The following is a 115343-nucleotide window of genomic DNA, read 5'->3' as shown; positions in this document are numbered from 1 at the left end:
CGTGCGCCGTGCGGGCCAGGCGCGGGCCCAGCCAGCGCTTGAGGCGGCGCAGCACCTCCAGCTGCCCCGCGGCGCGGTCGAGTCGGTAGTACAGCTGCGGCGGTACGTACGGCAGCAGCGGGGAGTGGCGCTGCCCAAGGAGGGCGAACATCTGCCGCGGCGGCAGGTGCATGTAGCGCGGGAGGTTCTCGTACCACTGGGCGCTCAGGCGGGCCGCGCTCTGCTGCCGGAGGAGTCCGGCCTTGCGCTGCTGTTCGTACCGGGCGAGCGCGGGTCGGAGTTCCGCGCGGCCGCGCAGGGCTCCGGCCAGGGAGATGGCGTCCTCCAGGGCGAGGGTGGTGCCCGCGCCGATGGAGTAGTGCGTGGTGTGGGCGGCGTCGCCGATAAGGACGAGGTTGCCGCGGGACCATGTGCGGTTGGTCAGGGTGCGGAAGTTCAGCCACTGCGCGGCACCGTCGGCCTGGGCCCGGCCGATCAGCGCGTGGCCGTCGAGGATGCCCGCGAAGAGCTTCTCCAGGAGGGCCAGCCCCTCGGCCTCGTTCGCGCGGTCGAGGCCGAGGCCGGTCCAGGTCTCCGGGGAGCACTCCACGACGCAGGTGCTCTGCTCCCCGCTGAACCCGTAGGCGTAGCACCAGATCCAGCCGTGGCCCGTCTCCTGGAAGGAGAACGTGAACGTGTCGAAGACCTGGGTGGTGCCGAGCCAGATGTACCGGTTGCGGCCGAGCCGGACGTCGGTGCCGAAGTGGTCGGCGTGCCGTTCACGCAGGGTGCTGTTGACCCCGTCGCCCGCCACGACCAGGTCGGCGTCCGGGATGCGGTCCGCGGTGACCTCGTGCTCGAACTCCAGCCGCACCCCGAGGGATTCGGCGCGCCCGGCGAGCAGATCGAGCATGCGGCGCCGGCCGATACCGAAGCCCTCGTCGCCGTGGTGGACCGTACGGCTGCCACGGACGTGGGCGACTCCGTCGCTCCAGCGGACCGAGTTCGCGGCCACGGCCGCCGCGGACTCGGGATCGTGCTCCCGGAGCTTGCCGAGCAGCCCGGCCCAGTAGGTCACACCCCAGCCGTATGTCGAGCCGGGCGGGTTGCGTTCGCGGACGGTGATGTCGCAGGAGGGGTCCTGGCGTTTCATCAGGATCGAGAAGTACAGACTTGCGGGGCCGCCGCCGACGCATGCGATCTTCACGCGCACTCCTACGGTATGACGCAGAGTCATATTTTGAACGCGCAGCGTAACAGTGCGGGTGTGGCTCTGGCGGCGGTTGCGGCGCGTGCGTCACCGATGTGTCGGCCGTACGGAGGCGGCAGCGGCCGAGGGGATGTCCCCCGTTACGCGCCCGCCGCCGCTGTCGTACGGCACTCCGGGTGGCCCCACCCCTGGTCGTTCTTCGCGATGGGCTCGCCCGCCGCGTACGAGCGGCCGCACACGCAGCGGCCGGAGAACTTCGCCTTGATCGTGCGGGAACCCGTACGCGACGAGGCGCCCCGGCGGGCGGCGGTCTTCTTCGGCTTCGCCGAAGCAGCGGCGCCGGCCGGTGCGGGGGGTGGCTCCGGGGAGCCCAGCTCGCTTCCGGCGGACTCCTGGACGGTGGCCGCCTGGCTCGCGGCGCGGTCGGCGAAGTCGTTGAGGCGGTCGCCGTCGATCTGGTGGGCGGGAACGTAGCGGAAGTCGACCGAGCGCCCTTCGAGCAGCTCGTCGATGCGCACGACGAGCTCCTGATTGGCGACGGGCTTGCCGGCGGCCGTCCGCCAGCCGTTGCGCTTCCAGCCGGGCAGCCACGTCGTGACCGCCTTCATCGCGTACTGCGAGTCCATGCGGACCTCAAGCGCTACGTCCGGGTCGGTGGCCGTGAGCAGCCGCTCCAGGGCCGTGAGTTCGGCGACGTTGTTGGTGGCCCTGCCCAGCGGGCCGGCCTCCCAGCGGGTGGGGGTCTCCTCGGCATCGGCGACGACCCAGGCCCATCCGGCCGGTCCGGGGTTCCCCTTCGACGCCCCGTCACAGGCGGCCACTACACGTTCCAGCATGAGTCCGATCATGCCACGAACCGGGACGCGGCCCGCCCGCGGGCCCGGTGTCCGCCGCCGGTGCCACCGGAGGGTTCAGGTCACGTCGCTCGTTCCCGGCATCCGGCCCTCGGTGGTGCTGGGGTCGATGACGGAGAACGACGCGCCCTGCGGGTCGCTGAGGGCCGCGAAACGGCCGAACGGCGTGGTCACCGGGCCGAAACGGAGAACGCCGCCGCGCTCGGTCGCGCTCGTGACCGTCGCGTCGCAGTCCCGGACGGCGAAGTAGATGTTGATGTACGGCGGTACCTCGGGCGGGAAGTCCTCCGTCATCTTCATACGGCCCATGACCGTGTTCCCGCCGACGTCGAAGATACGGAAGTCGGCTTCTGGGTCCTCCAGCTGCTTCGCGCTGTAGCCGAAGACAGCCGGGAAGAAGGCGTCGGACTTCTCGGGCTCGCGGGTGAAGATCTCGCACCAGGCGTACGCGCCGGGCACGCCCGTCACCTCGAATCCCTTGTGGACACCCGCCTGCCAGGCGCCGAAGACGACGCCGCTCGGGTCACGGGCCAGCAGCATCGAGCCGAAGTCACCGACCTGCATCGGCTCCATCAGTACCTCGCCGCCGTTCTCGCGGACCTTGGCCGCGGTGGCCTTGACGTCCGCGGAGGCCAGGTACACGCACCAGGCGGACTGCCCCTCCGCGCCAGGCATCGGCGGGACGACGGCGGCGACCGACTTGCCGTCGACGTACGCCTGCGTGTAATTGCCGTATTCCGACGACGCCTCGCCGAACGTCCAGCCGAGTACGTCGCCGTAGAAGCGCTTGGCCCCCTCGACGTCGCTGAACATCGCGTCGGCCCAGCAGGGCGTTCCCTCTTGAGTCAGTGCCATGGCTGTGGCTCTCTTCGGTTCGACGGATGGTGTGCCTCGTCTCACGCTAGTCAGGGTCGGACCGGGCCGCGCGCCGAACGGGACTGGGCGCGGCAGACTGGTGGAGGGGCTCCGGTCGTCGTCGACGGGAGGACGGGATGATGCACGCGTGGGAGGTGGCCCGGCCCGGGCTGATCGAGGGCGGGCCGTTGCGGTTCGTCCAGAGGCCGGTGCCGGTGCCGCGGTCCGACGAACTGCTCGTGCACGTCCGCGCGTGCGGGGTGTGCCGCACGGACCTGCACGTCAGCGAGGGCGACCTGCCTGTGCACCGACCGGGGGTTACACCGGGGCACGAGGTGGTGGGCGTGGTGGCGGCCATCGGCGATGACGTCCGCGACTACGCACTGGGCGACCGCGTGGGTGTGGCCTGGCTGCGGCGCACCGACGGCACGTGCGCGTACTGCCTGCGCGGTTCCGAGAACCTGTGCCCGGCCTCCACGTACACGGGCTGGGACGCCGACGGTGGTTACGCGGAGTACACGACTGTTCCGGCCGCGTTCGTGTACCGCCTGCCCGGGGACGTCGACGACGTGACGCTGGCGCCGCTGCTCTGCGCGGGCATCATCGGCTACCGGGCGCTGCGGCGGGCCGCGCTGCCGTCGGGCGGACGGCTCGGGCTGTACGGGTTTGGCGGGAGTGCGCACCTGTGTGCGCAGCTGGCGCTGGCGCAGGGGGCGACCGTGCACGTGATGACGCGGGGTGCGGCCGCCCGACGGCTCGCTCTGGAGCTGGGGTGCGCGTCCGCGGTCGACGCGTACGACATGCCGCCCGAGCCGCTGGACAGCGCGATCCTGTTCGCCCCGGTGGGCGACCTGGTGCCGGTGGCGCTGCGCGCGCTGGACAGGGGCGGAGTGCTGTCAGTCGCCGGGATCCACCTCAGCGACACGCCTCCGCTGCGCTACGAGAGCGAGCTGTTCTACGAGAAGGATCTGCGCAGCGTCACGTCCAACACCCGTGAGGACGGACGGGAGTTCCTGGCGCTGGCGGCGCGGTACGGCGTACGGGCGACGACGCACACCTACCCGCTGTCCGAGGCGCAGCGGGCGCTGCGGGATCTCAAGGAGGGCCACTTCGACGGGGCGGCCGTGCTGGTCAACGACCTTCCGACGCGGCTCTGACCAACGGCCTCAGCGCCGTCTCGGCGCCGTCTCGGCACTCGCTCACGGGAGGGGCTGCTCCGCCCAGATGATCTTGCCGTTTGGGGTGTAGCGGGTGCCCCAGCGGCCGGTGAGCTGGGCTGTCAGGAACAGGCCGCGGCCGCCCTCGTCCTCGGTGCGTGCGCGGCGGAGGCGAGGGGAGGTGCTGCTGCCGTCGGAGACCTCGCAGATGAGGGTGCGGTCGCGGAGGAGACGGAGCTGGACGGGGCCGGTGGCGTGGCGGATGGCGTTGGTGACCAGTTCGCTGGCGACGAGTTCGGTCGTGTAGGAGAGGTCGTCGAGGTTCCAGGCGGACAGTTGGCCGGTGACCGCCACGCGTGCGCGGGGGACCATCGCCGGGTCGCTGGGGAAGTCCCACTGGGCGACGCGGTCCGGGCCCAGGGCGTGGGTGCGGGCGACGAGCAGGGCCACGTCGTCGCTCGGGCGGGCCGGGAGCAGGGCGTCGAGGACCGCCTCGCAGGTGTCCTCGGGTGCCCGGTCGGAGCGGGCCAGGACGGTGCGGAGTTTGTCCAGGCCGGAGTCGATGTCCCGGTGCCGGTCCTCGATCAGCCCGTCGGTGTAGAGGACGAGCTGGCTGCCCTCGGCCAGTTCCATGTCGACGGTTTCGAAGGGCAGTCCGCCGAGGCCGAGGGGCGGGCCGGACGGCAGGTCGACGAAGTCCACCGTTCCGTCAGGGCCGACGATCGCGGGAAGCGGGTGTCCGGCGCGGGTGAGGGTGCAGTGCCGGGACACCGGGTCGTAGACCGCGTACAGGCAGGTGGCGCCGACGATGCCGGAGTCGGGATGGGTGCCCTCCACCGCCCAGCCCTCGCCCCGGTCGAGCCGTCCGACCAGGTCGTCGAGGTGGGTGAGGAGGTCGTCGGGCGGCAGGTCCAGGGAGCAGAAGTTGTGCACGGCCGTGCGCAGGCGGCCCATGGTGGCGGCGGCGTGCAGGCCGTGGCCGACGACGTCGCCCACCACCAGCGCCACCCGTGCGCCGGACAGCGGGATGACGTCGAACCAGTCGCCGCCCACCCCTGCCTGTGCGGGCAGATACCGGTAGGCGACCTCGACGGCGCTCTGTTCGGGCCGCCCACGGGGCAGCATGCTGCGTTGCAGGGCTAGCGCGGTGTTGTGCTCGCGGGTGTAGCGGCGGGCGTTGTCGATGCTGATCGCGGCCCGGCCGACGAGTTCCTGGGCCAGGGACAGGTCGTCGTCCTCGAAGGGGGCGGGCTCCTCGGAGCGGTAGAAGCTCACCAGGCCGAGGGTCGTGCCGCGCGCCCGCAGCGGCACCGTGATCAGGGAGTGGATGCCGGCCGCCAGCACCCGTTGGAGCCGTGCCGGGTCCTGAGCGAGCCAGCCGCTGGCCTCGGACAGTACGGGTTCGAGCACCGACTGTCCGGTCTCCCAGCTGCGGGCCTGCGGCGTGGAGGCGACGTACCGGAACAGGTCGCCGACCTCGTACAGGTGAGAACCCTGGTGGATGGAGTCCAGCGCGACCCTGCGCAGCATGGCGCCGGGGCCGAGCGGCCCGGGCTCGTCGCCGTGCAGTACGGAGTCGGGCAGGTCGACGGCGGCGAAGTCGGCGAACCGGGGGACGGTCACCTCCGTCAGTTCCTCGGCGGTACGGGTCACGTCCAGGGTGGTGCCGATGCGGACGCTGGCGTCGTGCAGCAGTTCCAGGCGCCTGCGGGCCAGCACGGCCAGCCTGCCGACTCCGGGCTCCCCCAGGAGCAGCAGCCATTCCTGCGCGTCGGAGTCGCCGGCGTCGCCTTCCGGCAGGACCACGGTGGGGGCGAGCGCCGCCGGTGCCGTCGGCGGGGGCGGTGGGGCGACCGCGCGTATGGCGGCTGCGGGTGGTGGTGCGGATGGCGTGGTCCGCTCGGCCGCGGTCGGCGAGGTCCCGGGCAGCGGCTTTCCGGGCGGTGCCGATCCGGGCGGCAGGGTCGTGCTCCCCGCGGGCACCCCGCCGGGCACGGCCGGGGCGGTGAGCTCGATGTGGCGCAGGCGCGGGCCGCCCTGGACGCGGGCCTCGACGACGGCCCCCGTCTCACCCGCCGCGCCCATGATCGGGCGCCGCGACAGGGTCGCCACCCTGCCGCCGGAGAGGGTCACTTCGTCCAGCGTGCGCTGCGGTGAGGCGATGAGTTCCTCGGCCTTCTCGCGCAGTACCGCCAGGTCGAGCCTGCCGAGACCGTCGCCGTCGTGGCCGTTCGCCCACTCTCCGGGCAGGTGCTCGGGTTGCCGCGGCCGGTCACCGGCTCCGCCGTTTCTCCAGGAGGCCGTCCGGTACGCATCGAGCAGTGCCCGCTCACGTTCCGTCGCCTGTTCCAGCAGCCGGGCCTCGATGCCGTGGGCGGCCTCACGCACCAGCCGCACCATGGCGGGGTCGCCGTCGTCGCGCAGGCTGGTGAGGTCGAGGACCGCCTCGATCCGCCCGCTGAGCGGGTTCCGCACGGGTGCGCCGGCGCAGGCGAACTGCGACAGGCAGTCGGCGAAGTGCTCGCGGCCGACGACGTAGACGGGTCGACGCTCGGCCAGCGCGGTCCCGACGCCGTTGTTGCCGGCGGCGTCCTCGGACGCGCAGAAGCCGGGAGCGAAGTTCACCTCGTCGAGGCGGGCGCGCAACGCACGGTCACCGCCCTGCCGCCGCACCATGCGGGCCTGCCCGTCGCAGAGCACGACCGCCACGCTCACGTTCGCGAACGATTCGGTCAGTTGCCCCAGTACCGGGTCGGCCGCGCTGAGGAAGGGGGCCTCCACGTCGAGGTCCGGCGAGTAGGGAATCAGCAGTTGGTGCGGTTCGAGACCCGCGGAGCGGCATCGCTTCCAGGAGTCGAGTACCGAGTCCCGGACGTCCGAGTCGACCCGCGCCCCGGCCAGAAAACGCTCATGGGCATCGACGAGCCCGCCGATGTCGTCCCAGGCGACGGACAACGGGATCACTTCCCTCGCCCGGAGGCGGCCCCGTGGCGCACCGCCGCTCGGCTTGCCCGGCGGGGTAATCCTCCGCGCCATTTCACCCTAGTCCTCGTATGACACAAGCCACAAACATCGCACGGGGCCCACGGGGTCAGATCCTGCGCACGGTAATCCGAGGCCGGTCTGATAATTTCGGCGGCGCTCGCTCTCCTCTGCGGGCCCTCCCGTCCCCCGAGTCGTCAGGCGTCCCATGCCCGGTCCGCGGTTGCGTCGTACGGCGTCGCCGCGTGCCCATGACGGCTGGGAGCGTCTTTGGCTCCTGCTCCTCGTGGTGTCGGCGATCTTCGCGCTGTTCTGCCTGAGTGCGCCCACAGCGGATGCCGCCGGGCCCCGGGTGCCGTCGCCGGTGTCCGCGCCGGTGTCCACTCCTCTGACGGCTGCCCTCTCCTCGACCGTGGGCGAGCGCCTTGAGGTCGTGGCGCCCCGGCACGCGGAGCAGGAGCCCTGTGATGAGGGGTCGGGGCACCATCACTGCGACAGCCCTGATCACCATGGCGTGCTCGGCCATCCGCCGCTCATGGGCGACGACCGGGCCGCGTCGCCCGGGCAGCCCGCGACCGCTACGGGTCCCGGGGCGCTCGACCCGTCCCGCGAGCCGGGTGCCGCCCGCCCTCCGGATCTCCACGAACTGCAGTTGCTTCGGGTCTAGGCCGTACCGCGCGCACCGCCCAGTCATCCCACCCGAACACCGCTGCAGCACCGCCGTGCCCGGAGACGGCACGGCGGGGAGAAGGACATTCCCATGGGTAAATCGAACGCGAAGGCCAGAAGCGCGGAGCGCCGCGCCCGCGTCGAGGAGATGCGCAGAGCCGAGCAGGCCCGTGAGCGGCGTGCCCGTCTGCTCACCCTCGGCGCCGCTATCGTGATCCTCGTCGGGCTCGTCGGCGGTGGGTGGTTCCTGTTCGCCGCCGCCGAGGAGAAGGAGCAGGCGAAGGCCGCCCCGGTCGAGGGCGTGAAGAGCTGGTCGAAGCTGACCCAGAATCATGTCACCACCCAGGTCGACTACCCGATGAGCCCGCCCGTCGGCGGCGACCACAACCAGGTGTGGGTCAACTGCGACAAGCAGGTCTACACGAAGGCCGTGCCGAACGAGAACGCGGTGCACGGGCTGGAGCACGGCGCCGTCTGGATCACCTACAACGACGAGGCGTCCGAGGCGGACGTGTCCAAGCTGGCCGACACGGTCAACAGGACGTCGTACACGTTCATGAGCCCGTACGAGGACCAGTCGTCGCCCGTCGTGCTCAGCGCGTGGGGCAAGCAGTTGAAGGTGGACTCGGCGTCCGACGCGCGGGTCCAGAAGTTCCTGGACAAGTATGTGCAGGGTGAGCAGACGCCGGAGCCGGGTGCCGCGTGCACCGGTGGGATGACCCCCTGAGACGCGACGTCCCTGAGGCATCTCTGACGCGTCACTGAGGCGGGCGGGGCGCCCCCGAACTTGACCGGGCGCCCCGTGGCCGACGTGTCCCTTCCCCCTGGGGCCCTCCTGTGCTTGCCTGGGAGGCCGTTTCGGTGGCCGGGGCGGGAGTCGCTGCATGCGGAAGCCGTGGATCGTGGGGATGTTGCTCACCGGGGTGCTGCTGGGCGCCTGCGGGGATCCGACGTCCGGACCCGAGACGGCGCCCGCACCCGGCGACCCGGAGCCGACGACGCGTCAGCGGGCGGCGGCCACACCGGCCGCCCCGGATGCGCCGACCGCCCCGCGGAAGGCACCCGTCGTGCTCTACCTCGGCGACTCGCTCGCCGTGGAGAACCAGAAGGTGCTCGGACAGCAGCTCCGCGACGGCCTGGACGCCCGCTACACCGGCGCCCCCTACCCGGGCACCACGCTGTGCGACTACCTGGAGGGCACCGACGACAGGTCGCTGGTGCCGCCGCAGGACAAGGCCGCGGTCCTCGTACGCCGGCTCCGCCCGGATGTCGTGGTGTTGCAGTTCTGGGGCAACGCCTGGGGCTACACGCCCTGCATGGACGGCATCACGTACGACAAGGCCGAGGGCACGTACTTCTCCCGGTACGCCGACGACGCCGAGCGGCTGACACAGCAGATCGCGGACGCGGGCGGATCACGGCGGCCGAGGATCGTCTGGGTGCTGCAAGGACCGGACCCCATCACTCCCGACCGGGTGCGGCGCGTCAACTCCCTGTACCGGCAACAGGCCGAGGCCTCCGGCGACCTGGTCGCCGACGCGGGCCGGGCGGTGAGCCCCGCCTCGGCCCGCTACACCTGGGCGCAGTACCTGCCGTGCACCGCGTACGAGCGGGAGCACTCCGCGTACTGCACGCAGCCGGGTCAGGGCCGTACCGCCCTGCACCGCGACGACGACTATCTGCACTTCTGCCTGGCACCCACCACGTCCAGGCCGAAGCCGTGCCCGGTCCCCTCCCCCGGCATCGTGCGCATCGCCCGGGAGATCACGCGGACGGTCGGGAACCACGTCACATGAGCCGGAGTTCCGTCTCGATGAGCCGGTTGAGGTGCCGGCGGGCGTCCTCCGTGGTGAGCGGCGGCGCCTGGCGCAGGCGCTGGAGCGCCAGGCCGTCGGCGAGCGCGGCGAATCGGGCGGTGAATCCGTCGAGGTCGTCGCAGGTGAACTCGCCCTCGTCGACGCCCCGCCCGGCGAGCGACCGGATCTGGTCGTGCCAGGCCGCGTACCGCTCGGCCTGGCCGCGTGCGAAGCCCTGGTCCGGGTCCTGGTCCCCTGCGTTCCAGTAGTCGAACCACATGCGCCAGTGCCGGTCGGTGTCCTCGGTGAACAGCGCGTCGACCAGCAGCCGCAGTGCCTCGGCCGAGCCGGAGGCCTGCTGGGCGGCCTCGCTGAGCGCGGCGTAGTACGCCTCGATGTGCAGCACCATCGCCTCGGACAGGACCTCCTGGACGCTGTCGAAGTGATAGGTGACCGTGCCCACCGACACACCGGCCGCGGCGGCGACGTCCCGTACGCCCACCGAGGCGTAGCCGCGCTCGGCGATCAGCGGTACGGCCGCCTCGGCGATGAGGCGGCGGCGCACCTCGGTGGGCTGGCGGGTCCGGGCGGCGGCCGCGACGGCACGGCGCGGGGTCCGGGCGGCGGGACGCGACTCGGAGGCCGTCATCCGGATGTCCTCGGGGTGGTGCGGTGCCACTGGCGCTTGACCACTGTCTCTCCGTTCGACCGTGCTTCGATGCGGCTGTCCATGATGAAGTCCGTGCGCGTCGCCCGCAGTTCCGTCCGGGTAACGATCTCGGCGTCCCACGCGTCCCCGCCCTCGTCCCCACCCTCCTTCTCGCGGTGCAGCCGGATCGTCCACGTGGAGACGGCCGAGGCGGAGAGCGGGTCGTCGGAGCGGATCGTGTACGTCTCCAGCGCGCTCTCCTCGTAGCGCAGCCCGTCCGGGTAGGTGCGCGATCCCCCGTAGTTGGGGTCGACCTCCAGCCGCCACTCCCCCGTGGCCACGTCGTGTGTCACGAGCCGCTCGGGGCGCGGGTCGGTGGGCCGGTCGTACGTCACCGGCAGCGGCAGCGCCTGCTCGGGCTCCTCGAAGTGGATCGGCTGCTCGTCGACGCTCTCCCGTACGGGCAGGAGTACGGCGCTGTCGGCGGGGACCACGTTGAGCGTGCCGCGTTCGCCGTGCGGCCACACCCAGGGCCAGTACGTGTCGGACACGGCGACCCGGATGCGGTGGCCCGGCGGGAAGGCGTACCCGATGCCGCTCAGCTCGAACTCGACCGTCCCGTACGTGCCCGGCTGCCATTCCACGGCCCGGTCGCGGCCGTGCCGCGAGAGCAGGTTGAGGACGCCCCGGGTGACGAGGGTGGAGGAGCCGTCGGGTGCGACGTCGCAGAGACGGGCGACGATGTGAGCGCGCGGGGTGGTGCTGTCGAGGCGGAGCCTCAGGCGCGGGCGGCCGAGGATCTCCACCCGGTCGGTGAGGGGCTCCGTGTCGAAGCAGACCGACCGGCCGTCCTCCTCGCGCTGGTCGGGCGGCAGGTCGCTCGCGTTGCCGAAGGGGAAGAAGCGTCCGGCGTCGAGGCCGGTGTGCTGGGGGGACCGTACGAGAACGGGGGTGCGGTCCGGGCCCAGAGTGCGTTCGTCCCAGGTGACCGTCGGGGACGGCCAGTGGCGCTCGGCCACCCAGCGGCCGGGCAGGACGTCGTACGTCGTGGCGGGCGGAACCGGGTCGGTGACCCAGGCGCGCAGCAGGGGCTCGTCCATGATCCCGGTGTCCTGGTCCTTCAGGTGCTGGTCCCACCACCGGAGGGTCTCCTGGAGGAAGCCGATCGCGGGGCCGGGCGGCAGGCCGCGGTCCGGGTACTGGTGCGACCACGGGCCGATCAGGCCGCGTACGCGGTCGCCCGGCAGGTGTTCCACCAGCCGGAGCACGGTGTCGCGGTACGGGTCGTTCCAGCCGCCCACCGCGAGGACGGCCGCGTCGATGGCGCCGTAGTCCTCGCAGACGCTGCCGTGCCGCCAGTAGGCGTCGCGCTGCTGGTGGTCCAGCCAGGTGTGCAGGAACGGTTCGAGGGCGTCGAGGCGCTGCCGCCACATCGGCAGCCAGCGGTCGGCGCCGACGTTCGCCGGGTCCGGTGGCCGGGAGGCGAAGGCGAGCATGGTGCCCGCCCAGGCGAGCATGTCGATGCCGAGGACGGCGCCTCCGGTGTAGTGGACGTCGTTGTCGTAGCGGTCGTCGGTGGAGCAGACGGTGACGATCGCCTTCAGGGGTTCGGGGGCCAGGGCGGCGATCTGGAGGGAGTTGAAGCCGCCCCAGGAGATGCCGAACATGCCGACCTTGCCGGTGCACCAGGGCTGCGCGGCGAGCCAGTTGACGACGTCGACGCCGTCCGCGAGCTCCTGCGCGTCGTACTCGTCGCCGGGGGTTCCCTCGCTGTCGCCGTGGCCGCGGATGTCGACGCGTACGGAGGCGTAGCCGTGTCCGGCGTACCAGGGGTGGCGCTGGGCGTCGCGGGGCGCGGTCCAGTCGCTCTTGCGGTACGGCAGGTATTCGAGGAGTGCGGGCACGGGGTCGGCTTCGGCGTCGGCGGGCCGCCAGATGCGGGCGTGCAGCCGGGTCGCGCCGTCACGAGTGGGGATCCAGACGTCCTCGCGGACGACGGGCCGGTCGAACCGCTCGCGGTACTTCACGAGTTTCCTTCCAGGAGGGCGGGGCGCCAGCGGCGGACCCGGTGGCCGTTGCCGTGGTTGGTCCACAGGTCGTCGGGTTCGGCGGCGTCGGCCCAGCCGGTGACGTCGTCGCCAGGGGGCAGGGCGTCGGGGTCGGGTTCGAGGGCGGCCGCCATCAGCTGCCGGGTGTAGGGGTGTCCGGGCGAGGCGAACACCGCCTCCGTCGGGCCCTCCTCGACGACCACGCCGTGCCGCAGCACGGCCACGCGGTCCGCGATGCCGCGGACGACGGCCAGGTCGTGGCTGATGAACAGGCAGGCCAAATCGCGTTCGCGCCGCAGGTCGTCGAGGAGGCGGAGCACCTCCGCCTGCACCGAGACGTCGAGGGCGGTGGTGATCTCGTCGGCGATCAGCACGTCCGGTTCGCCCGCCAGTGCCCGGGCGATGCCGATGCGCTGGCGCTGGCCGCCGGAGAGCTGGGCGGGCAGCCGGTCGGCGAGGGCCGGGTCCAGGCGTACGTCGGAGATGAGCTTCCGGGCCCGCCCGGCGGCCTCGGCCGGACTCGTGACCGTACCGAAGAGCTGCAGAGGGCGGCGGACCGCGTCGCCCACGGAGCGGCGCGGGTTCAGGGAGGTGTCGGCGTTCTGGAAGACGAGCTGGACCCTGCGCCGCAGCGACAGGGGCCGCCGTTCGGCGGGGCGTGCCAGGTCGCCCGACTCGTGGGTCAGGGTGCCGCCGGAGGGGGTGCGCAGGCCCGCGAGCGTCCAGGCGAGCGTGGACTTGCCGCTGCCCGACTCGCCGACGAGCGCGAGGACCTCGCCTCTGCGGACGTCGAAGGAGACACCGTGCACGGCGCGCGAGGAGCCGTAGTCGATGGTCACATCGCGGGCGGACACGGCCACCGGGGCGTTGGCCGGCACCTGTGCCCTGGGGCGGACCTCCCGCTCCCCCGCCTCGCCGACGAGCGCGAGCCCGGCGTCATCGAGGCGGGGGACGCTCGCCAGCAGCTTTCTGGTGTACGGGTCCTGGGGCGTCGCGAAGAGCGTGCGCGTGGGCGCCGACTCCACGATCCGGCCGGAGCGCAGCACGGTGACCTCGTCGGCCAGGTGCGCGACGACGCCGAGGTCGTGGCTCACCAGGACGGCGGCGAGGCCGAGTTCGTCGCGCAGGCCGGCGATCAGGTCGAGGACGCCACGCTGGGTGACGACATCGAGGCCGGTCGTCGGCTCGTCGAGGACGAGGACGTCGGGGCGGGCCGCGATGGCCATGGCGATGGCGACGCGCTGCTGCTGGCCGCCGGAGAGCTCGTGCGGGTAGCGGCGGGCGAGCTCGGCGGGGCGCGGCAGCCGGACCTGTTCCAGCAGGTCCGTGACGGGGATGTCGCCGCCCGCCTCCGCGATCTGCCGTCCGATCCGCATGGACGGTGTGAGCGCGTGCCCGGCGTTCTGCGCGACCATGGCGACGGTCCCACCGCGCAGTCGCCTCAGCTCCCGTGCGGGCAGTGCGAAGACGTCGCTGCCCTTGATGTGCACCGAGCCGCCGGTGATCCGGGAGCCGTGCCGCAGGTGCCCCAGCAGGGTGGCCCCCACGGTCGACTTGCCGCTGCCGGACTCGCCGACGAGGGCGAGTGTCCGGCCCTTGGCGACCTCCAGGGTCACCTCGTGCACGACCGGCACGTCCCGGCCGCCCGAACGGTAGGCCACGGACAGGGAGTTCACGGAAACGATCGGCGTCATCAGGAGCCCTCCCTGATCCGGTCCACGCCCCAGGCCTTGGACAGGCCGTCGGCGGCGAGGTTGAGCCCGACCACGAGCGTGGCCAGGGCGATGATCGGCGCGAGGCTCGCCATCGGGACGACGGTGATGGCGGTGCGGTTCTCGGCGACCATCAGTCCCCAGTCGGGGGTCGGCGGGTCGGCGCCGAAGCCGAGGAAGGACAGCGAGGAGATCAGCAGCACGACCCAGGAGGCCCGCATCGCGAACTCCACGCACACCACGTCGGTGATGTTCGGCAGGATCTCCCTGCGCAGGATCGCCCAGGTGCCCTCGCCGCGCGCCCGCGCCGCCGTGACGTAGTCCTGCGGTACGACGGCCAGAGCGGCACCCCGTACGACCCGTACGACCTGGGGCACGTACACCACGGCGATCGCGAGGACGATGACCGAAGGGCCCGTACCCAGTGCGGTCACGACGACGAGCAGGGTCAGGATCGCCGGCACGGACAGCACCGCGTCCAGGATCCGGCCCAGCACGTCGTCGAACCGGCCTCCGCGCAGGGCGGCCGCGCATCCGATGACGGTGCCGAGCGCGACGGTCAGCAGGGTCGCGGTGACGGAGACACCGAGCGCGTACCGGCCGCCGTACAGCACGCGGGCGAGGACGTCACGGCCGTACTGGTCGGTGCCCGCCCAGTGCTGCCAGCTCGGCCCGAGGAGGGCCTCGTCGGCGCTGTTGGCTATGGGGTCGTACGTAGTGAGGAGCGGTGCGAGGAGCGCGATCAGCACATGGACGGCGACGACGGACAGTCCGATGACGGCGGCGCGCGAGGAGCGGAGGGTGCGCCAGACGCGCACGGCGCGCGCGGGAGCCGCGGCGGGGGCTGCCACCGGTGCGGTGTCGAGCGTGGTCATCGAGTCCTCCCGCGCGTACGGAGCTTGGGGTTGAGGGCCATGGCGCCGAGGTCGGCGGCGAGGTTGCAGGTGACGTAGACGACGGCGCTGACGAGCGCGACGGCCTGGATGACGGGCAGGTCCCGGTTCTGCACCGAGGAGAGCAGCAGCTTGCCGACGCCCGGGTAGTTGAAGACGTTCTCGACCACGGCGACGCCGCCCACGAGCCAGGCCACGTTGAGCGCGATGACGTGCAGGGTGGGCAGCAGGGCGCTCGGCAGGGCGTGCCGGGTGACGACCCGCCAGGTCGACAGGCCCTTGAGGCGGGCAGTGGTGACGTACTCGCTCGCCATCACGTCGATGACGGAGGTGCGGGCCATGCGGACGATGTAGGCGGCCATGACGATGGCGAGGGACAGTGCGGGCAGCCAGACGGCGGGCAGGAGCTGACCGACGCTCGCCTCCGGGCCGTACAGGACGACCGCGGGGAACCAGGGCAGCGCGACCGAGAAGCAGAGCACCAGCACGGTGGCCACGACGAACTCGGGGACACTCATGCCGACGAGACTGGCCGTGGAGATCAGATGGTCCGGCCAGCGGTCGCGGTACACGCCGGCGAGGACGCCGAGGACGATCGAGCCGGTGACGGCGAACAGGACGGTGACGAGGGCGATCAGCGCGGAGTTGCCGAGGTAGGAGGCCACCTCGCCGCCGACCGCCTTGCCGGAGACGAGCGAGGTGCCGAAGTCCCCGTGGAGGGCACCGCCCACCCAGTCGACGTACCGCTCCCAGGCGGGCCGGTCGAGACCGAGTTGCCCGCGCAGGGCGGCGACGGCGTCCGGGGTGGCGTCCTTGCCGAGGACCTGGGTGGCGACGTCACCGGGCAGGGCCTGGACGGCGAGGAAGACCAGGACGGAGGCGAGGAGGAGGGTGCCCAGCGCGGCGGCGATCCGTCGGGCGACGAAGGACAGCATGCTCAGGCTCCCTTCAGGCCGATGCCGAGGTAGTCGAACTCGAAGCCGTGCTCGGCGTATCCGCGCACCTTCCGGGAGATCCCGACGAGCCGGTCGGCGAACATCGGGGTGATCGCTCCGCCCTTGTCGACGACGAAGGTCTGTGCCTCGCCGTACAGTTCACGCCGCCGTGTGTCGTCGGTCTCGCGCCGGGCGCGGTCGAGCAGGGCGTCGAAGTCCTTGTCGGACCAGGCGGTCTCGTTGTACGAGGAGCCGCCGCGGAAGACCTGGGTGAAGAGCTGGTCCACGGGTCTGCCGGTGTACCAGTAGGTGGCCATCAGCGGTTTCTTCATCCAGATCTGCGTGTAGTACGAGTCCGCGGCGGCCGTCCTGACCCGGACGCGGATGCCGGCGCGCCGGGCCGAGTCCTGGTAGGCGAGCGCCATCGGTGTGAACACCGGGTCGTAGGAGGACGTGTAGAGGTCGACGGCGAGCCCTTCGTGTCCGGCCTTCTTCAGCAGATGACGTGCCTTCTCCGGGTCGTGCTCCGGGTGCGCGGAGATGTGGGCGGGGTCGCTCGGCGGCACGGGGTTGTCCCAGCCGGCGGTACCCGCGCCCTGCAGGGCGACCTTCACCACGTGCTCGGGGTCGTAGGCGAGCTTCATCGCCTGCCGGACGCGGACGTCGGTGAACGGCTTCTCGGTGGTGAGCATGGGCAGCACGTACCACTGGGCGTTCTCGACGCGGGCGATGGTGGCACGGTCGGAGGCGGCGATCACACGGGCGGTGGCGAAGTCGAGGTTGGTCTGCGACAGCAGGTCGACCTGCCCGGCGAGCAGGGCGTTCGAGCGGGCCGACATGTCGGCGACCGTGTAGAAGGTGATGGCGTCGAGGACGGGGCGGCCCTGCCAGTGGTCCGGGTACGCGGTCACGCGGCCGGGCCCGGCGGGTGCGAAGGACTCCAGCTTGAAGGGACCCGTGCCGATGCCGGTCCGTCCGATCGAACGGGCGCTGCCGTCGGGTACGACGTAGCAGTTGTAGTGCGTGAGGAGGCTCGGGAACTCGGCGTTGGGGGTCTTCAGCGGGACGACGAGGGTGTGGTCGTCGGGGGTGCGCAGTCGGTCCGGGTCGATGAGCGGGGCGAGGACGGCGGCCTGCGGGGAGGCGGTCTTCTTGTCGAGGATGTGGCGCAGGGTGTAGGCGGCGTCGGCCGCGGTGAACGCCCGCCCGTCGTGGAAGGTGACGCCCTTGCGGAGGCGGAAGGTCCAGGTGCGGGCCTGGTCGTCGGGTTCCCAGGACTCCGCGAGGTCGGGGGCGAGGGCGCCGTCCCGGCCGATGCGAACGAGCCGGTTGTACAGGGCCCCCAGGTACTCGTACGCGGACAGCGCGCTGGCCGGATCGAGCGTCTCGGCGTCGGATGCGGGCGGCCGGGCGATACGGAGGGTGCCGCCCCGGTCGGGGGTGCCCTGCCGTGCGGCGACGGGCAGTACGGGTGCGGACGCGGCGCCCGTACAGCCGGTGAGCAGCCAGGACGCGCCGAGCGACGCCGCGCCGGCGGCGCCCGCGGCGAGGACCGACCGCCGTCCCGGGTGGTGGATGTCGGGCATGGTCCGACCGCCCCTTCCCGCTATTCGTTCAACGGAACGATTGAGTGAGGTTGATGAACGATAACGAGGGGACGGTTTCACGCCAACCCCTGGTGCCGGGAAATTAACGGCGGGAAACGCAGCCGTTACGGGGCACACGATGCGGCTGCGCCGCCGGCTCCCGTCACAGCGGCCCCTGCCGACCTCACTCGCCGGCGGATGTGACGTGCGCCACGGTGCACGAAACGCGACGGTCGCCCTGCCGCACGGTGTCCGTGCAACAGGGCGACCGACCGACCGCGCGGTGCCGCTACTCGCCCGCGTACGCCTTCTCCAGGGCGGGAAGGTCGAGCTTGCCCATCGAGAGCATGGCCTTGGCCGCACGGCCCGCCTTCTCCGCGTCGGAGTCCGTCATCATGTCGAGGAGCCTGCCGGGGACGACCTGCCAGGACACGCCGTACCTGTCCTTGAGCCAGCCGCAGGGGCCGGCCTCGCCGCCGCCTTCCGTGAGCTTGCTCCAGTAGTGGTCGATCTCGGCCTGGTCCTCGCAGAGGATCTGAAAGGAGATCGCCTCGTTGAACGTGAACTGCGGACCGCCGTTCACCCCGACGAACCGCTGGCCGTTCGCCACGAACTCCACGGTCACCACGGACCCGGCCGGGCCGGGTCCGGCCTCGGTGTAGCGGGCGATCCGGCCGATGCTGGAGTTCTTGAAGACCGAGACGTAGTAGTGCGCGGCCTCCTCGGCCTGGCCGTCGAACCACAGACAGGTGGTGAATCCGTTCGCGGGCATGGATGCCTCCTCGGGCGCGAGAGTGTCGTCACCTGTATCGACCGATCCTCACCCGCGAACTCATCGGTGGCGCGGGCAGGAATTTCCAGAGGGTCGCCTAGCATCGCCCGACATGGCCCCTTCGAGCACAGACGGCACTGAGAGCACTGACACCGGCGGCGGTACGGACGACGGGGACGGCGCCGGCGTCATCCGTCCGTTCCGCATCGACATCCCCCGGACCGACCTCGACGATCTGCACGCCCGGCTCGACCGCGCGCGCTGGCCGGACGAGTTGCCCGGCGTGGGCTGGTCGTACGGCGTTCCCCGGGACTATCTGCGGGAGCTCGTGCGCTACTGGCGGCACGACTACGACTGGCGGGCCGCCGAGGCGCGGCTGAACGCGTGGCCGCAGTTCACCACGGAGATCGACGGCGCGACCGTGCACTTCGCCCACGTCCGGTCACCGGAGCCGGACGCCACCCCGCTGGTGATCACCCACGGCTGGCCGGGCTCGATCGTCGAGTTCACGGACGTGGCCGGGCCGTTGACCGACCCTCGGGCGCACGGCGGTGATCCCGCCGACGCCTTCCACCTGGTGATCCCCAGCATCCCGGGGTTCGGCCTGTCCGGGCCGACGCGGGAGTCCGGCTGGGAGTTCCGGCGCGTCGCTGCCGCGTGGGCCGAGCTGATGGAGCGGCTCGGCTACCGCCGGTACGGAGCACAGGGCGGGGACTGGGGCGCGGCGATCTCCCGGGAGCTGGGCCGGATCCGGCCGGACCACGTGATCGGCGTCCACCTCAACCTGCTCCCGGACTCCGCCGCCACGGCCCCGCCGGGTGAGGAGGAGCCGGCCTCGCTGAGCCCTCAGGAGCGCGAGCGCACGCTGGCCTCGTGGGAGCGCACGCAGGAGTGGGTGCGCGAGAGGCAGGGGTACGGCGTCCTGCAGTCCACCCGGCCACAGACCCTGGCGTACGCGCTCACCGACTCACCGGTCGGCCAGCTCGCCTGGATCACCGAGAAGTTCAAGGAGTGGACGGACTCGCGGGACCGCCCCGAGGACGCCGTGAACCGCGACCTGCTGCTCACCAACGTGATGCTGTACTGGCTGACCGGCACCGCGGGCTCCTCGGCACGTATCTACTACGAGCGGGCCCACACCGACGGCTGGGGCTCCCCACCGGACCCCTCCACCACGCCGACAGCGCTGGCCGTCTTCCCGCGGGAGAACTTCGTACCGCTGCGGCACATCGCCGACCGTACGAACACCATCGTGCGGTGGACGGAGTTCGACCGGGGCGGGCACTTCGCGGCGCTGGAGGTGCCGGACCTGCTGGTGGGCGATGTGCGGGCGTTCTTCCGGCAACTGCGGGAGACGGCGCAGGGCATCACCCACTGACGCAGTCCTCTGCTCGTAGCGAATCTGCCGCGGGCAGAGAAATCCCATGTCAGAGGCCTTCCATGGCGAGAGTGGAGAGGGCGGGATCTCCGCCACGCAACTCTTCACTACAGGGAGGACCGATGACGTCACTGATCACCGGCTGGGAGCCGGCCCTCGCCCCACGGGCCGAGGAGGGGGACACGCCTCCGTCGCGGTTCGACGACCACCTGGCCGCGCAACTGCTCGCGCAGCGGATCGTGTTCCTCGGCACGCAGGTCGACGAGGTCTCCGCCAACCGGGTCTGCTCCCAGCTGCTGATTCTGTCCGCCGAGGATCCGCGCACCGACATCAGCCTCTACATCAACAGCCCTGGCGGTTCCGTGACCGCGGGCCTCGCGATCTACGACACGATGCGGCTCATCCCGAACGACGTGGCCACGCTCGCGATGGGCTTCGCCGCGAGCATGGGCCAGTTCCTGCTCAGCGTGGGCACCCGCGGCAAGCGGTTCGCGCTGCCGAGCACGCGGATCATGATGCACCAGCCGTCAGGGGGTATCGGCGGCACCACCGCCGACATCGAGATCCAGGCGGAGAACCTGGAGTTCGCCAAGCGGACCATCGAGCGGATCACCGCGGAGCACACCGGCCAGACCCCGGAGACGATCTCCCGGGACGGCGACCGCGACCGGTGGTTCACGGCCGAGCAGGCGAAGGAGTACGGGATGGTCGACCAGGTGGTGGAGTCGCTCGCCGACATCCGGCCGGCCTCGTCGCGACGCAGGATGGGGCTGTAGACATGGGGACGTACACGATTCCGAACGTCGTCGAGAGGACCCCGCACGGCGAGCGGTCGTACGACGTCTTCAGCCGGCTGCTGAACGAGCGGATCATCTTCCTCGGCACCGAGATCGACGACGGGGTCGCCAACGTCGTCATCGCCCAGCTCCTCCATCTGGAGTCGTCGGCGCCCGAGAGTGAGATCGCGATCTACCTCAACTCGCCGGGCGGTTCGTTCACTTCGCTCATGGCGATCTACGACACGATGTCGTACGTGCGCGCGCCGATCTCGACGTTCTGTGTGGGGCAGGCGGCCTCCACGGCCGCGGTGCTGCTGGCAGGCGGAGACCCGGGGCGACGCTTCGTCCTCGAACACGCGCGGGTGCTGCTAGGCCAGCCCGCGAGCGGCGGCCGCCAGGGAACGGCGTCGGACCTCACCCTCCAGGCGAAGGAGATGGTCCGGATCCGGTCCCAGGTCGAGGAGGTACTCGCCCGGCACACCCACCACGACGTCACGACGCTCCGCGCGGACATGGACCGTGACAAGGTCTTCACCGCGCAGGAGGCCGTGGCGTACGGGCTCGCCGACGAGGTACTGAGCCGGCGGCTCATGGAGGTCTGAGCCGCCGGCTCCTGGCCACCGGGGCGTCAGGCCGCGAGGCAGAGCCCGTTGTACGGCGACGCGGTCGGGGTGGCCGTGGTCGTGGTGGCTGTCGTCGCCCGCTTCGTCCGGGTGCGCCGCGCCAGTTCGCCGTGGGCCAGGGACAGCAGGTCGCCGAGTCCCAGCCCGAGAGCGTGGGCGGCGGCCGCGAGGACCTCCGACGAGGCCTCCTTGCGGCCCCGCTCCAGCTCGGAGAGGTACGGCATCGAGATCCGCGCCGCCTCCGCGACGTCCTTCAGCGTCCGCTCCTGGGCGAGCCGTTCCCTGCGCAGCACGTCACCGACGAGGTCGCGCCAGAGCGGTTCCCTGGCGGGGGCCGGTGCCTGGGGTTCCCGGGCGGGACGCGCCTGCGGGGCGAGAGCCGGACGCTGCTGCCGCTGTGTGACGGCAGGAGCGTCCGTGCGGGCCGGAGTGGCCGCCGGGCGCAGGGGAATGACGCGGGCTTCGTCGGGCGCTTGATTCCTCACTCGTTCAGACTAGGAGTCCAGCGCTCCACGGGAAGGGATCGGCGTTCCGCCCTCAGTGGAATCGCGATCCGGCCGGGGAAGGGTTACAGCCATGCTGCGTGACACCTTCAACGAGGCGGCCGAGCTGTACGACCGGGCCCGGCCCCGCTATCCCCGTGCCCTGGTGGCGGAGTTGGCCGGGCAGGCGGGGCTGGGGCCCGGTACCCGCGTCCTGGAGATCGGCCCCGGAACCGGCCAGCTCACCGTCCCGCTGGTGGAGTCGGGCTGCGACCTCACGGCTGTCGAGCTGGGCCCGGCGCTGGCGAAGGTCGCCCGGGACAATCTGCGCCCCTTCCCGCGTGCCCACGTGGAGGTGGCCGACTTCGAGCTGTGGCCTCTCCCCGCCGAGCCGTTCGACCTGGTGGTGAGCGCCACCGCGTTCCACTGGCTCGACCCGGCCCTGCGAGCCGCCAAGGTGGGCCACGCCCTCCGCCCCGGCGGCATCTTCGCGCTGGTCACCACGGAACACGTCAAGGGCGGCACCGTGGACTTCTTCGCCCGGGCCCAGGAGTGCTACGAGCGTTGGGACCCGGCCACGCCGCCGGGCCTGCGCCTGCAGGACGAGTCGGAAATCGCCACGGACACCGGCGAGCTGGCTGAGTGGGACGACCTCCGCTCGTACCGGTGGACACAGGAGATCACGTACTCGACGCAGGAGTACATCGACGTGCTCCTGACCTACTCCGGCCACCGGGCGCTCGAAGCATCAGCCCGGGAAGGGCTGTTGGGCTGCATCCGTGGACTGATCGACACACGCCACGACGGCCGGGTCACCAAGTGCTATCTGCATGAGCTGATCACGGCGAGGCGGCCACCGGAGGTCGGCGCCGACTGAGTACGGGCGTTCCTCGCGGACGCCGCCGGGAACTGTTTCTCGCCGACGCGAAAGGTGACCTTGTCGAGCAGCGTCCGCGCGGCCGGACTGCGGCCGGATCGCGCTCGGACCACGGACTTGGCGGACGTTCAGGCGGCGGGGGTAGCGATCACGCGGGCGGTGCGCTGCATACGGAGCGCGTCGATGGACTCCGCGAGCAGCTCGTACTCGGTGGTGTCGTCGCTGGTGGCGATGCGGACCAGGTTCCCGGCGGACAACTCCTCGGCCACCAGCTCCTGTTCGGCCGCGTTGCCGCTCCAGGCGCGCAGGACGCCGGGCACGTCGGGGACGCTGTCGGCGACCGGTACGATCGAGTTCGGAGGGTAGGCCGGGTTGCCGGGGTGCGGATCGAGCCGTTCGGCGATCCATAACGCGCGATCGCGCATCCACCACAGGGCCAGGGCCAGAGTGGGCGCACGGTAGGTCCCCAGCGGAACGCCCACGCGTTGTCCGCCGCATACGCCATATGCGGTGACATGGCACAGGAATTCGTCGTGCACGTTCGCTCCCCCATCGCACCGCTGGCCACCGGGTTCGGCACCGCCGCCTTGCACCTAGCTCGTCGTACACGCAGGGCGACGCACCGATCGCACGCAGTGGTGCTGATTGTTCATGGCGCAATGAACCCTAGGAATCGAGTATCGCCACTCTTGACGCTCTGTCACCATCTCATTCCAGCCAGTCTCTTGGCATATACGTGACAGGAGGTGGCCGAATCAGGACGGAATATCGGTCGGCAGGCCCCTCACAGGCATTACCCGAGGCGTAATCGATGCCTCTCCGCACGGCCGGGCATGATTGCGGTGCCGGATCACGCGAGCCGCGCGCTCGACCCCGGATCCGGCTTCTGACCAGTACTGACGAATTCTCTCGGGCGTTGAGCGGCCCTGTCCGCGATCACCGAGCGTCACGACGCGGCAAGGCGGACGGGGCGGCGCCGGTCGCCGGGTTCGAGGTGATCACGCTCGACGTGGATCCGCAGCGTGTACGGGCTCCTGCCCGCTGCGTACGGGTTCCTGCCCGGTCAGGGCAGCAGTACCAGCCGCCCCCGCACCCCGCCCTCCGCCAGCCGGGCATGGGCCTTGGCCGCCTCTTCCAAGGGGTACGTCGCGGCGACCCGGGTCGTGAGGACCCCGGCGTCGACCAGTTCCACCAGCTCCTTGAGCTGCGCGCCGTCCGCGGCGACCGCCACCGCGGACGTCCGGATCCCCCGCACCGAAGCCTGCTGTGCCTGCGGCATCACACCTGCGTACGCGCCCCCGTCCCGCACCCATTCCAGCGCCGGCTCCCCCAGGACGGCCGCGTCCAGGACGGCGTCGTGCACGCCGGGCGCGCGCCCGCGCGCCACGAAACGGGCCGCACCCAGCTCACGCACGAGATCCTCGTCCGACTCACCTGCGAGAGCGGTCACCTCGACACCCCGGTGTGCCGCCAGCTGCACCGCATAACCGCCGACGGCACCCGCCGCGCCGGTGACCAGCAGCGTCCGGCCCGCGCGGAGGTCGAGCAGATCGAGGGCCTGGGCGGCGGTCAAGGCGTTCAGCGGCAGCGTCGCCGCGTGCACCGCGTCCACCGACCCGGGCGCCGCCGCCACCGCAGAGGAGTCCACGACCACGTACTCCGCATGTGTGCCCAGCGGCTTCACCAGGTTCGCTTCGAGGGCGACCACCGCGTCGCCCACCACCCAGTCCGTGTCCGCGCCGCTCGCGTCCACCGTCCCCGCCACGTCCCAGCCGAGTCCGAGGGGTGTGTCCAGCTCACCGAGCGCACCGGAACGGACCATCGCGTCCGCCGGGTTGAGCGCCGCCGCCGCGACCTTGATCCGCACCTGGCCGGCGGCCGGTTGCGGAATCTCCGTGTCCACGATCCGCACGGCTGCGGGTCCACCGAAGTCCGTCACAACTGCAGCACGCATCGCATGTCCCCTTTGAACACCGTCTGCATTGTCAGGATTCTTACGGTTCCCACCCCGATGCACCAATCCTATGTGCTAGCCACTACCTCTGAGCAGGCAGGCACTTAAGGGTGCGCATCTCTCCCGGATCAGCGACAATCGCGCCCCCACCACCCCTTTCGTGACGGGCCCGGCGGGGCTCAGCCCTGGATGATCTCGTCGATCCGGGTCAGCTCCTCCGGCGCGAAGTCCAGGTTGCGGATGGCCGCCACGCTGTCCTCCAGTTGCTCGGGGCTGCTCGCGCCGATGAGGGCGGAGGTGACACGGCCGCCGCGCAGGACCCAGGCCAGGGCGAGCTGGGCAAGGGACTGGCCGCGGGACTTGGCGATGTCGTCCAGAGCCCGCAGCTGCTGGACGAGTTCCTCGGTGACCGTGTCCGCGTTGAGGAACGGGCTGTCGCTCGCGGCCCGGGAGCCCTCCGGAATGCCGTTGAGGTAACGGCCCGTCAGGAGGCCCTGTTCGAGGGGCGAGTACGCGATGGAGCCGGCCTGGAGCTCGTCGAGCACGTCGAGGAGACCGTCCTCGGGGCGGCGGTCGAGCATCGAGTAGCGCGGCTGGTGGATCAGCAGCGGGGTGCCCAGCTCGCCCAGGATGCGGGCGGCCTCGCGGGTCTGCTCGGGCGAATAGTTGGAGACGCCGACGTACAGCGCCTTGCCCTGCTGGACCGCCGAGTGCAGGGCGCCCATGGTCTCCTCGAGCGGAGTGTCCGGGTCGGGGCGGTGCGAGTAGAAGATGTCGACGTAGTCGAGGCCCATGCGGCTCAGGCTCTGGTCGAGCGAGGACAGCAGGTACTTGCGCGAGCCCCATTCGCCGTACGGGCCGGGCCACATCAGGTAGCCGGCCTTGGTGGAGATGACGAGTTCGTCGCGGTACGGCGCGAGGTCGGCCTTCAGTGCCTCACCGAAGGCGCTCTCCGCGGCGCCGGGCGGCGGGCCGTAGTTGTTCGCCAGGTCGAAATGGGTGACGCCCAGATCGAACGCCCGGCGCAGGATGGCGCGCTGGGTGTGCACCGGCCGGTCGGGGCCGAAGTTGTGCCACAGGCCGAGCGACAGCGCGGGGAGCTTCAGGCCGCTGCGTCCGGTGCGCCGGTAGGGCATGTCCGAGTAACGGTCGGGGTGTGCGGTGTACAACGCGGACTCCTGGAAAGCCGGAAAAGCCTGGAATGTGGAAACTTGGGAACTTGGGAACTTGGAACCTCGGGAACCTGAAAACAGGTCTCCACTCTCACCTGCGCACCGGGGGCCGGTCCAACAGGAGAATCGGATCGGATTCAGCGTCTAGGCTTCTCAATCATGGAACTGCGCCATCTCCAGCATTTCGTCGCGGTCGCCGAGGAGCAGCACTTCACCCGGGCGGCAGAGCGGCTGATGGTGTCGCAGTCCGGTCTGTCCGCCTCGATCCGCGCGCTGGAACGGGAGCTCTCGGCGCCGCTCTTCGTGCGCACCACGCGCCGGGTCACGCTCACGGAGGCCGGGAAGGCACTGCTCACCGAGGCCGAGCGCATCCTCGCGCAGGTCCGTGCGGCCCACGATGCCGTGGCGGCGGTGCGTGGCGTGGTGCGCGGCACGCTGTCGCTGGGCACCGAGCAGTGCATCGCGGGGGTGTGTGTGGCCAAGCTGCTGGCCGCGTTCCGCCGGCGCCACCCGGACGTGGAGATCCGGCTGCGGCAGGCCGGCTCGGGCGCGCTGGCGGAGGAGGTCGCCGCCGGGCGCCTCGCTCTGGCGTTCGCGGTCACGAACCGCGCCGACACCCCGCAACTCCGTTGCCTCCCGCTGGCCAGTGAGCCGATGACCGTGCTGTGCCACCCCGCGCACCGGCTGGCGGGCGAGGGCGCGCTCACGCCGGAGGACCTCGGCGGCGAGGCCTTCGTCGACTTCCACCCCGACTGGGGTCCGCGTCGCACCACCGACGCCGCCTTCGCCGCCGCGGGAGTGCACCGGATGGTCACCCTTGAGGTCAACGATGTGCACAGCCTCCTCGACCTCGTCCAGGAGGGCCTCGGTATCGCCGTCGTCCCCCGGCACTTCAGCCACAAACGCGAGGCGTCGGCCCTCGCCGCGCTCCCGTTGAAGGGCGCCGGGGAGACGTCGTACGACACCGTCGCGATGCTGCCGCCCCCGGAGGCCACCAGCCCGGCGGCCCGGGCACTGGTGCGGCTGCTGGACGACCCGGCGGTGGGGTCCGGCCAGGCCGACAGGCCCTAGCGCGGGGGCGGTGCCACGTACAGGTCGATGTGGTCGTACCGGTGGACTGGCCAGGCGCGGGCGTACCCGGGCGGGGCCGACCCGGGCAGGGTGAGCACGGCGAACGGAATGCGCCGGGCGGTACGCAGGAGCTCCGCCCGGGTGATGTTGGCGTTGTTGCCCTCGATGTAGGCGGAGGAGCACCCGGCGGAGAAGCCGATCGGGAGGGCCTGGTGGCCGGTCAGCAGGCAGGGTGGGCGCACTCCGAGGCGGTGCAGTTCACCGGCGGTGTGCGCCCAGTCGCGGCGGCCCGCGTCGGTACGGTTCGCGGTGTGCGTCAGCACCGCGAACTGTGCCGCCAGATGTCCGGCCAGGCCCAGCGCCACCATCGTCACGGCGACCGGCCGCCACCTCCCGCTCGACACGTTCACCAGGTGCACGAGCCCGTCGGCGACCGGGATCGCGAGCAGCGCGTAGGCCGGGAGCAGGAAGCGTGGGGCCGCATAGCCGATCATGAACAGGTACGGGACGGCCGCCGTGGTGGTGCAGGCCACCAGGACCAGCGTGGGTGCCGCGCGCCGCGCCCGGATCGCGACCAGCGTCCCGAGGGCGGCGAACAACGGGAGGGCGTACCACCAGGCGGCCACCGCGATGTGGGCCGGCGGTCCGGTGCACGGGCGGCAGAGGGTGCGGCCGTCCAGGCTGCGCAGCTGGTCGTCGACGGCGACGTTCCAGCCGAGTCCGCCCTGGATCCGGGAGGCGTCGGCCAGCCGCTGCCCCAGTCCGCCGAAGCTGACGTAGGCCTCGACCACCCAGGGCGCCGCGCCCGCGACGAGTCCCGCCAGGAGGGCTGCCGTCAACCTGGGGCGCCGTAGCCACACAGAGAGGGCCAGCAGCGGCAGAGCCACCCACACCGCGTCGGTGGGCCGCATCAACGCGATCAGTGCCGCGCTCGCAGCCATGCCCCACGGCGCCCACCGGTCGGTGCGGTCGTGCCGGGCGCGCACGAAACAACCGGCGCAGGCCAGGGCGCCCACCGCCACCCAGTAGTTGGGCATGGCCTGCGGGCCGTAGTAGATCGTCACCCACAGTGTGGCGAAGAGCGCGCCCCCGAAGGCGACCACCCGAACCGGGAACACCCCTCGCCAGGCGCGCAGGGCCAGGAACAGGCCCAGTCCCGACAGCAGGGCCAGGAAGGTGCGCAGGAGCACGGTGGACGACGACCACGTGGTGATCGGTGCGACCAGCAGCGAGACGCCCCGCGAGCGTGGCGCGCTGAAGAACGCCGCCGGAGCGTGGGAGCTGACCTGGCTGACGTACACCGTCTCGTCCCAGCCGAGTCCCATCCCCAGCGGTACGAAGGTGAGCTGGGCCAGGGTGAAGACGGCCCCCACCGCCAGGAGCCAGACATCGCCACGCGCACGCCATGACCTGCGGGCGACCGCGGGCGGGCCGGGTTGTGCCATGCCTACCAGCGTGGCGTTCGGGCTGTCGGCCACCGTCCACCTCCGTCCATCTCCACCCAGCAAGCGGACATATGGTGACAAAGTATCCAGCTCTGGTGATGGGTGCGATGGTGAGGTGGCCCATCCGGCGGACCGGCCCAGGTGCCGCGACGCGCCGGCCCGCGGGCGGCACCCTGAGGTGTCTCAGCCCGTAAGGAGCTGGACGGCCTTGAGTGCCTGACCCGCGCCGTCCTCGGTCGCCATGCGCTGGGCGACGGTCGCGGCGGCGCGTGCGTAGGTCTGCTGCCTCGTGACGTGGCCGAGGGCGTCGGCGAGCCGTTCTGCGGTGAGGGAGGTGAAGGGGATCGGGGCGGGGGCTGCGCCCAGAGCGGCGAGGCGTGCCGCCCAGAACGGCTGGTCGGCCGTCACCGGTACCGCGACCGCGGGGACTGCGGCGCGCAGGGCCGCGGCCGTGGTGCCCGCCCCGGCGTGGTGGACGACGGCGGCGAGTCTCGGGAACAGCAGCTCGTGCGGTACGTCGCCGATGGTGAGGACATCGTCGCCGTCGGCCGCGAGCCCCGCACTGCCGGACTGGAGGATCCCGCGCAACCCCGCACGCCGCAGCGCCCGTACGGCGATGCCGCTCAGCCGTTCCCCCTCGCCGCCCGCCATGCTGCCGAAGCCGATGAGCACCGGCCGGGGCCCGGCCCGGAGGAAGTCCTCCAACTCCACGGGAAGCCGTGCGGCCGGGTCCAGGCTCGGCCACCAGGTGCCCACGACGTCAAGACCGGAACGCCAGTCGGAGGGACGCGGCACGAGTGCGGTGCTGAAGCCGTGCAGGACGGGCCAGCCGGCCCGCTCCTGCCGGCGGCGCATCGCTGAGGCGGTGAGGACGGGCAGGTCCAGGCGGCGGCGCAGGTCGGCGACGGCTCGTCCGTAGACCCGGTCGGCCATGCGGAGCGCGAAGCGTCCGGCCGTACGGTTGCCGAGGCGGCCCAGTGAGCGGGTGCCCATGACGACGGGCGGGAAGTCGCCCGTCGGTGCGGTGGGTTGCAGATACGCACCGAGGCCGGGGATCCCGGTGGCCTCGCTGACGTGCCAGCCGAGCGGGGCCGTGGTGGTGGACAGCAGGAGCAGGTCCGTACCCTCGGCCACCGCGTCGGCGAAGCCCTGGCCCAGCTCGGTGACGAAGGCGGCCGCGGTGCGCATGAGGTCACGTCGGTCGGTCGTATCGCCGTGGGCCCGTGGGTGAGCCGGCAGGTTCCGGAACTCCAGACCGGCGTTCCGTACGAGCGGTGCGAAGGCGTCCGTCGTGGCAACAGCGACATCGTGCCCGGCCTGCTTCAGTTCGGCACCGAGGCCGGTGTAGGGGGCGACGTCGCCGCGCGAACCGGCGGCGGCGATCAGGATTCTCATCGGTCCTCCAGCGGGTCCGAGTGGGTGCGGCGGGCGGCGTTCGCGTGGACCGCCTTGCACAGATAGGCGGCGAGACCCGGCCGTTGTTGTGACGGCGGTACGACGAGCGCGAACGCTCGCGGATCGGCGGCGAAGTCGTCCGCGATCCGCCGGTGCATGTCGGGCGGGCAGGAGGTGAACCACCGTGTGACGTACTGGCGGTGCTCCTCGGCGAGGTCCATGGCCCGCTCGCCGTCGCCGGGCTCATCGGCGTCGAAGGCCGTCAGCAGGTCTCCACGCCAGGCGGCGGCCTCGGCCATGAGCTGCCGCCAGTCCTCCTTGGTGTGGGCGGCCGCACGGGCCACCGCCTCTCGCTGTCCTGCCGAGTCCGCCCACTTGAGCTGCGCCTCGGTGGCGTAGCTGAGGTCGAAGGTGATCTCGCCGAAGACGTCGAAGCGTTCCCGGGGCGTGAGGGACACGCCGGTCTGCTGGACCTCGATGGCCCGTTCCGCCACCTCGGCCAGCCGCTGGAGCCGGGCGATCTCCTCACTCAACTCCCGCTGGCGGGAACGTAGATGCTCCAGCGCGTTCGCCTGCGGGTCCTTGAGGATGGCGGTGATCTCGTCGAGGGAGAAGCCGAGTTCGCGATAGAAGAGGATCTGCTGGAGGCGTGCCAGGTCGGCGTCGCCGTACAGCCGGTAGCCGGCGTGGCTGCGGCCGCTGGGAGACAGGATTCCCGCCCTGTCGTAGTGGTGCAGCGTCCGCACCGTCACCCCGGCGAAGGCCGCGACCTGCCCCACGGAGTAGCTCATGCACATGCCCTTTCGTCGGCGTACAGCTTTGAGCCTGACGTAGGGGGAGGGTCAACTCCTGGGGCCGTCTCCCGGGACCGCGCCGTCCCGGGACCGCGCCGTCTCCCGGCCGGCTGGACGTGCGTCCGGGGAGCGGGCCCCGGACGCACACCGGACGCGGCTCAGCAGATGCTCTGACTGCTGTTGACCAGCCGGTTGTTGCGGAACGTCGTGTTCTCGCCGCAGGGGCTCTCGCGGATGGCCGAGTTGGTCACGGTCAGGTTCTGGATGGTGATGTCGCGGTTGTTCGGGAACTCCGACCGCGCCGCGAGCCGGATTTCGCCACCGCCCGACACACTGCCGCTCTGCGCGGCGATGTTCACGTTGTAGCAGTTCTCGATCAGGATCGCGTTGTTGCCGGTGTCGGAGAGCGTCACCCGGTCGATGACGGCGCCACCGCTCTCGGAGACACAGAAGACACCGCGTCCGCCGCCGCGCGCGACGACCTCGCCCACGCGGATGTTGGTGGGATAACTGCTGCCCACCCGGCCGTTGCGGTTGGCCATGCGGAAGGCGGCGTAACCGGTGCCGGCGCCCGCGCCGTCCGCGTCGACCTTGGTGACGGTGGCGTTGATGGTCTCGTTGAGCAGGAGGCCGGACTCGCCGACGTTGCGGGCGGTGACGGTGCCGATGGTGATGCCGTCGACGCCGTACGTCTCGACCGCGTGACTGCTCGCACCGGAGACGTACACGTTGTCGATCCGGACGTTCCGGGTCCACTGGCTGGTGTCGCCGCGGTTGTCGATGCGGACGCCGAGACCCCGCGACAGGCGCATGTCGATCCGACCGAGGACGACGTTCTGGACGTTGCGCATGAAGACGCCGTAGAGCGGGGTGCCGGTCAGGTTCAGGTTCTGGACCTCGATGTCCCGGGCGCCGCGTGCGTAGACCGGGGCCTGGTCGCCGGAGCCCGATCCGGTGACGTTGATCGTGCCGCACACGTCGAGCACGGTGTAGCTGGGCAGGGAGACCCGGGAGCCTGCGGCGATGGAGCCCGAGCCGCGGACGACGACCCGTTCCTTCGAAGTCCGGCCCGACGTCAGGCTGTTCACGGCCGCCTGCATCGCGGCGCGCATGTCGCTGCCCGTGTAGACGACGCTGCTGCCGCGCCGGGCGGTCCAGGTGCTGCCGCTCAGCACCGCCTCCGCCTGGTACGAGCCGTCCCCGCACGCGGCAGCCGCCTGCCGCGGGGCCGTGGCAGCGGCCGGTTCCGTGTTCGCGGGGGCTGTTTCCGGTGCCGCGTTCGCGGTGGCGGGGGCCGTCAGCGCGGCGGCGGCGGTGAGCAGGGCGGTGGCGCAGGCGGCGGTGACCGCGGCGCGCTTCGTGCGGGTGCGTCGGTCCGTCGTACTCGGGTCGGTGACGCTCGGGGCGGTGACGCTCGGGTCGGTGAGGTGAGCTGCGGCTCTGCGTCCCATCTCGTCTTCTCCTATGGGGGGTGAGGGGGGTGATCCGCCCGCCGCCTTCTCCGCTCCCCCGGTCCTGTCGAATGCGATTCGACTGAATCGATTCAGGCCGCGACGTACGTGGCCTGCGGCAACACGGCTCCACGGGGCGTCAGGGCGTACGACGATGAGGCAGCAAGCGATTTCTATGCGGGCGGCGAGTGTGGCAACGGCCTTGCCGGGGCGTCAAGTTCGGCGACCGAAGTCCTCGGCCGTGACACGCGGCCCGCTCGTCAGCGGCCGCCTCCCCAGCCGCTGCCGCCGTGTGCCGGCCCGTAGCCGGAATCGGAACCGTAGTAGCCGTATCCATAGGGCCAGCAGGAGTAGGGCCGGCATGAGTTCGAGGTCGGGTACGGCGGGTACGGCGTGGCGTGGGTCGGGCTCGGGGCCGGGGACGACGCGGAGGGGCGGGGCTCCGGGGTGGGTGACGGTGCGGGGGAGGTGCGGGCGTGGCTGGTTCCGGGGCCGCCGTCGAGCCGTCCGTCACCCGGGAGACCGATTCGATCTGCACGGACTCGACCGAGTTGTCGATGGCCCACTGCTGTGACGCGTTGCCGTCCGCGAGCTCCTTGAGGAGCAGGGTGGCTCCCTCCTCGGCGGAGGACGGCGTCAGCGTGAGTCCCAGGCCGCCTCGGGGCAGCAGGCCACCATCGAGGGTGAGGTCGTAGCGGACGCGCCCCTGGAGTGCGGGGTCCGCGCAGGAGCCGAGCCGGGCGGAGGGACCAGGACGGGAGTCGAGGCACAGCTCGGTGTCCGCCAGACTGCGCAGCAACCCGCCGGTGTCGTACGACCACTGCTGCCGCACCGACGATGTGCACATGGTGAGCACGACCTCCGTGCCCGCTACCGCCTTCGTACCCTGGACGCCGGCGCAGAGCCCGTTGTCGGCGTTGCGCAGACGGCCGTCCAGCGGGCCGCTCACCAGGACACCCGCCCCGATGCCGGACGGCTGCGTGCCTGGCGCACCCGCCGTGGAAGTGGCGGCACCGGAAGGGAGACGGGACACCGGTTCGCTCCCGCCCGCCGAGGTCAGGGCCAGCGAGGCCAGTACGCATCCGCTCACCATCAGGGCCGTGAGCGCCACCTGCTGACGCCGGGTGAGACGCCGGGCTCCGACACCGCGCAGCACGACGCAACTCAGCGAGCGGAGGACGCCGGGGGACCCGGTGCGAGCCGCGTGACGAGGGCCGGTCGACGGGGCGGGCCGCCCGGTCTGCGCACCCCGTGGGTAACCGTCGCCCCAGCCGACCGATCCGACCGGTCCAGCCGATCCAGCCGATCCAGCCGATCCAGCCGGAGGATGCGGGGCGCGACCGGCCGCGGCCGCCGACCCCGCGGGTCCACCAGGGGCGCCCCCGGACGCCATCGCCCCGCCCTCGGCCACCCACGAGTCGGCGCCGCCCGCCGCTCTCGCGGCTTCCTTCCCCCGCCCTGGCCGGGAGTCGAGGTAGGCCCCCGCGCCCCAGCCCAGCACCGCCTCGGCCAGCAGGACGGCCGGACGGCCGCCGGAGTGGTCCAACTGGTCGGCGCCGTAACGGCAGTGCGGGCAGCCCGCCAAGTGCTGCCGCAGGTCCGGGTCGAGTCCCAGGTCGCCGCGTCGGAGCGACACGTCCAGCAGACGGCTGAAGCGACGGCACTCCTCGTCGGGGGCGGTCTCTTGGTGCGCCCGCATGCAGGCGTCACGCAGCAGCGCCCGTGCGCGGGTCGCCTTCACGGCGGCGTACTCAGGGGTGATCCCGAGGAGCGCGGCCGGTGCGGCGAGGCCCTCCGCCTCCACCTCGGCGTGCCACAGGATGCAGCGGGCGCGCTCCGGGAGCCCGTGGAAGGCACGGGAGACGATCTTTCGGTCGTCCGCGGGGAGAAGCCGTGCCGCGGCGCGGCCGGTGACCTCCGGACCGGATCTCAGCCCCGGGTGGAGCATCGTCCGCCGGTTGCTCGTGTCCCATTCTTCCGCGATACGGCGCACCGTGACCAGCAGATGGGGCCGCCATGCGGCTGTCGGGCCCGACTGCCGAAGAGATTCCTCGAATACCCTCGTGAATGCCGCGGTGGTGAGCATCCCCGCGTGTTGCGGGCCGCTGGTGTACTGGGTCGCGTACGAGAGGACGGCACCCCGGTGCCGGGCGAGCAGTTCCCCGACGGGTTGATGCGCGGACCGCCCACGGAAACACTTCTTCAGCTCGGCTGCCAGCTCTTCGTCCGTCACACCGAACGGACGAGCAGGACTCGGGGAATTCGGAAAGGTCGCGTCATTCACGTCCGATGTCCTCCGGGCTGTGTGCATACAGCACTCGGGCGCTCCTGTCTGTGCACCGACGGGCGCCACCTTTGCACAGAGCGTGGTCCCGCAACAAGCGATCGCCGGTTTTCCCTTCCGAAGTCCTTTAAGTGCATTGCCTGTTCACGCGACCACAGAGAGGAGAATTCAAGGAGATTCGATGACGAAGAAGCCGAGACACCTGAAGTAGGCACCGATTTGAACGCGGCGAATAGGCAGCCACTCGGCGGAATCAACGATTCAACCCACAAAGAAACGCATCCGTGACTTCGGAGGCGAATCCTCCCCTCGTGCGAGAGGCTGGATGTCATGCACTCCAAGGACGTTCTCACCGACGCATTCGGCCGCATCAGCGAAGAGGTCCACGCCGTCGTCGAGGGCCTCTCCCCCGACGACCTCAACACCCCACCGCAGGACGGCGCCAATTCCGTTTCCTGGCTGGTCTGGCACCTGACGCGCGTCCAGGACGACCACGTGGCGGGCGTGGCCGGCCAGGAGCAGGTGTGGCTGGCGGACGGCTGGGCGGACCGCTTCGCTCTGGGGCTGCCCGCCCAGGACACGGGATACGGGCACACGCCAAGGAAGGCCGCCCGGGTCCGGGTGGACTCGGGCGACCTGCTGCTCGGTTATTACGACGCGGTGCACGAGCGGACGCTGGCCTTCGTGGCCGGGCTCCACGTCAAGGACCTCGACCGGATCGTGGACGAGAGCTGGACCCCCGCCGTCACCCTCGGCGTCCGGCTGGTCAGCGTCCTGGCCGACGACCTCCAGCATGTCGGCCAGGCCGCGTACGCACGAGGTCTGCTTCAGCGCGCGGACTCGTAGCCGGGCAGCACCACGTCCCGGATGAGGGCGTTGCGCTCGTCGAAGGGGATGAAGGCGCTCTTGAGGGCGTTCACCGTGACCGTGCGCAGGTCGTCCAGGGTCCAGCCCGCATCCTCGACCAGCAGGGACATCTCGCGGGTCATGGTCGTGCCCGACATCAGGCGGTTGTCGGTGTTGAGGGTGACACGGAAGCCCAGGTCTTTGAGGGCCGTGACGGGGTGCTCGGCGATGGAGGCGACCGCGCCGGTCTGGAGGTTGGAGGTGGGGCACATCTCCAGGGCGACGCGCCGGTCGCGCACCCAGCCCGCGAGCCGGCCGAGCTTGCCGTCGACGATGTCGTCGGTGATGCGGACGCCGTGCCCGATGCGCTGCGCGCCGCACACCTGGAGGGCCTGGTGGATGCTGGGCAGTCCGTGGTCCTCGCCGGCGTGGATCGTGAACGGGACGCTCTCGCGGCGCAGGTACTCGAAGGCCGCCAGGTGGTCGGCGGGCGGGAAGCCGTCCTCGGCACCGGCGATGTCGAAGCCGACGACACCCGCGTCCCGGAATGCCACCGCCAGGTCGGCGGTCTCCCGACTGCGGTCGAACATGCGTATGGCGCAGAGCAGAGTGCCGACGCGCACCGGGGTGCCCTCCGACGCCGCCCGGGCCATGCCCGAGGCCAGGCCCTCCTGCACGGTCTCGACGACCTCGGGGAGGGTCAGCCCGCCCTTGAGCATCAGCTCCGGGGCGTAGCGGACCTCGCCGTACACGACACCGTCCGCGGCGAGGTCGAGGACGTACTCCTCGGCTGTGCGCAGCAGGCCCTCGCGCGTCTGGAGCACGGCGAGCGTGTGCTCGAAGGTGGTCAGGTAACGGACCAGGTCGCCGGAGTCCGCGGACTCTCGGAACCATGCGGCGAGCGCGTCCGGGTCGGTCGTGGGCAGGCTGTGGCCGACCTCGTCCGCGAGTTCCACGAGGGTGTCGGGGCGCAAACCGCCGTCGAGGTGGTCGTGCAGCACGGCCTTGGGCAGGCGGCGGATGGTGGCTGTGTCGATGCGGGGCGCGGTCATGCGTGTCGTTCCTCGGCGGGTGGTTCTGGGAGAGGGTGATCGGATCGCTCGGGTACGGGCAGATCTCGGGTACGAGCAGATACGGAGATCAGGAGTCCGGGCGTCCCTGGAACTACCCGGAAGGCTGGAGCAGGTCCCAGCGGTTCCCGTACAGGTCCTGGAAGACTGCCACGGTGCCGTACGGCTCGTGGCGCGGCTCCTCCAGGAACCGCACGCCCGCCGTACGCATGCGTGTGTGGTCGCGGGCGAAGTCGTCGGTGTGCAGGAAGAAGCCCACGCGTCCGCCGGTCTGGTCGCCGACCCGGGCGTGCTGTGCCCCGTCCTTGGCGCGGGCCAGCAGCAGTGCGCTGCCGTGTCCTTCGGTGCCCGGCTCGACGACGACCCACCGTGACCCGTCGGGCCGTGGCGCGTCCTCGGCGAGCCGGAACCCGAGCGCCTCCGTGTAGAAGCGGATCGCCTCGTCGTAGTCGTCGACGACGAGGGTGACCAAAGCGATGCGTCTCATGGGCCTCTCGCGTGCATGCCGGTGGGGGATGAGTCGTTATACGTAACACGCAGGGTACGGCATCTGTCCAGCGGCCCGATGCCGGCCCGGACCGGGCACAGCCCGCGGCCTCGGGCGGCGCAGGCACGGCCCGCCCCGGCGGCCGCGGGCTGTGGTGCCTTCTGGGGGAAGACGGGCGCGGCCCCCACAGCGGACTGCGCGCGTACGCGGCCCGCGCGCTCAACCCGCCTTCTGGCGCAGGCCGTCCAGCCGGGCCGTCCCGTCGGCCGTGAGGCGGAGCGCGCCCGCGGCCACGTTCTCCGCCAGGTGGTCCGGATTGCCCGTGCCGGGGATCGCGAGGTCCAGGTGCCCGCGGCCTGCGCGGGGCTCGTCTGCGAGGTCATCGACGGAGTCTCGCACGGGCCGCGGGCGCCTTCTCGTCGCTCTTACGGATACACGTATGTGTTCAGGGTGGTCACCGCCGACGCCGCGTTGCCCAGGTTGTAGTGGTCGACCGCAAGGAAGTTGGGCTTCTTGCGGGCGGCGGGCTGGCAGAACCGCTGGGCGCGGTCGGCGAGTTTGGTGTTGTCCGTGGAGGCCGTTGAGGTGATGGGGACGTCACGGAAGTGGTTCATGACGAACAGGGGGCGGAAGGCCGACTCGGTCTGGGTCAGCGGGATGTTCGTGTTCGCGTCGTACCAGCGGCTGTAGCACGACCAGTCGGAGGAGCCGACGCCCGAGCCCATGGACCAGTAGTTCTCGACCGTCCACTCGCGCTGGTACATGACGCCGAAGGTGTCCCGGGTGAGTCCGGCGGACTGGTCGGCGGAGCGGCTGTGGTCGGTGAGGATCAGCAGCCGGTCGTTGGCCGCGATCAGGTCGGCCAGCTTGGGCCAGCCGTTCTGCCGTACGCCGGTCTGGTCGGGCCGGTAGAGGACGTCCGAGAGCCCGTTGACGCGGGCGAGTTCGCTGCGCAGCACGCCCGGGTCGACGTAGTCCTCCAGGAAGACGGCGACGAACTCGTTGGGGTTCTGCTTGAGGAAGTCCACGATGCGCTGGATGTCGACCCACAGGGCCACCGGGTTGCTGACGAGGGTGCAGCTGTTGTGGCAGAGGATGGCGCCGTCGGAGGTCTGGCGGATGTCGAGCATGAACCCCCGTACTCCGTCCGAGAGTTGTTGGTTGATGCCGCGGGACTGGTTCGGTGCCAGGTTCATAAAGGGCGGGGCGAAGCCGCCGTCGACGCCGTTGGCGTAGGCGTTGTGGGAGGTGAGGAACGTGACCTGGTCCAGGGTGCGCTGGTTCTGGGGCGGCATGGGGCTGGTCGCCCCGGTGACGGGGGTGAGGTACCAGGCGGCGAGGCCGCTCCCCGAGCCGATGGCCAGTTGTGCGGGATAGTTGGAGCCGGACGGCTTCGCGCCGACGGTCAGGTAGCGCTCGGCGCCGGGGACCTTCAGCCGGTACTGGTCGGCGCCGAGCTCCGTGACGTCCCACGCCGCGTCGCCGCTCGTGCAGGCGACGGTGCGCGCCTGGTCGCCGGAGCGGCCGAGGCAGCTCCCCGCGGTGTCGGTGCTTTCCAGGACGTACGAGGATCCACTCGCCCTGAGCGTCCACTGCTGGCGGTCCTCGTTGCCCTTGGGCCGGTGCTGCTCCACCGCTCCGCCGTTGTCGGCGGCGTTGAGTCCGGTGGTGGCGCTCTGCACGTAGTAGGCGCCGGGGGCCGGGACCGCTGCGGAGGCGGTGGGTAAGGGGGCGACGACCGCCGCGGCGAGCGCGGCGGTCGTGGCGAGCAGGGCGGTGCGGGGGGTTGGCATCTCGGTGCCCTTCATCGGGTGGGCCAGTGGATGATCAGGTGCATGACATCATGGGCCACCGTTCGCCGTCAGCAGTAGAGGTTGCCGCCGGGTGAAGTCCCGAGGATCCCTACGAACCGCTGATAGTTGTTCACACGGCTCTGTACCTGCGCGGGGTTCTTTCCGTCGCACTCCAGGGAGCCGTTGATGCTGCGGATCGTCTGGCCGAAGCCCGCGCCGTTCACCATCGCGTTGTGACCAGTCATGGTGCCGGGTCCGGACTGCGTGTTCCAGTACCAGAGGGCGGTCTTCCAGGCGACGGCCGCGTCGTTCTGCACCAGCCACGGGTTGCCCAGGAGGTCGATGCCGAGCGCGTCGCCGGCGGCCTTGTAGTTGAAGTTCCAGCTCAGCTGGATGGGGCCGCGCCCGTAGTAGGCGGCCTGGCCGGCCGGGCAGCCGTACGGCTGGTTCCAGTCGCAGTAGGTGGGGTAGTTGGAGGTGTCCTGCTCCACGATGTGCACCAGGCCGCCCGTCTCGTGGCTGACGTTGGCGAGGAAGGCCGCCGCCTCCTGCCTCTTGACGGTGTCACTGCCGGTGTTGGCGAACGCCGGGTAGGCGCTCATGGCCGTGACGAGACCGCTGTACGAGTAGAAGGAGTTCCGGTTCGGGAACATCTGGTTGAACTGGGCCTCGCTGACGACGAAGGCCGCAGGGTTCCCGGGGCCGCTGTCGCAGGCGTACGGCTCCCAGTACCAGGTGCTGATCGTGGGGTCGTACCCGGGGTTGTCGTGCTCGGCGATGTACGCCTTGCCATCGGTGTAGCGGACGATGTCGCCGGTGACGTACGCCTTGCCGGCCACCCAGCTCGGGTAGCTCGAACAGGCCGCGGCGGACGCGTTCTGGGCGGGCAGGAGGACGGGCGTGGCGGCTGCGATGACGAGAGCGGTCAGGACCGAGGAGATGCGGCGTCTCAACACGGGATCAACTCCTTTGCGGAACACGGCCGCACCCGTCGCAGGACAGGCTGGAGCAGGCCCTCGTGCACCCGCGCCGGCCGGACCGGTCACGGCGTGGGGGCGGCCGTGGTGGGGGGCTGTGATGGCACACTCAACCGCTTTGGTCTGTACCAAGTCAAGGGTGTAGACCAGTCAATCGAACCCGGCTCGTCCGGCGAGACGCTCTCTCCTCCCCCGTACGAACGACACGCCTCCTGTACGAACGACAAGCCCCGGATCGGCGCACGCGTCACGCCACCAGGAGAATCGTCCGTATGACCACAGCGCCCCATCCGCTCGTCAGCCACGCCCGCCAGCTCGCGGACGATCTCCTCGCGCCGTACGCGGAGCGGGTCGACCAGGAGGGCCTGCCCGCGAGCCATATCGAGGCCGTGAAGCGGTCGGGCCTGCTGGGCCTGGGCGCCCCGGTGGAGTACGGCGGTGCCGGGGCGCCCTCAGCGGTGGCCCGGGAGATCGCCGAGATCCTGGCCGGGGCGTGCTGCTCCACGTGGTTCGTCCAGACCCAGCACCACACTCCGGTGAAATTGCTGGCGGATTCCCGGTTCCCGGTCCGCGAGCGGCTGTTGCGCCCGCTGGCCACCGGCGAGCTGCTCTCCGGCGTCGCGTACGCCCATGTCCGCGCCTTCCCGCGGGTCCTGGTGCGGGCGACCCCCGAGCGCGGCGGCTGGCGCTTCGACGGCACCGTGCCGTGGTACACCGGCTGGGGCCTGAACGACGTGATGCTGCTGGCGGGGGTGACCGCCGACGACGAGGTGGTCTTCGCCGCCACCGAGGCCCGCGAGCAGCCGGGAATGCGCCCCTCCCCGCCGATGAAGCTCGCGGCACTCACCGCCGGCCGCACGGTGTCCCTGGAACTGGACGGCCTGTGGCTGCCGGAGGACGCCCTGGTGCTGCGCACCCCGCAGGAGCGCTTCGCGCTCGTGGACCGGCCCCGGAACACCAATGTCTCCCCGGCCGTCTTCGGCGTGGCGTACGCGGCGCTGGGGCTGCTGGAGTCCGCCCCGGACGCGACGGAGACCGCGCGTTCCCTGCGCAGCCACCTCGACAGCGTCCGGCAACAGGCCTACGCCCTCGCCGACCACCCCGTACCGCACGAACGCGTGGACGAACGGCTGACGCTCAAGACGCTGGCGCACGACCTGATGCGCACCGCGACCACCGCGGCGATCGTGGCCGTCGGCGGACGCGCCCTGACGCTGGGCAACCGTGCCCAACGGCTGGCACGCGAAGGGATGTTCCTGCTGATCCAGGGACAGACGGCGCAGGTGCGCCAGGCGCAGCTGGAGGCGCTGCGGATCTCGGTACCGAGCACGAGCGGGGAGTCGGCGCGCCGCGAGTAGCCGACACCTCGGGGGTGTCGACGGCGGAGCACCCACGGGCCCGGGACCGGGCGGGCCCGTCCCCGTCCCCGTCCTTCAGCTCGCGAACGGCACCCGGGCGGCGGGGGCGGCCGTCCCCGCGTACGGGTGCCGCCACAGCCCCTGGGCGGCCAGGCGGGGCAGGACGCCCTCGCCGAACCAGTAGGCCTCCTCCAGGTGCGGGTAGCCGGAGAGCACGAACTCGTCGATGCCGAGGGCGTGGTACTCCTTGATCCGCTCGGCCACCTCGTCGTGGCTGCCGACCAGGGCGGTGCCCGCGCCACCGCGAACGAGGCCGATACCGGCCCACAGGTTGGGGTGGATCTCCAGGCTGTCCCGGCTGCCCCCGTGCAGGGCGAGCATGCGCTGCTGGCCCTCGGACTCGCTGCGGGCGAGCCCGGCCTGTACGGACGCCACGGTGTCCGGGTCGAAGCCGTCGAGCAGGCGGTTCGCCTCGGCCCACGCCTCCTCGGAGGTGTCGCGGGTGATGACGTGCAGCCGGATGCCGAAGCGGAGGGTACGGCCCTCCTTGGCGGCCAGTGCGCGGATCCAGGCGATCTTCTCGGCGACCTTGCCGGGCGGCTCGCCCCAGGTGAGGTAGACGTCGACGTGCCGGGCGGCGACCTCTCCGGCGACGGGTGAGGAGCCCCCGAAGTACACCTCGGGCACGGGCTCCGGCAGGCGGGCCAGTGTGGCGTCCTCGACCTGGAGGTGCTCGCCGGCCAGGTCGACGGTCTTGCCCTCCCACAACCCCCGTACGATCTGCAGGAATTCGCCGGTACGGCGGTAGCGGGCGTCCTTGTCGAGGAAGTCGCCGTACGCGCGCTGCTCGTGACTCTCGCCGCCGGTGACCACGTTGAGCAGGAGCCGTCCGCCGGAGTGCCGCTGGAAGGTGGAGGCCATCTGCGCGGCGAGCGTCGGCGAGACGAAGCCGGGCCGGAACGCGACCAGGAACTTCAGCCGCTCGGAGTTCTGGCTGACCATCGCGGTGGTCAGCCACGCGTCCTCGCACCAGGCGCCGGTGGGGGTCAGCGCGCCGACGAAACCGAGGTCCTCGGCGGCGCGGGCGATCTGGCTCAGATACGCGACCGTCGGCGGCCGGTCCCGGCCGGAGACGGTGGCCGGGGTGCCGTGGCCTCCGCCGACGACGTGGCGGCTGTCGCCGTTGGTGGGCAGGAACCAGTGGAAGGTGAGCGTCACCGGGGTCTCCGATCGGGTGGTCCGTGGGGAGGGTCGGGGCTTGGGGGCTCTCGAAACAGGGCTGGCGCAACGGGGTCGGCGGAAGGGGGTCGGCGGAAGGGGGTTGGTGAAACAGGGCGCTCGGAGCAGGCCGTGTCGGGGGCGGCGGCGTGCAGGGCCTCGACGTCGTCGGTGACGGCTCGGGGCGGACACGGTGTCAGCTCGCCGCCGCCAGGAGCGGGGCGCGGCCCAGGGCGGCGGAGAACTGGTCGACGACCTGGGTGAGCGCCTCGGTCGCGGCCGGGGCGACGGCGAGGGAGCCGTCGTCGTCCGTGGTGATGTCCTTGTCGAGGGTGAACCAGCCCTGGACGATGTGCGCGGCGCCCATGGAGTTGAGCACCGGGCGGAGCGCGTAGTCGATGGCCAGCACGTGGGCGGTGGTGCCGCCGGTGGCCAGCGGCAGCACGGTCTTGCCGGTGAGGGCGAACTGCGGGAGGAGGTCGAGGAGTGCCTTGAGGACGCCGGAGTAGGAGGCCTTGTAGACGGGGGTGGCGATGACGACGCCGTCGGCGCGCTCGAAGAGTTCCGTGGCCTCGACGATGGCGGGATGCCTGAAGTCGGCCCCCAGCAAAGCCTCGGCGGGGATCGTGCGGACATCCAGGGGGATCACGTCGTGCCCCTGGGCGACCAGCCGGGTGTCGAGGTGGCGGAGCAGTTTAGCCGTGCGGGAGGAGACGGAGGGGCTGCCGGAGACGGACAGGACGGTGGCCATGGTCCCTCATTTCGTGACGTGGGCGAGCCTCCGCTCATGAGGTGCGCGAGCGGAGCGTGGGTGGCCCGGGGCGTACGGGGGTGCCGGGCGGGCGGGTGCGGTCAGGCGTGGGCGGTGACGAACTCGGCCTGGGAGTGGGCGAAGCCGTCGTTGCCTTCGCGGTCGGCCTGGACGGCGATCTGACGGATCGTCTTGCGAGCCGCAGCCTTGGGGGGGCGGGGGTGATGAGCAAGCAACCCTTTGAGGCCGAACTTCGTTGGTGTACGGCCGACTTGGTCCCCACCGCGGGGTCGGCGGTTCAGGCGGTGGATTGATGGAATGCATCGCGTGAACTACGGCCACAGGACTGCGGCGGAGCCAGCGCCGTCAGATGGCACGAAGGGCGTGCGACGCGTGGCGGGCGCGGCGGAATCGGGAGGAGCTTCGGTCCGCTCAGGCCGCAGGGCAACAGGAGGCACTGGAGACACGCGCGAGGTCGACATGGCGTCGCCGCGTGAGGTCCAGTCGCATCATCATGTCCTGGATCGTGGCAGCCGCCGGTCCGGATGGTCAAGGAAAAGCCGGCCGGTCTCGTATCGCGGACCATCGAAAGGTGTGGCGGGCAACGAACCGCTGGTTGGCCGAGTCCCTTGCCGCCGAGGGGCACCCTCGCACATCCGACGCCGCGTCACCCGCGCCTTGCGCGTTTGAAGCCGATGAGGGTCCGGTAGCGGTCACGTGCGGCGAAGTCGGCCATGCTCCACACCGCCGGATGTCCCACCTCGGCGCTGAGGTGGAGCACCCGCCCCTCCCCCACGACCACGCCGACATGGGCACCCCAGGCGTTCTCGGTGGCGTTGAAGAGGGCCAGGTCCAGGGGTTCCGCCTCGGGCACACGGACGGTGCGCGCGGTGTCGTCCCACAACTCGCTTGACCGCCAGGCCGGAACGTCGATCCCGTACAGCCGGAGCACCTCGTACGCGAAGAGCTGACAGTTGGCACCGCCGACGAGGCCGGGATTCTCCTTGACGGACCGCGCCCCGGGGAAGCGGGCACCCGCATACGGAGTCGACCACCAGGTCTCCGGAACGCCCGCCAGAAGCCTTTCCTCGCTCAGCTCTCCCACGGATCCCTCCGGCTAATAGAACACGCATTCCCACATGCGGGCGCTCTGGCCACCCTCCCATCTCACTAAACCCACCCACCACTACACATAAGGATGAAATAAGCGCAGAATGAAGGTACGTGGTGCTTACCGCACACCTCATCAGACGCGGTCAGTCCCGCTGAGAGCGAAGGAGACGAGTCATGGCCAACGTCTCACACAGGGGTGACATAGCCGGCCATCCCGACGTGACCGAAATGCGGGAGAGGTACGCCCGCGTGCTCGGCGGTCGCGATGTTGTGTTCATGGACGGACCAGTGTTCCTACTCGGTCTGTACTGCGCCGCATCCCCGTGGATACTGCACTTCACGACCAGCCAGCCTGCTCTGGCCCCGCACAACCTGATCATCGGCGTCGCCATCGGCCTGCTGGCCCTGGGTTTCACCGCCGCACCGCAGAGGATGTACGGCCTGAGCTGGGCCACCTGCGCCATCGGCGTCTGGATGATCATCTCACCGTGGATCGTCGGCACGAGCCCGGACGCCGGCGTCATCATCAACAACGTCGTCATCGGCGGTCTGGCCGTGGTGCTGGGGTTGCTGTGCGCGGCCACGGCGGCCAGGGCCACATCAAGGAGCGCGGCTCCGATGTGACAGAAACGCCCGCGAGGGAAACCGATGGCCGGTCCGCCTCGGCGGACCGGCCGCCGCCGCTACCACTGCCACTGCCACTGCCACTGCTGAAAGAAGGTGCCGGTCAGCGGCCCGGCACCAGCCACGGCTGCTGCGGAAGCGTGCTGCCGGTCTCCAACAGTGACTTGAGATTGGACAGCACCGCCGGCCAGCCGGACGCCACGTCGGCGCGCGCACCCTCGTCCGGGAGGCCCTCGTGGGTCACCGTGAGGCGGACGATCTCGGCGTGCCGCTGGATGTCGAAGGTGACCCGGGAGTACTTGTCCTCCTGCCCCTCCTCGTCCGGAGCGACCCAGGTGGTGACCAGGCGGGTCGGACGCTCGCTCTCCACGACTCGGCCGACCACGTCGGCAGTGCCGGAGCCGTCGGTGCGGAGGTGCTCCCAGCGTGAACCCGGCTTCCAGTCGGAGACGTTGCTGTGCCCCCAGTACGCGGCTGTCAGGTCGGCATCGGTGAGCGCGTCCCAGACCTTCTCGGGCGTGCTCTCGATGTAGATGACGTACACGAATGTCGGCTTGTCGGTCATGGCTTCCTCCGCTCGTCGCTTCACGGCGCCGAGCGCGCGCAGTCGCGGGCGCTCGAACTTGTCGATCCACCGCTCCTGGATCTCGTGGAGCGGGACCGGATTGAGGTAGTGCACCTTTTCCCGTCCCCGCCGCACGGTGCTGACGAGGTTGGCGGCCTCCAGGACGGCCAGGTGCTGCGTCACCGACTGGCGTGCCATGTCGATGCGCTCGCACAGCTCACCCAGAGTCTGGCCGTTGTGCTCGTGCAGCCGGTCGAGGAGCCGCCGCCGTGTCGGGTCGGCCAGCGCCTTGAACACCAGGTCCATACGGGAGTCACTCTCTGATCGCACACCCAACGTTATGCAGGCAATTACCTGCATGTCAATCGAGGGCGAGCCGCGCCAGGCGTCAGGGTGATCCGGCGACGGCGATCCGTGAGGCGGCACGGCGCACGGGGAAGCAGAGCCTGTACGTGCCCCCGACAGAGCGGTCCCGCCATGCCCCCACTGACGCCTTTGGCCGCTCACCCGCACCCCCGAGGGGACCACCTCATGGACGCCCAGGAACCTCTGCCCCTCCCGTCACCCCTCCGGCTGCACGGCTTCGGCCTGCGTCTGCGCGAGTGGAGTGACGACGACCTGCCGGCCCTCGTCGCCCTGTACGAGGACCCCGAGATCGCCCGATGGACTCCGGTACCCTCCCCCTTCGGCACGGCGGCGGCCCGCGCGTACCTCGCCGCCGCCTGCCGGAAACGGATCGACGGACGGGGCGTACACCTGGCCATCACCACGGACGGCCGGCTTCCCCTGGGCGAGGTCCTGCTGTTCCGCAGCGCCGCCGACCCCCGGGACGCCGAACTGGCCTACGGCGTCGGGCCCGCCCACCGCGGACGGGGCCTGGCCGCCAAGGCGGTCCGCCTCGTCACCGAGTACGCCACCCGGCATCTGCGCCCGCGTCGCGTGGTCCTGTGCATCGAGGCGGAGAACGCGGCGAGCGAGGCCGTCGCGAGGTCGACGGGTTTCGAGCTCACGGACGACGAACCCGTCCGACGCAGACACAAGGACCGCAATGTCGCCCTGCGGACGTGGTGCCACCGCGCAGCGGGAAGTGGATCGGACTGACCGGACTGCACCCGCTTCCTGCGGGAACACCCATAAGTACGGGGTATCCCGACGAAATGGGGTGGAGATGGAGATCTCCGGCATCATCAGTGCCATTGTTATCGGCATCATCATCGGCACGCTGGGACGGCTCGTCGTCCCGGGACGTCAGCGCATCGGCATCCTGCTGACGATCCTCGTCGGTATCGTCGCGGCGCTCATCGGGTCCGCGATCGCCGCCGCGGTCGGCGTGGCGAACACCAGCGGTCCCGACTGGATCGAGTGGCTCATCCAGATCGGGCTGGCGGCACTGGGCGTCTCGGCGCTCGACCGGATACGGGCACGCCGCTGAGAGGAGGCGTCCTCCTTGGTGATCAGGCAGGCGGCCCCCGGTGAGTGAGGGCGGCGGTGGGCCGCCCTCACGCCCTCACGCCTCCGTGGGCACGGTCGGTGACACGTACGGCGTGGTCGTGGTCAGCGGTTCGAATCCCAGGCGTTCCAGGATGGGGCGGCTCTGGCTGGTGGCGTCCACCTGCAGATAGCGGTAGCCGTGCTCGGCGGCGACGCGGGCGCGGTGGGCCACGAGGGCGCGGTAGATGCCGCGGCCGCGCCAGCCCTCCACGGTGCCGCCGCCCCACAGGCCGGCGAAGCGGGTGCCGGGCAGCATCTCCATGCGCGCGGCGCTGATCGGGCTGTCCCCGGCGAGGGCCACGACCGCGACAACGGTGTCGGGAGCGGCGGCGAGCTGGGCGAGCAGTTGCCTGCGCATACGCGAGCTGTCCCGGCCGAATGCCTGCGCGTGGACGTCCGCCACCATGTCGACGCCCACCGCGTCGGTCACCGGGAGGAGCCGTACGCCCTCCGGCACCTCGACGTCGAGGTTCATCTGCCCGAACTCGGCGATCATCAAGGTCTCCTCGGGCTCGGGCGTGAACCCGGCGGCGCGGAGCCGTCTGCCCAGGTCGACCGGGAGATCGTGTCCGTACAGCTTCCATTCGAACTCGCGGCCGAGCCCGGCGAAGTAGCGCACCTGCGCGGCGATCGCCTCGTCGGCGGTCGTCTCGTCCAGGTCCGACCAGAGCACCCCGCTCCAGCCGTGCTCGGCACCGACCTGCCGTACCACCCCGTCCGCGCGCTCGATCCGCGCACCGGGCGCGTCGGGGCGCGCCCCTTCCCGCATGTCCCGGTCGAAGAGGGCCAACACCCCGGCGTGACGCATATGCCCACTCCATCACCCGCAGCCCCGGCAGGCAATGGAATTCACTCGCCTCTCACGCGGACCGTCGAACCTCCGGGCGGCCGTTCACGTCAGCCGGGCAGAGGAAGCGCGCACGACTCCCCCGGGACCACGGACACCGCACGGCCCGCGACAGCCACGGTGACCGGGGCCTCGTCGGAGTAGGGCACGGTGATGTGCAACTCCCCCTGTCGCAGGTGCAGCCGCACGCCCCAGTGGCCGCGGTAGCGGATCGAGAAGCCGTACTCCGAAAGATCCGACAGCTCCGGCAGCGGTACGGGGTCGAAGCAGAGGCTGCCGTCGCGGGCCTCCAGGCCGGTCAGACCCCGTTGGACGAGGTCGAGGGTGCCGGCCATGGCGCCCAGGTGGATGCCCTCACCGGTGGTCCCGCCGTGCAGGTCGGCGATATCGCCGGCCAGCGCCTCCTGCACGAACGCCCAGGCCCGTGCGCCCCGGGCCCGCGCCAGCACCCAGCCGTGGACCAGGCTGCTGAGAGTCGACCCGTGGCTGGTGCGGGCCAGGTAGTGATCGACGGTCCGCCGCCAGGTCCCGTCGTCCAGTTCGTACCCCAACTGCCCGAACAGGGAATTGAGTTCGGCGGCTGAGAAGAGGTAACCGAGCATCAGGACGTCGGCCTGCTTGGATGCCTGGTAGCGGTTGACGGAGTCGTCCTCGGCCTCCAGGATCCGGTCGAGGCGCCGGATGTCGCCGTAGCGTTTCCGGTACCCCTCCCAGTCGAGCTCCGCGAGGTCCTCGTAGCCCGCGAACTGGCTGATGACGCCCGCGTGGAAGGGGACGTACAGCTTGCGGGAGACCTCCTCCCAGACGTCGGTCTCGGCGCGGTCGAGGCCGATGCGCTCGAACAGGTCGCGGCGGCGCGTGGTGGGCAGGGTCCGCGCCACGTCGAGGGCGCGGGCGAGGACCCAGGCGGCCGTGACATTGGTGTACGCGTTGTCGTCGAGGCCCGGACCGGCCGCGCCGGGGTAGGCCTCGTGGTACTCGTCGGGGCCGACGACCCCGCGGATGCGGTAGCGGCCCAGTGTCTCGTCGTACCTGGCGAAGTCGGCCCAGAAGCGGGCGATCTGGATGACCATCTCGGCGCCCTTGGTGTGCAGGAACTCCGTGTCGCCGGTCGCCTCGCAGTACCGCCACACGTTGTACGCGACCGCCGAGCCCACATGGTGCTGGAGCCGGGAGTGGTCGGGCAGCCAGCGCCCCGAGCGCGGGTTGAGGTGCAGCCACTGGGTCTCCTCGCGGCCGTCGCTGCCGCTCTGCCAGGGGTACATCGCACCGCGGAGCCCGGCGTCGGCGGCGGCGAAGCAGGCGCGCTCCAGACGCCGGTGCCGGTAGGTCAGCAGGGCCCGGGACACCTCGGGGAAGTGCAGGTTCAGATACGGCAGCACGAACAGTTCGTCCCAGAAGACGTGTCCGCGGTACGCCTCGCCGTGCAGGCCCCGTGCGGGCACACCCACATCGAGTTCGGCGGTGTGCGGGGACAGGGTCTGGAGCACATGGAAGAGGTGCAGGCGCAGCACCGCGCCCGCGCCGCCGGGCACGTCCGCCTCGGCGTTGCGCCACAACTGCTGCCAGGCCGTGCGGTGGGAGGCCAGCAGGGCGTCGACGTCACCGGAGCGCCGCACCCGGTCGACGGCGGCGTACAGCGGATCGCTGATCGCCGGGTCACGGGAGGTGTGCAGGGCGACGGTCTTGTCGACGGTCACCGTGTGGCCGTCGGTGACGGCCATCCGGAACACCCGGGCGATCCGCCCGTTGTCCTTGACGGTGCCGGCCTCGGCCGGAGCGTCCACCACGGTCCGCGCGGCGAGACCGATGCGGATGTCGGAGGTCCTGGTGCGGCAGCGCAGCCAGACCGGTCCGCGCGCCGAGGTGCCGGTGTGGACGTGTGTGAGGTGCCGGGAGGACAGCTCGCGGTACCGCTCGACCCCGGAGTTGGTGACCGTCCCGTCGAGCGCGGACTCCACCTCGATCTCCCCCGACCATCCCTGGGGGGTCAACTCGGTGCGCAGCAGGGCGAGATGGGGATCCCCCATGTGGACCAGCCGGAACTGCCGCACGGCCAGGCACCGGCCGTCAGGGTTCTCGTAGCGCACGGTGCGCTCCAGGGTTCCCTCTCTCAGGTGCAGGCTCAGGTGATGGTCGAGGACCTTGTGGGTGTCCGGGGAGAGCCAGTCGCCGGAGGCGACGCGGAAGCGAAGGGGAAGCCAGTTGGGCAGGTTGACCATGTCCTCGTTCTCGACGCGGCGACCCGCGATCTGTGAGGTGAGCCGGTTGTAGCAGCCCGCCGCGTACGTGCCCGGGTAGTGCACGGCGTCGGCGGTGCACTCGGGGGCGGCTCCGCGGGTCGCGAAGTAGCCGTTGCCGAGGGTGCACAGCGACTCGCGCAGCCGCTCCTGCGCCGGGTCGTAGCCCTCGTACTCCCAGATCCACTCGCGCATTCCCAGCCCTCCGCCACCCGTGGCTCCGCACCGGCGTGGACCACCGGGACCTCGCCGTGACCTGCAGTTCACCACGGGTGGCGGTGGTGCGGGACGGGCCCACGCCGAGGAGGGCAGGGCACGTAGGCTGCGTGACGAAGATCGCGGTGCGGCCGGACGTCGTCCGCGCCGCGTGGACGGCGTCATGAGAAGGGGCGTACGAGATGGTGGACGACTCCGAGCTGCGGTACTTGCGGCGGTGCGTGGAGCTGGCGGCCGAGGCCCTTCAGGCCGGTGACGAGCCGTTCGGCTCGGTGCTCGTGGGCGCCGACGGGACCGTGCTGGCGGAGGACCACAACCGGGTGGCGTCCGGTGACCGCACCCGGCACCCGGAGTTCGAGCTGGCCCGCTGGTCGGCGGCGCACCTCACCCCCGAGGAGCGGGCCGCGGCGACCGTGTACACGTCGGGCGAGCACTGCCCGATGTGCGCGGCCGCCCACGCATGGGTGGGCCTCGGACGTATCGTGTACGTCGCCTCCTCCGAGCAACTCTCCTCCTGGCTGGACGAGTTGGGGGTGCCGGCGCCGCCGGTGCGGACCCTGCCGGTCACCGAGGTCGCTCCCGGTGTGACCGTCGAGGGCCCGGTGCCCGGGCTGGACGAGGAGGTGCATGCCCTGCACCGCCGGTTCCACCGGGGCTGCAACGGGGAGGAATGAGACCCGCGGGGCGGGGCAGGCGGTCGGGGTCCGTTCGTCGAGATGCGGAGGATGTCCGGAAACGTGACGCAGTACCCGCCGACCCTGACGGTGCCCCCTGTCCGAAAAACGCCGCCCGCCCGGAGACCCTCGTCCAGGGACGCGTACTTCGACAACGCGAAGTACCTGACGATCGTGCTGGTGGCGTGCGGGCACGCCTGGGAGCCGCTGACCCACGGCAGCCGGGCGGCCACGGCCCTGTATCTGACCGTCTACGCCTTCCACATGCCCGCGTTCGCGCTGATCTCCGGGTACTTCTCGCGGAGCTTCGACATGGCTCCGGGCCGGCTGCGGCGGCTGCTGACGGGGGTGGTTCTGCCGTATGTCGTCTTCGAGACGGCGTACACGCTCTTCTACCGCTGGGCGCGGAACGACTGGGGGTATCCGCTGAGCCTGCTGGATCCCTGGTACGTGATGTGGTTCCTGATGGCGCTGTTCATCTGGCGGATCACCACTCCGGTCTGGCTGGCGCTGCGGTATCCGCTGCCGGTCGCGCTCGGTCTCGCGGTGCTGGCCTCGGTGTCGCCGGACCTGGGCGGTGACATCTCGATCCAGCGGATCCTGCAGTTCCTGCCGTTCTTCGTGCTCGGGCTGACGCTGCGGGCCGAGCATTTCGAGCGGCTGCGCACCCGGCGGGTCCGGCTGTGGGCGCTGCCCGTCGGGGTGGGCGCTGTGGTGGCGGCGTACGAGGTGGCGCCCTGGTTCAGCGCGTCCTGGTTCTACCACCGGGGTGCCGTCACGGGTCAGGGTGTGTCGCGCTGGGTGGGGCTGGTCAGCACACCGGCGCTGTTCTGTCTGGCGCTGCTGCTGACAGCGTGTTTCCTGGCGTGGGTGCCGAGGCGGCGGACGTGGTTCACGGCGCTGGGTGCGGGGACGATGTACGGCTACCTGCTGCACGGCTTCGTCATCAAGTCGTCCCGCTTCTGGGAGTGGTACGCCCCCGCCTGGGTGCGTACCCCGCTCGGTGAGATCGCGGTGACGGCGCTGGCGGTCGGCGGGATCACGCTGCTGTGCTCGCCGCCGGTGCGGGCGGTGTTCCGGTGTGTGGTCGAGCCACGGATGGATTGGGCGTTCCGCTCCTCCGGCAACGAGGCACCGCGGAACAGGGGTGTGTCCCAGGACAGGGATGTGCCCCAGGAGGCCGCACAGACGCGCTGACGGCCTCCTGGGGCACCACAGGTCTTCCAGGCGGACTGGGCTGAAGCCCCCGTGCAGTACCCGCCCGTAAGGGGCGCGGGGAACTGCGCGACCAGCCCCCACCGGCCCGCAGATTCATCACCGCGCATCCAGCGGAGCGCCTAGCGGTAGAAGGCGGGCCGCTCGATCAGCTCGACCTCGACCCGGCCGCCCTCGGACTGGGCGCGGACGCCCGCCTCGCAGACCGCCGCCGTGGCGTAGCCGTCCCACACGCTGGGCCCGGTGACCTCGCCGCGGCGGGTGGCGTCCACCCAGGCCTGGACCTGGCGGTCGTAGGCACCGGCGAACCGCTCCACGAAGTCCTGGGCGATGGTGCCGCCCCAGCGGCCGGCCATGTCGGTGACGAGTGACTGCTCCTCGCCGATACGGGCGGTGCCGCGCTCGCAGACCGCTTCGGCCTTCACCTGGTAGCCGAAGCCGCAGTTGACGTTGATCTCGACGTCGACGATCGCGCCGCCATCGGTCTCGAAGAGGACGAGCTGCGGGTCCGACAAGCCCTCGGGCGCGTTCTCGGAGGGCGTCGGGCGCAGGACGGTGACCGCCGTGATCTCCTGGTCGAGGAGCCAGCGGGTCACGTCCATCTCGTGCACCACCGAGTCGTTGATGAGCATCGCGGTGGTGAAGCCGGGCGGGCTGGCGGCGTTGCGGTGCCGGTTGTGGAGCATCAGCGGCCGGCCGAGCTGCCCGCTGTCGAGCAGCGCCTTGAGCTTCGTGTACTCGGCGTCGTAGCGCCGCATGAAGCCCACCTGGACCAGGCGGTGGCCCAGCTTCTGCTCGGCCTCCATCACCCGCAGTGCGGAGGCCGCGTCGGGGGTGAGCGGCTTCTCGCACAGCACCGGCAGGTCGTGCTCGAACGCCGCCAGCAGGGCCGCCTCGTGAGCGGGCCCCGGTGAGGCGATGAGCACGGCGTCGACGTCCTCCGCGGCCATGGCGGCGACCGGGTCGGTGTACGCGGTACAGCCGTCGATGCCCTCGGCGAGTCGCTTGGCCCGCTCGGCGTCGATGTCCACGACGGCGGACACGCGCGCCCCGCTGATCACCTCGTCGATGCGACGTACGTGATCGGCCCCCATCCGGCCGGTGCCGATGACGGCGACGCCGAGCGTTCCACGCTGAGTCATGGTGGGTGGTGGTCCCTTCGAGTGGGTCAGGCGCCGCAGGAGCGGAGGAACTTGCGGGTGCGGACCGCGATGGGCAGCGGCTTGTCCGGCTCGCAGGGGTACATGTCCTGCTCGACGATCGCGAACAGGTCCACGCCCAGCCCCTGGGCCGCGGTCAGTACCGGCCCCAACTCCGGTACGCCTGCCGGGGGTTCGCACATCACACCGCGCTGGACCGCGGGGCCGAACGGAACACCGTTCTGCACCACGTCGGCCAGGATCTCCGGGTCGACCTGCTTGAGGTGCAGATAGCCGATGCGCTCGCCGTAGGTCTCGATCAGCTTGACGCTGTCGCCGCCGCAGTAGGCGTAGTGCCCGGTGTCCAGGCACAGGTTGACGAGCCCGGAGTCCGTCGAGTCGAGGAAGCGCTCGACGTGCTCCTCGGTGTCGATGTGCGTGTCCGCGTGCGGGTGCACCACGATGTCGAGCCCGTACGTCTCCTTGACCTCGCGCCCGAGCCGCTCCATGCCCTTGCTGAGGTGGCCCCACTGCTCGGTGGTGAGTTCGGCCGGCTCGATGATCTCGGCGGTCTTGTCGTCCCGCCAGAACGACGGGATGACCACCAGGTGCTTCGCGCCCATGGCCTGGGTGAGCGCGGCGACCTGGCCGACGTGCTCCCAGGTGGCGTCCCAGACGGACGGGCCGCGGTGCAGCGAGGTGAAGACCGTGCCGGCCGACACCTTGAGGTCGCGCTTGGTGACCTCGTCGGTGAGCCGGGCCGGGTCGGTCGGCAGATAGCCGTACGGTCCGAGCTCGATCCAGGAGTAGCCGGCCTCGGCGACCTCGTCCAGGAACCGTTCCCAGGGCACCTGCTGCGGGTCGTCGGGGAACCAGACGCCCCAGGAGTCAGGGGCCGAGCCGACCCGGATGCGGTCCAGGGCAGAGGTCATGTCAGGACTTTCCTTCCGAAGTTGCCGCCGCGGATGCCGTGAGGTCCTCCTCCTCGGGGAGCTCCTCGACGTCGACACCGCTGACCTGGGCCAACTCGTGCTTGAGCGCGGCGAGTTCGGCACCGCCCGCCATGTGGTTGGTGAGCTCTTCGAGGCTGATCTCACTGCGTGGGGCGCTGAGCTCCAGGGTGCCCAGGCGCAGCACGCTGAAGTGGTCGCCGACCATGTAGGCGTGGTGCGGGTTGTGGGTGATGAAGATGACGCCCAGGCCGCGGTCGCGGGCGGCGGCGATGTACTTGAGCACCACACCCGACTGCTTCACACCGAGGGCGGCGGTCGGCTCGTCCAGGATCAGCACGCGGGCGCCGAAGTAGACGGCACGGGCGATCGCCACACACTGGCGCTGACCACCCGACAGCGTGCCGATCGGCTGCTCCAGGTCGTCGAGGACGATGCCCATGTTGCGCAGCTCTTCGTCCGCGGTCTTCTTCATCTTCTCGATGTCGAGGCGACGGAGGGGCCAGGCGCCCTTGGTCATCTCCGAGCCGAGGAAGAAGTTGCGCCACACCGGCATCAGCGGCACGGTCGCCAGGTCCTGGTACACGGTGGCGATGCCGCGGTCGAGTGCTTCACGCGGGGTGGAGAAGTGCACCGGTTCGCCGTCGACGAGGAACTCGCCCTCGGTGTGCTGGTGCAGCCCGGAGATGATCTTGATGAGGGTGGACTTGCCGGCGCCGTTGTCGCCCAGCACGCACGTGACCTTGCCGGGGTGCACCTGGAGGTCGACGCCGTGCAGGGCGCGGATGTTGCCGTACGCCTTGCCCGCACCGCGCAGTTCCACGGTGGGGGTGCCGTCCGTGGGCGGGGTGTCCTTCAGGACGGCTCCCGCGGCCTGGGATTCGTTGGTAGCCATGGGTCACTTCACCTCCGGGTCGCCGTGCGGCGGACCCACAGATTGATCAGGGTGGCGCCGAGCAGCATCACGCCGAGGAAGGCCTTGAACCAGTCGGGGTTCCAGCCGGCGTAGACGATGCCCTGGTTGACCATGCCGAACATGAACGCGCCGAAGACCGGACCGATCGCCGAGCCGTAGCCGCCGGTCAGCAGACAGCCACCGATGACCGCGGCGGCGATGTAGATCAGCTCCTGCCCGACGCCCTCACCGGACTGCACGGTGCTGAAGGAGAACAGGTTGTGCATGCCCACGAACCAGGCGCCGAGCCCGACCAGCATGAACAGCGAGATCTTCGTGAACGTGACCGGCACACCCACCGCGCGGGCGCTGTCCTGGTTGCCGCCCACCGCGAAGATCCAGTTGCCGTACTTGGTGCGCAGCAGCACCCAGGTGGCCAACGCCGCGAACACCAGCCAGTACACGACGGTTATCTTGAAGGTGACGCCGCCGACCTGGAACGTCGAGGCGAAGATCGCCTTCGCCTGGGCGAAGCCGTCCATGTCGCTGATGTTGTCGGTGGCCACGTTCCCGGTGACCAGCTTCGTGACCGCCAGGTTGACGCCCTGCAGGATCAGGAACGTGCCCAGGGTGACCAGGAAGCTCGGCAGGCCGGTCTTGACCAGCATCCACCCGTTGAACGCCCCGACCGCCAGCGACACCACCAGTGCCGCGATCACGCCCACCCACACGTTCATCGTCAGCTGGTAGCTGACCATGCTCGCGGTCAGCGCCGAGGTGATCACCGCGACACCGGCGGAGAGGTCGAACTCGCCGCCGATCATCAGCAGGGCCACGGGCAGAGCCATGAGCCCGATCGTCGACGACTGGTAGAGGATGTTGGCCATCGCGCTGGCCTCGCGCACCGGCGGTGCCGCGGCCAGGAAGAAGACGTACACCGCGACCGCGCCGAGGAAGACGCCCACTTCGGGGCGGGCGAGCAGCTTCAGCGCCAGGGGGCGCTGCGCGGTTCGCCCGTCGCTCTGTTTGGGGCCGGAGGCCGGCGGTGTCTCCACCGCCGGCGCAGCCTGTTGCGTCATGCTCATCACCGAGTGCCCTTCGCGGCGAACTTGGCGACCGCCTCGACGTTGGACTTGTCCACGAAAGCCGGACCGGTCAGCACCGGGGCCTCGCCGCCGCCCATGTAGTTGCCGTTGTTCTTGTACAGCCACAGCGAGTCGATCGACAGGTAACCCTGCAGGTAGGGCTGCTGGTCGACCGCGAACGCGATGTCGCCGTCCTTGATCGCGCCGGTCAGTTCCTTGTTGAGGTCGAAGGTGGCGACCTTCGCCTTGCTGCCCGACTCACCGACAGACTGCGCCGCGGTCAGTGCGAACGGGGCGCCGAGTGCGACGACGTAGTCGATGGAGGAGTCCTGCTTGAGCTTCGCGTTGATCGTCGACTTCACCGACGGCATGTCGGTGCCGTTGACGTTGAGGTTCTCCGTCTTGCCCTCGAACGTCTTCTTCACGCCCGCGCAGCGCTGCTCCAGGCCGACGTTGCCCTGCTCCTGGATGACACAGACGGCCTTCTTGGCGCCTTCCTCGTTGAGCTTCTTGCCCAGCGCCTCGCCCGCCACCGTCTCGTCCTGCCCGAAGAACTCCAGCAGGTTCAGCGACTTCCAGTCACTGAGGCCCGAGTTCAGGCCGACGACCGGGATGCCCGCCTTCTCCGCGTTGGCCACGGCGTCCTTCATCGCGTCCGGCTTGGCCAGGGTGATCGCGATGCCGTCGACCTTCTGGTCGATCGCGTTCTGGACCAGGTTGGCCTGGTTGCCCGCGTTCGGGTCCGCCGAGTAGATCAGCTTGATGTTGTCCTTGGCCGCGGCCGCCTCGGCACCCTTGCGGACGATGTCCCAGAACGTGTCGCCGGGCGCCTGGTGGGTGACCAGCGCGACCGTCATGCGGGGAGTGCTCGCCTTGCCCGCGGAGGCGTTGTCGCCGCCCTCCTCGGACTTCTTGCCGCCCGAGCCGCTGGAGCAGCCCGCTATGAGCAGCGCGGACGCCGCTGCCAGGGCGACGAAGGGCGCGACTCGGCGGGAGCGGGCGTGAAAACGATCCATCTTTCCTTGCACCTCACTGTGCTTCCGGGGGGAAAGTGAACGGGACGGCGTCGGGCGAGAGGCCCGCCGCGGGCCCGGGCATTGAGAGCCTGGGTCATTGTGCCGGTGAAGCGGCGGTGTTGTTGGGACGGGATACAAACGCCTGTCCCACCCAGCTGTCAATACTTTGTTAAGACATCATTTCAGTTGCAGGTCCGAATGTCAGTACAAACGCTTGACATGGGCTCGCCCGGGGACCTACACCTGATGTACGTCCGGGCCAGCGTGCCCGCATCCCCCGCACCACGGGCCCTCCACGGCCCGCATCCCCGTACGAGGAGTGACGCGCATGCCCGAGTCCGCCGAAACGTTCGATCTCATCACCATGGGCCGCATTGGGGTCGATCTCTATCCACTGCAGACCGGTGTGCCACTTCCGCAAGTCGAATCCTTCGGCAAGTTCCTGGGGGGGTCGGCGGCCAACGTGGCCGTTGCCGCCGCGCGCCTGGGTCACGCTACCGCTGTGATCACCCGTACGGGTAACGACCCCTTCGGTTCGTATCTCCACGACGCCCTAAGGGAGTTCGGCGTCGACGACCGCTTCGTCACCCCGGTCGACGCGTACCAGACTCCGATCACGTTCTGCGAGATCTTCCCTCCGGACGACTTCCCGCTGTACTTCTACCGTCGGCCCAAGGCCCCGGACCTGGAGATCAACACCGACGAGCTGGACCTCTCCGCCATCCGCACGGCCCGCATCTTCTGGATCACGGGCACCGGCCTGAGCGAGGAGCCCAGCCGTTCGGCCACCCTCGCAGCTCTCAAGGCGCGCGACAAGTCGGGCATCACCGTCTTCGACCTCGACTGGCGCCCGATGTTCTGGAACGACCCGGATTCGGCCCGCCCGTACTACACCGAGGCCCTCGCCCACGCCACGGTGGCCGTCGGCAACCTCGACGAGTGCGAGATCGCCACCGGCGTCCGCGAGCCGAAGGCCTGCGCGCAGGCCCTGCTCGACGCCGGGGTGGAGCTGGCCGTCGTCAAGCAGGGTCCCAAGGGCGTACTGGCCGTCCACCGCGACGGCACCACCGCGGAGGTCCCGCCGGTGCCCGTGGAGGTCGTCAACGGGCTCGGTGCCGGGGACGCCTTCGGCGGCTCGCTCTGCCACGGCCTGCTGGGCGGCTGGGAGCTGGAGAAGATCATGCGGTACGCCAACGCGGCCGGGGCGCTCGTCGCCTCCCGGCTCGCCTGCTCCTCCGCGATGCCCACCGAGTCCGAGGTCGACGACCTCCTCGCGCGCGGCTGACCGACGCCACACCCTGAACGGAGCGAAGTCTTGAGCATCAGCATCCCCGACCTCGTCACAGTGCGCGCCCGGCATCCGGAGGCCATCGCCGAAGCCGCCGCCCGCCGCGTCCGCCGCCCGCTGATCGGCGACAGCGGCCGTCTGATGATCGTGGCCGCCGACCACCCGGCGCGCGGCGCCCTCGGTGTGGGCGGCCAACGCCTGGCCATGGCCAACCGGGCCGACCTGCTGGAGCGGCTGTGCATCGCGCTGTCGCGCCCGGGCGTCGACGGGGTGCTCGCGACCGCGGACATCCTGGAGGACCTGCTGCTCCTCGGCGTCCTGGACGACAAGGTTGTCATGGGCTCCATGAACCGCGGGGGCCTGGCCGGCGCGTCCTTCGAGATGGACGACCGCTTCACCGGCCACCGCGCCGAGGACATCGAGCGGCTCCGCTTCGACGCGGGGAAGCTGCTGGTGCGCATCGACTACGACGACGCCGGCTCCCTGCAGACCCTGGAGACCACCGCCCGGGCCATCGACGACATGGCCGCGCGCCGGCTGCCGCTGTTCGTCGAGCCGTTCATATCCCGCCGCGTGGACGGCGCGGTCCGCAACGATCTGAGCGCCGAGGCCGTCACCCGGTCCATCGCGATCGCCTCGGGCCTCGGCGGCACCTCCGCGTACACCTGGCTGAAACTGCCCGTCACCGAGGACCCCGACGACATGGCGGAGGCGCTGGAGACGTCCACGCTGCCGGTGGTCCTGCTGGGCGGCGAGGTCAGTGGGGACCAGGAGGGCGCGTACGAGAAGTGGCGCAAGGCCCTGCGGCTGCCCACCGTGCAGGGCATGGTCGTCGGCCGGTCCTTGCTCTACCCCGCCGAAGGCAGCGTGGAGACCGCGGTGGACACCGCGGTCGGACTGCTCTGATTCCGGGTAGGTCCCGGAAACCCTGGTATGTCCCGAAGCCGCGTACGCCCCCAGACCCAGGTACATCCTGGAACGAGCCGAGGAATCACATCATGACGACCACGCACCACCTTCCGGCGGGCAAGGCCACCGGTGACGCCTACGCCGTGAACGTCACCCCCGAGTCGGCCGGCTGGGGCTACTCCAGCCTGCGGGTGCTGGAACTGCCGCCGGGCGGCTGGCACAGCTTCGACAGCGGCGACAGCGAGTGGATCGTGCTGCCGCTCGCGGGCTCCTGCACGGTCGCCGTCGACGACCAGACGTTCCGGCTGCAGGGACGCGAGAGCGTCTTCAGCGGGGTCAGCGACTTCGCGTACGTGCCGCGCGACGCGCAGGCATCGATCGCCTCCCGCGACGGCGGGCGCTTCGCCCTGACCGGCGCCCGCTGCGAGCGCCGGCTGCCCGCCCGCTACGGCCCGGCGTCCTCCGTCCCGGTCGAGCTGCGGGGCACCGGCACCTGCTCGCGCCAGGTCAACAACTTCGGCGCGGCAGGCGTCTTCGAGTGCGACAAGCTCATCGCCGTCGAGGTGATCACGCCTGGCGGAAACTGGTCGTCCTTCCCGCCGCACAAGCACGACGAGCACCGGCCCGGCGAGGAGTCGGAGCTGGAGGAGATCTACTACTTCGAGTTCGCCGACCACGAGGGCGTCCCCGGCCTCGGCTACCAGCGGGTCTCCCCCTCCGGCCAGGGCGCGGGCACGGACGTGCTGGCCGAGGTGCGCGACGGCGACGTCGTCCTCATCCCCGACGGCTGGCACGGCCCCTCCATGGCCGCGCCCGGCCACCACATGTACTACCTCAACGTCATGGCGGGCCCCGACCCCGACCGCGCCTGGCTGATCTGCGACCACCCGGACCACGCCTGGATCCGTGGCACATGGCCCGAGCAGCCGGTCGACCCGCGCCTGCCCGTCTACACCGCCCCCGCCCAGTGAAGCTTCCCGCGGCCCCCGCGAGAGAACCCGTAGCAGTGAGGTCCCGATGAGCCAGCCGAATCAGTCGAACCAGTCGAAGGTCAGCCTGACCGTCGCCCAGGCGCTGGTGCAGTTCCTGTCCGCGCAGTACACCGAGCGCGACGGCGTACGGCACCGGCTGATCGCCGGCACCTGGGGGATCTTCGGCCACGGCAACGTCGCCGGTCTCGGCCAGGCGCTGCTGGAGGCCGGCGAGGACACGATGCCGTTCCACCAGGGCCGCAACGAACAGGCCATGGTGCACGCCGCCGTGGGCCACGCCCGCCAGCTGAACCGGCTCTCCGCGCAGGCGGTCACCACGTCCATCGGCCCCGGCGCCACCAACCTGGTCACCGGCGCCGCCCTGGCCACGGTCAACCGCCTGCCGGTGCTGCTCCTGCCCGGCGACTACTTCGCGACGCGCCCCGCCGACCCGCTGCTCCAGCAGCTGGAGCACCCGGTGGAGGCCGACGTGTCGGTCAACGACACCCTGCGCCCGGTCTCCCGCTACTTCGACCGCATCACGCGCCCGGAGATGCTGATCCCGTCCGCTCTGAACGCGATGCGGGTGCTGACCGACCCGGCCGAGACCGGCGCGGTGACCCTCGCCATGCCGCAGGACGTGCAGGCGGAGGCCTTCGACTGGCCGGTGGAGTTCTTCGCCGAGCGCGTCTGGCACGTACGCCGCCCCGCGCCCGACCCGCTGGAACTCGCCGAGGCCGCAACCGCCATCCGTGCCGCCGAGCGGCCGCTGATCGTCGCCGGCGGCGGCGTTCACCACAGCGAGGCCGAGGAAGCGCTCAAGGTGTTCACGGAGGCCACCGGCATCCCGGTCGCCTCCACCCAGGCGGGCAAGGGCTCCCTGCGGTACGACCACCCGGCGGACCTCGGCGGCATCGGCCACACCGGCACCGCCGTCTGCGACGACATCGCGCGCACCGCGGACCTGGTCATCGGCGTCGGAACCCGCTACTCCGACTTCACCACCGCCTCCAACACCCTGTTCCAGAACCCGGACGTCCGGTTCGTCAACCTCAACATCACCGCCTTCGACGCCCACAAGCTGGCCGCCCGCACCCTGGTCGCGGACGCGCGCACGGGCCTGGAGGCGCTCACGGACGCGCTTTCCGGGCACCGTGTCGGCGAGGCGTACGAGGCCGAGTACCGCGCCGGCAAGGCGGCCTGGGAGCAGGTCGTGGACGCGGCCTACCGCGCGGACGACGCGCACGCCGTGCCCACCCAGACGCAGGTGCTGGGCGCCCTGGACTCGGTCGTGGGCGACGACGACGTGGTGATCAACGCGGCCGGCTCGCTCCCCGGCGACCTGCACAAGCTGTGGCGGGCCCGCTCCCCGCGCCAGTACCACCTGGAGTACGGCTACTCCTGCATGGGCTACGAGATCCCGGCCGGCATCGGTGTACAGCAGGCGGCGCCCGGTACTCCGGTGTGGTCGCTGGTCGGCGACGGCACGTACCTGATGATGCCGACGGAGATCGTCACCGCCGTCCAGGAGGGCCTGCCGGTCAACCTGCTGCTGATCCAGAACCACGGGTACGCCTCCATCGGCGGCCTGTCCGAGGAGACCGGCGGCGAGCGCTTCGGCACCGCCTACCGCTACCGTGCCGCGGACGGCACCTTCACCGGGGCGCCGCTGCCGGTGGACCTCGCCGCCAACGCCGCCAGCCTCGGGATGGACGTGATCCGCGCCAAGACCGTCGGCGAACTGCGTGACGCGCTCGCCGCGGCGCGTGCCTCGGACCGGCCGACGTGTGTGTACGTCGAGACCGACCCGGCGCCCACCGCTCCCCCGGCCGAGGCATGGTGGGACGTGCCCGTGGCCGAGGTCGCCTCCCGCGAGGCCGCCGTGGCCGCCCGCGAGCGGTACGACCGTCATGTCGCCGGCCGGCGCCGCCACCTCTGAGCCGTCCGCCGCCCCCTTCCCCTCCTCCGTCTCAGGAAAGCCCTCAGGAAAGGCCCCTCGTACCATGAAGACCATCAACCACTGGATCGGCGGCAAGCCCGTCGAGGGCACCTCCGGGCGTTTCAGCCCGGTCTACAACCCGGCCAGCGGCGCCCAGGAGAAGCAGCTCGCGCTCGCCACGGTCGACGAGGTCGACGCCGCCGTCGCGACCGCGAACGCCGCCTTCGAGAGCTGGGGCCAGTCCTCGCTCGCCAAGCGCACGGCGGTCCTGTTCAAGTTCCGCGAACTGCTCGACGCGCACCGCGACGAGGTCGCCGCGCTGATCAGCGCCGAGCACGGCAAGGTCCACTCCGACGCGCTCGGCGAGGTCGCGCGCGGCATGGAGATCGTGGAGCTGGCCTGCGGGATCAGCACCCAGCTGAAGGGCGAGCTGTCGACGCAGGTGTCGACCCGGGTGGACGTCGCCTCGATCCGGCAGCCGCTCGGTGTGGTCGCCGGCATCACGCCGTTCAACTTCCCCGCCATGGTGCCGATGTGGATGTTCCCGCTGGCGATCGCCTGCGGCAACACCTTCGTCCTCAAGCCGAGCGAGAAGGACCCGTCGGCCTCGTACCGCCTGGCCGAGCTCCTGTCCGAGGCCGGTCTGCCGGACGGTGTGTTCAACATCGTCCAGGGTGACAAGGTGGCGGTGGACCGCCTGCTGGAGCACCCGGACGTCGCCGCGGTCTCCTTCGTCGGCTCGACGCCGATCGCCAAGTACATCCAGCTCAAGGCCGTCCAGCACGACAAGCGCGTGCAGGCGCTGGGTGGCGCCAAGAACCACATGCTGGTCCTGCCGGACGCCGACCTGGACTTCGCCGCCGACCAGGCGATCAACGCCGCGTACGGTTCGGCGGGCGAGCGCTGCATGGCGGTGTCCGTCGTGGTCGCGGTCGGCGACACGGGCGACGAGCTCGTCGGCAAGATCAGCGAGCGGGCGAAGAACCTGCGGATCGGCCCCGGCGACGACCCCGCCTCCGAGATGGGCCCGCTGATCACCCGCGAGCACCGCGACAAGGTGGCGTCGTACGTGGCGAGCGCCGCCGCGCAGGGCGCCGAGGTCGTGGTGGACGGCACGGGGTACACGGTCGAGGGCCACGAAGAGGGCTTCTTCCTGGGCGTCTCCCTCCTGGACAGGGTGCCGGTGACGGCCGACGCGTACAAGGACGAGATCTTCGGTCCCGTGCTGTGCGTGGTGCGCGCCGAGACGTACGAGGACGCCATCAAGCTGATCAACGGCTCCCGCTGGGGCAACGGCACCGCGATCTTCACCCGTGACGGCGGCGCAGCCCGGCGCTTCCAGATGGAGGTCCAGGCGGGCATGGTCGGTGTCAACGTGCCGATTCCGGTGCCCGTGGGCTACCACTCCTTCGGTGGCTGGAAGGACTCGCTCTTCGGCGACCTGCACATCTACGGCAACGACGGCATCGCCTTCTACACCCAGGGCAAGGTGATCACGACCCGCTGGCCCGACCCGGCCGACGGCGGCATCAACCTGGGCTTCCCCAGCAACTCCTGAGCCTCGGCCGCGGCCGGTGCGGGGACGGATACGAGGCCGTCCCCGCACCGGTCGCTTCTTGTCAGGACAACACGATGACAAGGGTTCCTGTCATCCGGACGGACGGATACGCTCATCCCGTGACCAGCACCGCTCCCGCGAAGCTCGACTTCGCCGTCGACCGCAACAGCCCCGTGCCGCTGTACTACCAGCTCGCCCGGCAGCTGGAGTCCGCGATCGAGCACGGCGAGCTGGGCCCCGGCAGCCTGCTCGGCAACGAGATCGAGCTCGCCGGGCGGCTCGGCCTGTCCCGGCCGACGGTGCGTCAGGCCATCCAGTCCCTCGTGGAGAAGGGCCTCCTCGTACGCCGCCGGGGCGTGGGCACACAGGTGGTCCACAGCCAGGTCAAGCGCCCGCTGGAGCTCAGCAGCCTGTACGACGACCTGGAGGCGGCCGGCCAGAGCCCCACGACCCGGGTGCTCGGCAACGAGGTCGTGCCCGCCTCCGCCGAGGTCGCGGGCGCCCTGGGCATCGCCGAGGGCACCGCGGTGCACCATGTGCAGCGGCTCCGCCGCGCCCAGGGCGAGCCGGTGGCGCGCCTGTCGAACTACGTGCCCGAGGGGCTGCTGACTCTCGACACGGCGACGCTGGAGGCAACCGGCCTCTACCGGATGATGCGGGCCGCCGGCATCACCCTGCACAGCGCCCGCCAGTCCGTCGGCGCCCGCAGCGCCACCCCCGAGGAGGCAGAGGCCCTGGGCGAGCCGGAGGGCGCCGCACTCCTCACCATGCAGCGCACGGCGTACGACGACACCGGCCGCGCCGTCGAGTTCGGCACCCATATCTACCGGGCCTCGCGGTACTCGTTCGAGTTCCAGTTGCTGGTGCGGGGCTGAGGCGTCCCCGGGTCAGAGGTTCACCCAGGCCCCCGACTCGACCGACCGGCTCATGGCGTCCAGGGCCGTCGCACTGTGCACGGCGTCCTCCAGGGTCGCACCGTGCGGTGTGCCCGCGGCGATGGAGCGCAGGAAGTTGTGCGCCTCGATGACCTTGAGGTCGTCGTAGCCCATGCTGTTCGCCGAGCCGGGCTGGAAGGCGGCGTACTCGCCGTGGCCCGGGCCGACGTAGAGCGTGGTGACGGCCTGGTCCTGGTAGGCGGTACCGCGGCTGATGCCGAGCTCGCCCATGCGGCGGAAGTCCCAGAAGACGGCGCCCTTGGTGCCGTGCACCTCGAAGCCGTAGTTGTTCTGCTCGCCGACGGAGACCCGGCAGGCCTCCAGGACGCCGCGGGCGCCCGAGGCGAAGCGGAGCAGGCAGCCCACGTAGTCCTCGTTCTCGACCGGGCCCAGCTCGCCGCCCGTGGCGCGGGTGTGGCCGGCGGTGGCACCGGTGGGGCGGGCCCGTTCGGGGATGAAGACGGCGGTGTCGGCGGTCAGCGCGGTGATGTCCCCCAGCAGGAAGCGCGCCAGGTCCGCACCGTGCGAGGCCAGGTCGCCCAGCACTCCGCTGCCGCCGCGCTCCCGCTCGTACCGCCAGGTCAGGGCGCCCTCGGGGTGGGCCGCGTAGTCGCTGAACAGGCGGATGCGGACGTGGGTGACGGTACCGATCTCACCGGAGGCGACGATCTCGCGGGCAGCGGCGACGGCGGGCGCGTTGCGGTAGTTGAACCCGACGGTGCCCTGGACCCCGGCCTTGGACACGGCGTCGGCCACCGCGCGGGCGTCCTCGGCGGTGAGGCCGACCGGCTTCTCGATCCAGATGTGCTTGCCCGCCTCGGCCATCGCGACGCCGATCTCGCGGTGCAGGAAGTTCGGGGCGGTGATGCTGACCGCTTGGACGCGGGGGTCGGCGGCCACCTCGCGCCAGTCGCGGGCCGTCGTGGTGAAGCCGAACTGCGCGGCGGCCTCCTCGGCCCGGCCCGGCACCTCCTCGGCGACGGTCACCAGTTCAGGGCGCACGGCCAGGTGCGGGAAGTGGTGCAGGACCCGCGCGTACGCCTGGGTGTGCACCCGTCCCATCCAGCCGAACCCCACGACGGCGACGCCGAGCGTACTCACCATGACTGCCCCTCTTTGGACCGGTCCAGAACCTTTCCACCTCACCCTGAGCTCAGTAACAGCACCTGTCAAGCCCTTTGACAACCCCTCTCACCTTGTGGAACGGTCCACAGCATGAGACCCCCGACGATCCGCGATGTCGCCGAACGGGCCGGCGTGTCGAAGTCCCTGGTCTCCCTCGTGCTGCGCGGCTCCGACCAGGTACGCCCCGAGAAGCGCGAGGCGGTCCTCGCCGCCGTCGAGGAGCTCGGCTACCGCCCGAACGCCGCCGCGCGCAGCCTCAGCGAGCGCCGCACCCGCACGGTGGGCGTGCTGCTGAACGACATGCGCAACCCCTGGTTCGTCGAACTGCTCGACGGCCTGGGCTCCCGTCTCCACGACAGCGGTCTGCACATGCTGCTCGCCGACGGCCGTCTCAACCGGCGCCTCGGTGAGGACCTCACCCACACGTTCACCGACCTCCGGGTCGACGGCCTCATCGCCGTCGGTACGCTGCCGCCCTCCGCGGCACTGCGCACGGCGGCCGGGCAGATCCCCACCGTGGTCGCGGGCGCCCGCGGACCCGTGCTGCCGCGTGTGGACATCGTCGCGGGCGACGACGAGCACGGCGCGCGTCTGGCCACCGAGCACCTCATCGGCCTCGGCCACCGGCGCATCGCCCACATCGCCGGACAGGGTGTGGTGGGCGAGCTGCGCCGCCGCAGCTTCGAGGCGGTCATGCGCGAGCACGGGCTGTCGGACACGGCGATCGTGGAGCAGGGCGACCTGACCGAGGAGGGCGGCTACCGGGCCACGGTCCGCCTCCTCAGCGCCGCCGGGCGCCCCACGGCCGTTTTCGCGTTCAACGACATCGCCGGTGTCGGCGCCCTGTCGGCCGCCGAGGAACTCGGTCTCCAGGTGCCGCGCGACCTGTCCCTCGTCGGTTACGACAACACGTACCTCTCGCGTCTGCGGCACCTGTGGCTCACGACGGTGGACAACGCCAGCCACGACGTCGGCCGCCGCGCCGCCCAGCGCCTCCTCGACCGCATCACCACCCCGGACCGCCCGTCGGAAACCGTCCTCGCGACACCGGCGCTCAAGGTGCGGGGGACGACGGCGCCGCCCGCGGCGAGCGGGCAGCGGCCGTAGGCGTCGACCGGCTCCACGCGCTCTGGATCCCGCCTTCGCGGGACGTCAGTCGAAGGCGGGCATGACCGTGTCGTGGATGAGGCGGAGCTGGGTGTTCACATCGGCCACCTCCGCGAGGTCACGGCCCGTGAAGGCCTTGACGAGGGTGCGGTCGGTGAGGGCGCAGATCATGTGGTTGACGCTGCTCGGAGCGATCTCCCGCTGGATCTTGTCCCGGCACTCCTCGGGGGTGCCGGCGATGGAGAGGCGTTCGGCGATCTCAGGGGTGGTCAGCTCGATGCCGCGGGCGAGGTCACCGGCGGCGATGGCGTCGATGACCGGTTTGAGTTCGCCGGGGTCCACTCCGTTGCGGCGCAGCTGTTCCTCGGGCATCGAGGAGGCGTAGATGCCGACCATGCTGCGGGCGGCGTCCTTGGCGGCGGCGGAGTCGGGCCCCGTGGCGAAGACGACCCAGGCACCGATGTCGAGCGACCGCCAGTCCTTGCCCGCCCGCTCTGCTCCGGCCTGTATGTGCCGCACGGCGTAGTCGTACGCCTCGCGGGTGTAGCTCAGTGCGTGGTGGCAGCCGTCCGACAACTCTCCCGCCGCCTCGAAGGACTTGGGGCCGCGCATCGCCCCCAGTTTCAGCGGGACCCGCTCCTGGACCGGCCGGGCGAAGGTGAACAGCCCCTGGTAGGTGAAGAACTCGCCGTCGTAGGAGATGGCTCCCTCGTCGAGCAGGGTGCGCACCACATGGAGCGCCTCCTTGACCCGGGACAGCGGGCGCGTACGGGCCCAGTCGATTCCGTATTGCGCCAGGAGCCCGAAGTTCCCGCTGGACAGCACGCCCTCCGCGCGCCCGCCGGACAGTTCGTCGAGCGTGGCCAGTGCCTGGGCGATCAGGGTGGGCTCCCGCAGCGTGACCGGGGAGACGCTGGGTCCCAGCCGGATCCGGCTGGTCTGGCCCGCGGCCGCGGCGAACAGCAGCCACATGTCCTTGTGCCAGGTCTCGTCGGCGGCGTAGCAGGCGTGGAAGCCGAGTTCGTCGGCGAGTTTGATCGAGGCGAGCGACTCCTGGAGCGGGTAGTCCGGGAGCATGGCGTAGCTGAACTTCACCGGTGACACCTTCCGTTGAGGGACTGGTCCGTGGTGCGGACGGGCTGTGCCCTGCCTTTCGAGAGTGTGGAAGCGGCCCTCAACTGTCCAGTGGGCGTGAAGACTTCGGTTTCACGCCCGGCCGTTCGCGGTACCCGTCGAGGCCGGCCGGAGCGCGACGAAGACGAACTCCTTCCCCGGACGGTCGGGGGCGTCGCGCACTTCTTCCACGGTGTAGCCCTGGGCGGTCAGGTCTGCCTCGACTTCCTCCCGCTCACGGAACCTCAGGATGGAGTCGGAGGTCAGCACCTGGCCGTCCGCGGCGAAGACGTACGTCGCGCGAAAGGTCACGAGCGGTCCGGTGACGTCGGTCAGTTCCAGCCAGGTCTCGACGGCACCGACGCCCGGGATCTCCGTGACGCCGTGGGATGCCTCGCGATTCCAGGTCTCCCAGGCCCGCCTGGCCGGATCCCGGGTCTCGAAGACCAGCCGCCCGCCCGGTCGGAGTGCCTCGAAGGCGCCCTGGAGCGTCTGCCGCCAGGCGTTCGGATCGACGATCTGCTGGGCGACGTTGGCCGTCATCGTGGCCAGGTCGACCCGCAGCGGCGGAAGCGCCGTGGCGTCGCCACAGATCCAGCGCACCCGGTCGGCGCCCGGTTTGGCCCGGGCCACGTCGACGGACGCCCGCGCGGGATCCACACCGACGACCTCGATGCCGCGCTCGGCCAGCTGGAGTGCGAACACCCCCGTACCGCAGCCGATGTCCAGCACCCGCCGGGCACCGAACCGCTCGGCGAAGCCGACGTAGGCGTCCAGGTCGCTGCGGTCGGGATCGAGCGGGTCGTAGATCGCGGCGAGCCGTGGATGCGTGAAGCCTTCGTCAGCCATGCCTTCGACGGTAGTACGGCGAGGAATCGCAGGGTACGGCACGTCCGGCGGTCCCGCTCGCCCAGAGGCGCAGCGGGACGTGCCCGCTTATCGTGATCCAGGGGGTACCCCCCGGCCCACGGCCGGGCGTCCCTGGAGGCATGCATGCGTTTTACGCACAGATGCTGCGCTACCGGAGCCGCGGCCGTGGCACTGGTCCTGCACGGGGCCTGCCTTCCGTCGGTCGCGTCGGTGGCGTCGGTGACGGCCGACAAGCCCGACCTGTCCCGTTTCTACAAGCAGCGGATCAAATGGTCCACGTGCGAAGGCATGGAGATACCGAAGGATCTGCGGTGCGGGAAGGTGACCGTACCTCTGGACTACGAGCGGCCCGGGGCCGGCACGCTCGAACTGGCGATGGCGCGTTACCAGGCCACAGGCAGGGAGAAACGCGGTTCCGTCCTGCTGAACTTCGGTGGGCCCGGTGGCGCGGGCGTTCCCGCACTCGCCTACGGCGGCAAGGACTTCATGGGTCTCACGAACGCCTACGACGTGGTGACCTTCGACCCGCGCGGCGTCGGCCGCTCCTCACCCGTCAGCTGCGGCGAGGGCGCCGACAAGGCCATCGAGGCAGCGGACAACGAGGACCAGGCGAACAACCCGGGTGCCGCACTCAGGCAGTTGAAGCGGGCCGCCGACACGTGCACCAAGCACTCCGGCCCGGTGCTGCCGCACATCGGCACGGTCAACGCCGCCAAGGACATGGACGTCATGCGCGCGGCGCTCGGCGACAAGAAGCTCAACTACCTGGGTTTCTCCTACGGAAGCCGGCTGGGCGCGGTGTACGCGGCCCAGTTCCCCGACAAGGTCGGGAGGATGGCTTTCGACGGCGTGGACACGCTCACGGAACCCCTCACCGAGCAGGGCATGGTGGGCGCCGAGGGCCAGCAGACCGCGCTGGAGGGCTACCTCGACGCCTGCACGAAGCAGTGGACGTGCCCGTTCGGCCAGGACCGCCGCTCGGCCAGGGAACAGGTCATCGAGCTGGTCAACACGCTCGACGAGCACCCCTTGACGGCCTTCGGCCGCAAGTTCACCGGCCAGGACCTGGCGGGCGCCATCGGCCAGGCGCTGTACACCGAGCAGATGTGGCCGGTGCTCACCCAGGCGCTCACCGCGCTGGTACGGGACGGCGACCCGCAGGCTCTCATGCAGCTCGCGGGCGGTGGTATCGCGGCACCGGACGAGCCGCGCCCCGACGAGACCGGAGACGGTGGACTCGTCAGCGCGGAGGACGTCCCGGCCGACAACCTCCCGGCCGCGCTGATGGCGATCAACTGCGCGGACGACCCCGACCGCCCCTCCGCGGCACGCATGACCGAGCGCGTCGCCCGGCTGCGTGCCCAGTACGAGGAGGCGTCGCCGGTCTTCGGGCAGTACCGGCTGACCCAGGTGCTGATGTGCTACGGCCGGCCCAAGGGCACCAGCTTCGTCCGTGAGAAGGTGCGGGACGTCGACACACCGAAGATGCTGCTCGTCGGCACCCGGGGAGACCCGGCGACCCCGTACCGCTGGACCGTGGAGACCGCCGAGCGGCTCGGTTCCTCGGCCGTCGTCCTCGACAACAAGGGCGAGGGGCACACCGGGTACGGGTCCTCGAAGTGCGTGCACGAGAAGGTCGACGACTTCCTGATGTACGGATCGCTGCCGGCCGACGGGAGTTCGTGCGGATCGGACGACGACAACGACTGAAAGCGACCGCGGCCTCCCCGGTGAGCGTGCGGACGCGCCCACCACAACCTCTTGGGCACCCCGCGCGTCACACAGGGCAGGTGCCGCCCTTGTGCGCGCACCGCACCCTGCAGGGGACCAGGCAGGTCGGCCACCCCTCCGGCCGACCTGTCGCTCCCCCGGCCGAGCCGGTCCGGCAACACCTGCCTTCCACTTGATCGCCGGCTACCCCAAATGCCCGAATCGCGAATCAGTCCTATGGTGCTGGTATGGAGCACACCCTCAGTCCCGCGACCCTGACCGAGCTGCGCCGCCCGCGGCCGTATCCGGCGGTGTCCGTACTGACGCCCACGCACCGCCGCGAACCCGACAGCGCACAGGATCCCGTGCGGCTGCGCAACGTGCTGGCCGAGGCCAAGAAGCAGCTGGAGACGGATCCGGCGGTCACCAGGGAGCGGCGCAACGACGTCGCCGCCCAGCTCGACCAGGCCCTGGCGGAGGTCGACCTGACGCATGCCGAGGACGGTCTGGTGATCTTCGCGGCCCCGGGCGAGCACCAGGTGTGGTCGCTCGCCCGCACCGTGCCCGAGCGCGTGGTGCTCTCGGACACCTTCCTGACCCGCAACCTGGTGGCCGCACAGTCCGCCGAGCGGCCGTTCTGGGTGCTGTCGGTCTCCGCCGACCGGGCAACCCTGTGGAACGGCGGCGGTGATCACGTGGTGGCGGAGCGCACCGGTGGCTTCCCGCTGACCCGCGATCTCGTGGAGAACCCGGACACGGAGCGCCAGGAACGCATCGGCGACGTGCCCAGCACGTTCCGGGACGAGGGGACCCGCCGCTTCCTGCGCGACGCCGACACGGCGATGGCCGCCGTGCTCCGCGAGAACCCCCGCCCGTTGTACGTCACGGGCGAGCAGGCCGCCCTGTCCGCCCTGGACGAGGTCGGCACGGTCGCCAGGGAGGCCGCGCACATCCCGCGCGGCGGTCTGGCACACGCTTCGCACGAGGCCGTGTGGCAGGCGGTGCGTCCGCTGATCGCCGCCGAGGACCGCGAGAACGTCGACTCCGTGGCCCGGGAGCTCGAACTGGCCCGTGGCCGCAAGGAGTTCGCCGCCGGGGTCGACGAGGTCTGGCAGCACGCCGAGGCGGGCCGGGTCCGACTCCTCGCCGTCGAGGAGAACTACCGCGTGACGGTCCGCGACGACCAGGGCGAGCACCTCGTCCCGGCCGAGAGCGGCGACCTCGACGCCCGCGAGGACATCGTGGACCAGATCGTCGAACAGTGCCTGGAGACCGGCGCTGAGGTCCGCTTCGTACCGGACGACACACTCGGGGACGCCCAGGGGATCGCCGGGGTCCTGCGCTACTGAGCGGTGCCGGCCGGGTTCACGGCGAGGGGTCCCGGTCGCTGTCGGTGACCGCGTAGGCGGTGCGGTTTCTCTGGACACCTCCGAGTGCCCCCTGCGACCCGTGTCACCCAGCGTGGCGGCACAGGAGGCACTCCGCGAGAGCCGACCGAAGAGGACTGAACAAACGACCGTCGAACACGAGCGCGAGAGCGGTGATCACGCATTTGACAACCCATCAAGTCACGTAGGCTGTCTACGACTTGACCACCCCGAACGCGTACCGCAGCGATGCCACATGACCTCTCCATAAGGACTGCGGCATATGCCAGAAGCACCACCGTATCGTGTGTCGCCAAATCCCTTACAGGGCGTGGCAGGCTGTGCAAGAGTCGTAACGGTCCTTCCGTCACTCCTGGTCGAACCATCCCCGTATCGGAGTCCCCCATGCCGCCCCATCTCTCTGCGGATCGCCCGTCCGCCCAGCCCCCCGGGCGCGGCACGGTCGAGGCACTCATCTCGCAGACGCGACGGCTACGGGGCGACGTGGACGCGGTACGGAGGGACGCACAGGACGACGATTCTGACGCCGAGGGACGCTGGCAGCGCGCTCTGTACGACCTGGCGCTGCATCAACTCAACGATCTCGACGAGCACTTGGCGCAGTTGCGGGACGGCCCGCCGCCGGTGTCCGCCGAGCCGGCGACCGGCTCACCCCTGCCGATCGCGCCGCCCGCGCCCCGGAGCGGCTCACTGCTCAGCCGCGTCGGCAGCGCCGAGTGGAACCTGCTGACGGACGAGGTGAGCTGGTCCGGTGAGCTGTACGGGATTCTCGGCCGTGACCCTGCCGCCGCGCCGCTCACCCTCGACGAACTGCCGTCCCTGGTCCTGGACGAGGACCGTCCCCGGCTGACCTCGATGGTCACCGACTGTCTCGTCGACGGGAAGCGCATCGACGGGGAGTTCCGGATCGTCCTCCCCGACGGCAGTGCCCGTACCGTGCACATGATGGGCGAACCCGTGCTAGACGCCGGCGGCAGCACCGCCTCGATGTGGGCCGTGCTGCGGGACGTCAGCGAACTGCGGCGCAGCCAGCGGACGGTGAGCGAGACCCGTGACTCGCTGCAGCGTCAGCGGCACATCGCCCAGACCGAGCACCGGCTCGCGGTCGAGTTGCAGGAAGCCGTGCTGCCGCCGTGGCGTGGCTCCCTGCGACTCCCGCACCAGGGCCCGCAGACGCTCGACCTGGCCGCCCACTACCTGCCGTCCTCGACCAGCACCCTGATCGGAGGCGACTGGTACGACGCCCTCGAACTGCCCGACGGGCAGACCCTGTTGAGCGTAGGAGACCTCACCGGTCACGGTGTCACCGTGACCTCGGGCATGGCGATGCTGATCGGTGCCCTGCGCGGCATGGCCGTGACGGGCTCAGAGCCCAGCCACATCATGACCTGGCTCAACCAGTTACTCGACGCCACCGTCCAGCCCGCCCTCGGCAGCGCCGTCTGCTGCCGCTACCGACCGGACACCCGCACCCTCACCTGGGCACAGGCAGGACACCCCGCCCCGCTGCTGTTCCGCGACGGGACGGGGTGCGCGCTGACGGCCCCGGACGGCGTGCTGCTGGGAGCGACCTCGGGGGCCGCCTACGGGCAGGCCGATGTGACCCTCGAGCAGGGCGATCTGCTGCTCCTCCATACCGACGGACTGGTCCCCCGGCGGGGAGGCGCGGCGTGCGCCCGGAGTCTGCTCGGTCTGGCCCCGCGCTTCGACGGGGCCCGCACGGCCCAGGACTGTGTACGGACGGTGGTCGAGGAGTTCGGCGAGACCGAGCGCGAGGACGACGCCTGCGTGCTCGTGGCCAGGGTTGTCTCCTGAGAACCGCAGTTGTCTCCTGAGAACCGCGGCCTTCTCCTGCCAACCGCCCTGCTTCGGCAGCCCGAAGATGCGGGCCGCCCACTGGTTTCCGCTTGCACTCGCCCTGACTGCTACGGCAACACGGGCCCTCCTTACGCCCGAGCGCTGTTGCCGCCCGCGGATTTCAGCGAGCCCCTGGGCAGCGCCAGTTTGATCTCCTCACGCAGGTCCTGGATCCTCGGATAGCTGGAGTACTGCCCGGTGAGCCGGTACATCTCGCGCAGTCGGTCCCAGGTGCGATGGGAGGAGTTCGTCCCCATCGACGTCAGGGCCAGACGTGCGTAGGTATCAGCCTGTTCGGGGTCGTCGGCGATGAAGCAGGCCGATGCCAGCGAGATGTGGTCGAAGATCTTCGACCGGTCCCGGCCCGCCTCGCGCAGTTCGAGCGCCTGCTTGGCGTGACGTTGTGCGATGACGGCCGCGGCCGGCTCGTGCTCGGCGAGGGTGCGGTACGCGAGGGCCTGCATGCCGTGCAGATCCGCCTCGTCGAACATCTGCATCCAACTCGGCGGCGGCACGTCCCCCTTGTCGGAGACGAACAGCTCCTCCGCCTCACCCAGGGTGCGCCGCATGGCCTGCCCCTTGCCCAGGGACGCCTGTGCCCAGGCCTCAATGGTGGAGAGCATGGCCTTGGTGCGCGGCAGCACCTCGTCGCCGGAGCCGGACTTGGCGAGCTTCATGAGGTCGAGTGCGTCGTCGGGCCGGCCCAGGTGCACCATCTGGCGGGCAGCCCGGGAGAGCGCCTCGCCGGCGCGGGGCCGGTCACCGCCTTCTCTGGCCGCATGGGCGGCGATGACGAAGTACTTCTGGGCCGTGGGTTCCAGACCGATGTCGTGGGACATCCAGCCCGCGAGGACGGCGAGGTTGGCGGCGACGCCCCACAGGCGCCGTTGGAGGTGTTCGGGGTGGCGGTAGGAGAGCATGCCTCCCACCTCGTTGAGCTGTCCCACGACAGCCTTGCGCTGCAGCCCGCCGCCACGGGTCGCGTCCCAGGCCCGGAACACCTCGACCGAGCGCTCCAGTTCCTCGATCTCCTGCCACCCGATGGGGGCGGCCTCGTACCGGTCGAACCCGGCGGGGTCGGCATGCAGGGGATGGTCGATTCGGGGAGCGTCGGCCGCGAGGGCCGGATCGGTGTGGAGCCAGTCGTGCATGGCGCTGCTGAGTGCGGATCCCGCGGCGAGCGCGGCACCCGCGCCCACCAAACCGCGTCGGTTGAGCATGAGGTCCATTCCCGTGAATTCGGTGAGGACCGCGGCGGTCCGTTCGGGCGCCCACGGCACTCCGTCGGGATGTTCCACACTCCCGCCGCCCTGCCGTTTTCCCACACGCCCGTGCCGGACCAGACCGAGGTCCTCGATGGTCACGACACGGCCGAGACGCTCGGTGAACAGGGCCGCCAGCACCCGCGGCACCGGATCGCGCGGGATCTCTCCCATGTCGATCCACCGCCGCACCCGCGAGGTGTCGGTCGCCAGCTGGGGGTGGCCCATGGCCGCCGCCTGCCGGTTGACCAGCCTCGCGAGTTCGCCCTTCGACCAGCCGGCCAGGCCGAACAGGTCCGCCAGACGGGTGTTGGGTTGTCCGCTCACGTCAAGCCCCCAGGGTCTCGGCTGAGTTGACAGTAGCCCCCTGTCAGTTGCACCGGGACTATTCGCCAGGGTTCGCCAGGGTGCGCCAGATGGTGTGCCACGGGACACCTGGTGTCGGGTAGGAACGCGCCACCCCGACCCGGTAGCCGTCGGAGCACTCCCCAGGGTGCAAAGGGGCTACCGGGCCGGGCAGCGCGACGAACTCTCAGGCACACGAAGGGATCTGTCTCCCCTATGTACGCAGCATCATCCTCCGTGTCCGCCCCGTCCCGGTCGCTGCGTCCCAGTCCGGGAGGCAGCGGCCCCTACCTCGACCCCGTGCGCCCGGCGGCTCCCGTACTCGGTGCCGGCATGACGCGGCGCGCACCGCGGCTCGGCACCCAACCGCTCAGCGGGAGACTCGACTTGTCCGGCCCTCAGGGCGCGCAGCTGCGCACGGTGATCGCTTCGGTGCATCGCATCTGTCCGGAGTTCACGCCGGTTCAGGTGCTGCGCCGAAGCGGGCGCTCCGTGCTCCTGGTCGGCGCGACGGGGCGCAGCACGGCCGTCGCGAAGGTCTTACTTGACCACTCCCCCATGTGGACCGAGCGCATCCGGCACGAGATAGCCGCGTATCGCTCGTTCGTGCGGCACCGGCCGCCGGTGCGGGTGCCGCGGCTGATCGCGGCGGACCCGGACAACTGCACTCTGGTGGTCGAGCGGATGCCGGGCCGGGCGGCCGCGCTGCAGCGGCATCCGACCGAGGCACCGCCGCGCGCGGACATCCGGGCGGTGCTGGGCGCGATCTGCCGGCTCAATGCGTGGCGGCCGCCGGCGGGCACGTTTGACGCGCCGCTGGACTACGCGGAGCGGATCTCACGTTTCCATGAGCTGGGTCTGCTGACGGACCGGGACATGGGTGATCTGCAGAAGCTGGTGCACGGTCTGGCGCACACGGCGAGCCGACAGGGTCTGGGCCAGTTCTGTCACGGCGACGCCCTGCTGTCGAACATCCTCCTCTCACCGACTGGTCCGGTGCTGGTGGACTGGGAGCACGCGGGCTGGTACCTGCCGGGCTACGACCTGGCGACGTTGTGGGCGGTGCTCGGGGACGCTCCGGTGGCACGCCGTCAGATCAGCCAGATGGCACAGTCCGCCGGCCCGGCGTCGCGCGACGCGTTCCTGGTGAACCTGATGCTCGTGCTCACCCGTGAGATCCGTACCTACGAGACGGCCGTGCAGCGTTCGATGCACGACACGACCCCGGCCACACCGGGAGGGGCCCATCCGGGCACCGTGCCGTCCGGCGAGGAACAGCGGCTGCTGCTGAGGCGGCTGCACGACGACTGCCAGCTCGCCCGCAAGGCAGTCCGAGCAGCGGTCGGCACGCGCTGACGGGGGATGTCGGTCCGCGGTGCGCCCGAGAAGGTGGCGCGTCGCGGACCTTCGTCATGTCCGGGGCACGCCATCCGATTGGTCCATCCCACTGACGCCCCGCAGGCCCGAGGGCGGCGCCACGACATCTCTCGCACCCCCGACCGACATGGGGAATCACCCTTTCCTGGGCATGATTGACGGATCGTCGGACAGCCGGTACCACTGACCCACGCTCGGCACCGCACGCCCCGTCATGCTCGCCCGTCCCAGGAGGTTGCATTGCGAGGATCCCTCACCGACCGCACGCCCGCCGCCGGGCGCAGACGCGTCCAGCGGACGGCGCTCTCCGCCGCCTCGGCGGCGCTGCTGCTGCCGCTGCTCGGCGCGGCCCCGTCCAACAGCGCGGAGCAGTCCTCAGTCACCCGGCTGCAGAGCGCCTTCGCGTCCGCGGCCGTCGAGTACGACGTCCCGCAGAGCGTTCTGCTCGGCGTGTCTTACCTCCAGTCCCGCTGGGACGGGCACGGCGGGGCGCCCAGCGTCTCGGGCGGATACGGGCCGATGCACCTCACCGACGCCCGGACGGCCCTCGCCGAGGCCCCGCACCACGGCGGAGGAACGGAGGACGCCCGCGGCGACGGCTCCCGTGCGGCGCCGGCGCGCGAGGCCGGTCTCCCGGAGGAGTCCGAGCTTCCGGCCCGCCTGCGGACCCTGCCGCGGGCGGCCGAGCTGACCGGCCTCCCGGCCGAGGAACTGCGCACCGACGCGGCGGCCAACGTGGCGGGCGGCGCCGCGCTCCTCGCCGCCGCCCAGCGCGATCTCGGCGCGCCACTCAGCGACGACCCGGCCGACTGGTACGGGGCCGTGGCGAGGTTCTCCGGCGCGGACGACAACGCGACGGCCACGGCGTACGCGAACGACGTCTTCGAGGTGATCCGAGGTGGCGAGCAGCGCACCACGGACGCCGGCCAACGGGTGACACTCACCGCCGAGCCCGGCGTGAGCCCCGGCACCGGGCAACTGAGCCGGGCCGGGCTGCGCAGCGCGTCGGCCGGCGGCACGGAATGTCCGGGAACCGTGGGCTGCGAGTGGATCCCGGCGCCGTACGAGGAGTTCGGCGACGGCGACTACGGCAACCACGACCTGGCCGACCGCCCCGCGTCGCAGAGCGTCAAGTACATCGTCATCCACGACACCGAGGCCACCTGGGACACCACGCTCAAGCTGGTCCAGGACCCGACCTACGTCTCGTGGCACTACTCCCTGCGCTCGACCGACGGTCACATCGCCCAGCATGTGAAGACCAAGGACGTGGCCTGGCACGCGGGCAACTGGTACGTCAACGCCAAGTCGATCGGCCTGGAACACGAGGGCTTCCTCGCCTCGCCCGACGCCTGGTACACGGAGGCGATGTACCGGACGTCGGCGCGCCTGGTGACGTACCTCGCCACGAAGTACCGCATCCCGCTGGACCGCCAGCACATCCTCGGCCACGACACCGTGCCGGGTACGACCAGCGGAACGATCCCGGGCATGCACACGGACCCCGGCCCGTACTGGGACTGGCAGCACTACTTCACGCTGCTGGGCAGGCCGTTCAAGCCCACGGCGGACTCGAAGAGCGGCGTTGTGACGATCGCCCCCGACTTCGCGAAGAACCGGCCGGCGTTCACGGGCTGCGTCACGAAGGGCGAGCCGTGCGCCGTCCACGGCTCCAGCGCCGTACGCCTCCACACACAGCCGGACGAGAGCGCTCCGCTGGTCCAGGACATCGGGCTGCGGCCGGACGGCAGCGCCTCGACCATCGACGTGAACGACATCGGCTCGCGCGTCTCCACCGGCCAGCAGTACGCCGTGGCGGGCCGCGAGGGTGACTGGACGGCGATCTGGTACCTGGGCCAGAAGGCATGGTTCAGGAACCCGAAGGCGCAGCCGACGGCCGTCAGTGCGACCGGTACGGTCGTGACACCGAGGAAGGGCCTTAGCGAGATCCCGGTGTACGGCCGCGCGTACCCGGAGGCAGGGGCCTATCCGGAGGGCGTTCCGGTCCAGTCGGTGTCGCCGCTGCCGTACAAGCTGCTGCAGGGCCAGCGGTACGTGGCCGGGGACAAGGTGCCCGGCGAGTACTTCTACTCGCCGACCTTCGACACGGCTCCGCACCGGGTCGTGGTCGGCAAGGACCGGTATTTCGAGATCCAGTTCGGCCACAGGGTGGCGTACGTACGGGCCGCTGACGTGCTGGTGTTGCCGGCGGGTTCGTGAGGGAACCGGGTGTGCCGGGGTCCGGGCACCGGCCCGGACCCCGGCACCGTCTCAGCTTCCGGCTCCCCATACGTACCGCTGCCCGGCGACCGCCTTGAAGGTGGTTTCCCCGCCGCGCAACAGCAGGCTGCGCAGGGTGAGTTGCCGGGTCCGGGACGCGGTGAGTGCGACACGGGTGGCCCTGCCGTCGGCCCAGTCGATGTCGATGGTGGCGCCGCCCCGGGCGCGCAGGCCGCGGACCGAACCGTCGGACCAGGCGGCGGGGAGGGCGGGAAGGATCTCGATCACGTCGTGCTGGCTCTGCAGGAGCATCTCGACGACTCCCGCGGTGGCGCCGAAGTTGCCGTCGATCTGGAACGGCGGGTGGGTGTCCCAGAGGTTGGGCAGGGTCGAGGACCTGAGCTGTTCGGCGAGCATCCTGTGCGCGTGGTCGCCGTCGTGGAGCCGCGCCCAGAAGTTGATCTTCCAGGCCTTGGACCAGCCGGTCCCGCCGTCGCCGCGTGCGGTGAGCGAGACCTTCGCCGCCTCGGCCCACTTGCTGCCCGGCTCGATCTGGCGGCCCGGGTGCAGGGCGAACAGGTGGGAGACATGGCGGTGGTCGTCGTCCGGGTCGTCCAGGTCGGCCTTCCACTCCTGGAGCTGCCCCCAGGAGCCGATCCTGAGCCCCGGGTCCAACCCGTCGAGCGCGGCGGCGAGTTGCTCACGGAAGTCGGGGGCATCCCCCAGGGTCCGGGCCGCCTCAAGGGTGTTGGTGAACAGGTCGTACACGATCTGCTGGGACATGGCCGCGCCCGCCGTGAAGTCCCCATGCTCCGGCGAGTAGCTGGGGGTCACGACGAGGGTGCCGTCGCGCGGGTCGGTGCGCAGGTTGTCGAGCCAGAACTCGGCGGCCTCCTTCATCACGGGGTAGGCGGTGGAGCGCAGATACGCCGTGGAGCCGCCGAACCGGTAGTGCTCGTACAACTGCCCCGTCACCCACGCGGCCGCCTCCGGGAACCAGAACGCGGTCGCCCAGTCGTGCACCCCGGTGAAGCCGTACGGGTTGGTCTCGTTGTGGACGACCCAGCCGCGTGAGCCGAACATCTCCTCGGCCGTACGCCGGCCGGGGGCGCGCAGGGCTTCGACGAAGCGGTCGTACGGGGCGGTGGTCTCGGCGAGGTTGGCGGCCTCGGCCGGCCAGTAGTTCATCTGGAGGTTGATGTTGACGTGGTAGTCGGCCGACCAGGGAGGTGTGGTGCTGTGGTTCCAGACGCCCTGGAGGTTCGCGGGCAGTGAGCCGGGGCGTGAGGAGGCGATGAGGAGGTAGCGGCCGTACTGGAAGTACAGCGCCTCCAGCGCCCGATCGGCGGGAGTCGTTCCGCCGGTGTAGTTCGCCAGCAGTTCGTTCGTGGGGATGTCCGGGGCTTGGGCGCGGATGTCGAGCGCGACCCGCTCGAAGAGGGCGTTGTGGTCGCGGACGTGGCGTGAGCGGAGCTTGCCGTACCCCTTGCGGAACGCCTCGTCGACTGCTCTCGTCACCGCCGTGTGCGGGTCGTCGCCCCGGTAGTCGGGGTAGGTGTCGGCGTAGTCGGTGCCCGCCGAGAGGACGAACCACATGCTGTCGGCGTCCGTGACGGTGAGGGTGCCGTCCCCGTTCGCGGTGAGGGCGCCGCCTTCCTGGTGGACCCGGATCTGCGCCTCGAACCGCAGGCCGTTGTCGGCGAGTTCACCGCGTACGGTGATCCGGTCGCCGGTGGCCGTCGTCGTGAAGTCGGTGCGGGGCGAGGTGTAGCGCAGGTTGAGGGTGACGCCTCCGGTCAGGCGGCCGACGATCACCTCGTCCGGGTGGGAGACGAAGAACTCCCTTGAGTGGCGCCCCTGTTGGTGGGTGTACGTCACGGTCGCCACCGCGTCGCGCAGGTCCAGGGCGCGGCGGTAGTCGGTGGGGGTGTCCGTGGGCGCGCCGGGCAGGTCGAGGTGAAGGTCGCCGAACGTCTGGTGGGCGCCGTAGCCGACGCGCGGCTGCCCCAGGCGGGCGGTGACCGAGTCGGGGTCGAGCTTCGTCTCGGCGTCGATCCGCTCCTGGACGCCCTCGATCGCACCGGGGCGGGGCTCGGTCCAGTTGCCGTGGTCGTAGCCCTGGACGGAGCCGGGGCCGCCGGTCCACAGGGTCTTCTCGTTGAGCTGAAGCCGCTCGGAGGCGAGCGTGCCGAACACCATGGCGCCGAGCGCACCGCCTCCGATGGGCAGTGCCTCGCGCTCCCAGTCGGAGGCGGGAGCGGCGTACCACAGCACCAGCGGCGTCTTCAGCTTTTCGGATACATGGGACGAATCAGCGGCTTCCGCAGACGGCGAAAGGGCTCCCTCTCCCAGGGTCAGGGCGCCGGCGCCACCAAGTGCACTCTTCAGTGTTGCTCTCCGGGACATCTCAGGCGACATGCCCGGACCGTAATGGTCGGATGACTGAGCTAACAAGGGTCATGACAAGAACGCACCGGAAGCCGATGCCCGCGCCGCGCAGGGCACGGACCGGTGCGTTCTTGACCGGTGCGTTCTCGTACGTCCGAGGGTCAGTCAGCCCTGCTGGAAAAGCTCGGCGGGCAGCGGCTTCAGGAGTGCGTACAGGTCGTCCGTGATGGGGCGGTCCCAGGCGGCGATGGTCACCAGGACGTTGTCACTGCGGTCGAACTGGACGCAGGAGATACGGCCTTCGGAGAGCTTGAGGCGCCGCACGATCAGGAGATTGTCGCCCTGCATCACCGGCATGTCCTCGGAGCCGACGACAGTGACCTCCTCGTCGTTCTCCAACGCGAGCAGCAGCTGGGCCACCTCGAACGGGATCTCGCCCTCGGCGGTGTCCCGCGCCGGTGAGCCCTCCGGGAGATTGCCGATGATCATCGCGGGACCCCGGCCGCCGAACAGGTCGTAACGCAGGAAGACACCCTGGCAGCTGCCGTCGGGGGCGGGCAGCAGGCCCGCGCCGAGATTGCCCGGCCAGTCACCCGGGTCCATGGCCAGTACGTCGAAGTCGGGCCCGGCGGGGGTGGCGCTGCGGCGGCGGAGGAAGGACATGCCGCCATGGTACGTGCCCGGCGGTGAAACCGGCTCCGCGCCCGGTCCGCGACCAGGAACCGCGCTTGCCCGCCCTAACCGTCTCACCTCGGCATATGCCGACCTGGTGGGCCCGCCCGCAGGACGCGCGGCGGGGCGGGCCCACGGCCACCGGCCCGGCGCGAGGGCCACGCCCGTCATGGGGATCGGGAACCGCGCATGCGACGGGGTCGGCGCCCTTCGTGCCTCAGGTCAGGTTCGTGCCTCAGGTCAGGTCGAACTCCCCCTCGCGTGCGTTCGACATGAACGCGCCCCACTCCGCGGGCGTGAAGATCAGGGAGGGGCTCTCCGGCCGGCCGCTGTTGCGCATCGCGATGAAGCCCTCGACGAAGGCGATCTGGACGTCGCCCCGTCCCCGGCTGCTGGACCGCCAATCGGCGTTGCTGAGGTCCAGGTCCGGCTTGTGCCAGCCCGCGAGCGACTGATGCTCCATGGTGGTCTCGGCCACGTCCGTGCTCCTCCCGGTTCGTCGTCCGCCGCCAGACTAGCGATCGGTCACGGCCGCCAACAGGCCACGTGAGGGGAAGGTTCAGGAGGCCGGTGACGCGTCTCCGATCAGCCACATCGAGAAGAACTGCGATCCCCCGCCGTAGGCGTGCCCGAGCACGCGACGGGCCCCGTCCACCTGGTGTTCTCCCGCCTGTCCGCGCACCTGGAGCGCGGCCTCGGCGAACCGGATCATGCCGGAGGCGCCGATGGGGTTCGTGGACAGCACGCCGCCCGACATGTTGACCGGGAGGTCGCCGTCGAGCTCGGTCACCCCCGACTCGGTGAGTTTCCAGCCCTCGCCCTCGTCGGCGAACCCGAGGTTCTCCAGCCACATGGGCTCGTACCAGGAGAACGGCACGTACATCTCGACCGCGTCGATGTCGCGGCGCGGGTCGGCGATGCCCGCCTGCCGGTACACATCGGCCGCGCAGTCCTTGCCCGCCTGTGGCGACACGCAGTCCTTGCCCGCGAAGAGCGTCGGTTCGCTGCGCATCGCCCCGCCGAGCATCCAGGCGGGCGGCCTCGGCGAACGGGCCGCGCCCGCACGGTCGGTGAGCACCATCGCGCAGGCGCCGTCGGAGGAGGGGCAGGTCTCGGAGTAACGGATCGGGTCCCAGAGCATGGGCGATGCCTGGACCTTCTCCAGGGTGATGTCGTGTTCGTGGAGGTGCGCGTAGGGGTTCTTGAGGGCGTTGCGCCGGTCCTTGTACGCGACGAGCGAGCCGACCGTGTCCGGTGCGCCGCTGCGCCGCATGTACGCGCGGACGTGCGGGGCGAAGAAGCCTCCCGCGCCCGCCAGCAGGGGCTGCTGAAAGGGGATCGGCAGGGAGAGCCCCCACATCGCGTTCGACTCGGACTGCTTCTCGAAGGCCAGGGTCAGGACGGTGCCGTGGACGCGGGCGGCGACGAGGTTGGCCGCGACGAGCGCGGTCGAGCCACCGACCGAGCCGGCCGTGTGCACGCGCAGCATGGGCTTGCCCACCGCGCCGAGCGCGTCGGCGAGGTACAGCTCGGGCATCATGACGCCCTCGAAGAAGTCGGGCGCCTTGCCGATCACGACGGCGTCGATGTCGGCCCAGGTCAACTCGGCGTCGTCGAGCGCGCGTCGGGCGGCCTCGCGCACCAGCCCCGCGATCGACACGTCCCGGCGCGCCGCCACGTGCTTGGTCTGGCCGATTCCTACGACGGCCACGGGCTCCTTGCTCATGGCGCTCACGACTCCCCTTCCAGGACGGCGACGAGGTTCTGTTGCAGACAGGGACCCGAGGTGGCGTGCGCGAGGGCGCGATCGGACTCGCCACGGTGGATGCGGGCGGCTGCCTCACCGATGCGAATCAGGCCTGCGGCCATGACCGGGTTGGCGGCGAGCGCTCCCCCGGAGGGGTTGACGGTGACCTCGTCGTCGAGCCGGAGCGCCTTGCGCAGGATCACTTCCTGGGAGGTGAAGGGTGCGTGCAACTCGGCCGTGTCCACGCGTCGTTCGAAAGCTCCGGCCTTTTCGGCGGCCAACCGCGCGGACGGTGAGTCGGTCAGGTCGCGTACGCCCAGCCCGTGCGCCTCGATGCGGTGGTCGATGCCCCGGATCCAGGCAGGACGCGGGCACAGTTCGCGGGCCCGCTCCCCCGCCGCGAGGATCACGGCGGCGGCTCCGTCGCCGATGGGCGGGCAGTCCCCTCGGCGCAACGGGCGCACCAGGTAGTCGCCGTGTGGCACGGCACCACTGAGCTGGGCATGGGAGTTGGCGGTCGCCAAGGCCCGGCTGCGCGCCGCGACACCGGCCAGCGCGGGCTCGTCCGTCTCCCCCGCGTCGATGAGCGCCTGCGCCTGGAGCGCGGCCAGCGCCACGGAGTCGGGCCACAGCGGCGCCAGGTAGTACGGGTCCAGCTGCCGGGTCAGCACATCGCGTACGGAGCCGGGCGAGGACTTGCCGTAGGAGTAGACCAGCGCGGTGTCCGCGTCCCCGGTGAGCAGCTTGGTCCACGCCTCGTACAGTGCCCACGCGCCGTCCATCTCCACGTGCGACTCGGAGATCGGCGGCCAGGCGCCGACGCCGTCGAGGGCCATGGTGAAGGAGAAGGCACGGCCCGCGAGGTAGTCGGAGGAGCCCGAGCAGGTGAACCCGATGTCGGCGGTCTTCAGGCCGGTGGCCTGAAGCACCTCGTGCAGGACGGGCATGAGCATCTCCACCTCGGAGAGCTCCCCGCTGGTGCGCCGGTGGTCGGTCTGTGCGAAGGCGACCACGGCGATGTCCCGTACGTCTTCCGCTCCCTCACGCGTCACAGCAGCTCCTTGTACGTGTCGTAGTCCGCGTCGGGTTCGCCGGTGGGCCGGTAGTGGTCCGGGTAGCGGGCGCCCTCGGTCCACACCGGTTCGACGCGCAGGCCCATGCGCACCTCGTCGTAGGGGATGCCGGCGATACGGCTGTGCAGGGCGAGACCGGCACCGTCGAGGGCTATGTGCGCGTAGACGTACGGCACTTCGATGTCGAGGTTCCTCGCCTTGATGTTGACGATGCAGAAGGTGGTGACGGTACCTCGGGGACCGACCTCGACCTGTTCTGACGTGGCGACGCCGCAGGTGGGGCAGGCGCCTCTCGGCGGGACGTACACCTTGTGGCAGGACGGGCAGCGTTCGCCCACGGTCCGCCGGCCGGAGAGCGCGGCGATGTAGTCGGACTGGGCGCGGCCGGGCGAGTAGGTGTAGTCGAGGCGGGCGGGGGCGACGATGCCGGTGACCGGTTCCTCGAACTCGCCCGTGTGGTCGCCCGGAGGGGTGGGATCACCGTCGTACGGCTCGAAGCAGGCGATGTCCGTGATGGCGCCGGCACGTTCGGCGGCCCAGCGGATACGGACGCGCATACCGGTGTGCACGGTGTCCGGGCCGGGGGCGTCAAGGGCGTGCAGGAGGGCCGTGTCGGCGCCGTCGAGCCGTACCAGGACCCAGGCGAAGAGGGTGTCGAGGGGCTGGCCGCGACGCGGGGTGTGGTTCCAGGCCCAGGTGGTGACCGTGCCGGTGGGGGCGACTTCTGTGAGGTCGCGGATCTCCTCGGCGGTGACCGGGTCGTACTCGACGGGTGGGACGAGGACACGGCCGTCGCCGGTCCGCACACCGAGAACGACGCGTTCGCGCAGCCCGGTGAGGAAGGCGCTCTGCACGGGTCCGAGGGAGCGGGTGAAGGGGAACTCGACGACGAGAGGGGCTTTGAGGACTTCGGGCACGGCTTCTCCTCACGGGACAGGGGCGCGGAGAACTGGCCGGCCACAACGAACCCGCAGCTGTGAACCGGCCTCCAGCGGAGCGCCTACGCGCGCTTGTAGACGGGCGGTCGTTTCTCCGCGAAGGCGCGGGCGCCTTCCTTGGCGTCGGCGGTGTCGAAGATCGGCCAGCCGCGCTTGAGTTCGGCGGCGAGACCGTCGGTCTCGGTCATCTCGGCGGTCTCGTACACGGAGGCCTTGACCGCCTCGACGGCGAGCGGGCCGCAGGCGTTGATCCGCTCGGCGATCTCCAGGGCCTTGGCGAGCGCCGTCCCGTCGGGCACGACGTGCCCGATCAGCCCGGTGCCTGCGGCCTCACGGGCGCTGTACGGGCGGCCGGTGAGCAGCATCTCCAAGGCGTGGGTGCGCGGGATCTGGCGCTGGAGGCGAACCGTGGAGCCGCCGATGGGGAACAGACCGCGTCCCACCTCGAAGAGGCCGAAGGTGGCGGACTCGCCCGCGACCCGGATGTCGGTGCCCTGGAGCATCTCCGTACCGCCCGCGACGCAGTGCCCCTCGACGGCGGCGATCACCGGCTTGCGGGGGCGGTGGTGGCGCAGCATCGCCTTCCAGTGCAGGTCGGGGTCGGCGTCCAGCCGGTCGCGGTACCGCTGCCCCTCCATGCCGTTGCCGGCGAGGGCCTTGAGGTCCATTCCCGCGCAGAACGTGCCACCCGCGCCGGTGAACACGATCGAGCGGATCGAGTCGTCCGCGTCGGCCTCGACCCATCCGTCGTACAGGCCGACGAGCATCGGCAGTGAGAGTGCGTTCTTCGCTTCCGGCCTGTTGAGCGTGAGCACCAGTGTGGCGCCCTCGCGCCGCACGGTGAGGTGTTCCGTCCCACCCATCGCCGACCTCCCTGTGTCAGGACGAGAACAGGTTGCAGGAGGCGCGGAGCCACTTCAAGGGTTTTCTGACAGTCAGTCAGATTTATTGTGCGCGGGCCCTTCACAGTTGTGGCGCCCTTTGCTCTGATGACCGGCGAGTCGTACGGCAGCCGTGGACGTTCGGGGTGAGGAGGAGCGGTGGAGTACAACCTTGCCGACCTGTTCGAGTCGGTCGTCGACGTGGTCCCCGACCGCGAGGCCCTCGTGTACATCGACCACCCCGGTACCGGCGCGGAGCGCCGCCTCACCTTCACGGAACTGGACGCGGCGGCGAACCGCATCGGCCACCATCTGATCGACAGCGGGATACGCCCCGGTGAGCACGTCGGGCTCCACCTCTACAACGGCATCGAGTACCTGCAGACCGCACTCGGCTGCCTGAAGGCACGCGTCGTCCCGGTCAACATCAACTACCGGTACGTGCAAGAGGAGTTGGTCTACCTCTACCGTGACGCGGACCTGGTGGGGCTGGTCTTCGACGCCGAGTTCACGGAGCGGGTGGTGGCGGCGCTGCCGCAGGCTGCCAAGGTGCGGCACCTGTTACGGGTCGGTACGCCCGGGCCGGACGCGCCGTCGCTCACGGCGGTGGACTTCGCCGACGCCGAGGCCGCCGGTTCCCCCGAGCGGGGGTTTCCGGCGCGCTCGGCGGACGACCAGTTCATCATCTACACGGGCGGCACGACGGGCATGCCCAAGGGGGTAATGTGGCGTCAGGAGGACCTGTTCTTCTCGGGCCTTGGCGGGGGCGCGCCGACGGGTGAGCCGGTGAAGAAGCCGGAGGAGCTCGCCGAGCGGGTGGCGGCCGGCGGTGACGGGATCACCTTCTTCCCCACTCCACCTCTGATGCACGGCACATCGACGCTCACGGCCTTCATCGGCTTCAACTTCGGCCAACGGGTCGTTCTGCACCGGAAGTTCGTCCCCGAGGAAGTCCTGCGGACGATCGAGAAGGAGAAGGTCACCAGCATGTCGCTGGTGGGCGACGCGATGCTCCGGCCGCTGATCGACGCGCTGGGCGGGCCGTTGAGGGGCACGGACTGCTCCTCGCTGTTCAGCGTCTCGTCGTCCGGCGCGATCATGTCGGACACGGTGCGGGAGCAGTTCCAGGCACTCGTGCCGAACGTGATGCTGCTCAACAACTTCGGCTCCTCGGAGTCCGGCTTCAACGGCACGGCGACGGCGGACTCGGGCCCGGAGCGCGGCTTCCGGATCCGCGTCAACTCCCGTACGCAGGTGGTCGACCCGGCGACGTACGAGCCGGTGCCGGCCGGTGTGCCGGGCCGCATCGCGCAGCGCGGGCACGTACCACTGGGCTACTACAACGACGTGAGGAAAACCGCCGAGACCTTCTTCCAGAAGGACGGCGAGCGCTGGGTCCTCCTCGGGGACATGGCGACCGTCGACGAGGAGGGCGTCGTCACCGTCCTCGGCCGTGGTTCCCAGTGCATCAACACCGGTGGCGAGAAGGTCTATCCGGAAGAGGTCGAGCAGGCCCTCAAGGCCCATCCGGACGTGTACGACGCGCTGGTCGCCGGGGTGCCGGACGCGAAGTGGGGCAACCATGTGGCGGCGGTGGTCCAACTGCGCCCGGGTGTCGCCCTGTTGTCCCTGGAGGACATCCAGTCGCACTGCCGGACCCGTCTCGCCGGGTACAAGATCCCCCGCCAGCTGGTCGTCACGGACACGATCCAGCGCTCTCCCAGCGGCAAGGCGGACTACCGGTGGGCGCGGTCGGTGGCAGCGGCGGCGGATCGCTGAGCCGGTCGGCGTCGGGTGAAGAACTCCGCGACGCACCCCACGAACCACTCGGGGGCGTCGAGCCACGGATAGTGCCCCGCGCCTGGCTGGACCGCGAACTCCCCTCTCGGGAACAGGTCGGCGGCCCGGCGAGCGAGTGCCGGGCGGGGGCCGCCGTCGAGTTGGCCGGCGTAGACGAGCACCGCGTCGAGTTCGGCGAGCGCCGCCCGGGTCGCCTGCGGATCGTAGGCGCCATCGGAGCCGTACAGCTCGGAGGCCTCCTCGTTGACCTGGTGCTCGTCGGCGGCCATGTGAGCCCTGGCGGCGGCGTCCCAGCGGCCGTAGAAGAAGGGCGCGTACGTCATCATGTCGTCGCCCTCGGGTCCCTGTCCGGTCCAGGCCGCCTCGAACGCCGGGTACGCGTCCTCGTACCAGGGCTCGTCCTGGCGCAGCCGGGCCGCCTCCAGCCGGTCCTCGACGGTCGCCGGCATCCCGACCGCCCAGGGCGTGGCCGTGATCAGGGCGAGTCGCCGCACCCGCTCCGGATACCGGGCCGCATACCGCATGGCGAGGCTCCCGCCCGCCGAGTGCGCGAGCACGTCCATCCGCTCCAGGCCCAGCCGCACCCGCAGCGCCTCCACGTCGTCGACGAGCCGGGTCGCACCGGTACGTCGCCGGGTCCTGTGGCACCGCCGACTGCCCGGTGCCGCGCAGATCGAGCAGCACGAGCTGCCGATGGGCGTCCAGCCCTCCCAGATCGCCGAGGTACGGAGCTCTCCTCCGGCGAGAGGGGGCGGGGCGGCACGGGAAGAAAGTACGGGCAGGTGTCTTGCCTGAGGGCCGGTGGGCTGGATTACTGATCACCGGCCGAGCGACCGAATGATCGGTCGAGGGGCATGACGTGAGACCGGCGAGGGAGAGTTCCCATGGTGGACGCGGCGGGGCTGCTGGACGCGGGGGAACGGCTCGACGTGCCTCAGTTGCGAGCGTTGCAGGTGGAGCGGCTGCGGGCGTCGTTGCACCATGCGTACGCCAACGTGGCGTTCTATCGGGAGGCGTTCGACAAGGCCGGGGTGCATCCCGACGACTGCCGTACGCTCGCCGATCTGGCTCGCTTCCCGTTCACCACGAAGGAGGACCTTCGGGAGCACTATCCGTACGGGATGTTCGCCGTGCCGCGGGAGCGGATCCGGCGCATCCACGCGTCGAGCGGGACGACCGGAAAGCCCACCGTCGTCGGGTACACCGAGAACGACCTGTCCGTATGGTCGGACATGGTGGCCCGTTCGATCCGGGCGGCCGGGGGACGGCCCGGGGACACCGTCCATGTGGCGTACGGGTACGGCCTGTTCACGGGCGGCCTCGGCGCGCACTACGGCGCCGAGCGGCTCGGGTGCACCGTCATCCCGGCGTCCGGTGGCATGACGACGCGTCAGGTACAGCTGATCCAGGACCTGAAGCCCGGGGTCATCATGGTGACGCCGTCCTACATGCTGACTCTCCTGGACGAGTTCGAGCGCCGGGGCGTCGATCCGCGCGGGACCTCGCTGCGGGTGGGGATCTTCGGGGCCGAGCCGTGGACCGAGCAGATGCGGCGGGAGATCGAGGAGCGGTTCGCGATCGACGCCGTCGACATATACGGGCTGTCGGAGGTGATGGGGCCCGGCGTGGCCCAGGAGTGTGTGGAGACGAAGGACGGGCTGCATGTGTGGGAGGACCACTTCTTCCCGGAGGTCGTCGATCCGTTCACGGGTGAGGTGCTGCCCGAGGGTGAGAAGGGCGAGCTCGTGTTCACCTCCCTCACCAAGGAGGCCATGCCGGTGATCCGGTACCGGACCCGGGACCTCACCCGACTGCTGCCGGGCACCGCTCGTATGTTCCGGCGCATCGAGAAGGTCACCGGACGCAGCGACGACATGGTGATCCTGCGCGGGGTGAACCTGTTCCCCACCCAGATCGAGGAGATCGTCCTTCGCACCCCGGGCGTCGCCCCGCACTTCCAGCTGCGGCTGACCCGCGAGGGCCGCCTCGACGCGCTCACCGTGCGGGCCGAGGCGCGGGCCGGGGCCACGCCGGAGCTCCGGGACGAGGCCGCACGGGTCATCGCGGCTGCCGTGAAGGACGGGATCGGAGTGTCGGTCGGGGTCGAGATCGTCGAACCGGAGTCCCTGGAGCGGTCCGTGGGAAAGATCAAGCGGATCGTCGACCTGCGTCCGCGCTTGGACTAGGGGGCTTCTGACGGATCTCCGTGGAAGAAGAAGCGGCGTTCGGTGTGTGCTCTCGGCGTGCGGCGTGGAGGGTCATGTGGCGGAGCCACCCGTCCCTGCGCGCCGTGCGGCGAGTGGGGGTACCTCCCACGCCCTCAAGGCAGCGGGGGAGCGTGCCGGGCGTCGCGACGCCGCGGAGATCCGTCAGAAGCCCCCTGGCGGGAGGCCCCCCGAGACAGGGCTGTTGGTGCCCGGCTTCGGCTGAGAATCCCAGCACCCGGACGGAGCGATTCAGCCCCGCCTCGCTCCCTCCAACGTCACCCCGCACCCCCAGCGTCACCCCTCACCGTCACCGCACATTCGAGCCCCGCTCCTCCGCGAACCGGTCCCGCAGCTCTCGCTTCAAGATCTTTCCGCTCGCGTTGCGCGGTAGTTCGTCCACGAACAGGACCCTCTTGGGGGCCTTGAAGCCGGGGAGTTTCTCGCGGGCGTGGGCCAGGAGGTCGTCCTCCGTCACCTCGCCGCGGGGGACGACCACGGCGGTCACGGCCTCGATCCACTTCTCGTCGGGGAGGCCGATCACCGCGACCTCGGCGACCTGATCGTGCGTGTAGAGCGCGTCCTCGACCTGGCGTGAGGCGACCAGGACACCGCCGGAGTTGATGACGTCCTTCACCCGGTCGACGATCGTGAAGAACCCCTCGGCGTCGCGCACGGCGAGGTCCCCGGAGTGGAACCAGCCGTCACGGAAGGCCTCAGCCGTCTCGTCCGGCTTCTCCCAGTAGCCCTCGCACAACTGCGGCGACTGGTAGACGATCTCGCCCTGCTCCCCGTCGGGCACGTCCTGGCCGTGCTCGTCGACGACCCGCGCCTCGACGAACAGCACGGGCCGTCCGCAGGAGTCCATCCGCCCCTTGTGTTCGTACGGCCCCAGGACCATCGCCAGAGGGCCGATCTCGCTCTGCCCGAAGCAGTTGTAGAAGGCCAGCTTGGGCAGCCGCTCCTTCAGCCGCTCCAGGACGGGCACCGGCATGATCGACGCCCCGTAGTACGCCTTGCGCAGTCCGCTCAGGTCGCGGGTGGCGAAGTCGGGGCGGTGGGACAGACCGATCCACACGGTGGGCGGGGCGAACACGCTGTCCGCGCGGCCGGTCTCGATCAGGTCGAAGAGCGTGTCGCCGTCGGGTGCGTCGAGGATGACGTTCTCGGCGCCCACCGCCAGGTACGGCAGCAGGAAGACGTGCATCTGCGCCGAGTGGTACAGCGGGAGCGCGTGCACGGGCCGGTCGCCCGCCTGGAGGTCGAGGGCGGCGATCGCGCTGAGGTACTCGTGCACGAGCGCCCGGTGCGTCATCATCGCGCCCTTGGGGAGCGCGGTGGTGCCCGAGGTGTACAGCAACTGTGTGAGATCCCCGGCGCGCGGCTCCTCCCCGTCGTACGGGGCGGTGGTGTCGAGCCGTGCGAGCAGCGAGTCGTCGGTGTCGCGCAGCGCCAGGGTGCGGACGGAGCCGGGAAGGCGGTCCGCCAGGTGCGGGTCGGTGAGGACGAGTGTGCTGCCGGACTGGTCGAGGATGTACGTCAGATCGTCGCCGGTCAGGTTGTGGTTGACGGGGACGTGGACCAGCCCGGCGCGGGCGCAGGCCAGGAAGGCGATCAGGTAGGCGTCCGAGTTGTGGCCGTAGGCGCCGACGCGGTCGCCCGGGGCGAGCCCGGTGTCACGCAGCACCTGGGCGGCACGGGAGACGGCGTCCTCCAGCGCCGCATACGTCCAGGACCGCTCGCCGTAGTGGACCGCGACGCGGGCGGGGGTCCGCCGGGCGCTGCGCCGCAGCACCCCGTCCACCGTCACGCTGCGACCGGCCGCCACCGTCATGCCCTGCTCCTTCGTCCCGCTTGCCTTGGCGTGATCCTCGTTGCGCCGCAGGAGCAGGGTCAAGCGCGCCGCGCACATGGCCTGAAGTGGCTCAACTTCGGCCAGGGGGCGCTGAGTCCCCTTCAAGGAAGATCGCAGGCAGCAACAACCGCTGGACACCACGGAACGCTCAACCGTCCCTGTTCTCAACGACATTGGGAGGCATCATGCGCACCCGTCTGAGACAGTTCGTCGTCTCGGCTGTCGCCCTGTTCACGGCATCGGCCATCCTGCCCTCGGCCACCGCGGACGAGTCGGCACGCGGGCAACGCCCGTCCCACGGTGGCCTGTCCGCCGACATCCGTTACACCGAGTACGGCATACCGCACATCGTGGCGGATGACTACCCGAACCTTGGCTTCGGCACCGGCTGGGCGCAGGCCGCCGACGAGGTGTGCACGCTCGCCGAGGGCTTCGTGACCCTGCGCGGCGAGCGATCGCGGCACTTCGGCGCCGATGCGATCGCCGACGGCGAACTCTCGGCGGCCCGTACGAACCTGACCAGCGACCTGTACTTCCGGGGTGTCCGCGAGAGCCGCACCGTGGAGAAGCTGCTCACCGAACCTGCCCCGGTGGGACCGAGCCGCGACGTCCGGGACATGATGCGCGGCTGGGCGGCGGGCTACAACGCCTGGCTGAAGCAGAACAAGATCACGGACCCCGGGTGCGCGGGCGCCTCCTGGGTCCGGCCGGTCACCGAGCTCGACGTGGCCGTCCGCGGCTACGCCGTCGCCGCGATCTCGGGCGAGGGACGCTTCGTGGACACCATCACGACCGCGCAGCCGCCCTCCGGATCCGCCGCCACCACCGCCGGCGGCTCGGCGGCCTCGCGCGCGCCTGTCGCGAAGGCTGTCGCCGGCGCGGCGCGCGAACTGTGGGGCACCGGCGACATGGGCTCGAACGCGGTCGCCTTCCGCGGCGACACGACGGCGAACGGGCGCGGGCTGCTGCTGGGAAACCCCCACTATCCCTGGCAGGGAGCGCGCCGGTTCTGGCAGTCGCAGCAGACGATCCCCGGTGAGCTGAACGTCTCGGGCGGCACTCTGCTCGGCATTCCGACGATCTCCATCGGGTTCAACGCGAACGTGGCCTGGAGCCACACCGTCTCCACCGGCATTCCGGCCAACTTCCACCAGCTGACGCTGGATCCGGCCGATCCGACGACGTACCTCGTGGACGGAAAGCCGGAACGCATGACGAAACGGAGCGTGACGGTGCCCGTCAAGGACGGCACGCCGGTGACCCGCACCCAGTGGTGGACCCGCTACGGCCCTGTCGTCACCTCCCTGAGCCCCCAGGTCCCGCTGCCGTGGACCACCACGAACGCGTACGCCCTGTACGACCCCAACGCGGCGAACCTGCGCTTCGCCGACACCTCACTCGGCTTCAGCAAGGCGCGCAGCACGGACGACGTGCTGAAGTCCCTCGCCCGGCACCAGGGCATCCCCTGGGTGAACACGATCGCCGCCGACCGCGCGGGGCACTCCCTCTACACCCAGTCGCAGGTGGTTCCCCGAATCACCGACGAGCTGGCGGAGCGCTGCTCCACGGCGCTCGGCAGGACGACGTATCCGGCGTCCGGGATCGCGATCCTCGACGGCTCGCGCGGCGACTGCGCCCTCGGCAGCGACCCCGACGCCGTACGGCCGGGCATCTTCGGACCGTCGAGGATGCCGACGCTCAAGGACGCGCCGTACGTGGAGAACTCGAACGGCACCGCCTGGATGACCAACGCCGACCGGCCGATCACCGGGTACGAGCGGATCTTCGGCACGGTGGGCACCGAGCTCGGTCTGCGCACCCGCGGCGGCATCGAGGACGTGGCGGCGATGGCCGAGCGGGGGGATCTGACCGTAGGGGACCTGCAACGGCAGCAGTTCGCCAACCGGGTACCCGCGGGTGACCTCGCCGCCGAGGACGTGGCGCGGGCGTGTGCCGCGCTGCCCGGCGGCACGGCGACGGGCAGCGACGGCAAGGCTGTGGACGTGTCGGAGGCGTGCGGGGTGATCAAGGCCTGGGACCGCACCATGGACACCGGCAGCCGGGGAGCGCTGCTCTTCGACCGGTTATGGCGGAAGCTGCCCGCCGACCGGCTGTGGAAGGTGCCGTTCTCGGCGGCGGACCCGGTACGTACACCGAACACACTGGACACGGACGCACCCGAATTCGCGACGGCCCTCGCCGACGCGGTGGCGGAACTGCGGGCCGCAGGCATCCCCTTGGACGCGAAGCTCGGCGCGCACCAGTTCGTCGTCCGTGGCGGCGAGCGCGTCCCGGTACCCGGCGGCTCGGGGAGGGCCGGGGTGTGGAACGTCCTTGAGCCCACGTGGAACGCGACGGGCGGCGGCTATACGGAGGTGCCGTTCGGCTCCAGCCACCTCCAGGCGGTCGGCTGGGACGGCAGCCGCTGCCCGGTGGCACGCACCCTCCTGACGTACTCCCAGTCGTCGAACCCGAACTCGCCGCACTACAGCGACCAGACGCGGCTGTTCTCCGGTGAGCGGTGGGTGACGTCGCGGTTCTGCGAGAAGGACATCCTGTCCTCGCCGAAGCTCAGGGTGGTCCGGGTGAGCGAACAGCGCTGAGTCGTGTGAAGCGCGCTGAAGTGCGGGAGTGTGGTGCCGCTGCCTGTGGCGGCACCACACTCTTCCCACTCCCCCGGGCCGGGCTCGGCACATCGGCCGGCGCCAAGGCGACTGTCACACCGTCCTGGCCCGTCCCTCCCAGTACGGCTCGCGAAGCCGTCGTTTGTAGAGCTTGCCGTTGGGGTCGCGGGGCATCGCCTCGATGAAGTCGACGCTCTTGGGCCGCTTGTATCCGGCGAGCCCGCGCGCACAGTGGTTCAGGATCTCGTCGGCGAGCGTCGGGCCGGGCAGGAATCCCGGGGCGGGCTCGACCACGGCCTTCACCTCCTCGCCCCAGTCGTCGTGCGGGATGCCGAACGCGGCCGCGTCGGCGACGGCGGGGTGGGTGAGCAGGGCGGCCTCGATCTCGGCCGGGTAGATGTTGACGCCTCCGGAGATGATCAGGTCGATCTTCCGGTCGCGGAGGAAGAGGTAGCCGTCCTCGTCGAGGTAGCCGAGGTCGCCGACGGTGAAGAGGTCGCCGATGCGGTTCTTCTTCGTCTTGGTCTCGTCCTTGTGGTATGAGAATCCGCCGGTGCTCATCTTCATGTAGACGGTGCCGAGTTCACCGGGCCCCAGTTGGTTGCCGTCGTCGTCGAAGACGGCGAGCTCGCTGATGGGCCAGGCCTTGCCGACGGTGCCGGGCTTCTTCAGCCAGTCCTCGGCGGTGGCGAAGGCACCGCCTCCCTCGCTGGCCGCGTAGTACTCCTCGACGCTGTGGCCCCACCACTCGATCATGGCCCGCTTCACATGGTCCGGGCAGGGGGCGGCACCGTGGATGGCGTGCCGCATGGACGACACGTCGTACGACTGCCTGATGTGGTCCGGCAGGGCCAGGAGGCGGTGGAACTGTGTGGGGACCATATGGGTGTGCGTGCACCGGTGGGTGTCGATGAGACGGAGCATTTCCTCCGGTGTCCACTTGTCCATCAGCACCAGCCGGTGCCCGATGTGCAGGGACGCGCCCGCGAACTGCAGGACCGCCGTGTGGTAGAGCGGCGAGCAGACGAGGTGGACGTTGTCGTCGTACGGCTGGATGCCGAAGATGGCGAGGAAGCCGCCGAGGTAGGACTCCTCGGGGAGTCTGCCGGGCAGCGGGCGCCGGATGCCGCGCGGGCGGCCGGTCGTGCCCGAGGTGTAGTTCATGACCCAGCCGAGGGTGCGGTCCATGGGCGCCGACTCCGGCTGTCCGTCGAGGAGTTCGCCGTACGGGCGGAAGCCCTCGACCGTGCCGACCGCGTACCGGTGGCTGCCGGGCAGCCCGGCCTCGTCGGCGGCGTGCTGCGCGGCCTCGGCGAACCGCTCGTGCGCGATCAGCACCTTGGCGCCCGAGTCGGACACGATCCAGGCGATCTCGGGGCCCACGAAGTGGTGGTTGACGGGGACGAGGTAGAGGCCGGCCTGGCTGGCGGCCAGGTACGCGGTGAAGAACTCCACGCCGTTCGGGAGCACGACCGCGAAGGCGTCGCCGCGTTCCAGTCCGGCCGCGCGCAGCCCGTGGACGAGGCGGTTGGCGTCCGCGTGGAGGCGTCCGGCGGTCCACTCCTCGCCGTCGGGCGCGACGATGACGGTGCGGTCCGGGTCGGCGGTGGCCTGGGCCCAGAAGCCGTGAGGTGCTTGGTTCACTGTTCGGCACTCCTTCCGGCGATCCGGTTGACGCGGTCGACGGCCTTCTCGAAGCCGCGCGTGAGGTCGTCGAAGACCGCCTGGACGCTGCGCTCACTGTTCATCCGGCCGACGATCTGCCCGACCGGGGTGCCGAGGAGCGGCTCCACCTCGTACTTCTGGATGCGGGAGACGGCCTCGGCGACCAGCAGGCCCTGCAGCGGCATGGGGAGGGCGCCCGGCCCCTCGGGGTCGTCCCAGGCGTCGGTCCATTCGGTACGGAGCTGTCGTGCGGGCTTTCCGGTGAGCGCACGGGAGCGGACGGTGTCGCCCGATCCGGCGGCGAACAGCTTCTCGATCAGCCTGGGTGAGGGGAGCTCGGCCTCGGTGGTGGTCAGCCATATGGAGCCCAGCCACACACCCTGGGCACCGAGAGCGAGTGCTGCCGCCACCTGCCGGCCGCTGCCGATACCGCCGGCGGCCAGGACGGGCAACGGGTCGACGGCGTCCACGACTTCGGGGGTGAGCACCATGGAGGCGATCTCTCCGGTGTGGCCGCCGGCCTCGTAGCCCTGCGCGACGACGACGTCGATGCCCGCGTCCGCGTGCTTGCGGGCGTGCCGGGCGCTGCCCGCGAGCGCGGCGACGAGTACGTCCTGCTCGTGGGCGCGGTCGATGACGTCGGTCGGCGGTGATCCGAGCGCGTTGGCGAGCAGCTTGATCGGGTAGTCGAAGGCGACGTCGAGCTGGGTGCGGGCGACCTGCTCCATCCAGCCGGTGATGCGCCACCCGGAGGTCTCGCCCTCGGCGAGTTCGGGCACGCCGTACCGGGTGAGGGTGTCCTTGACGAACTGCCGGTGGCTCTCCGGGATCATCGCCTCGACGTCGGCCTCGGTGACGCCTTCCACCTTCTTGGCCGGCATGACGACGTCCAGGCCGTACGGCCGGCCGTCGACGTGGGCCTCGATCCAGTCGAGGTCGCGTTTGAGTTCGTCGGGGGCCGTGTAGCGGACCGCGCCGAGCACCCCGAAGCCGCCGGCCCGGCTGATGGCCGCGGCGACGGCGGGGAACGGCGTGAAGCCGAAGACGGCGTGCTCGACTCCGAGTGTCTTGCTCAGCTCCGTCTGCATGGGCGCAGGATGCCGCAGTCCTCCGGACGAAGGAAGGGGTTTCCTGATGCCCCGTCAGATTTATGGCGACGGATCCCGGCCCGCCACGGCGGCGCCCAGGTCTTCCAGTACCGCCATCGCCGCGTTGTAGCCGGGCACGCCGCTGACTCCGCCGCCGCGCACCGCGCCCGCGCCGCACAGCAGGACGTTCGAGTGCCGGGTCTCCACGCCCCAGCGGCCGGTGCCGTCCTGGGCGTACGGCCAGGAGAGCTCGCGGTGGAAGATGTTGCCGCCCGGCAGCCGCAGGCCGTGCTCCAGGTCGAGCGGGGTCTTGGCCTCGATGCACGGGCGGCCGTCGGCGTCGGTGGCCAGGCAGTCGGTGATCGGTTCGGCGAGGTGCGCGTCGAGCTGGGCGAGGGTCGACTTCAGCAGTTCCTCGCGGACGGAGTCGTTGTCGTGCGCGAAGAGCCGGGCGGGGGTGTGCAGGCCGAAGAGGGTGAGCGTCTGGAAGCCCTGTTCGACCAGGCCGGGGCCGAGGATGGTCGGGTCGGTGAGGGAGTGGCAGTAGATCTCCGAGGGCGGGGCCGCGGGCAGCGTCCCGGCCGCCGCCTCGGCGTGCGCGGTCGCCAGTTGCTCGTAGCCCTCGGCGATGTGGAAGGTCCCGGCGAAGGCGTCGCGCGGGTCGACCGAGTCGTCGCGCAGCGCGGGCAGCCGCGTGAGCAGCATGTTGACCTTGAGCTGCGCGCCCTCGGCGGGGGTGGGCGGCTCGTCCCCGGTGAGGGAGGCCAGTTCCCGGGGGGAGGCGTTCACCAGGACATGGCGGGCGGCGACCACACCCTCCGCGTCCGCCGTCCGGTACGTGACCTCGGCGGCCCGCCCGTCGGTCTCGATCCGAACCGCCTCGTGCCCCGTGGCGAGCACGGCACCCGCGTTCCTCGCGGCCGTGGCCAGCGCGTCGGTGAGGGCGCCCATGCCGCCGACGGGTACGTCCCAGGCTCCCGTTCCGCCGCCGATCACGTGGTAGAGGAAGCAGCGGTTCTGCGACAGGGCGGGGTCGTGGGCGTCGGCGAAGGTGCCGATCAGGGCGTCAGTGAGGACGACGCCGCGGACCAGGTCGTCGGTGAAGCGCTCCTCGATGGCCACGCCGATCGGCTCTTCGAAGAGCGCCCGCCAGGCGCCCTCGTCGTCGACGCGGGCGCGCAGTTCGTCGCGGGTGGGCAGAGGCTCCGTCAGAGTGGGGAAGACCCGCTGGGCGACTCGGCCCGTCATGTCGTAGAAGCGCTGCCAGGCCTCGTACTCGCGGTCCGAGCCGGTCAGCCGCGCGAACGCCTCCCGCGTGCGCCGCTCACCACCGCCCACGAGGAGTCCGGTGGGGCGCCCGTCGCGTTCCACGGGCGTGTACGAGGAGATCGTGCGCCCGCGGACCCTGAAGTCCAGGCCGAGGTCGCGGACGATCTTCCGGGGCAGCAGGCTGACCAGGTACGAGTAGCGCGACAGCCGCGCGTCGACCCCGGCGAACGGCCGCGTGGACACGGCGGCGCCCCCGGTGGTCGCCAGCCGCTCCAGCACGAGCACCGACCGACCGGCGCGGGCGAGGTAGGCGGCGGCGACCAGCCCGTTGTGGCCGCCGCCGACGATCACGGCGTCGTACGAACGTCGTCCCTCACGTACGGATTCCACACGCACGGATTCCACACGCACGGATTCCACACGCACGGATTCCACACGCACGGATTCCACACGCACGGATTCCTCAGGTACGGATTCCTCAGGTACTGGCATGGCTCTGTGTACTGGCATGGCTCTTCGTAACACGCGGCGATCCTGACCGGCCAGAGGGACGGGGCAGGTGGCCCAGCGACCGCCGGAAACCCCGGTGCCGTGCCGGACCGTCCCTCAGGGCTGCTGTCGCAGCACCGCCACTCTGCGGTACAGCTCCACCGCCTCCGTGCCGCGTCCCAGCTGCTCCAGGCAGTGGGCCTCGTCGTTGCGGCTGGCGAGGGCGTCGGGGTGGGCGGCGCCGAGGACGCGCTCGCGGGCGTCGGCCACCCGCCGGTACTCGGTGAGGGCGTCGGGCCAGCGGCCCAGCCAGCCCAGGCCGACGGCGACCTCGCGGCGGCTGACCAGGGTGTCCGGGTGGTCGGGGCCGAGGACGCGCTCGCGGATGGCGCACACGTCGCGGGACTCGGCGAGGGCCTCCTCCCAGCGGCCGAGCCGGCCGAGGTTGACACCGAGGCCGTGGCGGGCGCGCAGGGTCTCGGGGTGGGCGGGGCCGTGGACGCGGGTCCGGTCGTCGACGAGGGCCCGGTAGAGCGTGAGCGCGTCGGCGCTGCGACCGAGCCGGCCGAGGCTGATGCCGACCTCGTAGCGGCTGGCGAGGGTGTCCGGGTGGTCGGGGCCGAGGGCCTTCGCGCGGGACTCGGCGACCTCCTGGTACATGCGCAGGGCCTCCGGCCAGCGCCCCAGCTGGCCGAGCAGGTAGGCGACCTCGTACCGGGTGACGAGGGTGTCGGGGTGGTTCGGGCCGAGCACCCCGGCGCGGGCGAGGGCCACGTCGGAAGCCATCTCGTACGACTCCTCCAGACGCCCGAGCCGGCTCAGGTTGAAGGCGAGGTTGTGGCGGCAGCGGAGCGTGTCGGGGTGGTCGGGCCCCATGACGTGCTCGCGCGCCGCGAGGACGGAGGCGTACGCCTGGTGGGCCTCGAAGTGCCGGCCCAACTGGCCGAGCACGTACGCCGTTTCCTGCCGGACGGTGAGCGTGTCGGGGTGGTCGGGGCCGAGCGCCCGCTCCCGGGTCCGGGCGACGTGCGTGTACTCGCGCAGGGCGTCGGCGGGGCGGCCGGTGCGGCTGAGGGTGAAGCCGACCTCGTAACGGCTGGCGAGGGTATCGGGGTGATCGGGACCGAGGACGTGCTCGCGTTCGGCGGCGACCGCGCGGTGCACCTCGCCCGCCTCTGTCCAGCGGCCGAGGCGGCCCAGGCTGAGGCCCGCGTTGTGCCGGCCGGCCAGGGCGGTGACGACTTCCGGTGGCGGGGTGGGGCGTTCGGTGCGGACGGGTTCCTCGGCACGGCCCGTGGCGGGGCGGACGATCCAGTCGCCGGTGAGGCCCGCCGAGGCGTCCGGCGGGGTGGTGCGCAGTCCTCTGCCCGCCGCCTTGTGGCCCGTGGTCATACCCCGGGTCCATGACGGCAGGCCGGGCTCGCGGGACAGAGGCTGCTCGGGGCGCGTCGGGGCCGACGGCGCGACCAGGTGCGCCTGAGCCGAGGACGTGACAGGGCGCGGCACGGCCGTCGGGACGCGGAAGGACGCCGTGCGGCCCTCATGGATCCTGCGGCCCAGCTCCCGGGCGTCCTGCGGTCGTTCGCCCGGCTGTTTGGCGAGCAGGTCCAGGATGATCCGCTCCACGTACCCGGGCAGCTCGGAGCGGTGGCTGCGCGGCGGCTCCGGCGGGGTGTCGCGGTGGCCGACGAGGACCGCCCACGCGTCGTCGAGGTCGAACGGCGGTACGCCGGTGGCGATCTCGTACAGCACGCACCCGAACGAGTACAGGTCGCTGCGGTGGTCGACCTGGTCGCCGCCGATCTGTTCCGGCGACATGTAGTGGGGGGTGCCCATGGCGATGCCGGTGCCGGTGAGGCGCGAGGTGAAGCCGATGTCGTGGCCGAGGCGCGCTATGCCGAAGTCGCAGATCTTCACCGTGCCTTCGGTGAGCCGCATGATGTTCGCGGGCTTCAGGTCGCGGTGCACGATGCCCTGCTGGTGGGTGTAGGCGAGGGCGGCGGCGGCCTGGTCGGCGATCTCGACGATGTCGTCGACGGGCAGCGGGTGCTGCTTGTTGTCCTCCAGGAGCTGGCTGAGATTACGGCCCTCGAGGAGCTCCATGACGAGGTAGAGCACCCCGTCGGCCTCCCCGAAGTCGTGGACGACGGTCACTCCGCGGTGCTGGAGTGCGGCGGCCACACGGGCCTCGCGGCGGAACCGCTCCCGCAGGACCCGTGTGAAGGCCTGGTCGTGCTGCGTGTTCAGGGGATTGAGGCACTTCACGGCGACGTGCCGGCCCAGTGACTCGTCTCTTGCGCGCCAGACCTCGCCCATCCCACCCCGCCCGATCAGATCGAGCAACCGATACCGGCCCTGGATCAGCCTGGTGTCCCCCATCGCCTGCGATCGCCCCCGTGTGTCCGGCCCCGCCCTCCCCGGTCCCGTCCAGTATGGCGGGCTATCGCACGACTTTGTACGGTGCCGGGCGCGAACCGGGACCGAGCCGCCGCATGGCGCGGATGATGTGTTTGGGCGGGAGTTGCCAGCGCAGACGTGCGGGAACGCAGCGCAGCAGGGTGCCGGTGAGGCGCAGGCGACGGTCACCACGGCCGGTGACGGGGCCCGTCTGCCGTACAGCTCATGGGCGTACGGCGGCAGGGAGGCGTACGCCAGGTTCGCCACGCGCCGCCACAGCAGGGCGCGCGCCGGGACGAGCAACGGGTGCGTGGGGGGCGTGCGCAGGAAGTCGTCGACCTCCCGCGCCTCGGGTCCGGCGGCCGGCTCCGGCAGCACCCGCACGAAGTAGGCGGCCAACTCCTCCTGATCGCCCGGGACCTCCTCGGGGTCCAGGCCCACCAGTTCGGCGGCGATGCGGTGTTCGGCGATGTACCGGTCCGCCGCGGCGTCCGTGAAGAGGATGTTGAGCGCGGACATGACGGGCGCTCCGGCCTTCGGCCTGAACGGTGCGGCCAGGACGATTGCTCAGACCTGCGGTGCCGTGGCCCGGATACCGGCGAGCACCACGTCGACGATGCGCTCCGCATCCGCGCGGGTGAACGGGCGCATGCCGCGGTTGACGATGAGGTGCACCGGGCCGGAGAGCATCTCGCCGAGGAAGGAGCTGTCGACCGGGGGGAGTTCACCCCGGTCGACGGCGCTGTCCACCCGCCGCCGCATGGCGGCCACGCGCTGGTCGAGGATCTTGGTCAGCGCCTGGACGGTGGCGCTTTGGCGGGCGGGCTGGATGGCCTGTTCGAGCGTCCGGCCGAACGGCGTTTCCAGGCCACCGGCGAGGGCCAGCAGGAAGTCCACCAGGTCCCGGTGGATGTCGCCGGTGTCGGCGACCGAGGCGAGATCCTCGGCGTAGCGCAGCAGGGCTTCGACCACCAGCTCCTCGCGGTCGGGCCAGTTGCGGTAGACGCTGGTCTTGTGCACGCCGGCGAACTCGGCGACCTCCTCGTAGCGGAAGCCCGCGATGCCGTCGCGCGCCACGAGCTCGACGGTCGCGGCGAGGATCTGCGCCCTCACCCGCGCGGTGCGGCCACCGGGGCGCCGTGCGGGCGGCCGGTCAGCGGTCCCGTTGGTCATCGCCGCGCTCACCTCCTGTTCTCCGCTCGGGTGCCGATTGTCGCCAGGTGCGGCGTTGCGGTGCAAGCCGGTGGTAAGTAAGCTCGCTAAAAGCGACAGTTTGTTTCTTTAGTTGTCGGACCGTCGCGGCAGCGGCCTGCCCGCCGGCCGCACCGCTCCGCCGGTTCGCCTGCCTGACCGGCGAGCGGCGGCCGATCCGATCGCACACCCACCTCAGCGAAACCTGGAGCACACACGTGAACATCCTTGTCTCCGGAGCCGGTATCGCCGGGCTCGCCGGCGCACTTGAGCTCGGCACCCGCGGCCACGACGTCACCGTTGTCGAGTACGCGCGCCACCTCCGGCTCACAGGCACACCCATCGACATCCGCGGTGACGCGATCGAGACCGCGGACAGGATGGGACTGCTCGCGAAGATCCAGAAGCAACGGGTCCGGATGTCCGAACTCACCCAGTTCGTCGACAGCGAGGGCGAGCCGGTGGCCCGGATCCCGATGGCGGAGATCAGCGACTCCGATGACGACATCGAGCTCCTCCGCGAGGACCTCGTGCGTATCCTCGCCGATGCGCTCCCGGACACCGCGGCGATCCGCTTCCGCGACTCGATCGAGACACTGGCCGACAGCGGCGTCGACGGCGGCGGTGTCGACGTGCGTTTCGCGTCGGGCCGCACCGGGCGGTACGACCTGGTGATCGGTGCCGACGGCCAGCACTCCGCGGTACGCAGGCTGGTGTTCGGGCCCGAGGAGGACTACCTCCGGCACCTCGGTGTCTACTTCGCCCTCGCCGACCACCCCGGCGAGGCGCAATCCGAGGGCGCCAACTCGATATACAACGTCCCCAGCCGGATGGCAGGCATCTTCCGGTACCAGGGCAAGGCCGTTGCGGTCTTCCAGTTCCGCTCGGAACGGATCGACTACGACCACCACGACCTGGACACCCAGAAGAAGATCCTCATCGACGCCTTCGCGGGCTACCGGTCGTGGCGGATCCCGGAGCTGCTCGATGCGGCCCGCGCCGATCCTGGTTTCTACTTCACCTCCGCGAGCCAGATCCACCTGCCCTCCTGGCACCGCGGCCGCGTCGTCCTCGTCGGGGACGCCGGGTACAGCCCGGCCTTCCTGTCCGGCCGGGGCACCTCACTCGCGCTCACCGGCGCCCGCTTTCTCGCCGAAGAACTCGAACGGTGCGGCAATGACCACACCGCCGCGTTCGCACGGTACGAGGCCCGGCAGCGCCCCTATGTCACTTTCGCCCAGGACCGTGTCTACAGCGGTCGCGACCGCATGCTGCCGACCACCTGGGCTGCCATTGCCGCCCGCAACAAGGCGCTGCAAGCATCCGGCACCGGCGCGCCCTGAACCCGGCGCGATGCGAACGGCGCTGCCACCGGCCGTTGCTGATCGGGCGCGACCGCCCGGAAACGGGCGTCCGCATGTGCCCACTCCCCAAAAGTCGGTTCAACCGGCAACCCGCGCCGACCGCGCCGCCAACGGGGCGTGCCGCTCGCCGGGACCTCACCCCCATGCCCTGGAGAGAATGCATAGTGGAAGACACGCTGGAAAAGCCCGCCCACGGCGCCCAGGAGCACCGCTGGAGTAAGCGGCTCATCCTCTGGGCGGCCGTTCTCACCCTCGCCAACGTCCTGGCCGACGTGGTCATCGGCTCGCCCATGATGGTCCTGCCCCAGTTACTGGACCATTTCGACACCGACCAGGCCGCATGGCTCAATGCAAGCGCGCTGCTGGCCGGGGCCATCTGGTCGCCGCTGCTCGCGAAGAGTTCCGACATCTTCGGCAAGCGCCGGATACTCATCGGCACGCTGCTCCTCGCATGCACAGGAGCGCTGGTCTGCCTCGCTGCCCCCAACGTCTGGATTTTCCTGGTGGGGCGCTTCCTCCAAGGCGCCGCCTTCGCCGCGGTCTTCCTCACGGTGGCCCTCGCACGCCAGATCTGCACCCCGCGGGTGGCGATGGCCGTGGTCGGGCTTGTGACGTCCGGATCGTCGATCGTCGGGATCATCGAGCCGTTCCTGATGCAGCCGGTCATCGATGCGTTCGGCTACCGGAGCGTGTTCATCGTGGCGGCGCTGCTCGCCGCGGCGGCCGCCCTGTGCGTGCGCTCCTTCATCCCGGAGTCGCCGATCCGCAAGCCCGGCCGGATCGACGTGCGCGGGGCGCTCCTGCTCGGCGGCGGCCTCGGCGCGGTGCTCGCCTACACAAGCCTCGGGAGCGACCTCGGATGGCTGTCCGGGGGCATGATCGCGCTGCTGGCGGCCGGTGCCGCCGCACTGACCGGCTGGGCGTTCCTCGCGCTGCGGGTCGACGAACCCATCATCGACATCCGGGCCCTCAGCCGCCCGATCCTGCTGACGCTGCTGGCCCTGGTACTGGCAGCAGGCTCCTTCAGAAGCATGCTGCAACTGACGAGCATCATCGCCCAGGTGCCCCCCGACCTGGGGCTCGGTTACGGGCTGGGCGACGGAGAGGCGGTCGCAGTGCTGCTCGCCACGCCCAATCTCGGCATCGTCATCGGCGGCATGTGCGCCGGATGGATCGCGGGGCGGTTCGGTCCCGCACTGCCCCTCCTCGGCGGCATCACCGTCGGGACAGTGGCGACCTTCGCGATGCTGGCGGGCGTGTCAGCGCTCCCGCTGGCGATCGCCTGCGGCGCCATGCTCGGCATGGCCGCCGGCGCGATCGGCGCCTCCGGCTACAACCTGGCGACCAGCCTCGAAGCACCCGAGCGGCAGGGCACGATCGCCGGTCTGGTGTCGGTCGTACTCGCCCTCGGCTCGGTCGTCTTCAACATCGCCGGGGGCGAGGTGCTCAAAGCGACCCTTGTTCCCGGAACCTTTGCCGACGGCGCCCCGGTGAGCACGGCGACCGGCGTGTACCTCTACGTCGCGATGGCGGGAGTACTCTTCGTCCTCGCTGCGGTGCCCACGATCATGCTGGCACGCAACCGGCCTGCCGCGCCGGCCGTGCCCGCGGCACCGCAGCGTCCGCATTCGGCTGCGGTCGGCCGGTAGCCCGGCAGCAGCCCTGCAGCCCGGCCCGTTGGCGGAGCGGTGTGCCCCGTCGTGCGAACGCCGACTGGCTCACGGTGTTCCAGCTGCCCGCCTACGCACCGGACCTGAACCCACAGGACGGCGTGTGATCGATGGCCGAACGCGACCCGGGCAACCTCGCCGCAGCGCCTGTGGTCACATCACTAACGGCGCACGCGCGGCATCCCCAGGCCGATCCACGAGATGATCTCGCGCTGGATCTCGTTGTTGCCGCCGCCGAAGGTGAAGATCACGGCCGAGCGGTAGCCGCGTTCCAGTTCGCCATGGAGGACGGCGCCCGCGGAGCCGTCCTTCAGGGCGCCGGCCGCGGCGACGGTCTCCATGAGCCAGGCGTAGGCCTCGCGGCGCGCCTCGGAGCCGTAGACCTTGACGGCGGAGGCGTCCTGGGGGGTGAGGGTGCCCTCCTGGAGGGCGTTCACCATCTGCCAGTTGAGCAGCTTCATCGCGTCGAGCTTCGTATGGGTCTGGGCGAGGCGGCGGCGCACCCAGGGCAGGTCGATGACGCGGCGGCCGTCGGCGAGCTTGGTCTCCATGGCCCAGCGCTGCACGTCGTGCAGGGCGCGGATGGCCATGGTGCCGTGGGCGGCGAGAGTGACGCGTTCGTGGTTGAGCTGGTTGGTGATCAGCCGCCAGCCCTTGTTCTCCTCACCGACGCGGTGGGAGACGGGGACGCGGATGTTCTCGTAGTAGCTGGCGGTGGTGTCGTGCGAGGCGAGGGTGTTGATCAGGGTGCAGGAGTAGCCGGGGTCGGTGGTCGGGACCAGGAGCATCGTGATGCCCTTGTGGGGCGGGGCTTCCGGGTCGGTGCGCACGGCCAGCCACACCCAGTCCGCGGTGTCGCCGTTCGTGGTCCAGATCTTCTGGCCGTTGACCGTGTAGTGGCCGGTGGCCTCGTCACCCTCCCTGACCGCGCGGGTCTTCAGGGAGGCGAGGTCCGTGCCGGCGTCGGGCTCGCTGTAGCCGATCGCGAAGTCGATCTCGCCGGAGAGGATGCGCGGCAGGAAGTACGTCTTCTGTTCCTCGCTCCCGAACTGCATGATCGTCGGGCCGACCGTGTTGAGCGCCATCAGGGGCAGCGGGACGCCCGCCTGGGCCGCCTCGTCGAAGAAGATGAACTGCTCCATGGGCGTCAGCCCGCGTCCGCCGTACTCCTTCGGCCAGCCGACACCGAGCCAGCCGTCCGTGCCGAGGCGCCGGATCGTCTCGCGGTAGAAACGCTTCTGGGCGGCCGGTTCGGCGTATCGGGCGTGCCCGCCTTCCGGTACCAACTCGGCGAAGTATGCGCGTAGTTCGGTGCGCAGCCGCTGCTGCTCGGGTGTGTATTCCAGATGCACGGCGCCTCCTGGCTCCCCAAGGCCGGACCTGACGGCGCACACCGTAGAACGTGTTCCAGAAATTGGGAACAACGAAGGACGAGCCGTACCACGGAAAAGGCCCCCGGTGGGAACCGGGGGCCGTTCCCGCGCTCAACCGGTCAGTGCGGGACGGGAGTCGCACGGGCGGCGGCCCCCTCGCGCCCGGCCGCCGTGCGCGGAGCCAGGACACGCTCCGCCAGGAGCCCGAAGAGCAGACCGTACGCGGTCCACAGGGTCACCTGCACGGCGAGGGCGGCCAGCCGGTACTGCCACAGCAGTGTGGCGGGGAAACCTTCCGGAACGTTGTTGTACGACGGCAGCAGGGCATACGCCGTGCCGACGACCAGGACGAAGAACGCGCCCGCCGCGACGGTGGCGTTCCAGTTGCCCAGACGTGGCGCGAGGCGCTTGCCGAGGATGACGGTCCCGACGGCCAGCAGCACGCTGAGTACGACCATCAGGAAGTACAGCGTGGTGCGCTGGTCGAGGGTGTCTGGGTCGCCCACGGCGGGCGGGTTGGCGGGGTACTTGAGGAACGGAACCACGTAGACCGCGACCAGCCCGGCCGCCGCCAGGAGCAGCGCGCTCGCGCGCGGCCCGAAGCGGCCGGTCCGGCCGAGCGCGAAGCAGTACGTGAGGGCCGCGATGCCGCCGAACGCGACACCGTACACGAGGACGCCGGTGGACAGACCAGCCGTGGACTGCAGGGTGCGGCTGACGAGTTCCTCGCCGCCGTGTTCGTGGGCGTTGGCCTCCTCGAACGCGATCGCCTGGTCGACGCGTGGTTCACCCAGGAAGTAGGCGACGACGAGGGCGAGCAGGCCTGCGGCGAGTCCCGCGAGCATGCCGCGCACCAGGAGGTTCCTGACCGTTGCGGAGTTCATCAGGCTCGTACGCTTCCTCGGCCGTCAGTGGCAGGGGAAGCCGAGCAGATGGCGGGCGTCGTGCACCCATTCGTGGACGCCCTCGCCGGACACGAGGGAGGTGGCGCCCTGTTCGGCGCCGACGAAGTAGAGCAGGACCAGCATCAGGATGCCGAAGAAGACCGCCCAGGGGGCGATCGCACTGATCGGCAGCTTGGCCGGAACGGCCGTGGGGGCGGTGGGGGCAGCGGTCGGCTGAGCGACGGCGGACTGCGCCATGACATGACCTCCTGGGGGGAACTCGCGTCCCGTCTCGGTGGTGCACTGGACGACGGCCACGGGTCTGACTTGCCCGTCCGTCACCGCGCTTGGAGGGTGCGGATCGTGCCGGGCTCACAGTGGCGCGACCGTGCCGGATTCCCACCGGCTTCCGTCGGCCGTCGTCGATATCGACGAGAAGGTACCGCGAAGCGGTTCTCCGGCCAAGGGCGCACGGATGACGCATGGCGTTGAATCGGTCGGTCTACACCGCTGTGCGATGGTCATGCCCTGGACAGGACACGGGTGTTGGGCGCGAGAGCCGCCCGATCGGGAGGGCGCGAATGACAAGCCGAGTGATGCTGATCTCACCCGCGATGAACGCGGCGCTGCGGGAGGCCCGCTTCGACGACGGATGCCCGCTCGACCCGTCCGGGCTGCGGGCGGCGAGCGCGGCGGCGGGCACGCTGAAGTCTCCGGACCGGGCCCGGGTCTCCCCCACGGTCCGCTGTCACGAGACCGCCGCCGCGCTCGGGCTGGCCGCCGAGGAGGCACCCGAGCTGGCCGGTCTGGATGTCGGCCGTTGGCGCGGGGCGACTCTCGCCGAGGTGGGCGCCGGGGAACCCGAGGCAGTGGGCCGCTGGCTCGCCGACCCGGAGGCCGCGCCGCACGGCGGGGAGTCGGTAAGGGCCCTGTGCGACCGGGCCGCGCGGTGGCTGGAGACGGCCGCGCAGGACGACGGCCGGACCGTCGCCGTCGTCGAGCCGGAACTCGTCCGGGCCGTGGTGGTACGGGTGTTGGGGGCGCCGGAGTCCGCGTTCTGGCGCGTGGACGTGCCACCGCTGGCGGTCACCGAACTCAGCGGCCGGGCGGGGCGCTGGAACCTACGGCTCGGGAGGCCGCTCACGGAGCCTTCCTGAGAGCCGGGGTTCCAGAGCTCCGCCGGCCCCGCGTGGATCTCCCGCCCCGAACGGTTCCCCGTATCAGGCGGTGAGCGTCGAGAGGAAGTCCGTGCAGGCGCGGGCGCAGTCGCGGCAGGACTGGGCACTGCCCTCGGCGCCGGGGTGGGCGTCGAAGACGTGGGCGCACTCCAGGCAGATCTCCCGGCACCACTCCACCTGGGCGCGGAGGGCGGTCTCGTCCTGGCGGGTCTGCTCGGAGAGCACCCGGCACGTCGCGTCGCACGCCTCCGCGCACATGATGCCCTTGCGTCGCACGCGTTCCTGGTCCATGGGCCCGTCCGGATCGGCGAGGCTCGCGCGCAAGGCGCACGCCCGCGCACACTCTGTGCACGCCTGTGCGCACGCGAAGCGGTCCTCAAGGAACCGGAAGAGCTCCTGCTGAGAAGTCGTCGTCGATGTCACAACGGGCGGGTAGCCGAGCGGAAACCAGTCAAACCCGGTCGCGACACGACACGAGCAGCCGCACCAGCGCGCAGTGGGCGGACCGGGTGCCCTGGACGCCCGGCCCGCCCGCTCGATCTTGACGCATGCGTACGGGTGCGGTGCCGGAGACGAACCTGTTCGATGACGCTCGGATCCCATCGGTCATGAGCCGGTTCACCGAAGCCCACAGGGGTATTCGCCATATATGAGTACGGAATGGGTGTATTTTGCCGCAGGGGGGAGCGCGCTCGTCGGCCTCTGGTCGGTCATCATGGGCGTGATCATCGTGGTGCTGCTGGGCGGCGCCTTCTGGATGGGCAACCGCGTACGCAGCCGTGAGCCGCGCCGGCCGAGCCGGGAGGAGCAGCCCCGGCTGCCGGACGGCGGCGCGGTCCATGAGGAGCAGGCATACCGCGAGCCCAACGAGATACCCCGGAGTGAGCTGCGGCTCACGCCCTACCAGGTGCACGGCAACATGGGCTCCCGGCCGAACACGTCGAAGCAGAGGCCGCGCTGGAGCAGGGGCAGCGGTGGCTCCTTCGGCAGCGGTGGCCTGGGCGCCCACTGAGGCGGCCGGGGCGCCGGTCGAGGCGGCCCGCGGCTCCCGTTCCGCGGACGTGCCCCGCCCCGTGCCGCCGCACCGGCGCGTCCGTCGCGACCTGACCGCGCGCAGGAAAGCGAAGTGAGAAACATGGCCGAGCGCGCCGCGCTGCCACTGCCCGACTACGACCACCTGCCGATCGGAAGTCTGGAGAGCCGCGTCCACGCGCTCACCGCCGCCGAGGTGGAGGAAGTGCTCGCCTACGAGCGGGCCCACGCCCACCGCCTCCCGGTGACCGAACTGCTGACGGCCCGCCTGGAACAGCTCCTCTCCGGTGCCGAGCCGACCTCCGGCGACCCCGGCGCCGTACGCCCCGAAGGGCCCGAGCGGCCCAACGCGGGTTCGCCCGTGTCGCCGGCGACGTCACCCCAGCCCCCCAGCCCGACGCCGCACGGGACCCCCGACCAGCGTGGCCGGCCGAGGGCCGATCGGACGTGGCGGTGACCCGTGACTCTCAGCGCTCGCGCAGTTCGGCGAGCGCTGCGTCGAGCCCGGCACCGCGCGGCCGGTTGAAGGGCAGCCTGCCGAGCACGAACGCCATACCGCAGGTGTTGCTGAGCGCCGAGTAGACCAGGCCGCCCGCGATGCCGGCCGACAGCAACTGGAAGGCCGGATGGACGGTCACGCCGAGCCCGAGGCCGAGCAGGACGATCGCCCCGGCGGTGAACCGGACCTGACGTTCCATGCCCCATACCGCACGGGCCTCGCCCTCGGGTGGGTGCAGTTCGTGACCGGCGGCAGCCCAGGCACTCGTGCCGCCCGCCAGCGTGGCGGCGGTGATGCCGTGCTCGGCGAGGGTGCGGCAGGCGTTCTCGGAGCGGGCGCCCGAGGCGCACACCACGAGCAGGTCGCGGCGGGAGGCCGCGCCCTCGATGGCGGGCAGGGCACGGCGGAGGTCGTCGAGGGGGATGTTCAGGGCGCCGGGCAGATGGCCGGAGGCATACTCGGCCGGGGTGCGGACGTCGATCACGGTCAGCTCGGGCAACTGGGCACGTGCCTGGGCGACGTCGAGGGCGAGCGGTGTGGTCACGAGTGTCATCCTTCTTGCTTTTCGACGGGACTCCGAAGCGGGAGTACATTACCCCCAGGGGTATCTTCCAGGGTTTCGAGGGAGCTTAATCGTGGAGCTGGATCTCGCGGGCGCCGAGCTTCGAGCCGTGCTCAACCGGCTGCGCCGGGCTCAGGGCCAGATCTCCGGGGTGATCCGGATGATCGAGGAGGGCCGCGACTGCGAGGAGGTCGTCACCCAGCTCGCCGCCGCCTCACGGGCCCTCGACCGGGCGGGCTTCGCCATCATCGCCACCGGTCTGCAGCAGTGCCTGACCGACATCGAGGGCGGCGAGAAGCCCGAGGAGGACCGGGACGCGATGCGGGCGCGGCTGGAGAAGCTGTTCCTGTCCCTGGCCTGAGCCGCCGGGCCACGGGGTGCCTCCTCGTCCGGAAGCGTTGTGCCACTTGGTTCATACGGCACCGTTCGTGTGGTCCATGTGGCAACGTGTCGTGTGGTTCATACGGCCGCGTGTCGACTGCTTCACACGGCCGCGTCGATCAGCATGAACACGGCCACCGCCAGCAGCACGACCGCGAAGATCCGCTGGAGCAGGCCCCCGGAGACACGGGAACCGAGGCGTTTCCCGTCCCATGCGCCGAGCACGGCCGCTCCCGCGAAGGGGGCGACGACCGCCCAGTCCAACCCGTCGGCCGTACCCGTGCGGGCCACAAGCGCCGCCAGTGAGTTGACCGTGATGACGAGCAGGCTGGTGCCCACCGCCACCCGCATGCGCAGCCCGAGGACACCGACCAGCGCCGGTACGGCGAGGAAGCCGCCCCCGACGCCCAGGAGTCCGGTGATCGCACCGAGTCCGGCACCGGCCGCGACGGCCCTTCCGGGACGTACCGGGGTGTCGCGGTCGGCCACGGCCGGCTGCCGCAGCATCCGCAGCGCGGCCAGGACGGCGACCACGCCGAAGGCACCGGTCAGCACGGACTGAGGAACATCTGCCGCGAGGACCGCGGTGAACATGGCCGGGACGATCCCGGCCAGGGCGAAGAGGCTTCCCGAGCGCCAGCGGACGTTGCCTTCGCGGGCGTGTGCGGCCAGACCGGTCACGGAGGTGACCGTGACGATCACCAGGCTCGCGGTCGTGGCCGTGACCGGGGTGAAGCCGAGCAGGTAGATCAGGGCGGGCACGGCCAGGACACTGCCGCCGCCTCCGAGCGCGCCGAGCGTCAGTCCTATGACCCCGCCGGCCGTCAGGGCCAGGACGGTCACGCTGTGATGCCCGCCTCCACCGCCGTGATGCCGGCCTCCACCGCCGCTGCGAAGCCGTCGTCGACGGCGACGACCTTCCGCCCCGCCGCGTCCAGCAGCGACGCCGCGATGGCCGCGCGCATGCCGCTCGCGCAGTGGACCCACACCTCTCCGGCGGGAACGTCGTCGAGTCGCTTGTGCAGTTGGTGGACCGGTATGTGGACCGAGCCCGGGACATGTCCGCCCGCACGCTCGGAGTCGCGGCGGACGTCCAGGACGACCACGTCGTCGTCGCCGAGCCGCTTCGCCAGGTCGGTGAAGGCGGCGCGTGGGAAGGAGGCCGGCGTCTCGCCGTCCCGGACCCAGGAGGCGGGTGAGCCGACGGCCGCGGCGGCCGGGCGGTCGATGCCGACGCGCACCAACTCTCGCTGGGCATCGGCGAGTTGCTCAGGTGACTCGGCGAGCAGGGTCACCGGCTTGCCCCACGGGATCAGCCACGCCAGGTAGGTGGCGACCTTGCCGTCGGCCTCGAAGTTGAACGATCCCGTCACGTGCCCCTCGGCGAAGGCGACACGGCTGCGCAGGTCCACCACCCACTCTCCCGCGGCCAGCCGGGCGGCGATCGCGTCGGCGTCGGCGACCGCGGGCGGGGTCAGGTCGATCTGGGCGGGACCGGCGGCGTTGGCGGGGCCCATGTGCGCGTAGTACGCGGGCACGTCGTCCAGGCCGGCCAGCAGCTCGGCGACGAAGGTGTCCACGTCCTGCACGAGTGCCGGGTTGCCGGACTTCTCCTTGCCGATGGTGGTGTGGCCGCCCTCGGCCTGCCGGGAGGAGCAGAAGCTGCCGAATCCGTGCGTCGGCAGGACGAGTGTCTCGTCGGGCAGTTCCTCGGCGAGCCGGTGCGCGGAGGTGTGCTGGGCGCGGGCGAGCCGCTCGGTGAGGCGCGGTTCCACCAGGTCGGGGCGCCCCACGGAGCCGAGGAGCAGGGAGCCTCCGCTGAAGACCGCGACGGCCGCTCCGGCCTCCTCCAGTACGTACGAGGTGTGGTGCGGAGTGTGCCCGGGCGTGGCGATGGCACGCAGCACGAGACCGGAGTCGATCTCCACGGTGTCGCCGTCGTGCACGGCCAACCGCTCGAACGAGACGTCCGCCGCGGCGGGCACCAGGTACACGGCGCCGGTGACGCGGGCCAGTTCCAGACCGCCGCTGACGTAGTCGTTGTGGATGTGCGTCTCGACCACGTGGGAGATACGCACCCCGCGCCGTACGGCCGCCGCGATCACCTGGTCGAGATCCCTCGGCGGGTCGACCGCGACGGCCGTGTGCGCACCGCCGGCGAGATAGCTGCGGTTGCCGAGCCCTGCCAGCTCGATGGTGTCGACGAAGAACACCTGGGCGCTCCTTTCACGAATCACAGATCACGAATCACAGATCACGAATCACAGATCACGCATAGCGAGTCACGAGTCTTTACCCCCGGGGGTATATGGCGACTCTAACATGATTACCCCCGGGGGTATTTTGGCGGCCATGCGTCCCCGGGACGAGCTTGATCGGACACGTGAGTGCCGGCGGCGTGGGATCTCGCCACGCTCCGGGTACCCCGGTGGGACCGGATGTCCCGGGATCGCTTACGGCCTGCGGAAACGAGGCGAGGCGGAGGGGCTCGTGGTGAGCCCCTCCGCCTCGCCTCGGACTGTTCGCCGGTCGCCGTCAGGCGTCCGGCTCCTCCCGGGTCATCGGGGGTTCGGCGGGTGTGGGGGCGGGCGAGCCGAAGAGCACGGCCCGGGCCACCTTCGGGGCGAACAGCGCGCTGACCGGCGCGCTCAGTGCCAGGACCCGGCGAAAGGCCTCGCCCACCACGGGATCGCCGGGGGTACGCTCCTGGATCCGGCTCAGGTACCAGCCGACAGGACGGTCCACGGCCCGTGAGGCGAGTGCGTTCCCCGTGGCGCCCGGCATCTTCTTGTCGGACCCGGCCGAGATGTCCCAGGCCTGCCGGGACGCGGCGAGGAGGGCGCGCTGCACCCGGCGTGTCGTCGGTGTCCGGCGCATGTCCGCGAGCGCGTCGCGCAGGGCCACGGCGGACAGCGCCGCGACGGACATGCCCTGGCCGTAGATCGGATTGAACGTGCACAGCGCGTCCCCGGTGGCCAGGAAGCCCGCGGGGCGCCGCCCGGGCAGGTCGTACCGGCGCCGGACGTTGGCCGTCTTACGGAACCCGAACGCCGGGGACTGCGGCTCGGCCTCTCGCATCCAGTGGTACACGAAGGGGTGCGGCAGCCGCTTCGTGTACGCCACGTACTCGTCGTCGTCCGTGGGCGGTTCGTCGCCGCGCAGGCCCGAGAGGACGGCCAGATGGTTACCGTCCTCCAGGGGCAGGACGACGGCGCCGTAGACCTGCGCGGGGTTCGGGACCACCCAGAAGGCGTGCGCGTCGGTGCCCAGGGTGCCGTTGGTGTCGCGGAAGACCCGTGAGGAGTACGCGAGTCCGGTGTCGATGGTCTCCTCGTGCGGGGCCTCCGCGCCGATCGCGGTGAGCCACTGCGGGGCCTTCGTGCCGTGCCCCGAGGCGTCCACGACCAGGTCCGCCTCCAGGGGGCGCTCCTCCTTGCGGGCACCGTCGCCGCGCTCGCGCACCAGCACGCCCCGGACCCGCGAAGCGTCGCCGAGCAGCCCCACGACGTCCGTCGACTCCAGCGTGGTGACGGCCGGGTTGGCGAGCACCCGACGCCGTACCAGTTCCTCGATCTGCAGCCGCGAGCCGGTGAAGACGTACGTCGACGCCGGGACCCGCCGGAGCCAGCGTCCGACCTGCCACTGCACCATGTCGGACGGAAGCCCGACCCAGGGCGCGCCCGCCGCGCGCAGCTCGTCCGTGAACCCCGGCAGCAGTGCGTCCAGGGCGCGTTGCCCGCCTTCGATCAGGGCGTGCGGGTGGCGGCTCTGCG

The 115343-nt window shown here is 71.0% G+C and carries 100 protein-coding genes, 1 pseudogene and 1 riboswitch (2 of these 102 running past the window's edge); of the genes and pseudogenes, 37 read left to right on the top strand and 64 right to left on the bottom strand.

The genetic code is table 11. The features are described from left to right. From E0500_RS40775 to E0500_RS40765, 3 genes are all read right to left on the bottom strand, one after another. Positions 1–1186 carry the 5' portion of an FAD-dependent monooxygenase gene (locus E0500_RS40775; RefSeq protein WP_181587390.1) on the bottom strand. Its footprint begins 26 nt before the window's first position, so only the first 1186 of its 1212 coding nucleotides appear in the window; the start codon lies at positions 1184–1186; its stop codon lies beyond the left edge, outside the window. A gap of 143 nt (positions 1187–1329) precedes the next feature. After that, a complete protein-coding gene (locus E0500_RS40770) occupies positions 1330–2037 on the bottom strand; it encodes a ribonuclease H (RefSeq protein ID WP_131561096.1) in 708 nt (235 codons plus the stop codon). Positions 2038–2100: 63 nt separating this feature from the next. After that, positions 2101–2898, bottom strand: coding sequence for a VOC family protein (locus E0500_RS40765; RefSeq protein WP_131561094.1), 798 nt, complete (start codon positions 2896–2898; stop codon positions 2101–2103). Positions 2899–3038: 140 nt separating this feature from the next. Here E0500_RS40765 and E0500_RS40760 point away from each other — a divergent pair, with 140 nt between their 5' ends. Further along, entirely contained in the window at positions 3039–4055 is a 1017-nt protein-coding gene (locus E0500_RS40760; protein WP_131561126.1) for a zinc-binding alcohol dehydrogenase family protein, read from the top strand. A gap of 42 nt (positions 4056–4097) precedes the next feature. On the opposite strand, the gene E0500_RS40755 is transcribed toward E0500_RS40760, so the two are convergent. Then, positions 4098–7091 (bottom strand): SpoIIE family protein phosphatase, encoded by a 2994-nt coding sequence (locus E0500_RS40755; RefSeq protein ID WP_131561092.1) that lies wholly within the window; start codon positions 7089–7091, stop codon positions 4098–4100. A gap of 154 nt (positions 7092–7245) precedes the next feature. Here E0500_RS40755 and E0500_RS40750 point away from each other — a divergent pair, with 154 nt between their 5' ends. From E0500_RS40750 to E0500_RS40740, 3 genes are all read left to right on the top strand, one after another. Continuing rightward, the gene (locus E0500_RS40750; protein WP_258573787.1) at positions 7246–7704 is read left to right on the top strand and encodes a hypothetical protein; all 459 of its coding nucleotides are present in this window, start codon (positions 7246–7248) and stop codon (positions 7702–7704) included. A 93-nt stretch (positions 7705–7797) separates the two neighbouring features. Next, positions 7798–8433 (top strand): DUF3105 domain-containing protein, encoded by a 636-nt coding sequence (locus E0500_RS40745; RefSeq protein ID WP_131561090.1) that lies wholly within the window; start codon positions 7798–7800, stop codon positions 8431–8433. Between the two features lie 157 nt (positions 8434–8590). After that, positions 8591–9502, top strand: coding sequence for an SGNH/GDSL hydrolase family protein (locus E0500_RS40740; protein ID WP_131561089.1), 912 nt, complete (start codon positions 8591–8593; stop codon positions 9500–9502). On the opposite strand, the gene E0500_RS40735 is transcribed toward E0500_RS40740, so the two are convergent. From E0500_RS40735 to E0500_RS40705, 7 genes are all read right to left on the bottom strand, one after another. Beyond that, positions 9495–10151 (bottom strand): TetR/AcrR family transcriptional regulator, encoded by a 657-nt coding sequence (locus tag E0500_RS40735; protein WP_165934913.1) that lies wholly within the window; start codon positions 10149–10151, stop codon positions 9495–9497. The genes E0500_RS40740 and E0500_RS40735 overlap by 8 nt on opposite strands. Beyond that, complete coding sequence (locus tag E0500_RS40730) at positions 10148–12178, bottom strand: CocE/NonD family hydrolase (RefSeq protein ID WP_131561085.1); 2031 nt, start codon at positions 12176–12178, stop codon at positions 10148–10150. Before E0500_RS40730 ends, E0500_RS40735 begins: the two co-directional genes overlap by 4 nt. Continuing rightward, positions 12175–13893, bottom strand: a complete 1719-nt coding sequence (locus E0500_RS40725) for an ABC transporter ATP-binding protein (protein WP_131561083.1) — start codon at positions 13891–13893, stop codon at positions 12175–12177. Before E0500_RS40725 ends, E0500_RS40730 begins: the two co-directional genes overlap by 4 nt. Then, complete coding sequence (locus E0500_RS40720) at positions 13893–14786, bottom strand: ABC transporter permease (protein ID WP_131561081.1); 894 nt, start codon at positions 14784–14786, stop codon at positions 13893–13895. The genes E0500_RS40725 and E0500_RS40720 overlap by 1 nt, the downstream gene beginning before the upstream one ends. Continuing rightward, a complete protein-coding gene (locus E0500_RS40715; protein ID WP_131561079.1) occupies positions 14783–15739 on the bottom strand; it encodes an ABC transporter permease in 957 nt (318 codons plus the stop codon). Before E0500_RS40715 ends, E0500_RS40720 begins: the two co-directional genes overlap by 4 nt. Before the next feature lie 2 nt (positions 15740–15741). After that, positions 15742–17325, bottom strand: a complete 1584-nt coding sequence (locus E0500_RS40710) for an ABC transporter substrate-binding protein (RefSeq protein WP_131561077.1) — start codon at positions 17323–17325, stop codon at positions 15742–15744. A gap of 289 nt (positions 17326–17614) precedes the next feature. After that, positions 17615–18097, bottom strand: a complete 483-nt coding sequence (locus E0500_RS40705) for a VOC family protein (RefSeq protein WP_131561075.1) — start codon at positions 18095–18097, stop codon at positions 17615–17617. A 112-nt stretch (positions 18098–18209) separates the two neighbouring features. On the opposite strand from E0500_RS40705, the gene E0500_RS40700 reads away from it, so the two are divergent. The 3 genes from E0500_RS40700 (at position 18210) to E0500_RS40690 (ending at position 20856) form a co-directional block, all read left to right on the top strand. Then, the gene (locus E0500_RS40700) at positions 18210–19475 is read left to right on the top strand and encodes an epoxide hydrolase family protein (protein WP_131561073.1); all 1266 of its coding nucleotides are present in this window, start codon (positions 18210–18212) and stop codon (positions 19473–19475) included. Positions 19476–19597: 122 nt separating this feature from the next. Next, positions 19598–20251 carry an ATP-dependent Clp protease proteolytic subunit gene (locus tag E0500_RS40695; protein WP_131561071.1) on the top strand — a complete coding sequence of 218 codons (654 nt, stop codon included), beginning with the start codon at positions 19598–19600 and terminating at the stop codon, positions 20249–20251. A gap of 2 nt (positions 20252–20253) precedes the next feature. Next, positions 20254–20856 carry a ClpP family protease gene (locus E0500_RS40690; protein ID WP_131561069.1) on the top strand — a complete coding sequence of 201 codons (603 nt, stop codon included), beginning with the start codon at positions 20254–20256 and terminating at the stop codon, positions 20854–20856. Positions 20857–20882: 26 nt separating this feature from the next. Here E0500_RS40690 and E0500_RS40685 read toward each other — a convergent pair whose 3' ends face one another. Then, positions 20883–21362, bottom strand: coding sequence for a helix-turn-helix domain-containing protein (locus E0500_RS40685; RefSeq protein WP_131561067.1), 480 nt, complete (start codon positions 21360–21362; stop codon positions 20883–20885). A gap of 91 nt (positions 21363–21453) precedes the next feature. Here E0500_RS40685 and E0500_RS40680 point away from each other — a divergent pair, with 91 nt between their 5' ends. After that, on the top strand, positions 21454–22236 hold the full coding sequence (locus E0500_RS40680; protein ID WP_131561065.1) for a class I SAM-dependent methyltransferase: 783 nt from the start codon (positions 21454–21456) through the stop codon (positions 22234–22236). Positions 22237–22364: 128 nt separating this feature from the next. Here the strand turns inward: E0500_RS40680 and E0500_RS40675 are convergent, their stop codons facing one another. From E0500_RS40675 to mgrA, 3 genes are all read right to left on the bottom strand, one after another. Continuing rightward, positions 22365–22775 (bottom strand): hypothetical protein, encoded by a 411-nt coding sequence (locus tag E0500_RS40675; protein ID WP_131561063.1) that lies wholly within the window; start codon positions 22773–22775, stop codon positions 22365–22367. 524 nt (positions 22776–23299) lie between these two features. Further along, entirely contained in the window at positions 23300–24190 is an 891-nt protein-coding gene (locus E0500_RS40670) for an NADP-dependent oxidoreductase (protein WP_131561061.1), read from the bottom strand. Between the two features lie 179 nt (positions 24191–24369). Then, positions 24370–25359: an L-glyceraldehyde 3-phosphate reductase gene (mgrA, locus tag E0500_RS40665; protein ID WP_131561059.1), complete on the bottom strand. Its 990-nt coding sequence runs from the start codon at positions 25357–25359 to the stop codon at positions 24370–24372. A 162-nt stretch (positions 25360–25521) separates the two neighbouring features. On the opposite strand from mgrA, the gene E0500_RS40660 reads away from it, so the two are divergent. Next, positions 25522–26433 carry a LysR family transcriptional regulator gene (locus E0500_RS40660; protein WP_131561058.1) on the top strand — a complete coding sequence of 304 codons (912 nt, stop codon included), beginning with the start codon at positions 25522–25524 and terminating at the stop codon, positions 26431–26433. On the opposite strand, the gene E0500_RS40655 is transcribed toward E0500_RS40660, so the two are convergent. The 5 genes from E0500_RS40655 to E0500_RS40635 all read right to left on the bottom strand — a co-directional run bounded on the left by E0500_RS40655 (position 26430) and on the right by E0500_RS40635 (position 33751). Next, positions 26430–27911, bottom strand: a complete 1482-nt coding sequence (locus E0500_RS40655; protein ID WP_131561056.1) for a hypothetical protein — start codon at positions 27909–27911, stop codon at positions 26430–26432. The two genes, E0500_RS40660 and E0500_RS40655, sit on opposite strands and share 4 nt — an antisense overlap. Before the next feature lie 150 nt (positions 27912–28061). Next, positions 28062–29273 carry a nucleotide disphospho-sugar-binding domain-containing protein gene (locus tag E0500_RS40650; RefSeq protein ID WP_131561054.1) on the bottom strand — a complete coding sequence of 404 codons (1212 nt, stop codon included), beginning with the start codon at positions 29271–29273 and terminating at the stop codon, positions 28062–28064. Then, complete coding sequence (locus E0500_RS40645) at positions 29270–30064, bottom strand: MerR family transcriptional regulator (RefSeq protein ID WP_131561052.1); 795 nt, start codon at positions 30062–30064, stop codon at positions 29270–29272. The genes E0500_RS40650 and E0500_RS40645 overlap by 4 nt, the downstream gene beginning before the upstream one ends. A gap of 161 nt (positions 30065–30225) precedes the next feature. After that, on the bottom strand, positions 30226–31518 hold the full coding sequence (locus E0500_RS40640) for a hypothetical protein (RefSeq protein WP_131561050.1): 1293 nt from the start codon (positions 31516–31518) through the stop codon (positions 30226–30228). A 139-nt stretch (positions 31519–31657) separates the two neighbouring features. Beyond that, positions 31658–33751: a ricin-type beta-trefoil lectin domain protein gene (locus E0500_RS40635; RefSeq protein ID WP_309505309.1), complete on the bottom strand. Its 2094-nt coding sequence runs from the start codon at positions 33749–33751 to the stop codon at positions 31658–31660. 381 nt (positions 33752–34132) lie between these two features. Between E0500_RS40635 and E0500_RS40630 the strand changes: the two genes are divergently transcribed. After that, positions 34133–34648, top strand: coding sequence for a mycothiol transferase (locus E0500_RS40630; RefSeq protein WP_131570908.1), 516 nt, complete (start codon positions 34133–34135; stop codon positions 34646–34648). Here E0500_RS40630 and E0500_RS40625 read toward each other — a convergent pair. The 5 genes from E0500_RS40625 to E0500_RS40605 all read right to left on the bottom strand — a co-directional run bounded on the left by E0500_RS40625 (position 34630) and on the right by E0500_RS40605 (position 38954). Further along, positions 34630–35700, bottom strand: coding sequence for an adenosine deaminase (locus tag E0500_RS40625; protein ID WP_131570910.1), 1071 nt, complete (start codon positions 35698–35700; stop codon positions 34630–34632). The two genes, E0500_RS40630 and E0500_RS40625, sit on opposite strands and share 19 nt — an antisense overlap. A 112-nt stretch (positions 35701–35812) precedes the next feature. Then, positions 35813–36205 carry a VOC family protein gene (locus E0500_RS40620; RefSeq protein WP_131570912.1) on the bottom strand — a complete coding sequence of 131 codons (393 nt, stop codon included), beginning with the start codon at positions 36203–36205 and terminating at the stop codon, positions 35813–35815. A 219-nt stretch (positions 36206–36424) separates the two neighbouring features. Further along, on the bottom strand, positions 36425–36604 hold the full coding sequence (locus E0500_RS40615) for a hypothetical protein (protein WP_399120872.1): 180 nt from the start codon (positions 36602–36604) through the stop codon (positions 36425–36427). A gap of 26 nt (positions 36605–36630) precedes the next feature. After that, positions 36631–37998 (bottom strand): PI-PLC domain-containing protein, encoded by a 1368-nt coding sequence (locus tag E0500_RS40610; protein WP_131570914.1) that lies wholly within the window; start codon positions 37996–37998, stop codon positions 36631–36633. A gap of 68 nt (positions 37999–38066) precedes the next feature. Further along, entirely contained in the window at positions 38067–38954 is an 888-nt protein-coding gene (locus tag E0500_RS40605) for a glycoside hydrolase family 19 protein (protein WP_131570916.1), read from the bottom strand. 293 nt (positions 38955–39247) lie between these two features. Between E0500_RS40605 and E0500_RS40600 the strand changes: the two genes are divergently transcribed. Then, entirely contained in the window at positions 39248–40333 is a 1086-nt protein-coding gene (locus E0500_RS40600) for an acyl-CoA dehydrogenase family protein (RefSeq protein WP_131570918.1), read from the top strand. A 75-nt stretch (positions 40334–40408) separates the two neighbouring features. Here the strand turns inward: E0500_RS40600 and E0500_RS40595 are convergent, their stop codons facing one another. From E0500_RS40595 to E0500_RS40585, 5 genes are all read right to left on the bottom strand, one after another. Then, entirely contained in the window at positions 40409–41551 is a 1143-nt protein-coding gene (locus E0500_RS40595) for an LLM class flavin-dependent oxidoreductase (protein WP_131570920.1), read from the bottom strand. Positions 41552–41747: 196 nt separating this feature from the next. Next, positions 41748–42302 (bottom strand): NADPH-dependent FMN reductase, encoded by a 555-nt coding sequence (gene ssuE / locus E0500_RS40590; protein ID WP_131572362.1) that lies wholly within the window; start codon positions 42300–42302, stop codon positions 41748–41750. Between the two features lie 101 nt (positions 42303–42403). Further along, positions 42404–42538 carry a hypothetical protein gene (locus tag E0500_RS44665; RefSeq protein WP_258573785.1) on the bottom strand — a complete coding sequence of 45 codons (135 nt, stop codon included), beginning with the start codon at positions 42536–42538 and terminating at the stop codon, positions 42404–42406. 196 nt (positions 42539–42734) lie between these two features. Continuing rightward, a complete protein-coding gene (locus E0500_RS45645; RefSeq protein ID WP_353962852.1) occupies positions 42735–42812 on the bottom strand; it encodes a putative leader peptide in 78 nt (25 codons plus the stop codon). A gap of 157 nt (positions 42813–42969) precedes the next feature. Next, positions 42970–43407, bottom strand: coding sequence for a hydrolase (locus E0500_RS40585; protein WP_309505308.1), 438 nt, complete (start codon positions 43405–43407; stop codon positions 42970–42972). Positions 43408–43589: 182 nt separating this feature from the next. Here E0500_RS40585 and E0500_RS40580 point away from each other — a divergent pair, with 182 nt between their 5' ends. After that, positions 43590–44039 carry an SPW repeat protein gene (locus E0500_RS40580; RefSeq protein WP_131560052.1) on the top strand — a complete coding sequence of 150 codons (450 nt, stop codon included), beginning with the start codon at positions 43590–43592 and terminating at the stop codon, positions 44037–44039. 103 nt (positions 44040–44142) lie between these two features. Here the strand turns inward: E0500_RS40580 and E0500_RS40575 are convergent, their stop codons facing one another. Further along, entirely contained in the window at positions 44143–44910 is a 768-nt protein-coding gene (locus E0500_RS40575) for a metalloregulator ArsR/SmtB family transcription factor (RefSeq protein WP_131560055.1), read from the bottom strand. 225 nt (positions 44911–45135) lie between these two features. Between E0500_RS40575 and E0500_RS40570 the strand changes: the two genes are divergently transcribed. Continuing rightward, positions 45136–45705, top strand: coding sequence for a GNAT family N-acetyltransferase (locus E0500_RS40570; RefSeq protein WP_131560051.1), 570 nt, complete (start codon positions 45136–45138; stop codon positions 45703–45705). Between the two features lie 67 nt (positions 45706–45772). Further along, entirely contained in the window at positions 45773–46036 is a 264-nt protein-coding gene (locus E0500_RS40565; RefSeq protein WP_131560049.1) for a GlsB/YeaQ/YmgE family stress response membrane protein, read from the top strand. A gap of 75 nt (positions 46037–46111) precedes the next feature. Here E0500_RS40565 and E0500_RS40560 read toward each other — a convergent pair whose 3' ends face one another. Continuing rightward, on the bottom strand, positions 46112–46903 hold the full coding sequence (locus E0500_RS40560; protein WP_131560047.1) for a GNAT family N-acetyltransferase: 792 nt from the start codon (positions 46901–46903) through the stop codon (positions 46112–46114). Positions 46904–46992: 89 nt separating this feature from the next. Continuing rightward, positions 46993–49377 carry a glycoside hydrolase family 65 protein gene (locus E0500_RS40555; RefSeq protein WP_131560045.1) on the bottom strand — a complete coding sequence of 795 codons (2385 nt, stop codon included), beginning with the start codon at positions 49375–49377 and terminating at the stop codon, positions 46993–46995. A gap of 203 nt (positions 49378–49580) precedes the next feature. Here E0500_RS40555 and E0500_RS40550 point away from each other — a divergent pair, with 203 nt between their 5' ends. Further along, positions 49581–50072: a nucleoside deaminase gene (locus tag E0500_RS40550; RefSeq protein ID WP_131560043.1), complete on the top strand. Its 492-nt coding sequence runs from the start codon at positions 49581–49583 to the stop codon at positions 50070–50072. A 51-nt stretch (positions 50073–50123) separates the two neighbouring features. Then, entirely contained in the window at positions 50124–51269 is a 1146-nt protein-coding gene (locus tag E0500_RS40545; protein ID WP_131560041.1) for an acyltransferase family protein, read from the top strand. A gap of 140 nt (positions 51270–51409) precedes the next feature. Here E0500_RS40545 and E0500_RS40540 read toward each other — a convergent pair whose 3' ends face one another. The 5 genes from E0500_RS40540 to E0500_RS40520 are packed head-to-tail and all read right to left on the bottom strand — an operon-like array spanning position 51410 to position 56372. After that, the gene (locus E0500_RS40540) at positions 51410–52429 is read right to left on the bottom strand and encodes a Gfo/Idh/MocA family protein (protein WP_131560039.1); all 1020 of its coding nucleotides are present in this window, start codon (positions 52427–52429) and stop codon (positions 51410–51412) included. 26 nt (positions 52430–52455) lie between these two features. Continuing rightward, complete coding sequence (locus E0500_RS40535; RefSeq protein WP_131560037.1) at positions 52456–53358, bottom strand: sugar phosphate isomerase/epimerase; 903 nt, start codon at positions 53356–53358, stop codon at positions 52456–52458. Between the two features lies 1 nt (position 53359). Beyond that, positions 53360–54271 carry an ATP-binding cassette domain-containing protein gene (locus E0500_RS40530; protein WP_131560035.1) on the bottom strand — a complete coding sequence of 304 codons (912 nt, stop codon included), beginning with the start codon at positions 54269–54271 and terminating at the stop codon, positions 53360–53362. Between the two features lie 8 nt (positions 54272–54279). Beyond that, positions 54280–55356 carry an ABC transporter permease gene (locus E0500_RS40525; protein ID WP_131560033.1) on the bottom strand — a complete coding sequence of 359 codons (1077 nt, stop codon included), beginning with the start codon at positions 55354–55356 and terminating at the stop codon, positions 54280–54282. Then, entirely contained in the window at positions 55356–56372 is a 1017-nt protein-coding gene (locus E0500_RS40520) for a sugar ABC transporter substrate-binding protein (RefSeq protein WP_131560031.1), read from the bottom strand. The genes E0500_RS40525 and E0500_RS40520 overlap by 1 nt, the downstream gene beginning before the upstream one ends. Before the next feature lie 328 nt (positions 56373–56700). Here E0500_RS40520 and iolC point away from each other — a divergent pair, with 328 nt between their 5' ends. The 6 genes from iolC to E0500_RS40490 all read left to right on the top strand — a co-directional run bounded on the left by iolC (position 56701) and on the right by E0500_RS40490 (position 63912). Next, positions 56701–57657 carry a 5-dehydro-2-deoxygluconokinase gene (iolC, locus tag E0500_RS40515; RefSeq protein ID WP_131560029.1) on the top strand — a complete coding sequence of 319 codons (957 nt, stop codon included), beginning with the start codon at positions 56701–56703 and terminating at the stop codon, positions 57655–57657. Between the two features lie 30 nt (positions 57658–57687). After that, entirely contained in the window at positions 57688–58566 is an 879-nt protein-coding gene (locus E0500_RS40510; protein ID WP_131560027.1) for a deoxyribose-phosphate aldolase, read from the top strand. A gap of 92 nt (positions 58567–58658) precedes the next feature. Then, the gene (gene iolB, locus E0500_RS40505) at positions 58659–59540 is read left to right on the top strand and encodes a 5-deoxy-glucuronate isomerase (protein WP_131560025.1); all 882 of its coding nucleotides are present in this window, start codon (positions 58659–58661) and stop codon (positions 59538–59540) included. Between the two features lie 46 nt (positions 59541–59586). Continuing rightward, a complete protein-coding gene (gene iolD, locus E0500_RS40500) occupies positions 59587–61479 on the top strand; it encodes a 3D-(3,5/4)-trihydroxycyclohexane-1,2-dione acylhydrolase (decyclizing) (RefSeq protein ID WP_131560023.1) in 1893 nt (630 codons plus the stop codon). Positions 61480–61543: 64 nt separating this feature from the next. Continuing rightward, on the top strand, positions 61544–63037 hold the full coding sequence (locus E0500_RS40495) for a CoA-acylating methylmalonate-semialdehyde dehydrogenase (RefSeq protein ID WP_131560021.1): 1494 nt from the start codon (positions 61544–61546) through the stop codon (positions 63035–63037). Between the two features lie 74 nt (positions 63038–63111). Then, the gene (locus E0500_RS40490) at positions 63112–63912 is read left to right on the top strand and encodes a GntR family transcriptional regulator (protein ID WP_131560019.1); all 801 of its coding nucleotides are present in this window, start codon (positions 63112–63114) and stop codon (positions 63910–63912) included. Positions 63913–63924: 12 nt separating this feature from the next. Here E0500_RS40490 and E0500_RS40485 read toward each other — a convergent pair whose 3' ends face one another. Next, entirely contained in the window at positions 63925–65076 is a 1152-nt protein-coding gene (locus E0500_RS40485; protein WP_131560018.1) for a Gfo/Idh/MocA family protein, read from the bottom strand. A gap of 111 nt (positions 65077–65187) precedes the next feature. On the opposite strand from E0500_RS40485, the gene E0500_RS40480 reads away from it, so the two are divergent. Continuing rightward, positions 65188–66204: a LacI family DNA-binding transcriptional regulator gene (locus E0500_RS40480; RefSeq protein WP_131560016.1), complete on the top strand. Its 1017-nt coding sequence runs from the start codon at positions 65188–65190 to the stop codon at positions 66202–66204. A gap of 45 nt (positions 66205–66249) precedes the next feature. Here the strand turns inward: E0500_RS40480 and E0500_RS40475 are convergent, their stop codons facing one another. Then, positions 66250–67299: an LLM class flavin-dependent oxidoreductase gene (locus E0500_RS40475; RefSeq protein ID WP_131560014.1), complete on the bottom strand. Its 1050-nt coding sequence runs from the start codon at positions 67297–67299 to the stop codon at positions 66250–66252. Between the two features lie 111 nt (positions 67300–67410). Next, positions 67411–68166 carry a bifunctional 2-polyprenyl-6-hydroxyphenol methylase/3-demethylubiquinol 3-O-methyltransferase UbiG gene (locus E0500_RS40470; protein ID WP_131560012.1) on the bottom strand — a complete coding sequence of 252 codons (756 nt, stop codon included), beginning with the start codon at positions 68164–68166 and terminating at the stop codon, positions 67411–67413. Positions 68167–68310: 144 nt separating this feature from the next. Here E0500_RS40470 and E0500_RS40465 point away from each other — a divergent pair, with 144 nt between their 5' ends. The 3 genes from E0500_RS40465 (at position 68311) to E0500_RS40455 (ending at position 73100) form a co-directional block, all read left to right on the top strand. Further along, the gene (locus E0500_RS40465; protein ID WP_131560010.1) at positions 68311–69897 is read left to right on the top strand and encodes an alpha/beta hydrolase; all 1587 of its coding nucleotides are present in this window, start codon (positions 68311–68313) and stop codon (positions 69895–69897) included. Between the two features lie 248 nt (positions 69898–70145). Then, positions 70146–71246 carry a chemotaxis protein gene (locus tag E0500_RS40460; RefSeq protein WP_131560008.1) on the top strand — a complete coding sequence of 367 codons (1101 nt, stop codon included), beginning with the start codon at positions 70146–70148 and terminating at the stop codon, positions 71244–71246. A 423-nt stretch (positions 71247–71669) separates the two neighbouring features. Further along, positions 71670–73100 (top strand): PP2C family protein-serine/threonine phosphatase, encoded by a 1431-nt coding sequence (locus E0500_RS40455; protein WP_131560006.1) that lies wholly within the window; start codon positions 71670–71672, stop codon positions 73098–73100. Positions 73101–73231: 131 nt separating this feature from the next. On the opposite strand, the gene E0500_RS40450 is transcribed toward E0500_RS40455, so the two are convergent. Beyond that, positions 73232–74731: a hypothetical protein gene (locus tag E0500_RS40450; RefSeq protein ID WP_131560004.1), complete on the bottom strand. Its 1500-nt coding sequence runs from the start codon at positions 74729–74731 to the stop codon at positions 73232–73234. Between the two features lie 234 nt (positions 74732–74965). Between E0500_RS40450 and E0500_RS40445 the strand changes: the two genes are divergently transcribed. After that, entirely contained in the window at positions 74966–76105 is a 1140-nt protein-coding gene (locus E0500_RS40445) for an aminoglycoside phosphotransferase family protein (RefSeq protein WP_131560002.1), read from the top strand. A gap of 261 nt (positions 76106–76366) precedes the next feature. Beyond that, complete coding sequence (locus E0500_RS40440) at positions 76367–78346, top strand: N-acetylmuramoyl-L-alanine amidase (RefSeq protein ID WP_131560000.1); 1980 nt, start codon at positions 76367–76369, stop codon at positions 78344–78346. Positions 78347–78397: 51 nt separating this feature from the next. On the opposite strand, the gene E0500_RS40435 is transcribed toward E0500_RS40440, so the two are convergent. The 7 genes from E0500_RS40435 to E0500_RS40405 all read right to left on the bottom strand — a co-directional run bounded on the left by E0500_RS40435 (position 78398) and on the right by E0500_RS40405 (position 86027). Next, positions 78398–80620, bottom strand: a complete 2223-nt coding sequence (locus E0500_RS40435) for a glycosyl hydrolase family 95 catalytic domain-containing protein (protein WP_131559998.1) — start codon at positions 80618–80620, stop codon at positions 78398–78400. Positions 80621–80899: 279 nt separating this feature from the next. Continuing rightward, complete coding sequence (locus tag E0500_RS40430) at positions 80900–81397, bottom strand: hypothetical protein (protein WP_131559996.1); 498 nt, start codon at positions 81395–81397, stop codon at positions 80900–80902. Positions 81398–81641: 244 nt separating this feature from the next. After that, positions 81642–81884 (bottom strand): DUF397 domain-containing protein, encoded by a 243-nt coding sequence (locus E0500_RS40425; RefSeq protein WP_131559994.1) that lies wholly within the window; start codon positions 81882–81884, stop codon positions 81642–81644. An 81-nt stretch (positions 81885–81965) separates the two neighbouring features. Next, positions 81966–83132, bottom strand: coding sequence for a thiolase domain-containing protein (locus E0500_RS40420; RefSeq protein WP_131559992.1), 1167 nt, complete (start codon positions 83130–83132; stop codon positions 81966–81968). Positions 83133–83137: 5 nt separating this feature from the next. After that, the gene (locus E0500_RS40415) at positions 83138–84205 is read right to left on the bottom strand and encodes a thiolase domain-containing protein (protein ID WP_131559990.1); all 1068 of its coding nucleotides are present in this window, start codon (positions 84203–84205) and stop codon (positions 83138–83140) included. Then, entirely contained in the window at positions 84202–85143 is a 942-nt protein-coding gene (locus E0500_RS40410) for a Zn-ribbon domain-containing OB-fold protein (RefSeq protein WP_131559988.1), read from the bottom strand. Before E0500_RS40410 ends, E0500_RS40415 begins: the two co-directional genes overlap by 4 nt. An 83-nt stretch (positions 85144–85226) precedes the next feature. Next, positions 85227–86027 (bottom strand): crotonase/enoyl-CoA hydratase family protein, encoded by an 801-nt coding sequence (locus tag E0500_RS40405; protein WP_131559986.1) that lies wholly within the window; start codon positions 86025–86027, stop codon positions 85227–85229. 177 nt (positions 86028–86204) lie between these two features. On the opposite strand from E0500_RS40405, the gene E0500_RS40400 reads away from it, so the two are divergent. Then, positions 86205–87824 carry an acyl-CoA synthetase gene (locus E0500_RS40400; protein ID WP_131559985.1) on the top strand — a complete coding sequence of 540 codons (1620 nt, stop codon included), beginning with the start codon at positions 86205–86207 and terminating at the stop codon, positions 87822–87824. Here the strand turns inward: E0500_RS40400 and E0500_RS40395 are convergent. Beyond that, a pseudogene (locus tag E0500_RS40395) lies at positions 87782–88667 on the bottom strand (alpha/beta fold hydrolase). The gene E0500_RS40400 and the pseudogene E0500_RS40395 sit on opposite strands and share 43 nt — an antisense overlap. Before the next feature lie 62 nt (positions 88668–88729). Between E0500_RS40395 and paaK the strand changes: the two are divergent. Then, the gene (gene paaK, locus E0500_RS40390) at positions 88730–90031 is read left to right on the top strand and encodes a phenylacetate--CoA ligase PaaK (RefSeq protein WP_131559984.1); all 1302 of its coding nucleotides are present in this window, start codon (positions 88730–88732) and stop codon (positions 90029–90031) included. Positions 90032–90359: 328 nt separating this feature from the next. Here the strand turns inward: paaK and E0500_RS40385 are convergent, their stop codons facing one another. Continuing rightward, complete coding sequence (locus E0500_RS40385; RefSeq protein WP_131560053.1) at positions 90360–91883, bottom strand: acyl-CoA synthetase; 1524 nt, start codon at positions 91881–91883, stop codon at positions 90360–90362. A gap of 206 nt (positions 91884–92089) precedes the next feature. Here E0500_RS40385 and E0500_RS40380 point away from each other — a divergent pair, with 206 nt between their 5' ends. Beyond that, the gene (locus E0500_RS40380; RefSeq protein WP_131559982.1) at positions 92090–94507 is read left to right on the top strand and encodes a penicillin acylase family protein; all 2418 of its coding nucleotides are present in this window, start codon (positions 92090–92092) and stop codon (positions 94505–94507) included. Positions 94508–94621: 114 nt separating this feature from the next. On the opposite strand, the gene E0500_RS40375 is transcribed toward E0500_RS40380, so the two are convergent. The 5 genes from E0500_RS40375 to E0500_RS40350 all read right to left on the bottom strand — a co-directional run bounded on the left by E0500_RS40375 (position 94622) and on the right by E0500_RS40350 (position 102609). Continuing rightward, positions 94622–96172 carry an acyl-CoA synthetase gene (locus tag E0500_RS40375; protein WP_131559980.1) on the bottom strand — a complete coding sequence of 517 codons (1551 nt, stop codon included), beginning with the start codon at positions 96170–96172 and terminating at the stop codon, positions 94622–94624. After that, the gene (locus E0500_RS40370) at positions 96169–97281 is read right to left on the bottom strand and encodes a nitronate monooxygenase family protein (RefSeq protein WP_131559978.1); all 1113 of its coding nucleotides are present in this window, start codon (positions 97279–97281) and stop codon (positions 96169–96171) included. The genes E0500_RS40375 and E0500_RS40370 overlap by 4 nt, the downstream gene beginning before the upstream one ends. 60 nt (positions 97282–97341) lie before the next feature. Further along, complete coding sequence (locus E0500_RS40365) at positions 97342–98940, bottom strand: NAD(P)/FAD-dependent oxidoreductase (RefSeq protein ID WP_309505306.1); 1599 nt, start codon at positions 98938–98940, stop codon at positions 97342–97344. 216 nt (positions 98941–99156) lie between these two features. Then, complete coding sequence (locus E0500_RS40360; RefSeq protein WP_258573784.1) at positions 99157–101955, bottom strand: tetratricopeptide repeat protein; 2799 nt, start codon at positions 101953–101955, stop codon at positions 99157–99159. Positions 101956–102003: 48 nt separating this feature from the next. Continuing rightward, complete coding sequence (locus tag E0500_RS40350; RefSeq protein ID WP_131568676.1) at positions 102004–102609, bottom strand: TetR/AcrR family transcriptional regulator; 606 nt, start codon at positions 102607–102609, stop codon at positions 102004–102006. A 236-nt stretch (positions 102610–102845) separates the two neighbouring features. Between E0500_RS40350 and E0500_RS44660 the strand changes: the two genes are divergently transcribed. Beyond that, positions 102846–103970: an FAD-dependent monooxygenase gene (locus tag E0500_RS44660; RefSeq protein WP_131568674.1), complete on the top strand. Its 1125-nt coding sequence runs from the start codon at positions 102846–102848 to the stop codon at positions 103968–103970. A 185-nt stretch (positions 103971–104155) separates the two neighbouring features. Next, entirely contained in the window at positions 104156–105640 is a 1485-nt protein-coding gene (locus tag E0500_RS40340) for an MFS transporter (RefSeq protein ID WP_309505305.1), read from the top strand. Between the two features lie 182 nt (positions 105641–105822). Here the strand turns inward: E0500_RS40340 and E0500_RS40335 are convergent, their stop codons facing one another. The 3 genes from E0500_RS40335 to E0500_RS40325 form a co-directional block, all read right to left on the bottom strand. Beyond that, a complete protein-coding gene (locus tag E0500_RS40335; protein ID WP_131568670.1) occupies positions 105823–107013 on the bottom strand; it encodes an acyl-CoA dehydrogenase family protein in 1191 nt (396 codons plus the stop codon). Between the two features lie 140 nt (positions 107014–107153). Further along, entirely contained in the window at positions 107154–107918 is a 765-nt protein-coding gene (locus tag E0500_RS40330; protein ID WP_131568668.1) for a CbtA family protein, read from the bottom strand. Positions 107919–107942: 24 nt separating this feature from the next. Continuing rightward, on the bottom strand, positions 107943–108176 hold the full coding sequence (locus E0500_RS40325; RefSeq protein WP_131568667.1) for a CbtB-domain containing protein: 234 nt from the start codon (positions 108174–108176) through the stop codon (positions 107943–107945). Between the two features lie 62 nt (positions 108177–108238). After that, a riboswitch (cobalamin riboswitch) is annotated at positions 108239–108329 on the bottom strand. Positions 108330–108499: 170 nt separating this feature from the next. Between E0500_RS40325 and E0500_RS40320 the strand changes: the two genes are divergently transcribed. Beyond that, complete coding sequence (locus tag E0500_RS40320; RefSeq protein ID WP_131568665.1) at positions 108500–109075, top strand: histidine phosphatase family protein; 576 nt, start codon at positions 108500–108502, stop codon at positions 109073–109075. A gap of 63 nt (positions 109076–109138) precedes the next feature. Here the strand turns inward: E0500_RS40320 and E0500_RS40315 are convergent, their stop codons facing one another. Continuing rightward, positions 109139–109519: a four-helix bundle copper-binding protein gene (locus tag E0500_RS40315; RefSeq protein WP_131568663.1), complete on the bottom strand. Its 381-nt coding sequence runs from the start codon at positions 109517–109519 to the stop codon at positions 109139–109141. Between the two features lie 226 nt (positions 109520–109745). Here E0500_RS40315 and E0500_RS40310 point away from each other — a divergent pair, with 226 nt between their 5' ends. Both E0500_RS40310 and E0500_RS40305 read left to right on the top strand, forming a co-directional pair. Further along, on the top strand, positions 109746–110108 hold the full coding sequence (locus E0500_RS40310; RefSeq protein ID WP_131568661.1) for a DUF6479 family protein: 363 nt from the start codon (positions 109746–109748) through the stop codon (positions 110106–110108). Positions 110109–110231: 123 nt separating this feature from the next. Next, positions 110232–110585, top strand: a complete 354-nt coding sequence (locus E0500_RS40305; RefSeq protein WP_131568680.1) for a hypothetical protein — start codon at positions 110232–110234, stop codon at positions 110583–110585. A 10-nt stretch (positions 110586–110595) separates the two neighbouring features. Here E0500_RS40305 and E0500_RS40300 read toward each other — a convergent pair whose 3' ends face one another. Continuing rightward, positions 110596–111180, bottom strand: coding sequence for a rhodanese-like domain-containing protein (locus E0500_RS40300; RefSeq protein ID WP_131568659.1), 585 nt, complete (start codon positions 111178–111180; stop codon positions 110596–110598). An 82-nt stretch (positions 111181–111262) separates the two neighbouring features. Between E0500_RS40300 and E0500_RS40295 the strand changes: the two genes are divergently transcribed. Next, a complete protein-coding gene (locus tag E0500_RS40295; protein ID WP_131568657.1) occupies positions 111263–111550 on the top strand; it encodes a metal-sensitive transcriptional regulator in 288 nt (95 codons plus the stop codon). 122 nt (positions 111551–111672) lie between these two features. Here E0500_RS40295 and E0500_RS40290 read toward each other — a convergent pair whose 3' ends face one another. The 3 genes from E0500_RS40290 to E0500_RS40280 all read right to left on the bottom strand — a co-directional run. Continuing rightward, entirely contained in the window at positions 111673–112413 is a 741-nt protein-coding gene (locus tag E0500_RS40290) for a sulfite exporter TauE/SafE family protein (protein ID WP_131568655.1), read from the bottom strand. Continuing rightward, positions 112410–113783, bottom strand: coding sequence for a rhodanese-like domain-containing protein (locus E0500_RS40285; protein WP_131568653.1), 1374 nt, complete (start codon positions 113781–113783; stop codon positions 112410–112412). Before E0500_RS40285 ends, E0500_RS40290 begins: the two co-directional genes overlap by 4 nt. A 322-nt stretch (positions 113784–114105) precedes the next feature. Beyond that, positions 114106–115343 carry the 3' portion of an NAD(P)/FAD-dependent oxidoreductase gene (locus E0500_RS40280; RefSeq protein WP_181587386.1) on the bottom strand. It continues 118 nt past the right edge of the window, so the window shows 1238 of its 1356 coding nt (coding positions 119–1356); its start codon lies off the right edge, out of view; its stop codon occupies positions 114106–114108.

Origin of the sequence: Streptomyces sp. KM273126 (genome assembly GCF_004337435.2) — a bacterium.
Taxonomy (GTDB): domain Bacteria; phylum Actinomycetota; class Actinomycetes; order Streptomycetales; family Streptomycetaceae; genus Streptomyces; species Streptomyces acidicola.
This window is presented reverse-complemented; position numbering and strand designations above follow the sequence as displayed.

Bases quoted from the DNA above. Each gene is read 5' to 3' on its own strand.
- E0500_RS40540 (WP_131560039.1), bottom strand. From the start codon at position 52,429: ATGACTCAGCGTGGAACGCTCGGCGTCGCCGTCATCGGCACCGGCCGG.
- E0500_RS40495 (WP_131560021.1), top strand. From the start codon at position 61,544: ATGAAGACCATCAACCACTGGATCGGCGGCAAGCCCGTCGAGGGCACC.
- E0500_RS40690 (WP_131561069.1), top strand. From the start codon at position 20,254: ATGGGGACGTACACGATTCCGAACGTCGTCGAGAGGACCCCGCACGGC.
- E0500_RS40650 (WP_131561054.1), bottom strand. From the start codon at position 29,273: ATGAGAATCCTGATCGCCGCCGCCGGTTCGCGCGGCGACGTCGCCCCC.
- E0500_RS40470 (WP_131560012.1), bottom strand. From the start codon at position 68,166: ATGGCTGACGAAGGCTTCACGCATCCACGGCTCGCCGCGATCTACGAC.
- E0500_RS40565 (WP_131560049.1), top strand. From the start codon at position 45,773: ATGGAGATCTCCGGCATCATCAGTGCCATTGTTATCGGCATCATCATC.
- E0500_RS40570 (WP_131560051.1), top strand. From the start codon at position 45,136: ATGGACGCCCAGGAACCTCTGCCCCTCCCGTCACCCCTCCGGCTGCAC.
- E0500_RS40670 (WP_131561061.1), bottom strand. From the start codon at position 24,190: ATGCGTGCTGCAGTTGTGACGGACTTCGGTGGACCCGCAGCCGTGCGG.
- E0500_RS40330 (WP_131568668.1), bottom strand. From the start codon at position 107,918: ATGAACTCCGCAACGGTCAGGAACCTCCTGGTGCGCGGCATGCTCGCG.
- E0500_RS40760 (WP_131561126.1), top strand. From the start codon at position 3,039: ATGCACGCGTGGGAGGTGGCCCGGCCCGGGCTGATCGAGGGCGGGCCG.
- E0500_RS40550 (WP_131560043.1), top strand. From the start codon at position 49,581: ATGGTGGACGACTCCGAGCTGCGGTACTTGCGGCGGTGCGTGGAGCTG.
- E0500_RS40460 (WP_131560008.1), top strand. From the start codon at position 70,146: ATGGAGCACACCCTCAGTCCCGCGACCCTGACCGAGCTGCGCCGCCCG.
- E0500_RS40660 (WP_131561058.1), top strand. From the start codon at position 25,522: ATGGAACTGCGCCATCTCCAGCATTTCGTCGCGGTCGCCGAGGAGCAG.
- E0500_RS40600 (WP_131570918.1), top strand. From the start codon at position 39,248: ATGACCACAGCGCCCCATCCGCTCGTCAGCCACGCCCGCCAGCTCGCG.
- E0500_RS40705 (WP_131561075.1), bottom strand. From the start codon at position 18,097: ATGCCCGCGAACGGATTCACCACCTGTCTGTGGTTCGACGGCCAGGCC.
- E0500_RS40350 (WP_131568676.1), bottom strand. From the start codon at position 102,609: ATGACCAACGGGACCGCTGACCGGCCGCCCGCACGGCGCCCCGGTGGC.
- E0500_RS40560 (WP_131560047.1), bottom strand. From the start codon at position 46,903: ATGCGTCACGCCGGGGTGTTGGCCCTCTTCGACCGGGACATGCGGGAA.
- E0500_RS40545 (WP_131560041.1), top strand. From the start codon at position 50,124: ATGTCCGGAAACGTGACGCAGTACCCGCCGACCCTGACGGTGCCCCCT.
- E0500_RS40765 (WP_131561094.1), bottom strand. From the start codon at position 2,898: ATGGCACTGACTCAAGAGGGAACGCCCTGCTGGGCCGACGCGATGTTC.
- E0500_RS40700 (WP_131561073.1), top strand. From the start codon at position 18,210: ATGGCCCCTTCGAGCACAGACGGCACTGAGAGCACTGACACCGGCGGC.
- E0500_RS40310 (WP_131568661.1), top strand. From the start codon at position 109,746: ATGAGTACGGAATGGGTGTATTTTGCCGCAGGGGGGAGCGCGCTCGTC.
- E0500_RS40555 (WP_131560045.1), bottom strand. From the start codon at position 49,377: ATGCGCGAGTGGATCTGGGAGTACGAGGGCTACGACCCGGCGCAGGAG.
- E0500_RS40580 (WP_131560052.1), top strand. From the start codon at position 43,590: ATGGCCAACGTCTCACACAGGGGTGACATAGCCGGCCATCCCGACGTG.
- E0500_RS40625 (WP_131570910.1), bottom strand. From the start codon at position 35,700: ATGACCGCGCCCCGCATCGACACAGCCACCATCCGCCGCCTGCCCAAG.
- E0500_RS40720 (WP_131561081.1), bottom strand. From the start codon at position 14,786: ATGACCACGCTCGACACCGCACCGGTGGCAGCCCCCGCCGCGGCTCCC.
- E0500_RS40325 (WP_131568667.1), bottom strand. From the start codon at position 108,176: ATGGCGCAGTCCGCCGTCGCTCAGCCGACCGCTGCCCCCACCGCCCCC.
- E0500_RS40745 (WP_131561090.1), top strand. From the start codon at position 7,798: ATGGGTAAATCGAACGCGAAGGCCAGAAGCGCGGAGCGCCGCGCCCGC.
- E0500_RS40770 (WP_131561096.1), bottom strand. From the start codon at position 2,037: ATGATCGGACTCATGCTGGAACGTGTAGTGGCCGCCTGTGACGGGGCG.
- ssuE (WP_131572362.1), bottom strand. From the start codon at position 42,302: ATGGCCACCGTCCTGTCCGTCTCCGGCAGCCCCTCCGTCTCCTCCCGC.
- E0500_RS40620 (WP_131570912.1), bottom strand. From the start codon at position 36,205: ATGAGACGCATCGCTTTGGTCACCCTCGTCGTCGACGACTACGACGAG.
- E0500_RS40610 (WP_131570914.1), bottom strand. From the start codon at position 37,998: ATGCCAACCCCCCGCACCGCCCTGCTCGCCACGACCGCCGCGCTCGCC.
- E0500_RS40530 (WP_131560035.1), bottom strand. From the start codon at position 54,271: ATGGCTACCAACGAATCCCAGGCCGCGGGAGCCGTCCTGAAGGACACC.
- E0500_RS40755 (WP_131561092.1), bottom strand. From the start codon at position 7,091: ATGGCGCGGAGGATTACCCCGCCGGGCAAGCCGAGCGGCGGTGCGCCA.
- E0500_RS40455 (WP_131560006.1), top strand. From the start codon at position 71,670: ATGCCGCCCCATCTCTCTGCGGATCGCCCGTCCGCCCAGCCCCCCGGG.
- E0500_RS40490 (WP_131560019.1), top strand. From the start codon at position 63,112: ATGACAAGGGTTCCTGTCATCCGGACGGACGGATACGCTCATCCCGTG.
- E0500_RS40725 (WP_131561083.1), bottom strand. From the start codon at position 13,893: ATGACGCCGATCGTTTCCGTGAACTCCCTGTCCGTGGCCTACCGTTCG.
- iolB (WP_131560025.1), top strand. From the start codon at position 58,659: ATGACGACCACGCACCACCTTCCGGCGGGCAAGGCCACCGGTGACGCC.
- E0500_RS40420 (WP_131559992.1), bottom strand. From the start codon at position 83,132: ATGAGCAAGGAGCCCGTGGCCGTCGTAGGAATCGGCCAGACCAAGCAC.
- E0500_RS45645 (WP_353962852.1), bottom strand. From the start codon at position 42,812: ATGCGACTGGACCTCACGCGGCGACGCCATGTCGACCTCGCGCGTGTC.
- E0500_RS40480 (WP_131560016.1), top strand. From the start codon at position 65,188: ATGAGACCCCCGACGATCCGCGATGTCGCCGAACGGGCCGGCGTGTCG.
- E0500_RS40380 (WP_131559982.1), top strand. From the start codon at position 92,090: ATGCGCACCCGTCTGAGACAGTTCGTCGTCTCGGCTGTCGCCCTGTTC.
- E0500_RS40360 (WP_258573784.1), bottom strand. From the start codon at position 101,955: ATGTCCGCGCTCAACATCCTCTTCACGGACGCCGCGGCGGACCGGTAC.
- E0500_RS40695 (WP_131561071.1), top strand. From the start codon at position 19,598: ATGACGTCACTGATCACCGGCTGGGAGCCGGCCCTCGCCCCACGGGCC.
- iolD (WP_131560023.1), top strand. From the start codon at position 59,587: ATGAGCCAGCCGAATCAGTCGAACCAGTCGAAGGTCAGCCTGACCGTC.
- E0500_RS40710 (WP_131561077.1), bottom strand. From the start codon at position 17,325: ATGCCCGACATCCACCACCCGGGACGGCGGTCGGTCCTCGCCGCGGGC.
- paaK (WP_131559984.1), top strand. From the start codon at position 88,730: ATGGTGGACGCGGCGGGGCTGCTGGACGCGGGGGAACGGCTCGACGTG.
- E0500_RS40300 (WP_131568659.1), bottom strand. From the start codon at position 111,180: ATGACACTCGTGACCACACCGCTCGCCCTCGACGTCGCCCAGGCACGT.
- E0500_RS40370 (WP_131559978.1), bottom strand. From the start codon at position 97,281: ATGCAGACGGAGCTGAGCAAGACACTCGGAGTCGAGCACGCCGTCTTC.
- E0500_RS40520 (WP_131560031.1), bottom strand. From the start codon at position 56,372: ATGGATCGTTTTCACGCCCGCTCCCGCCGAGTCGCGCCCTTCGTCGCC.
- E0500_RS40575 (WP_131560055.1), bottom strand. From the start codon at position 44,910: ATGGACCTGGTGTTCAAGGCGCTGGCCGACCCGACACGGCGGCGGCTC.
- E0500_RS40640 (WP_131561050.1), bottom strand. From the start codon at position 31,518: ATGGGACGCAGAGCCGCAGCTCACCTCACCGACCCGAGCGTCACCGCC.
- E0500_RS40430 (WP_131559996.1), bottom strand. From the start codon at position 81,397: ATGTCCTTCCTCCGCCGCCGCAGCGCCACCCCCGCCGGGCCCGACTTC.
- E0500_RS40645 (WP_131561052.1), bottom strand. From the start codon at position 30,064: ATGAGCTACTCCGTGGGGCAGGTCGCGGCCTTCGCCGGGGTGACGGTG.
- E0500_RS40320 (WP_131568665.1), top strand. From the start codon at position 108,500: ATGACAAGCCGAGTGATGCTGATCTCACCCGCGATGAACGCGGCGCTG.
- E0500_RS40535 (WP_131560037.1), bottom strand. From the start codon at position 53,358: ATGACCTCTGCCCTGGACCGCATCCGGGTCGGCTCGGCCCCTGACTCC.
- E0500_RS40485 (WP_131560018.1), bottom strand. From the start codon at position 65,076: ATGGTGAGTACGCTCGGCGTCGCCGTCGTGGGGTTCGGCTGGATGGGA.
- E0500_RS40305 (WP_131568680.1), top strand. From the start codon at position 110,232: ATGGCCGAGCGCGCCGCGCTGCCACTGCCCGACTACGACCACCTGCCG.
- E0500_RS40740 (WP_131561089.1), top strand. From the start codon at position 8,591: ATGCGGAAGCCGTGGATCGTGGGGATGTTGCTCACCGGGGTGCTGCTG.
- E0500_RS40680 (WP_131561065.1), top strand. From the start codon at position 21,454: ATGCTGCGTGACACCTTCAACGAGGCGGCCGAGCTGTACGACCGGGCC.
- E0500_RS40735 (WP_165934913.1), bottom strand. From the start codon at position 10,151: ATGACGGCCTCCGAGTCGCGTCCCGCCGCCCGGACCCCGCGCCGTGCC.
- E0500_RS40385 (WP_131560053.1), bottom strand. From the start codon at position 91,883: ATGACGGTGGCGGCCGGTCGCAGCGTGACGGTGGACGGGGTGCTGCGG.
- E0500_RS40445 (WP_131560002.1), top strand. From the start codon at position 74,966: ATGTACGCAGCATCATCCTCCGTGTCCGCCCCGTCCCGGTCGCTGCGT.
- iolC (WP_131560029.1), top strand. From the start codon at position 56,701: ATGCCCGAGTCCGCCGAAACGTTCGATCTCATCACCATGGGCCGCATT.
- E0500_RS40630 (WP_131570908.1), top strand. From the start codon at position 34,133: ATGCACTCCAAGGACGTTCTCACCGACGCATTCGGCCGCATCAGCGAA.
- E0500_RS40715 (WP_131561079.1), bottom strand. From the start codon at position 15,739: ATGCTGTCCTTCGTCGCCCGACGGATCGCCGCCGCGCTGGGCACCCTC.
- E0500_RS40405 (WP_131559986.1), bottom strand. From the start codon at position 86,027: ATGGGTGGGACGGAACACCTCACCGTGCGGCGCGAGGGCGCCACACTG.
- E0500_RS40525 (WP_131560033.1), bottom strand. From the start codon at position 55,356: ATGAGCATGACGCAACAGGCTGCGCCGGCGGTGGAGACACCGCCGGCC.
- E0500_RS40465 (WP_131560010.1), top strand. From the start codon at position 68,311: ATGCGTTTTACGCACAGATGCTGCGCTACCGGAGCCGCGGCCGTGGCA.
- E0500_RS40750 (WP_258573787.1), top strand. From the start codon at position 7,246: ATGCCCGGTCCGCGGTTGCGTCGTACGGCGTCGCCGCGTGCCCATGAC.